Here is an 80,882-nt window from a genome sequence, read left to right on the forward strand (position 1 = left end):
AGTAAAAAGCGGCTCACAAGAGGATCTCTCGTCCAGGAGACTTGTCCCGTACATCTTTCCAAACCTCATCGGGATCAATCTCGGTTCCTTCTTCCATGATTTCTTGACGAAATCGCTCCACAGATTCCCAAAAACTCGGCTTTCCATGCAATAAACGCTGATATTTAGCCGCAGGTAGAATCACAGCAACTTGCTGCCCCTGTTGCGTAATTTGTACCGATTCACCTTGTCCAATTTCCTGAAAAATTTTATCCAGATTCTTAGGAACTTGCTCAATTGAATACTGCTGAGACATTGCGCCTTCTCCTCTGTCCATAACTATTTATTAAAAATTGCGAATAGTAAGAAATTACGGCAATTCTGCAAACTTTTGTTAAGTAAATAAGGATGCGTAGGCGTAGCCCGTCGTAGACATCGCACAATTAAAATCAGGCAATATGGGTGAGTTCAACTTATCACCATTGAACAACGTAGGGTTAGGAGTTAGGAGTTAGGAGTTATTACTCACCCCTTGCTCCTCCTACTCCCTCATCTCTCTAATGCTCTCAGCCTCTACACTACTACCTTTTCTAAACTCAACTTAGAACGCTTCACTTGCTCAGGAATCGCTACGGGATAATCTCCAGTAAAGCAGGCAGAGCAGAAACTATTAGTATCTTCTCGTGTCGCTTCTAGCATTCCTTCCCAACTGAGATAGGCGAGGCTGTCTACTTCCAGTTGCTTGGCAATTTCCGCTACTGACTTGGTAGCAGCAATCAGTTGATCCTGAGAATCGGTATCGATACCATAGAAGCAGGGATGAGTTACTGGCGGAGAAGAAATTCGCATGTGTACTTCCACTGCACCCGCTTCACGCAAAGTTTTGACTAGTTTACGGCTGGTAGTACCCCGCACAATCGAGTCATCAACAATAATTACTCGTTTACCCGCCAGCACATCTTTGAGGGGGTTGAGTTTCATCCGAATACCTGACTCGCGCATGGTTTGTGTTGGCTGAATAAAGGTTCGTCCAACATAGCGATTTTTAATTAGTCCTTCGGCGTAAGCTACACCAGAAGCTTGGGAAAACCCGATCGCAGCAGGGATACCTGAATCAGGAACACCAAAAACAATATCGGCATCTACAAAGGATTCTTTAGCTAGTTGATGTCCTAACCGCATCCGGTAGCTATACAAACTCTCGTTGTGCATGACGCTATCAGGGCGGGCAAAGTAAATCATCTCAAAGATACACAATTTCCTCTGGGGCTGTTGACTCCAATGATAGGAAGCCAAACCTTCTTCAGTAATCCAAACTAATTCCCCTGGTTCTACGTCTCGCAGGTATTCGGCTCCAATAATGTCTAAACCACAAGTCTCCGAAGCCAAAACGTAACGGACTGGATTACCAGCCAAAGTGCCAATTACTAGGGGGCGAATGCCATTGGGATCACGGACACCCATAACGCCGTTAGGAGTGCCAATAACTAAACTAAAGGCTCCTTGACAACGATGAAATGCCTGAATTGCACCTTCTAGCCAATCTGCGCCAGCGTTGATGGCTTCTGCGATCGCAAAAGCGATCATTTCTGAGTCTGTTGTCGTGACTAAGTTGCATTTGTTCTCAAGCAACTCTTGACGTAATTGCACAGTATTGACTAAATTACCATTGTGTGCCAGAGCTAATGAACCTAAACGGGTTTCCAGTACTGCGGGTTGGGCATTAACTTTGCGGCTAGAACCTGTGGTTGAATAACGAGTGTGACCAACAGCAAGGCTACCAGGCAACTGATCCAAGATGGATTCATTAAAAACTTGAGACACCAAGCCCATATCTTTATGGAGGTGTACTTGTGTACCCTCAAAGGTGGCAATACCAGCTGATTCTTGACCCCGATGCTGGAGGGCATACAATCCAAAGTAGGTCAGTTTAGCAACGTTTTCTCCTGGTGCGTAGATGCCAAAAACACCACAAGCTTCTTCTGGCTTGTCAGGCTGATTTTCATGACTATTGATTGGGTTGTTGATTTGGTCGGGGTATTCATCCGAAGTGACAGAATGAATAAAAATCATGCTAGCTTTGCTCCTGGTGGGGGGGTCAATCAATTTTGGATTTGAGATTGACGATAGCGGAGCGTTAGCGAGTCCGCGAGCGTCTTTTGGATTGATCGCACCCTAGTAGAGATGCGGCTTGGGATTTGAGAATGCCTATTTCAGATTTGTTTCGCCCATTAGGAGCAAGACATGAACCAGAAGCAACGCTCCCAATCCAAAATCTAAAATTCAAAATCTAAAATCGGTAGTCAAGTCACTGGGATTATGTCTATAGATAGTTTTAGCTTTCTTAATAAATCTTTAACCATCTATTAAAACAGTACCGTAATTCTGATCACAGAGGCTAAAAGAGTTAGGAGTGAGGAGTTAGGAGTTATGCTTTTTATTCCTAGCCCCTCACTTTCAACTCCTAACTTGTTTAACTGGGGGTAGTGGTGTGGATGGCAAGGCGTCTGGCGATCGCGTGGGAATAGCGATCGTTCATATCTTCGATCCTAACTTTGATTAAGGCTTGGTTATCAGTAGTGAAAACCCCCAAGCCCGTCTCATAATTACGAACCGTGCCCAGTTTTTGCCACTCTTGACCCAGATGTTCTTGTAAATATGATTCCCAAATTTCTTGTTGTTCTGATGCTACAGAAACAAGAATCCTGGCACCACCTTCGGCAAACAGCACCTCATCAAAACGAGATAGTGTTTGGGTTGGTGCTATTTCTAAATTGATTTCGGCACCAAGATTGCCAGAAATGCAGCATTCTGCTATTGCGATCGCCAATCCCCCCTCAGCAGAATCGTGGGCTGAACGTACCCAACCATTACGAATTCCTTCACGACAAACTTTCTGGACGCGACGTTCTAAGTCAAAATCTACTTGTGGTGGTTTTCCGGCAACAGTACCGTGGATAGTGGCTAAATACTCCGATGCTCCCAAACTGATTTTGGATGCCAGAGGCAATCCGAGAAGATAAATCACATCGCCGACTGCTTGCCAACCTTGACCACAAATTTTGGTGATATCGGGAATCAAGCCCACCATCCCCACTACTGGAGTGGGATAAATGGGTTGTGGAATGCCTTGAGAATCGAGGGTTTCATTGTACAAAGAGACATTACCGCCTGTGACGGGTGTTGCCAATTCTCGACAACCTTCTGCCAAACCGCGACAAGCTTCTGCCAATTGCCAGTAACCAATCGGTTTTTCTGGAGAGCCAAAATTTAGGTTATCCGTCACCGCCAGAGGTTCTGCACCCACACAGCTAAGATTGCGTGCAGCTTCTGCCACCACTGCCTTAGCTCCTTCGTAGGGGTCAAGATAAACATAACGAGGATTGCAATCTACCGTCGCCGCCACTCCTGATTTTATATTTGGGATTTGGGATTTTAGACTTCGGCTACGCTCAGTCGAACGATTGGGGATTTGTTCTAGGGGGCGCAAACGGATAACAGCCGCATCTGCACCACCTGGTAATATTACTGTATTATTTTGTACTTGATGGTCATATTGACGATATACCCAGTTTTTAGATGCGATCGTGGGTGTATCGAGCAAGGTTAACAAAATATCATTCCAACTTTGCAAGCCTTCTTGGAGTTCTATTCCAGTAGTTGTGCAAGCAGGTAAGGAATCAGGTGTCCATTCCCAAGCTTGACGCGCATATTCTGGCGGTTCTGTCAACAATTCCCGGTTATATAGTGGGGTATTCTCCGCCAAAGCCTCAGCAGGGATTTCTGCTGCTACTTCACCCTGAAAGAGAATCCGCACGATGGGTTCAGCGATGACAGTACCAGCGACAACTGCTTGAAGTCCCCAACGGTGGAAAATGTCGATTAATTCCTGCTCACGCCCCTTGTGGGCAACGAACAGCATTCGTTCTTGAGATTCCGAAAGCAGATATTCATAAGGAACCATCCCCGTTTCTCTAACGGGAATCTTATCTAAATCTAGTTCAATTCCCACACCGCCTTTTGCCGCCATCTCTGAAGTAGAACAGGTGATACCGGCTGCTCCCATATCCTGGGCGGCGACAACTGCACCTGTCTTAAACGCTTCCAGACAAGCTTCAATTAACGACTTTTCCAAAAATGGATCGCCCACTTGCACAGCAGGGCGATCGTCTATTGACTGATCGCTCAATTCTGCACTGGCAAAACTCGCGCCTCCCATGCCATCGCGCCCCGTAGTGGAACCAACATAAAGCACGGGGTTGCCTAAGCCAGATGCCCCAGATTTAACGATTTCTGATGTTTCCATTAATCCTAGTGCCATAACGTTCACCAGGGGATTACCAGAATAAGCAGGGTCAAAGTAAACTTCGCCGCCAACGGTGGGTACTCCCACACAATTACCATAATGTGAAATTCCTGCCACTACGCCTTGGAACAGCCTTTGAGTTTTGGCATCTTCTAGGGAACCGAAACGCAGGGAATTTAGTAGAGCAATGGGACGCGCACCCATTGTAAAAATATCTCTGAGAATACCCCCTACTCCCGTTGCTGCACCTTGAAATGGTTCTACAGCTGATGGGTGGTTGTGGGATTCAATCTTAAAAGCTAGTTGGAGTCCGTCGCCCAAATCTACAACACCAGCATTTTCACCAGGCCCCACGAGGATGCGGGGCCCCTCAGTGGGAAATTGTTTGAGTAGAGGTCGAGAATTTTTGTAACAGCAATGCTCTGACCACATTACCCCAAACATTCCCAGTTCAGCTTTGTTGGGATGACGCCCTAACCGACGGACAATTTCTGCGTATTCTTCTGGCTTTAAACCTTCTGCGGCGATTTCTTCGGCGGAAAAGGCTGGTTTTGAGGTTGCAGTCATGAAAATGCACTCTGGGGGACAGAGCATTATTCTATCGATTTACTTGCCTTGCAGATGCAGTTTTAGGAATGCAGATAATTCTTCTTTGGATATTTCTTTTTGGACTACTTGAATCACCAAGTTGTAAGCTTGCTCTTGGGATAAGTTCAAACTGTAGCCGTTTAAGGTTATGAAGGTATCCATAACCGCAAATGCAGTGCGTTTGTTGCCATCAATAAACGGATGGTTCATCGCTAAATGGTACAGGTATGCTGCTGCTTGCTCGTGAATTGTAAGATGGAGAAGTTCGCCGCCAAAAGTAGCTTGAGGTTGTGCCAATGCTGAATCTAGCAAACCTTCGTCTCTGACACCAGATGTTCCACCAAAGCTGTTTATCTCATCTTGGTGAATGTCTAGGACTTGAGAAATAGAAAGAAATCTAGGAGTCTGCAAGGCGACGGTAAACCTCCTGCCATTTCTGTTTAGAAGCTAAATAAGCCTGCCATACCTCTTCATCTGAGGCAATCTGATTTGAGGCAGTATTTTCTAACTTGTCTTCATTTTGTTCAATCTCGCGGAAAGATTGGGCCAAATCAGGAATATTTAATAATACTTTTTCAGTAACTTCGTTTTCTTCTGTTTCTTGCAAATAAGCCAGAAACGCAACTGCTAATCGCAACTTTTCAATAGAAAGTTGACGCAAACGGCTTTCGGCTTCTGATAAATAAGTGCTGTGCTTTTGTTCTGTTGCCATGATTACCCCAAGCTAGGTTTGTTGCCAGTTGTACAGAGCAGCATTATTCTATCGATTTACTTGCCCTCTAGGTGCAGCTTTAGGATAGTTCATGGCTATACGGTAAAATCTATTTAAATAAATATCGTAAACGTCTAAAAATAGATTGTATGAAATTCTGAAATCCTACTATTACAGCACGGCGTAAATAAACCACCCATTCCAAATCGCCAAAAAGTCTGTCCTATAAGCTTTTTGAATGCGTGACTTTTGAATGCGTGACTTTTGCCTTGCGGTACTATGCTCTCATTTGTGTACTGTTACTTGCGAAGTAAGAAAATAAAATTTTCTTGTAACGTGCATAAAACCGACCGTACTAACCTAATTGAGAGGATTTTGATCATGCCTAGACTTACGGTTCCACCCAATTTTATCGGCATTGGGGGTGCCGATACTTTAATCGGAGAAGAGTTAAATGCATTACCCGCAATTGGTATTGATATTTTAACTGGAGGTTCCATTCGTACACTCTCAGGAATAGACACGATCAATGGCATCGCTACTGGCGATAACGGCAAATTCGACAGCAACGGCGCTTATGGGACAGGCATCGCTAACAGTGGCAGTATTAATGCAGGAGATGGAAACAACGCGATCGCCGGCACGGGCACTGGCGGCAACGGCGGGTACAACGAGAATGAGGGCAATAATGACAACAACAGGGGTGCTACTGGGACAGGCATCACCAATAGCGGCTTGCTTAAGGCAGGCGACGGAGAAGACACGATCACTGGCACAGGGAAGGGCCGGCAACGGCGGCAACAGCTACGAGGGCGGTAACGGCGGTACTGGGACAGGCATCGCCAATAGTGGCAGTCTGAATCCAGGGGACGGAAAAGACACGATCACTGGCACTGGTAGTGGCGGCAACAGCGGCGGGGGTCTCGACGCTAGCAACGGCGGGGATGGTATAGGTATCGCCAACAGTAGCAAGCTGGATACCGGAGGCGGAAAAGATACTATTATCGGCATCGGTACTGGCGGCAACCGTGGCAACGGCGGTACTGGAACCGGCATCCAGAACACTAAAGACGCCACCATCACTACAGGGTGGGGCAACGACACGATTACAGGTTATGGGAACAGTTCTGGAACAAACTCCACCGCCTATGGCATCGTCAACGATGGAATCATTGATATCGGCAATGGTTCTGACAAGCTTACCGGACAGGCTACAGCAACAATTGGTGGTACTGCCTATGGCATTTATGGAAAAGGAATTATTAAGACTGGCGATGACGATGACGAAATTATCGCTACCAGTATCCTAGATGGAGTTCAACAAAAAGTCTCTATCGGTGGCGGCATCAGCATTGATTTGGGCACTGGAGATGATTACTTCAAAGGGTTTGGCGTTGCGACTGTTGATGGTGGAGACGGTTTTGATACCCTCGATCTGAGAGCTTTCAATCGCTCCCAACTGCTGGTATCTGGTGTGATTTCTGGCAATACCCTTAAAAGTGCCAACATCACTTTCAACAACAATGAAAACCCTATTAGCTTTTCTACGACTGGCTTTGAGAAATTTATCTTTGCAGATAGCTCTTTCTGCTACAGTACTTTGGCAAACAGTGTATAGATTTGTTAATTCCTCTATCTCGTGTTTTAACCCCTGAGTCTCTAATTGGTGTTCTTTGCTCTGAAGCTGAAAAAGCATTTACTAGCGTATATATTCTTAACCAAAACTTACGGATATTTACTGATGCTCAGAAATTATTCGGGTATATGCAGTTTAGTTGTAACAATCATGTGACGAGAATCACACATATCTATGATTAGGATCGTCTCCCTGCCATCTCCAGCTAGGCATAATTAATGACAACTGAACTCTAGCCGAGTCATTAATAGGGAACACACTTAATTGCCGACAGCCTTAATCAAGGACTGTCGGTTTTTTCTGTCCGTATGTCCTTCATCCTTTGAGCAATCCCCCATAGTTATACTTAAATAAATTTCCCCACAACTGGTTAGTAACTTGACAGAGATTTAGCCATAGCCACTACCAAATGTGGGGAAGGTATGATCAAATTGGGTATCTTATGCCTATCGAGCGCTTATTGCACTCACTCTAGTAGACCGGAAGTATACTCCTAAAACCAGCACACACTTTGTATTAAGACATCGCTTGAATGATGTAATCAAAGTAGGGCCCTGCTTCGGCAGCGTCTTCCGCACTCAGTAAGCTAAGGGAGGCTGTTTTGAGGGAATTGATCGCTTCTACCATTCCAGGCACGGGAACGCCCAATGAATTGTACATTTCCCGCACACCAATCAAACCAATTTTTTCAATTGGCTCTTTGTCGCCGGCAAGCACACCATAAGTAATTAGACGCAAGTACCAGCCAAAATCACGGATACATAGAGAGCGTTGGCGTTCTCCGTAAGCATTACCTCCGGGGGAGATAAAGTCAGGACGCTTCTGCCAAAGTTGTTTGGTTGCTTCTTGAACTATCTTTTTTTCGTTTTCGGCTAAGGTAGCCGCAATCCGCGTCCGTTGTACGCCGGTTTCCAAAAAGTCTTTGATGTTTTTAAGTTCGCCACTGCTGGGATAACGCAGTTCGTCGTCGGCTTTGAGAATAACTTGGCTAATTACAGTCATGATGATTGAAATCACCTGAAATATTATCTGTTAGTTTAGCGAGTTGGAGGTACACAAGTGAAGGGATAGGAGCTAGTTATGTATTGAATTTATCTATTTGGGGAGTGGGGAGTGGGGAGTGGGGGAGCAGGGGAAGTAGGGGAAGTAGGGGGAGCAAGGGAAGCAGGGGGAGCAGGGGGAGCAAGAAAAAATAACTAATTCCCAATGCCCAATGCCCAATAACAAATGACTAATGACTAATGACTAAAATAATTTGGCAACAAGGTGAATTAATTGAAGTGACGATCGCTAATCTGAGTGATACAGGCGATGGAGTGGGACGCGCTAATGAGCGTGTAGTGTTTGTCCCAGATACAGTACCAGGCGATCGCGCCATTGTCCGCTTGGTACATGTTAAACCAAAATACGCCCACGGGAAGCTCCAGGAGCTATTGGAACCATCTCCCCACCGTATTCGACCTAGTTGTATTGTGGCGGATAAGTGCGGTGGTTGCCAGTGGCAGCATATTAATTATAATTACCAGCTAGTAGCCAAGCAAAATCAAGTTATCCAAGCTTTGGAACGCATTGGCAGTTTTGTCCAACCACCGGTAGATCCGGTACTCGCCGCCGCTTCTGCTTTAGGCTACCGTAATAAATCTACATATCCTTTAGGCATATCGGCAACGGGACAGGTACAAGCTGGTTACTACCAAAAAGGTAGTCACCAATTAATTAATTTAAATCAATGTCCAGTCCAAGATTCACGATTAAATCCCTTACTCGCCGAAGTTAAACAGGATATTCAACAACAAGGTTGGCGAATCTATGACGAACAGCGCCACCTTGGACAAATTCGCCATCTCGGTTTACGCATTGGCCGACACACAGGGGAAATGTTGCTGACTTTGGTGGTAAAGGACTGGAATTTATCAGGAATTGAAACCCAAGCCCAGGAATGGTTAAAGCGTTATCCCCAGTTAGTGGGAGTGTCGCTCAACCGCAATAGCGATCGCACAAATGCTATCTTTGGATCAGAAACCCGTTGCATCGCTGGAGTCCTACACCTGCGTGAAAATTTTGCTGGACTGGAATTTCAAGTGCGCCCAGATACATTTTTCCAAGTGTATACAGAAACAGCAGAGGCACTATTGCAGGTAATTCAATCAGAACTCAATCTTCAAGGGCATGAGTTGCTAGTTGATGCCTACTGTGGTATTGGAACTTTAACTTTACCCCTTGCCAAAAAAGTACGGATTGCTACAGGATTAGAAGTGCAACCAGCAGCAGTGGAACAAGCTATTTTGAATGCCCACCGTAACGGAATTGATAATGTGACATTCCAAGTTGGGGCAGTAGAGAAATTGCTGACAAAAATGGGCACAACACCAGAAGTAGTAATACTCGATCCGCCACGTAAGGGTTGCGATCGCGCAGTCATCGACACTTTACGGCAACTGAAACCATCTCGGATAGTTTACGTCAGCTGTAAAGTAGCTACCCTCGCCCGTGACCTGAAATTGCTTTGTCAAGATGGGCAATATACTATCACACGGGTACAACCTGCTGATTTTTTTCCTCAAACTGCTCATGTTGAAGCTGCCGCCTTTCTTGTGCTATCAGATTTGCACAAGGATAGTAATTCCTTTACAAAAACTGAAATTTGAAATTTTTAGTCTAGCGCATACTAAAGATGCTAAAATTGAATTAAGGCAAAAATAAAAATTTATTTTGTTTAAATAAATTCAAGCTGCATAGGTTCTTAGAAATATGAATTGGATTGTGTAAATGACAAATCGGCAATTAACTAGAGTATGCCAATACTCTGTCAAATTAGTAGCATCTTTTTAAGTTGCTGAATTCATTATCAAAACTATTCCCGCCGTTATCTATCTAAACAATCCCAACTCATACTATAGAGCTAATGCTCCCTAGCATATTCAAAATTTAGTTTTAAAGACGCAAGTTTGAAGGCAGCATGACCACCTCAATTTTATCAGGGTGCCTGTAATAGCAAACTGATGTCTAGCTAACTGAAAGCTATGGGGTTTCTCTTGTGATTACAATTTCACTCCGTCCAGTTGCACGTTATTGGGGCACTATTAGTTTTGCCTCAACCCTCTACCTTTGTCCAATATTAGATTTACTGTTGGCAGAAATCCCATCAAAATTACAAGCAGAACTGCGGCTAGGACTTCAAGAAGCTCTAGTAAACGCAGCTAAACATGGCAATAATCTCGATCCAAGTAAAACAGTTGTAGTCCGTTTTTCCTTAATAGATAATCAATATTGGTGGATAATATCAGACCAGGGTAGCGGCTTTACTCCTTCATCTACTAATGAAGAAGAACCAACAGACTATTTACCACCAGATGAATCAGAAAGTGGTCGTGGTTTATGCCTTCTGCATCAAATTTTTGATCAGGTAGAGTGGAACCGCAAAGGCACAGAATTGAGGCTTTGTAAACAAATGGAAACTCGCCGGGGAATATCTCTGCGGCGGTAACTTAGTTAGGAGTTAGGAGTTAAAAGTTAGGAGTTGAATAATAATTCATAACTCCTAACTCTTAACTCCTAACTTTTTCCGTGAGTTGGACAGGGAGGCGCAGAAATGGAGCGATCTAACCAACCAATTGCCTGTTCTAATCTAGCTTGAGCTTCTTGTGGCTGATTCTTTAAGAGATACACAATAGCTGCTGCCACTTGTTCATTAGCGCGGGAATTGCGGTTAGACTTGAGGCGATGCCAATCGTTAGGGGAAATGCTCAGTCTTTCCATGAGGGCTTGAGCTAGTTCCAGAGTACTAAGTTCATTCAGTTGACTGGTTTTCGGCAGCTGGGTAGATTGGGACATAACTATTGGCACATTTGCATTTACTTCTACTTTACTACTTGTAAATGAAGCCGCCTAAACAATCACACCAGTCAGCAGAAAATCCCGAACCAGATTTTGAACAAGAATTAGAGGAAGTAGAGCGATCGCTCCTATCCTTAAGAGAACGTTATGATCAAGTGCAACGCGATCGCCAACAACAGGCACAATGGCAACAGCGCCGGGATCAACTAAAGCACAATAAATCTCAGACACCAGAAATCAAAGCAGAGTTACGGCAAATTCAACAGCAGTTGGAAATGCTAGAACTAAACTTAGAAAGCCAGTTATTTTCTTGGCGTAGCCTCAAAAAACCTTTCTGGCAAGTCGTCCGCTTTGGTGGAATGGGCGTTATCATAGGCTGGATATTAAAGTCTTATGCTGGATAATCCTAATTTTGGATTTTAGATTTTGGATTGGGTTAACTCGTTAAGATTCTTTAATATCTGTACTCCCTACGTTGACGAAATATAAGTTGTAAAATATGGCAAATCGACGGATTGCAGAAATATTGCGAAGTGGTCAACCTGATGAGTCCCTCCAAGTGCAAGGCTGGGTGCGGACGAAGCGCGAGTCCAAAGGGTTTGCTTTTATTGAAGTCAATGACGGCTCATCACTAGCTAATTTGCAAGTCGTCATCAATCAAGATTTGCCAGACTATGAAGCTATATTGAAAAAATTGAATACAGGTGCTGCTGTTGAGGCTACAGGGGTACTAGTGGCTTCTCTGGGTAAAGGACAGCGAATTGAGTTGAAAGCCGAAACAGTGAAAGTGTTCGGTGAAGCTGATCCCGATACATATCCCCTGCAAAAGAAACGCCATTCCTTTGAGTTTCTGCGAACCATTGGACATTTGCGATCGCGTACTAATTCCTTTGGTGCAGTTTTCCGCGTCAGAAATGCTTGTTCGACAGCAATTCACCAATTTTTCCAACAAAGAGGTTTTTTGTGGGTACACACACCCATCATCACTGCTAGCGACTGCGAAGGCGCGGGTGAACTGTTTAGCGTTACCAGTTTAGATTTAAAGAATATTCCCCGCACAGAAAACCAAGCAGTAGATTACAGCCAAGACTTTTTTGCTAAACCCACATATTTAACAGTTAGCGGCCAGTTGGAAGCGGAAGTTATGGCGATGGCGTTTTCTAACGTCTACACCTTCGGGCCTACCTTCCGTGCAGAAAATTCCAACACCTCCCGCCACCTAGCAGAATTTTGGATGGTTGAGCCAGAAATGGCTTTTTGTGACCTAGAAGGCGATATGGATTTAGCTGAGGCGTTTCTCAAACACATTTTTAAATATGTCTTGGAAACTTGTCCAGAAGACATGGAATTTTTCAATGAACGCATTGATAAAACTGTGTTGACAACAGCCGAAAATATTATTAATAATCAGTTTGAACGGTTAACTTATACAGAAGCCATTAAACTTTTAGAAAAAGCTGATGTTAAATTTGAATATCCTGTAAGTTGGGGTTTAGATTTACAATCAGAACACGAACGGTATCTAGCTGAACAATTATTTAAAAAGCCTGCGATCGTTACAGATTATCCAGCGCAAATCAAAGCTTTTTATATGCGCTTGAACGACGATGAAAAAACCGTCCGCGCAATGGATATTCTCGCACCCAAAATTGGCGAAATTGTCGGTGGTTCTCAGAGAGAAGAACGTTTAGAAGTCTTAGAACGCCGCGTGTTAGCGCAAGGATTAAACCCAGAAGACTTGTGGTGGTATCTTGATTTGCGTCGTTATGGTACTGTTCCCCACGCTGGTTTTGGACTAGGTTTTGAACGACTCGTGCAATTTATGACGGGTATGGGAAATATTCGTGATGTGATTCCCTTTCCCCGTACACCACAAAGTGCTGAGTTTTAGTTTAAATTTTAGACCTGGCCATTTCTAATCGCTAGGTTTTTGAGTTTTGTGGATAAACATAAATCCAGCTGAAAAGATTTATCATGAGCATACAAGACCAAACCATTGGTAAAATCCGGCAACTGCCAGAAGCTTTAGTTCAGGAAGTCAGTGATTTTATCGACTTCCTATTAATGAAGCATAGCGGTAAGAACTGGGAACTATGGCTTCAGTTTAGCGAGTCGTTAGAAATAGTGGAATCAGATTTTTCGGAATATTTATCTAATTTAGAAGATTATGAAGAACGCTTGGCGCGTGGAGAAATTCAGTGGTAGATATCTCAAGAGGAGATGTAGTTTTGTGTGATCTCAATCCTGTTGTTGGTACAGAACAAGCAGGAATTAGACCTGTTGTAGTGGTGCAAATTGATCGGGCAAATGCTGTTAGTCCTCATACTATTATTGCACCATTTACCTCAAAAATTAGATGTGCTATTTTACCCTCTCATGTGTTTGTACCTGCTGGTATCGGTGGTTTAAGCCAAGATTCTGTTGTGCTTTGTGAGCAACTTCGGGTTGTTGATAAATCAAGAATTATCAGAGTGATTGGTCATTTGGATAATAGTTATTTAGATAATTTGGCAATAGCTTTGTGTACTATCCTTGGCTTAAGGATTATGAACAATAATAATGATTGATAAATATTAGGTATTATCACATTATTTGTGTGGTGATGAACCGTTCCCCATGCTGGTTTTGGGTTGGTTTTTGAGCGACTCGTGCAATTTATGACGGGTATTGGAAATATTCGTGATGTGATTCCCTTTCCTCGTACACCCCAAAGTGCTGAGTTTGAGTTTGAAACCCAGGCGATTATAAATCGCGTCTACCCAAACCAAGTCCGTCTGGATGGACTAATAAAAACTTTGAAACCCGTCAATGCGGGTTTTGCTTGTATAGCCTCGTATTTTTTAAAGCGATTAATTAAAATTAAGAATTTTGAATCTCCTTTTGTAAAACTTGAATTTGCTCAATAGATAATTCAGTAACTTGAGCAATTTGCTCTAAACTCATTCCAATTCGCAACAAATTTAAAGCTAACTTTATTGTTGTTTCTGCTTTGCCTTTGGCTTCACCTTTAGCTTCACCTTTGGCTTCGCCTTCTTCTAGGATTTGTTGATAAATGACTGATTCGCGCATAATCTCACTCCTTAAAATCTTGCTAATTACATTTTTATCTAACACCAGACCTGCTAAAATGCCACTGGCAGCAGCTATATTTCTTTGTAGCTGGCGATCGCTAATTGCTTCAACTGCTTTGGCTTTATAACTACTAAATTATGAGCAATTCTTCACATTTACTGCATCTAGATTAATGGTTTGCAAAGGCAAATACTTTCTTGCTTGCCTGCGTGGGATAAGTGACGCTAGTGTTAAAAGAATTGTGCAAAGTAAAACCCTCATCCCAGAAGTCGAGTAGGAAGCTAGAATGGCAATTCCAAATAAACAAGTAAAATCTAATACTGATATTTTAGATAATAGACGCACCCAAATTCGTATCCAAGTTCTCATTCCTAAAGACTTACATGAGGAACCAGTCATTTCACGACTGGTTTCTCACTATGGGGTCATAGTCATTATTGCTGATGCTCAAGTAAGCGCAAACGTGCCACAATATAGCTGCTTCGATCTACAACTGCGAGGTACTGTTTCTCAGATTGAAAGCGCCCTAACTTACCTGGATGGATGAACTGGATTTAGAAGTTTTGCACCAATCCAGCCCTGAACAAGATGGGTGGTAAATCTTACGTTAGGAGTTAGGAGTTAGGAGTTAAAAAATTCATAATTCATAACTCCTAACTTTTAACTTTTAACTTTGTTTAAGCCATTTGATTTTCAATCGCCCACCGCGCTAATTCAGTGCGGTTGTGAAGATTGGTTTTGCCCAACATATTGGACACATGGCTTTCAACCGTGCGCTGACTAACATTTAGTTCTTCAGCAATTTCCCGGTTAGCTAAACCCCTAGCGACAAACTGGACTACTTTCAGTTCGGTTGGGGTTAATTGCACATCGAAGGGAACCTGGATACGGGAACCGTTTTCGCCTCCTTTTGCTTGGTGTTCTTTCCAACGGATAGTTTGTTTCAGCGAGGATTCAACTTGTGCGACGAGTTCTTCTGGTTCAAAGGGTTTGACCATATAAACATCAGCACCTTTATTCAGACCCTTAACTCGGTCTGCACTTTGTCCCTTAGCTGAAAGGAAAAGAACCGGAATCCAACTGGTGCGTTCGTTTTGCCGGACTTGTTCTACAAAAGTATATCCGTCCATTTCCGGCATCATCACGTCGCAGATAATCATGTCTGGAACATCTTGCTCTAAAATTTCCAGAGCTTCACGTCCATTTTCGGCGGTGATGACTTCGTATCCCCGGAATTCTAAGTAATCCTTCACCAGCAAGATGAGGTTAGGGTCATCATCAATCAATAGAAGTCGTTTGTGATCTTTCATGCTGGGTTCTTTCATAGCAGTGGCACTTGTCGCGCTTCGGTCCATCAAAGTCTTGAATATTTATCCTCTATCGTGGGTTATTTCGAGATGTTGTCCTTTTTCCTACTTAACTTGCCTTTGCTGTCTCGAAGTCTCAAAAATGCCGAGCACTTTCAAGAGACTAGTAGCTGGATAGCAAAAGTCCAGCAAGGATACGTATAGCAGTAGTATCTATAATGCGCTATTATATATCGCATTGAAAGTGACGGGCGAAAAAACACTGATTAAATAATAATCCTTCTGACTCACAAGTAAGTATTGGCTTAAAGATGACCCTACCTCAAAACCAACCCGCACTTTCTTAAAGCTTACTGCTGTACCATATCCTTCGGTTGTTAAGCCTCTATGAGGTGTTCACAAGAAACTAGGGAAGTTTCTGGCAAAGGATGGGTTAAAAATGCATATTCTTCTACCACCTTATTGCCTATTAAGTGTTCTTGGATGATCCGCTCAATAACTTCCGGGCTTGCTTGGCGATATCAGACACCATTAGGGTAAACCACCATTATGAGTCCAGAACAACAAACGCGCAAGCAGTTGGCTTTTAGTTCTATAGACGCAAATGGGATGACTCTGTTGCGGCTCATCAAATTTTAACTCTTTAAGTCGCTTTTTTAAGTATTCCCAGGATTCCAGACTAGCTCGTTTTGAGCAGCAGCTAGCAATTGTCTGGTCAGCGCAAATAAAAATGTGTCGCTGAATTTTTGCAATTCCTAAAGTTTCTACATAATTACTCAGGGCTTTATGTTCTAGAGACTTAGCGGCTTTGGGGATTTGATGGCTTGACTGGATCGCTGTATTGTTACTTATCGAGCGGCTCCCTGATTACAGTTTTATAACAATTTCCAAGCTTTGCAAATAAAGTTCTGAGAAGGGGAGTAGGGAGTAGGGAGTGGGGAATGGGGGAAGAATTCTTATAACTCCTAACTCTCCACTCCCTACTCTCTTCGTAACTTACGGAACAGAACCCGAAAGGTAGAAATAATTAAGCATTTATACTTAAGTAGATATCTGAGCCTCTAGTTCGGGAACCCGTACTCAAAGAATTCTTGCCATTGGACGCTACTTTTCGGTAGATTAGCACTCAGGAGTTGAGAGTGCTAATCTCTAAAGGAAAGAAATAATATGGCAGCTTTATCTCTAAGCGTTTCTACAGTTAAACCTTTAGGCGATCGCGTTTTCGTAAAAGTGAACGCCTCTGAGGAAAAGACCGCAGGTGGTCTGTATTTGCCCGATACCGCCAAGGAAAAGCCCCAGGTAGGGGAAGTAGTGGCTCTTGGCCCTGGCAAGCGTAATGACGACGGAAACCGTCAGGAATTGGAAATCAAAGTCGGCGATAAGGTGCTGTACTCGAAGTACGCTGGCACTGACATCAAACTCGGCACCGAAGAATATGTACTGCTTTCTGAAAAAGATATTTTAGCAGTCGTTATCTAGTGGGGAGTGGGGAATGGGGAATAGGAAAGAGTTTTCCCGATGCCCAATGCCCAATACCCAATACTTCGACTTCGCTCAGTACAAGTGCCCTATTCAACAAAAAATTGACTTACTCCTGGAATTTAGACACCTATGGCAAAGCGCATTATCTACAACGAAAACGCCCGTCGCGCCTTGGAACGAGGCATTGACATCCTGGCTGAGGCTGTAGCTGTTACCCTTGGCCCCAAAGGTCGTAACGTAGTCCTAGAAAAGAAATTTGGCGCACCACAAATTGTTAATGATGGTGTAACGATCGCCAAAGAAATCGAATTAGAAGACCATATTGAAAACACTGGTGTAGCTCTGATTCGTCAAGCTGCTTCTAAGACCAATGATGCTGCGGGCGATGGCACCACAACTGCCACCGTTTTAGCTCATGCGATCGTCAAAGAAGGCTTGCGGAACGTTGCAGCTGGTGCTAACGCAATTTCGCTCAAGCGCGGTATTGACAAAGCTACTGCCTTCCTGGTAGATAAAATTGCTGAACACGCCCGTCCAGTAGAAGATTCCAAAGCCATTGCCCAAGTTGGTGCGATCTCGGCTGGTAATGACGAAGAAGTTGGTCAGATGATTGCCCAAGCAATGGACAAGGTGGGCAAAGAAGGCGTAATTTCCCTAGAAGAAGGGAAATCTATGTTCACCGAGTTGGAAATCACTGAAGGGATGCGCTTTGACAAAGGCTACATCTCTCCTTATTTCGCTACCGATGCTGAACGGATGGAAGCGGTTTTTGATGAGCCTTTCCTACTCCTGACCGATAAGAAAATCGCTTTGGTACAAGACCTTGTACCAGTGTTAGAGCAAGTAGCTCGTGCTGGTCGTCCTTTGGTGATTATTGCCGAAGATATTGAAAAAGAAGCTTTGGCAACCTTGGTAGTAAACCGTTTGCGCGGTGTACTCAACGTGGCTGCTGTTAAGGCTCCTGGCTTTGGCGATCGCCGCAAAGCATTACTGGAAGACATCGCTGTTTTAACTGGTGGTCAACTAGTTACCGAAGATGCTGGTCTAAAGCTAGATAACACCAAGCTGGATAGCCTGGGTAAAGCTCGCCGGATCACCATTACCAAGGACAGCACTACAATTGTTGCCGAAGGTAACGAAGCTGCTGTTAAGGCTCGTGTCGAACAGATTCGTCGTCAAATCGATGAAACCGAATCTTCTTACGACAAAGAGAAATTACAAGAGCGTCTTGCTAAACTCTCTGGTGGTGTCGCTGTAGTGAAAGTGGGTGCAGCGACCGAAACCGAAATGAAAGACAAGAAGTTGCGTCTAGAAGACGCTATCAACGCCACCAAAGCTGCTGTGGAAGAAGGTATCGTTCCTGGCGGTGGTACAACTCTGGCTCACCTTGCTCCTGAATTGGAAGTTTGGGCAAAGAGCAATCTTAAAGATGAAGAGTTGATTGGTGCGTTGATTGTCGTTCGCGCCTTACCTGCACCTCTGAAGCGGATTGCTGAAAACGCCGGTCAGAATGGTGCTGTGATCGCTGAACGCGTGAAAGAGAAAGACTTCAACGTTGGCTACAACGCTGCGACAAACGAATTCGTCGATTTGTTAGCTGCTGGTATTGTTGACCCTGCTAAAGTGACTCGTTCTGCTCTGCAAAACGCTGCTTCGATCGCTGGTATGGTGTTGACAACCGAATGTATTATAGTTGACAAGCCTGAGCCTAAGGATAGCGCTCCTGCTGGCGCTGGCGCTGGTGGCGGCGACTTCGATTACTAATACTTTGTAGTTACATAATTTGTAAAACAGCTACTTCCTTTGTGGAAGCGGCTGTTTTTTTGTGTCAAAAGAAGAGGAAGAGTACCCTGACTTTTCACGGTATCTGGAAAACCTCACTTCTATTTCTCTCTTCCTTTAAGGAGAGAGACTTTGAATTTTCCCCCTTCCCGCCACGGGTTGGGGGTTAGGGGGTTAGGTTTTTCGTGCGCTTTTCCACATAACGTGAAAAGTCAGAACAGTACCCTACTGAGTTTCTGACTTTTCACGGCATGTGGAAAAGGCCATTTTGAGGGTTTTCCAAACCCTGATTTTTCCGTTAGCTATTTTCATTAACTTAAAGCTATTGACAATTAGGCTGTAGAAAAAGTCACGTTTTTTCGAGGCTTGAAGACTTCCCGTGAAAAGTCAGACTGAGTTTGTGCGTTGGTTGCTTGGGGTAGAGTGCAAGAAATTGAAGTCTTAAAAACTGAACTCACGCTTGAACCAATTCGTGCGGATTCTGTGACATTTTTGCAAGCAGCTAACGAAATTTTGCACATTGAATTTCAAACTTTGGTGAAATCTAATCCGGCGCTGTTACCTTTAGCAAGTTTGACGCGAACTGACTCACCGCAAAGTTTACTGGCACAAGTGGCTGAACAAGTCGCTACAATTCCAGATAGGGAGGAACGACAAAATATTGCGGGTTGTGTAGAAATTCTGGCGGGTTTGCGGTTTGAAAAGGATTTGGTTCGGCAATTTTTACGGGAAGATATTATGAAAGAGTCTGTAATTTATCAAGATATCGTTCAAAAGGAAGCGTTTAAATTGATTAGTCGTCAGCTTAAACGGCGTTTTGGTGATATTGATGGATCATTAGTTGAGCAGGTTCGTAATTTATCTGCTGAACAGTTAGAGGAGTTAGGAGAGGCTTTGTTAGATTTTTCTGAAGTTGCTGATTTGGGAGTTTGGTTAGAGCAGCAATAGAGCAATTAATAAAAATGATTTACTTTTAAAGCTACATCATATTTTAGAGATTGAGGCTGCAAGTAGTTTTCCGCTTTTATCTTGAGCTTGCAATTTTTGAATAATATGCTCAATAATACTATTCAAATCCTTCCGGCGGCGCATTGAGCGTTTGGGGTCAAGTTGACCGTGTTTCAATAATTCTCTAACCTTTTCTCTTAGCTCAGTTAAGTAAAACCTCAGTTGTTCTTCACCCTGTTCGCGTAAAATTTGCCGACATTCAGTTAGGATAATATCGCCATTTTCGAGAGTTTTACTAGCGTCTGATTGCTTTGGTGTTGCTTCGGACAAGTTTTTACTTTTTTGAGCGTTTAAACTGTTAGTTAGACATTTTTCTACAGCCTTGGCAAATTTTGGATCAGATTCTACAACTTCTGCGATCGCTCTTAATAAGTCTGCAATTTGTGATGCTTCCATTATCTACCTACTCTCTGAATAAATTCTTTAGTTAATTTCACCATAGAATCATGAGAATCATCATATTTTTGTTTATATGTCAAATAATTACTCAATTCTAAGCCTTCTGCAATTTTTGCTCTTTCTAAAATTTTGGTTTCAAAAACTTGTGGATAGAAAGGGTTAACAATAATAGAGTTTAGATTTTCAGTTTGGGCTATAGTTCGGTTGTAACGAGAAATTAATGTTCCTACTGCTTTTAAGTTATGTACATAATCTCTATTAAACTTTTCAATGTGTTGAAGTAGTAAATCTAATCCATGAATTGACATTCGGTTTGGTACACAAGGGATTATACAAGCATTGCTAGCTAGAAATGCACTTTTAACTACTGTGTTAATATTTGGGGCGCAGTCTATTAAGATATAGTCATAATTATTCAATAAGGGTTTGAGGATTGTACGAATAAGATCAACGGGTTTAAAGTTAAAAGAATAATAACCTGATGGCAATTCTTCCTGGATTTCAAATAGCCTTGGGCTGCTAGGTATCAGATGTAAGTGGGCAAAAGAATTTCTGTTTCTAACATTTGAAACATTGTGTTTAACTATAAAATTTTCGCTTTTAACATTTTCTAAAAAATATTCAGGATCTTTAAATAAATAAGGCAATGTCAATTTTTTACTTTCAAATTCTTTTTCCCAAACCTCTTCTGACATTAAAGCACTAGTCAAATTACTTTGAGGATCAAGGTCAATAGCAAGTACACGCTTTTTGTACATTGTATCGCCGGCTAAATATTCTGCTAATGCCATGACAATGGTAGTTTTGCCAACTCCACCCTTGAGGTTGCAAATGCTTATCACTTTAGCTGTCATAATTTCTGGTAGATTGACGCATTTTATAGGCTACAGTTCTATGTTTCCCTGAAAATATGCCCAACTAACAGGTTCATTTTTACTTTTACATAAAAACCCATGAGCCAAATTAATCCTGAAACAACCCCCTTATATACCTTAAACCCACTCAACCGATTTTCTGACAGAGCAGATGATTATGTAAAATATCGACCAAGTTACCCCGCAGATGCAATTGATATTATCTTGGAAGGATTAGGTGAAAATTCACAACTCGTAGCAGCAGATATTGGTGCGGGTACAGGAATTGCTTCAAGACTGTTAGCTGAACGAGGGGTTAATGTCATAGCCATAGAACCAAACGCGGCGATGCGAAAAGCGGCTGAAGCACATCCTTTGATAGAGTTTCGTGATGGAACAGCAGAATTTACCCAAATACCTAATAATTCAGTTGATTTAGTTACCTGTTTTCAAGCTTTCCACTGGTTCAATCCCGAACCAACTTTATTGGAATTTCAGCGCATTTTAAAACCATCAGCACGCTTGGCTGTGGTGTGGAATAACCGCGATCAAGAAGATGCCTTAACTACAGAATATAGCCGAATAGTCCGAGAAGCATCTAATAATCACCCAGCAGAATCTCGAATGCAGTCGGTAGAGCCACTGTTAGTAACTCCCCATTTTATTAACATCCACGAATATAATTTTACTTATAGGCAACAGTTAGATTTAACTGGACTTATTGGACGAGCAATGAGTGTTTCTTACCTCCCGCGCGAAGGCTTGGCATACGAACAGCTTATTGATAGGTTTCAAGAATTATATCAGCGCTTTCGTGATGAGAGTGGTTTTGTCTATATGGTCTATCGCACTAGCGTACACCTCGGTGAAGTAATTTAAAAATAAAAATGGGAATCATAGGAAGTAGGGTGCGTTAATTCACTCTCAATAAATATCAGGATTCACATGGCACAACCAAAATATGAAGGTTATTGCGAATGCATTCCTACCAAGTTAGTCAAAGAAAAATTTGGAGATGTTAATGTTTATGCACAAAATGCGAAATCACTTTTAACAAAAGCTACCGGATTTATTGGTAATTATGATTTTACTCTAAATCCTTATAGGGGATGTCAATACGGTTGTAGTTATTGCTATGCTGCTGCATTTACCCCTAATGCTCAAATGCGCCAAGATTGGGGAAAATGGGTAATTTTTAAGGAAAATGCTGCTGAAATTTTAGCGAAAGAATTAAAAAAATGGTATGAAAAAAATCCTTATATTCCTCCTAGTATATACATGAGTAGCGTTACTGATCCTTATCAGCCACTTGAGTCTAAACATCAACTGACTCGTCGGTTGTTGGACGTAATGCTAGATATGGGGATTGACGGTTATCCAACTCCAACTTTGGTGATTCAAACTCGTAGCCCAATTATTACTAGAGATATTGATTATTTACAAAGATTTAAGCGATTGCGAATTAATATGAGCATTCCCACTGGGAGTGAATTAGTGAGAAAAGATTTTGAACCGCGATCGCCCAGTATTAAAGCCAGACTAAATGCTATCACTAAAATCAAACAAAGCATTGATTATTACAAAGGTTTTCTTCCTAAAATTTCTATCACTATTACCCCTCTACTTCCTACTTTACCAACTGATGAAGGTACTTTTATTGAAAAACTAGCCATCGCAGATAGGGTTGTAATTCAAGCTTTTCATGCTAGCCACAGTCGTTCTCTTATAGCATCAACTCGCCAAGAAGCTGAAGAAATTAAGCAAAAATACGCTTGGTGGTATGACGATGAGAAACTAAACTATATGAAATTTAAGGAAAAGTTAGTTTCTGGGCTTCCATGTGTAGAAATTATGGAAGGTAAAGAGGGATTTGGTTATGAATAATCCTATCGTAAATTGGTGGCGAAGTCAGCAGTTAAAATTATCTTTAAAACGCGGGGATATCCGACGTGCAGCCCAACTATTACAAGAGATTCAAAAGTCAGGTGCAAGATTCTCATGGCTAGAAAAATTATTTAGGGATAAACTTCAACTTGAACGTTATTCCCAAGAATACAAACGACAAACAGAAACTTTAACTAAACAACTAACAGAAGTATCACAGCAAAAACCTAATCTCATATTAATGCCAGATGAGGAATTTGTTAAATATATCTATAAAATTTTTAATTTAATACACTACGATGAATATAAATTGCAATCTACTGGTATTGATGAACGGATATTTGATGATTTTGAATCAAGTTTAGTTGAATATCTTAAAGAAGAATTTAGTAGGATTCCTGACAAACAGTTATTTATTAAGTTAGAAGACGCTCTTGAGGATATTAATAACTTAAAAACTGGACAAGACCCAGACTACCGTTTTAGTCTAACTCCTCATGTCTACTTTATGAAGTATTTTTTAGAAAATGTATATTGCATATATTTAGCTTGGTTTCTCATTTACCAGGATGCTTTACTACCAAGTAAGGTTAATATCCTTGATATTGCAGCAGGCCCAGGAACAGTTGCTTATGGTTTAGCTTTATTTCTCCAAAGTAGTAGCGGTTTTTTTCATATCCCGCAAATGCACATATCTTACTACTCTTTAGAAAAACAAGATGCCTTCCAATTTCGTGGACTTCAGTTTTGGCGACGATATATAGAGTCGCGTTTAACCACGGTGAATGCTTATTTCCGCTTTGTTACTACTGATATTTTTACTTGGAAAACTCAATCGAATAATCTACCCAAAGACTTTTTCGACTTTATCGTAATTTCCCACTGCTTCTTTATAGATAAAGCCAAGAGGGTTGAAGCTAATAATACTTACAAGCAAATATTTGCCACTAGCTTAAAAAATTCAGGCTATGTTCTACTAATTGTGCAAGATAAGAAATTATTCAAAATTTACAATGTTCACCAAGTTGAAAACCAAGAGCAAGAAAAAAACGTAGTGGAGAAATTTCTGGCAGAATTGGGATTAGAGTTAGTCTGGTATAGATATCTCACCTCAACAAGTTCAAGAATACCTTTGTCTGGTGTTGAATTTGGTAAGTTTGCTCGAGAAAAATTACCAAAACAACTATATATGAGTCCAATACTCCAACAGTATTTTGGTCAGAAGTTTCAGTCATGCTATACATTAGATGATTATGTAATATTGGCAAGAAAATAATGAGATATTGCAGGTAAAGTAGCAGAGAATGTATTAAATAAATATAAGGTATGTGAACTTTAATCTTGAATTTATAAATGACCTGCAATCCGCAAATAGCAGAAGGTTGGCATGGCAAACTTAATTTAGTCTATGCCGATCGCCAGGGTAAAACCCAATTAATTTACAATCACCAACAAGCGCCCCTGAAGGTACAGCGCCCATTTTACCCAGAAGGGGAAAAAGTTTGTCATAGCGTAATTTTACACACCGCAGGGGGAATGGTGGGAGGCGATCGCTTATCCTCTAACATCCATCTCCAAACCCAAGCCCAAGCCTTAATCACTACAGCTGCTGCAAGCAAAATATATCGTAGTAATGGCTTACAAGCTAGACAAACCATCCAAATGCAAGTTGACGTTGGTGCTTGTTTAGAATGGTTGCCGCAAGAGACAATTTTATTTAACGACGCGATTTTTCGCCAAGATTTACGGGTAGAATTAGCAACCGGGGGCAGTTGGTTAGGCTGGGAAATTACCCGATTTGGTCGCAGTGCTAGAGGAGAAAAATTCTTGCAAGGAGAATGGCGATCGCACACGGAAATTTGGCAACAAGATGTTCCTTTGTGGATAGATCGGCAATGCTTACGGGGTAGCGAAGAAACTTTTCACAGTCCCCACGGTTTGGCTGGAAAACCAATAGTGGGTAGTCTAGTTTGGGTTGGTGATGCAGTTTCAGCAGAGATTGTCGAAAAAACGCGAAATTTATGGGATGGGGAAGGAGAAGCGGGTGTTAGCCGATTACAACATGGATTATTGTGTCGATATCGCGGTGCTTCTACATCTGAGGTGAGAAACTGGTTTATTGATGTTTGGCAATTGCTGCGAGTTTCTTTTTTGAATTGTGGTAATTATATACCAAGAGTGTGGCAGGTTTAAACGAACCACAGAGGCGCGGAGAACTCAGAGGAGATAGGAATGCAACTTACGCCGCAGGAAAAAGATAAGCTATTAATTTTTACAGCTGCTTTATTAGCAGAAAGACGTAAAGAAAGGGGTTTAAAACTGAATTATCCCGAAGCGATCGCTTATATTTCTGCTGCCATTTTAGAAGGTGCGAGGGATGGGCAAACTGTAGCTGAATTAATGAGTTATGGTACAACTCTATTGACGCGGGATGATGTCATGGAAGGGATACCTGAAATGGTGCATGACGTACAGGTAGAAGCAACTTTTCCTGATGGCACAAAGTTAGTAACAGTACATAATCCAATTCGTTAAGTTTAAAAATTTGAATTTATTATGATTCCTGGGGAAATTATCACACCAGAAGGTGAAATTGAACTAAATGTTGGTCGTCCAACTATAAAATTACAAGTTTCAAATACAGGCGATCGCCCCATACAAGTAGGTTCCCATTATCACTTTTATGAAGTTAACACCGCCTTAAACTTTGACAGAAAACAAGCGCGAGGAATGCGCCTCGATATCCCCGCCGGAACCGCAGTCCGCTTTGAACCAGGCGACGAAAAAGAAATAACTCTAGTCCCCCTCGTTGGTACTCGCCAAGTCTACGGCTTCAACGCCAAAATTAACGGAAACCTCTAAAAACCTCCGTGTACCTCTGCGCTTCTCTCAGCGTCCCTTTGCGTTAAAAAAAGGATTTTATATGCCTTACAGAATGGATCGCCGCGCCTACGCCGAAACTTATGGCCCAACAGTAGGCGATCGCATCCGACTTGCAGACACAGAATTATTTATTGAAGTTGAACAAGATTTCACTACCTACGGCGATGAAGTGAAATTTGGCGGCGGTAAAGTCATCCGAGACGGAATGGGACAATCCCCCCTTTCTAACGCCGATGGTGCTGTAGATTTAGTAATTACTAATGCCTTAATTCTCGATTGGTGGGGTATTGTCAAAGCAGATATCGGCATTAAAGATGGCAAGATTTTCAAAATTGGTAAAGCCGGAAATCCTTATATTCAAAATAATGTAGATATTATTATCGGCCCCGGAACCGAAGCCTTAGCAGGAGAAGGAATGATTCTCACTGCTGGCGGTATTGATGCCCATATTCATTTTATTTGTCCCCAACAAATTGAAGTTGCGATCGCTTCTGGGATTACCACCATGATCGGCGGCGGTACTGGCCCAGCTACGGGTACAAATGCCACTACCTGCACCCCCGGCCCTTGGAACATTTACCGGATGTTGCAAGCTGCTGATGCTTTTCCCGTCAACTTAGGATTTTTGGGCAAAGGGAACGCTAGCAAACCCCAAGGACTTGTAGAACAAGTAGCCGCCGGTGCAATGGGGTTAAAGCTGCATGAAGACTGGGGAACCACACCCGCAGCAATTGATACTTGCCTCAGCGTTGCCGATGCTTATGATGTGCAAGTAGCAATTCATACTGATACCCTAAACGAAGCCGGATTTGTTGAAGATACGATCGCCGCTTTCAAGAATCGTACCATCCACACCTACCACACCGAAGGCGCAGGTGGAGGACACGCACCAGATATCATCAAAGTTTGCAGCCAAGCCAACGTTCTGCCATCTTCTACTAACCCCACACGCCCTTACACTCTAAATACCTTAGATGAACACCTGGATATGTTGATGGTATGTCATCATCTTGATCCTGCGATCGCCGAAGATGTCGCTTTTGCCGAATCTCGCATTCGCCGAGAAACCATTGCCGCCGAAGACATTTTGCACGACTTAGGCGCATTTAGCATGATTTCTTCCGACTCCCAGGCAATGGGAAGGGTAGGCGAAGTGATAATTCGCACCTGGCAGACATCTCACAAAATGAAGGTGCAACGGGGAACTCTTAACCCACAAGGGATGGAGCAAAAAGCAGACAACTTTAGAGCAAAAAGATATGTCGCTAAATATACTATTAACCCAGCGATCGCTCACGGAATTGCTCAATATGTGGGTTCAGTGGAAGAGGGAAAATTAGCAGATTTATGTTTGTGGCGTCCTGCATTTTTTGGTGTGAAACCAGAGATAGTCATTAAAGGCGGAATGATTGCATGGTCGCAAATGGGCGATGCTAACGCCAGTATTCCCACACCGCAACCAGTGTATATGCGACCGATGTTTGGTAGTTTTGTAGGGGCGCGTCATGCCACATCATTGACTTTTGTTTCCCAAGCAGCTTTAGAGAAAGAAATTCCTAACCAGCTAGGTTTACAAAAGGTAGCAGTTGCAGTTTCTGGGACACGCCAATTGAGTAAGCGGGATATGAAGCTGAATGATGCACTACCCCACATTGAAGTAGATCCAGAAACATACCAAGTCAGGGCAGATGGTGAGTTGCTGATTTGTGAACCTGCGACAGTTTTACCAATGGCACAGAGGTACTTTTTGTTTTAATTCATGGCCCAGCAACTTACTGATTATGAAAATGCTTCTCAAAAGCGCGATCGCAATTCCTTCCACAACAGAATTCCAGCAAGTTTTAGATAGTCTAAACTCTGGGAAATAAGCGTAGGCATCGAGCGGTTAATTGCCAGATATCGCTCTTAAAGATGAGAGGAAAGTTGCCCTAATCAATTTTCTGTCTTAGAGTTACGATCAATATAGTTAAACGTTGTATCTGATATACAAAATCATGCTACCTTTTAAGAAAAAAATTGTGACTGATGAAGCCATGCGTCCGGTAGCGGTGTTGATTGATTATCAGGACTGGCAGCAAATTGAGAAGATATTAGAAGCTCATCAATCACAAAAAAAACAGTTCCATTAACTTTTTTAGCATCAACTGAAAAATCAAAGTCTTTGAATATCTGATTTTTATCACCCCAAATAGACAGTTTGAAATTATTATTTTTAGTTCCAGGGTGGAATAAGCCTCCATTCTTTATACTTACTAATGTATCTTTATTCCACTCTTTTGATGGATGTTTAAAATCATCGACAAGTACAATATTTGGAAAAAATTCTATGTTGTCTTGGAAATTAGCGGTTATCAAGCCAGTTATTAATAGTATGAAAGGTATGGCAATAGCAATTAAATAAACTTTACCTAAATAGGAATATTGTTCTATACGTTTGAGAGATTGAATTAATCCTATAGCTCCCCCGACAAAGGAACCCACTACTAACCAACCAATTGCTGCTTGTTCGATGCCAATTATCTTCAGTGGATATATAGTTAAGTCAGTAATAATAATAAAGGTTGAACCAAGCAATGCCAGAATATTTAATATTTTTGGATGTGGAGGTCTGCCTAGATGTCTACAAAGTTCCCTCACGAACATTTCTACACCTCTACGCTTTTCTTGCTTATAGCCCTCAACAATCTTTCGAGACAGATTTGCTAAATGTGTTTCACTACGCAAAAATAGCCACTCTTCAAGATATTCGCTGTTGAATAAATAATCTTTTGTTATATCTGGATACTTATCACACTTGTCAATTAAATCAGAAACTGAGAAGACTTCCTCATTTTTAAACTTTAATTTAGTTGGGCCTAAATACTCCTCTAGTTCTTTGGTACGAAGCTCTCGACTAGCATTTAAAAAATCATTATCCTCTTTACTCAAGTTTTTTACTGCTGCCCATTTCTGTGCATTCTTTAACTCATCTCCACGCAAAAGGCACGATTCATCTTGATAGTTAGAAGCTAACCAAGCTGTTATTGCTTCTCTATAAAACTGTGGTCTTAGCTCGGCTAATTGCTTATTCACCCAGCTTTTGTCAAAAACTTTCTTATAAATACGGTTGTATACCTCTAAGTAAGCCTGTCGCTTAAGCACTAAACCTGTCAGCCGTAGTTCCATTTGTTCTAGACTGTCATCAGCTGGTATCCTCTCTTGTTGCAAGATTTGCTTATACAGTCCTAGCATCTGACCTGCTCGTTGTTCGTTCCTCAAAATGCGATCGCGTATCGTCCTCAAATGCTCCGGCTCATCCTGTGATTCCCAATTTTCGATGATGCGCGATCGCACCAATTCTTCAATTCCAGCCGCTTCTATATCAGCAGGGATGAGTTGACAAAGCTTCTGGGTAAGAAATGGTTGTCCACCAGTCCAAGTTAAAACCTCCTTCACCACATCCTGAGGATTACTAACTTTGCCCACTAATCCCTTAGCCAAAGGTTCAGCTTCCTGTAACTGAAAACCATTTAGTTCAATCGCCCGACTTACATCACCTAGCTCAACAGGTAAAATTCTGGAAGTATCGGCAGGTGAATTCCATTCTCGCTGCTGAATCTGTTGTAAATAACCCCGCAAATCATAATTTAGTGGCGTACTCCAAGGGAAGTTGACGCGAATGGGCAAAATCACTGGCTTATGCTGATCACTGGTATCCCGTAACTCTTTGGCCTGTCTCACCTCTTCTGTCACCATCTCGCTAGTTGCCGATCGCTCAGACAACAGCAACAAAAAGTAATCACACAGTTTTAATTCTTCATCAATGCGCTGAGGCCATTTTTCCCCCAAGCGAATACTCTCGCCCGCCATGAATGCTTCGTGTCCAGCAGCTTTAAGAGCTTCATAAAAATTATGGGCAAGGCTCAAATCTGGATCTTGACTGCGATAGCTGATGAAAAACCTGGCACTTTTCCTGGCTGCTGGCAAAGTTGGCATAATCGGCTCAATATCCAGAAATTTTGACAAATTTGACTATTTTTTGCAATCAATGTAGAGAATCGAAGCTAGTCTCTACCTGTTTCCACAAGTAATTCGCTAGTAGTCGATACACTATTTAGTCGGATTTTTACTTAGTGATTAATACTACTATATTCGTGTTGTTATCCTCTATATTAAGTTCTAGAAGTTTATGAGCCATAATTCAATTAGCTTGTGGCTATCTGTTAAAAAGGTAAGTAAAGTAGTTTTTAAAACACATTTATATAAATTTCTTGGTAAACAATTTTTTTCGGAGGGAGTTTACCTAAAAGTACTATCTAAAAAACTATACCAATAAACCAGTTTCCCTAAAAATTTACTTTTACCCATACCTTGCATCTATATGACTTCACAATCTTCTCGCTCTAACAAAATTCTGGTTGTTGATGACTCTCCTGATAACGTGTTTTTGATCAAAACTATTTTGGAGGAAGAAGGTTACACCATTAGCACCGCAGAAAATGGAATTTCGGCCTTGGCAGAATTGAAAGCTTCTCCTTGTGACTTGGTTCTGCTGGATCTGATGATGCCAGATATGGATGGGTACGAAGTCACCAAGCACATTCGTGGAGAGATGAAGTTGCCGCAATACATCCCCATATTGCTGATTACTGCACACGATGCGCCCAATGTCGCCCACGGATTAGATTTGGGTGCTGATGATTTTATCCGTAAACCTGTAACAGTAGATGAATTGCTGGCACGAGTGCGATCGCTCCTGCGTTTGAAGCATAGTATGGATGAACGTGATGAAATTGCCCGCCAGCGAGAAGATTTTGTCTCCCGCCTCACCCACGATTTACGCACTCCCTTGGTAGCCGCCGATCGCATGTTAATGCTATTTCAACAAGGTGCATTAGGAACATTATCACCGCAAATGCAGGAAGTAATCGCTATCATGGCCCGTAGCAATATCAACCTGCTTTCTATGGTGAATACCCTATTGGAAGTTTATCGCTTTGAAGCAGGTCGCAAAAGTTTGGCGTTTCAACCAGTTAATCTGAGCCAATTGTTAGAGGAAGTGACTGGAGAATTAGCACCTTTAGCTCAAGACAAAGCACTGTCCCTAAATTTAGACTTTACTGAGGAGTCAAACACAAAAACAGTGATGGGCGATCGCTTAGAATTATATCGTCTATTCACCAATCTTATAGGGAATGCAATCAAATTTACCGATTCTGGGTCTGTTACTATTCGTTTAACTTCTCAACGCCAGTTTGATAAAAATAGTCAATCTCAGTTCTCAGGAAAATCTAATTCCGTTGAATATATTAGTATTGAGATAGCGGATACCGGCCCAGGTATTCCTGCTGAAGAACAAGCTACCATATTTGAACGATTTCGTCAAGGTAGCCACAAGAGTTCTGGTAGTGGCTTAGGACTCTACCTTGCTCGCCGAATTGTCGAGGCACATCAAGGCATTATTTTGCTAAATTCTGAGTTGGGCAAAGGGAGTGTATTTATTGTCCTTCTACCCACTAAAAAATGAGAAAATTAGCAATTATGAATTATCGAATTTTTTACCCTCATGATTCATAATTTATAACTTTCTTTATTACTCTCTACAAAAATTTGAAAATAAATGTTTCGTCTATAAATTAAAATACTAAAACTTCAGGAATAACCTCTACTGAAATAGCAGCAATAATCATTAAATAAATATTTTTTATTGGACAAAACAATGATTACTAATGAATTATCTAACGTTAGCAATATTATCCAGAATCAGCGTGAGTTTTTTAATAGTGGCAAAACTAAAGATGTCACTTTTCGCATTGAGCAGCTTAAAAATCTCAAGCAAGCAATTATTGAGCATGAACAGTCAATAGTCGAGGCATTACAAGCAGATTTACATAAACCAGAAGTGGAGATTTACCTTACAGAAATCGGCGTCATCAAAGAAATCGATTATGCCATAAAGCACCTCAAAAACTGGACTAAGCCCAAAAAAGCACCCGTTTCTTTTGATTTTTTTTCCTACTCGGCGAGAATTTATCCAGAACCGTTAGGGGTTGTTTTAATTATTGGGCCTTGGAACTATCCATTTCAGTTAATTATCTCACCGTTAGTAGGTGCGATCGCAGCCGGGAATTGTGCAATTATCAAACCTTCAGAAATTGCTTCTCATACGTCTGATGTCATTGCTAAGATTATTGCCAAACATTTTGACCCTGCTTATATCGCAGTGGTTGAAGGAGGTGTTGAAGCAAGTCAAAAACTACTTGCAGAAAAGTTTGATCATATCTTTTTTACTGGTGGCACAGCCGTCGGCAAAATTATTATGGCAGCAGCAGCAAAATATCTCACACCAGTTACTTTAGAATTGGGTGGTAAAAGTCCTTGTATCGTAGATAGTGACATTAATCTTGAACATACTGTCAGACGGATTACTTGGGGTAAATTTATTAATGCTGGACAAACTTGTATCGCCCCCGACTACCTTTTAGTTAATAAAACAATCAAAAAAGATTTAATAGATGGGCTGGAAAAATGCGTAAAAGAATTTTATGGCGATAATCCAGCAAACAGTCCTGATTATGCCAGAATTATCAGTCAAAAACACTTTGATAGGTTGGTTAACTTTCTCAAAGATGGTGAAGTTGTCATTGGTGGAGAAACTCAACCTTCAGAGCGTTATATCGCCCCCACAGTGGTTGATAATGTCTCCTTAGAAGATTCTGTAATGCAGGAAGAAATTTTTGGCCCTATTCTACCCATCATTGAATATACTGACATTGCAGAAGCGATCGCCTTGATTAACTCTAAATCTAAACCCTTGGCGTTATACTTATTTTCTCAAAACAAAAACCTACAAAATCAAGTTTTGCAGGAAACTTCCTCTGGCGGAGTTTGTATCAATGACACAGTGATGCAGGTTGGTGTCTCGTCTTTACCATTTGGTGGGGTGGGAGATAGTGGTATTGGCAACTATCACGGCAAAGCTAGTTTTGACACCTTTTCCCATAACAAAAGTGTATTGCAAAACTCATTCTGGCTCGATTTAAAATGGCGATACGCTCCATACCAGGGCAAATTGCCGCTAATCAAGAAACTCTTGGGTTAAAGTCTATTATTTTCTCGTAGGACAAATCTAGCTCACCAGAAAATAGAATTACATGACTACGAGCATTTGAATTGTTAAGATTGGGTTTGGCTTTTGAGAAAAAGATTTTCTGCACTCGGCAAAATAATTATTAGCCCCAAAAAGGCTTGGGCGATTGCTTCAGTTGTCCAGTTATGACTCACTACTACATTGAAGATGGACGAAAAAACCGTTAATCCAATCGCTAGCCAAAGTGCGATCGTAACGAAATTTTGTTTCCATGTTGGTTGCTGGCGAAGTCTATTTTGGCTTTGTAGTAAGGTTTGACGCCAAAACGGGGAGGTACTGAATATAGAGAACGTGTATAGCATTCCTGCCTCTATTAGCAGGATGGCTTTAAGGTTTGGAGTCATGTTAGGGTACTTAAGTGCGATCGCAGTTAAGCAAACTCCCGCAGCTAGATACAGTAGCGTAAACAAGGTAAAACGTCTCATGGTTTTTTCCTTAATTTTTAGTACTATCAGCTTTATTCGTGTTATCGATGTTTGCCACTGCTATTCTAAGACTATTTACCTGCTATCAACATCACCTTGAAAATTGTTTATCTCTAACTAAATTGAATAACTCCTAACTTTTAAATCCCAAAGGCATTACTGTAACGCTCCTCAGCCCAAGGTTCACCACGGCGATGGTAGCCATTACGCTCCCAAAAACCAAGTTCTTCAGCAGCTAAAAATTCCAAACCATTAATCCACTTAGCACTTTTCCAAGCGTAGAGGTGAGGCACTACTAGCCGCATTGGGCCACCATGTTCAGATGGAAGGTCTTCACCAAAGACTTTAAAGGCAAAGAAGTTTTCTTCGCGCATAAAATCTTCTATAGAAATATTGGTGGTGTAGCCGCCATAGCAGTGTTCCATAACGTGGGCTACTTTCGGGTCTAATTCAATCAGACTCATGAAATCTGTAACTTTAATGCCAGTCCATTTGACATCGAGTTTAGACCAGCGCGTTACACAGTGGAAGTCTGCTGTGAATTCGTGTTGAGGTAGCGCCATAAAGTCTGACCAACTAAAGGTAGCAGGTTTTGCCAAACCCCAAACTCGAAATTCCCATTCCTCAATGCTGACTTGGGGAGTTGCACCGTAAGTTAATACGGGGAAACCTTTAGCTAAGTGTTGACCAGGAGGGACGCGTTCCCCCTCTTCCTTCCCTGGTTTCTGAAAAAATTTTCCTAGCATAGTTAGAGAAAAATAAGTTTTCTCAAGATGTGTACAAGCTTTTTTGCTGAGTTGCCAACAGCACCAGATGTTTGACTCTTTATATGATTACTCGATCGTTACTCATAAATGATAGGTAATGGGTAATGGATATTCCCAATTACTCACTACCAATTTTTTCGATCTAATAAGCTTGTGTAGAGTATCTAAGATTCATAATGCAATCAAGAAAGCTAAAAAAAGCATTTATCTAGTGGTAAGAAGTTTGATTGGTGACTTTGGCAATCAAATCTATAGATGCTGTTCACGCTTTTCCTGAGTGGGAAATTATGATTCTTCTTCCTCTTCTTCAGCAGCTGGATATACAAATGTAGAACGTCCAGTCAAAATTGATTTGCCCAGAGAAAGGGCTTTTTGAGCTTCGACGACGGCTTTGTGCCTCCAGGTAGCTCGACGTTTATCTCGTTTTGATTTTGAAGTTTTCTTCTTAGGAACAGCCATGTCAGCAGATATCGCGATTCTTGACAACCTTACTATTCTAGGCCATCCACTGACGCGAAGGACAACAGTAAAGGCAATTAATGAATTGCCCCTACTGAAAATAAGGGTTTCGGCTATTTTTTGGGTAAGTCCTGGCTATTTTCAAAGAAAAGTAGCGATCGCGCAGTTTTGTAGTAAGTCGCCCAATTTTGAGCATCGGGGCGCGATCGCCATTGGGGACGGCTGACTTCTAATGTCATAACTGGTGCGATCGCTCCATAATTTTGTACGGATACAATGATTGAAACATCTGTCACCAAGATATCTTGGTCGAAACTCCGTTGAGCAGATGCTCTAGCGGCTGCTTCCGCCCTCCTGAGAACGGTTTCGTAGTTTTCATCTGGCAGGCGGTCAATAGCTAGATCAACTCTAGCGGTGTAAGCTCGCACAACATGAGGTGCGATCGCTTCCGTCAAAAACCACGCAGGAACAGTAGATATGAGCAAAACTAATAAAGGAACTATCCGGATTCTTCCGGCAATTTGGCTAATAAATGAAAAGGGAGTGATCGATGATGGTAGGTGAGCAGAAATCTTGCTCATGACCTTCTATCTCCTTAGTGATGATCTGTTATTGAAATTAGGTAAAAGGTATTTTCCGACTTATAAAGGTAATAAAAATTACATTTTAACTTAAGATTCGATCAGAATCACCTAGACTATAAGACATCGGTTAGCTTTGTTTTTTTGGCAAAGCCAACCGCAATTTTAAGACCAGCAAACAATAACTGACAAATAGCGGGATGGCAAATTACTGGGCGATCGCGATTGGCATCAATCAATATCAGTTATTTCAACCTTTAAGTTGTGCCCAAGCGGATGCTGAGGCACTAGAGGATTTTTTGGTGACAGATGCAGGTTTTCTCCCCAAACACTGCCTGCTGATGACGGATACTTCGCCGCCGATTGGGGATAGATCAACTTATCCGACTAAAAAGAATATTTTGCTGCTGTTTGAGGATTTGGCAGCGACAAGTTGGCAACCAGAAGATTATCTGTGGTTATTTTTTAGCGGTTATGCGGTCAACTACAAGGGCAAAGATTACTTGATGCCAGCAGAGGGCAACCCCGAAATGGTGCAAGAGACTGGCATAGAATTGCGATCGCTAATGCAAAGTCTGCAACTTGCTGACTTGAATGTATTGTTACTACTCGATATCAACCGCGCTTTTGGTACTCAAGCGGATGCTCCCGTTGGTGAAGAAACAATAGAATTAGCCCAAGAACTACAACTTGCGACAATTCTTTCTTGTCAACCAGAGCAATTTTCTCATGAAAGTAGCGAACTAGGTCACGGATTCTTTACAGCAGCTTTGTTAGAAGCTTTGCGTTCTGGTAATGGCAGTAATTTGGCAGATTTAGAAAGCTACCTAAGCCTGATCATGCCAAAATTATGTCACCACCACTGGCGTCCTGTCCAAAACCCTGCCACTATCATCCCATCAAGGCAGCAGGTAATCTTGCCAAAATTGGCAATGGAAAGCGACTTGCAAGCAGAACCGGTGATTTATCCCGAAGAATCCTTTGCTGTTGCTCTTGCGGCTCCTCCCCTCGACGATTACCCTAAAACTTCAGCAGAACGGCGCAGATGGGGAGAAGCTACTGTGAACTCCTCCCAACAGGTGAAGGCTCGCAAGGTCGAAAAGTCTAAAGGTCAACAAGTCCAAGAGTCAGCTACCGGCTTAGTTTCCCAGCCAATGGCAGAAACTTCTTTAGGAGTGAATCCAAGCGGAAGATTTATCCCCAATTCCTCTAAAGGTTACGTCTCTCGATTGCCATCGAATCAGCCAAGCATCCCTTTTTGGAAACAGTTTATTTTATGGGGCGGAGGCAGCTTGCTTGTAGCAGGTTTAATCGCCGTAGTTTTTCTCCGTAATCAAGAAACTTTTAAAATTAAGCAAATATCAAGCACATCACCTAATGCTACTGCAAGCGATCGCACTCCACCAGTTAGACTTAAAAATCAATCTAGTGCCCAAATAACTTCTAGTTCCGAGTCAAAAAATCGGAATCAAGCAGTATTAGACCTGGCGAAAATGTCGCTTAGACAAACTCAAGCTAGCGATTTGAGCATGGCGATCGCAACAGCCCGGAAAATTCAACCCGGTGAACCACTTTACGATCAAGCTCAGGAGAATATTAAGATTTGGAGTCAGATGATTTTAGATTTAGCAGAGGGACGTGCTAAACAAAGACAGTATGCTAGCGCTATTGCTGCTGCTCGATTAATCACCAAAGATGAAGCTCCCTATGCCAAAGCACAAGCTGCAATTAACCTGTGGCGGTTAGAGGGCAAGCAGTATGTAAGTAACAAAACTCTTTTAGATGCAGCAAATGCCTTAATCAAGTCTGGACAGGCATCTACCTACAATCGTGCGATCGAAGTTGCGAAAAAAGTACCACCAGATCAACCTGGCTTCGATACTGCCCAAAAATCGATCAATAAATGGAGTGAGAAAATTTTAGACCTGGCCAAGCGTCGCGCCACCGAAGGAGAACTTAATACCGCAATTGCGACGGCTGCTTTAGTGCCAGAGGAGACAGGCGCTTACGAAGATGCTCAGGATGCCATCCAAAAATGGCAAAAAAAATAGTAGAAAAATAGTTAGGAGTTAAAAGTTAAAAGTTAGGAGTTAGGAGTTAGAAGTTTGGAGTTTGGAGTTAGAAGTTTTAATTCCTCACTCATCACTCCTCACTCCTCACTTTTCCCTCAGCAGTACTGTGATACATCTTCGCCACATTCGTCGGCTAGATAGCACATTGCTCGGAAACGCAAACCAACCACTTCTTCATATAAGGGGTTGAGCTTGCACATGGGCGGAATGTGAAACAAGGTTTTCCCAAATAATTTGACATCTCGCTCAAAGGGACACTGAGATGGAATCAGCTTACACAAACGGTGAGCTAGTTGGCGATCGCGGACTTGAATGTTTTCTAAACGCTGCCGTAGGGGTTGGAGAATATCCCAGTAAGGCTTGGAAACAGAACGGTTTAGCTGGGTTACTTGATGGTCACTAGTCTCTGCTTGATTGATTGATACCCAGCTTGCCAGAAAAATCTTTTTTGTGGTATTGTCGAATACCTTCATGGTTAATCCTCTGTGTTGTTGAGGTTATTCATCTTTTGAATGAATATATACAACGTGGCAACGAACTTTCCCGGAAAAATCGCGTTCTGACTGCGATATAATGTAATACCTGATTAGCCACTTAAGTCAGAACCTAATTTATTACTACGTCAAGTTAATCGCAATTTTCTGGGGATCGGTAGTGTAATATTACGATCTTGTTCATAACTTGATGTAGTTTAAATTTTAATAAAGACATCCGTCATTGGATAGGTTTTATTGTAACATTTACAGAACTTAATATTAGATATTTTTGAGAACATTTTTGCTAAGTATAAATATCAGTAATACCCTAGCAGGCGTCTTTCCTTCCCGTATTCTTACTTCCCCACGTAAGTGCGTCCTGTTCATTGCTGGCTGAATACTGTAGAAGTAGAGAGAAGTCTGTAGATGCTACTGCGGCTGAAAGCCAGGTAGGTTGGCTTCCTCAGTAGATGCAGAGCCGATATTCATGAAACATCGGTCGTCGCCAACTCTCGGTAAAGAAAGTGATTTTTCTCCAATTTGCAATCTATAGCGTCTTAGGGCTAACTTATCTGGGGTTAGCATTGGGCTACATTCCTGGTTTACGCATGAACCGCGCCACCATCGCTTTGGTCGGTTCTGCATTTTTAATTGCTTTAGGTGTTCTGAATTTACAGGAAGCATGGCAGGCTATTGAGGCCAATACCATCGTATTTCTGTTGAGCATGATGGTAGTTAATGCCAACCTATCCTATGCAGGGTTTTTTAGGCGATCGCTGTCGGTGATATTGAGTATCACTCGCAGTCCTTTAGGTTTGTTGATTGCTTTAACTTTTGGTAGTGGTATTCTCTCCGCCTTTTTTCTCAATGACACTCTGGCGCTGATTTTTACACCCTTAACCTTGAGCCTGACACTAGCTTTGGGTTTAAATCCGATTCCTTATTTACTAGCGATCGCAGGTGCAACTAATATAGGCTCGGTAGCAACTTTGAGCGGTAATCCCCAAAATATCCTGATTGGCTCCTTTTCAGGTATCTCCTATCTAGATTTTTTGCGTGTATTGACCCCAGTTGCCCTAGTAGGCTTGGTAATTCAAGTAATATTACTGTGGCTACTTTACCCAGATGTCCGCTCAGTCAAACCTTGCCAACAGGTAACAGTTGGCAATCAACGTATTTTTAAACCCTTATTTAAAAAAACATTAGTCATTACAATTGGGTTACTAATTGCATTTACTATCGGTTTACCGTTAGGGGAGTCTGCTTTAGTTGCTGCTAGCTTGTTGCTAATCACTCGGCGGATTAAACCGCAACGCATTTTGCAAAAGGTAGATTGGAATCTGCTGGTAATGTTTTCTGGATTGTTTATCCTGACACGAGTCACGCAAAAGTTGAATTTGCTCCAGCCATTTACCCATGCAATCAACTCTGCTGCGAGTTTTTTGGGTGTAACTGTTGTTTTATCTAACTTAATTTCTAATGTGCCTGCTGTACTTCTGCTGCATCCCCTAGTTCCTCCAGGTGACACTAAGTATTGGCTATTGTTGGCAGCTGGATCAACTTTGGCTGGTAATTTGACATTGTTTGGTTCAGTTGCCAACTTGATAGTTGTAGAAGCTGCTGCTGATTTAGGTTACAAGCTAACTTTTTGGGAACATCTAAGGTTTGGAGCGCCGTTAACAGTGTGTACTTTAGTTCTAGTATACCTCTGGGTTCATTGAGAAACCATAAAATTTAATACAACAAGAAACCATATACTCATCTACAAAAACTAACGTGTCTAGGGATGAGTGTAGAACAGATTGCTCAACAACTCAATGTTGATGTAGAAGCTGTTCAGCTTGCCGCACAGCAGAGTGCATAGAAGTAAGCGCAGGCTTTTTGACAGTAAGTTTTACAACTTTTTTTTGGGACTAGTTTTTTGCAATGATTTTTCTCTCAATCTCACGCCAAAGCGCAAAGACGTTAGAAAAATTCTACGTCTCTGCGCCTCTGTGTTAGGACTTACGCAAGAAACCTCTTAAACTCCTATTCCTCCGTGTCGCGCCAGTTGCTTCAAGTCGGGGAACCCGCCCAACGCACTGGCTTCTTTGCGTCCTCTGTGGTTCGACTTTCCGTTACCTGTGCGTAAGTCCTGTGTGTGAAATTTTTACCTTAAATTCCCTACGATGCTACCTGAGCAGCAGTCCGAGTCCGCCGTCTTCTGCCATCGGCAACTTTCACAGGTGGCTCATCAGGAATTTGCATCAACAAAGTCACAGATGGCTGACATTGCAATTCTCGACGGATGGAACGTTGCAATTCTCGTTCTAAAGTTCCTTGCAATCCACCCCAGTCTATATCTGCTACTTGACCTTCGCCAGGAGCAAATTCTGTCCAGCGCACAGTGAGAATTTCTTCAATCCGTTGTTTTACCCAGGTTTGTAGGAGCGATCGCTCTACACTTGTAACTACACCCCGTAGGTGAGTTTCTGGTTTTGCCAACAGTTTACCATTCCAATCAATGGCAGCTGCGATCGTAATAATGCCTTCTGAAGCCATGCGTTGCCGTTCTTGTAAAACTTTGGCACTTACCATACCCGAACTAGTAGTATCCACCAATTCGATACCAGATGGCACTTTACCAGCGACGCGAATAGCATCTTCAGTCAGTTCGACAATATCACCATTCTGAATAATGATCATGTTTTCTGCGGGAATGCCCATACTCTGAGCCGTTTCTGCGTGCTTCACTAGCATCCGATGTTCGCCGTGAAATGGCACAAAGAACTTGGGTCGAGTTAAGGCAATCATCAGCTTTTGTTCTTCCTGACAGCCGTGACCGGATACGTGAATCCCTTTATCCCGCCCATAGACCACTTTTGCACCCTGAATCATCAATTTATCAATGGTGTTGACTACTGCGATCGTATTTCCGGGAATTGGGTTAGCAGAGAATACTACCGTATCTCCTTCGCGGATTTTGATGTGAGGATGTTCTTTGTTGGCAATGCGGGTCATTGCTGCCATCGTTTCACCCTGAGAACCTGTAGTTAAAATCAGTACTTTTTCATCAGGTAGATTGCGGACTGCGTGCAATGGTTGCAGCAGATTATCTTCACACTTGATGTAACCTAAATTACGGGCATGAGCAATCAAGTTCAGCATCGAACGCCCCACAATCGTCACTACACGGTTTTGCTTCTTGGCGATATCCAAAATCATGTTGATGCGATGCACGCTGGAAGCAAAGGTAGTGACAAATAATCGCCCAGTGGCTTGACTAAATACTCTCTCAAGATTGGGATAAACTGAACGTTCCGAAGGTGTAAACCCTGGTATCTCAGCGTTAGTAGAATCACTAAGGAGGCAAAGAACGCCTTTTTCACCATGTTCTGCTAACCGTTGCAAGTCAAACTTTTCCCCATCCACTGGGGTATGGTCAATTTTAAAATCCCCTGTGTGAATGACTACACCAAGGGGAGTATGAATGGCAACAGTAAAACTATCAGCAATGGAGTGGGTATTACGGATATATTCAACTAAAAAGTTTTTGCCAATCCGCACCACATCGCGTGGTAGAACTGTTCTGATTTCTGTGCGATCGCGGACTCCAGCTTCTTCTAATTTACCCTCTAGCATTGCCATTGCTAGTCTGGGCCCATAAATCACGGGGATATCAAATTGCTTAAGATGGAAAGCAATTCCGCCAATATGGTCTTCATGACCGTGAGTAACGATCATCCCTTTAATTTTGTGGCGATTTTCCCGCAGATAGGTCGTATCTGGCAGAACAATATTTACTCCATGCATCGCCTCTGTGGGAAAAGCCAATCCTGCATCTAACAGGATAATTTCATCATCATACTCAAAAAGACAGGTATTTTTCCCAATTTCGTGCAAACCGCCCAAAGGAATAATTTTCAAGGCGGAATTATTAGCTTCGTTTTTAGCCATTTTCTCCTTAGATTGTTACTTGTGGTTAATTTAGTTGATAGTTAACGAACTTATATTTAAGACAACATTATTTGTTTCTTAATTCAGTCCCAAAGCAATCAAGTTTTAATTGAAGATTTCAATTTTTTATTCAATAAAATCGACTGTACACTGAAGAATTTATAGTATGTCTATCAGTCCTAGCACAGATTTTTAAATTGCAACTTATGAACAATTATGAACATTGTTTATATGTATCTTTAGAAAGTAGCCGATTAACAGCGCTTAACCAGATGGTGACTAGATTAAACTAAGTTCTTTCAGAACCGCTTCTAACTTTTGACTTACTTCTAAATCAGCTTCACATAGGGGCGGACGAGTTAAACCAACCTCCCAACCTTGAAGTTTCAGTGCTTTTTTCACTGGAATGGGGTTTGAAGTGAGAAATAAAGCTTTAAATAACGGGAAGAGTTGGAGATGAATATTGCTGGCTACCTCAATTTTCCCCGCCCTAAAAGCTTGAATCATCTGCTGTAGTTGGTTTCCTACCAGATGAGAAGCCACACTTACCACGCCCTTTGCCCCGATCGCTAACAAGGGCAAAGTCATGTAATCATCACCAGAGTAGATGTCAAATTCTTTTGGTGTCAAGCGACGAATTTCGCTTGCCTGATCTATACTACCAGTGGATTCTTTAATCCCGACAATATTGCTAACCTCAGCTAACCGGGCAACTGTTTCTGGCTGAAGGTTTTGTCCGGTACGACCAGGTACATTGTATAACAACAACGGTAAGTCGGGACAGGCTTGTGCTATCGCCTGAAAGTGCGCTTCCAATCCCGCTTGTGGCGGTTTGTTGTAATAAGGGACAACTTGTAAGGAACCGTGTACTCCTATTTTAGACGCTTTTTGGGTGGCTGCGATCGCTTCTTTGGTGGAATTTGAACCACAACCTGCGATTACCTTGGCTTTTCCTGCCACGGAGTGCAATACCTCGACAAACAGCTGGTACTCCTCATCCCAACTTAGGGTAGGGGATTCCCCGGTTGTGCCGCACACCACCAATGTATCTGTTCCGTTGTTAGCTAGATGTGCTGCCAGTTCTGCCGCTACATCATAATCTACACTACCGTCTGCTTTAAACGGCGTAATCATAGCGGTTAAAACATTGCCAAAATCTCCCACCCTGTTTTCACTCCTGATTACCCATGTTTTTATATCTTGGTGGTTTTCTATTGTAATAACCTATGTGCAAATTTCTTTCAACAGTAATTTGCACATTTTCTCTTTTTCATTAGTTGTTTCTTTTTACTAATGACTAGCTTGAAACGTAAGCTTTAGCAGGTTTGAGTAGATTTTTTTCTACCAGCAATTCGGCGATTTGTACTGCATTTAATGCTGCGCCTTTGCGGATTTGGTCACCACACAACCATAATTCCAAGCCACAGGGATGAGAAATATCTTGACGAATTCTTCCCACTAAAACTTCATCTTTACCAGTTGCTTCAATTGGCATCGGAAAATGGTTAGTTTCCCAATCTTCTACCAACTTCACTCCAGGGGAGGAATTTAAAATTTCTCTGGCTTCCTCTGCACTAAAGGGAGTCTCAAATTCTAAATTAATGGCTTCTGAGTGGGCCCGGAGTACGGGAACCCGTATACAGGTTGCAGTGATTCTGATTTGCTGCGTACCAAATATTTTTCGGGTTTCGTTGACCATTTTCATTTCTTCCTCACAATAACCCAAATCGTTTAATGGTGAGTTATGCGGGAATAAATTAAATGCCAGTGGGTAAGGCAATACCTCAGCAACTGGCGGCTGTCCTTGTAGTATAGCGCTTGTTTGCCTTTTGACTTCTGCCATTGCTCTAGCACCAGCACCACTAGCAGATTGGTAGGTTGCGGCTACGATGCGTTGCACTGGTTTTATTTTATGCAATGGCCAGACTGCCACAGCCATTAAAATTGTCGTACAGTTGGGGTTGGCAATAATGCCTTGGTGATTAGCTGCGGCTTGTGGATTCACCTCTGGCACTACTAAGGGAACTTCCGGGTTCATCCGAAAGGCACTGGAGTTATCAATTACCACTGCACCCTTTTCGACGGCTATTGCTGCCCAAGCTTTGGATGTGGAACCACCCGCACTAGCTAGTACTATATCCACATTTTCAAAGGCGCGATCGCTCACTGCCTCTATTGGTATATTTTCCCCTTTAAAGCGCAGCGATCGACCTACACTCCGCTCTGATGCCAATAACTTCAAGTCAGCAATTGGAAAATTACGGATTTCTAATAATTCCAGCAACTCTGTGCCAACGGCACCAGTCGCACCCAAAATAGCTACACGATAGGATTTAGACAAACTCACTTCCTCCTTTAAGAGGTTTTTTTGCAATTTGGAACAGTTGAAGATTTATTTATATTTAAATGGCGATCGTACTCTCTAGATGCATTTTGAATAAATTTAGATTTTTCTGTAATTTAGTCTATACTCTGTTGATTTCTAAATATTGAATACATTTATTTTCTTGGTTATTTAAAAATTTAAGTTATGTTGCACTCTACAACAATGGTTACCCCATTTTCCATCGATTTCAACTATATATTATTATACAACAAACAGCCATTTAACAGAAAACTGGAGATATCTGCACTTAGGCGTTTCATAGGCATCTCACTTGTAATGCGACCGAACGTCTTAGTTTCAAAGTTGCTTACCAAAATGATAAATATACTATGATCGAAGCGGATAAAACCAGCACAGTATAAAACTGAGCTATACGGTTAGGTAATAGATGCGCTCTTGTACCACAACTTAATAATAGCTAGGCTCAATACTATAACTTTAACTTGGGAGTACTAACCAGTCGCTGAGAACAAGGATATCACGGCGTTAGCCCACTGAATAATTAATTCCTAAGTTTCAGAGGGAGTGGGGAGTGGGGAGTGGAGATGAGGGAGCAGGGGGAGAAAGAATAACTAATGCAATGCCCAATGCCCAATGCCCCATGCATGCCCCATGCCCTATTCCCAATGCCCCCATTAACTAAATTGTTATGAAGGTAAAATGTCAAGTCCTTGGTGATTGGCAGTAAACTGGATCTTTGCCCCAGGACAAACATCCATCCTTGGATGTCATAAAGCCTTTTGGCATCCCATTCCCTTAAGACACATCAAGCCATAAACGCAAACAATTATTGCATCTTGTGTGTACTTGGAGTATAAAATACCAGAAAACTAGAGACGAAGCATGAAAGTTACCCAGGAAAAACTTCCCGCCAGCCAAATTGGCCTGGAAATAGAGATTACGCCGGAAATTACCAAGCAAACTTACGAACAGGTCATTAAAAACTTAGCGAGTACTGCCAATATTCCTGGGTTTCGTAAAGGCAAAGTGCCTCGGCCAATATTGCTACAACGGCTGGGTACAACTCGTATCAAGGCAGCAGCGCTGGAAGAACTAATTCAAGACGGCATTGAGCAAGCGGTTAAACAAGAAGCTATCCCGGCAATAGGTCAGCCGCAATTGCGCTCCTCCTTTGAGGATTTAATTAAGAATTATGAACCTGGAAAACCTCTGACAATTTTGGCTGCTGTCGATGTAGAACCAGAAGTAAATTTAGTTCAGTACACTGATTTACAAGCTAAGGCTGAAGAAGTCAAGTACGATCCAGAACGAGTAGACGCAAACCTTGACAAGGAACGTCAAGAATTGGCGACATTGATTCCTGTGGAAGGACGTGCAGCCCAAATCGGTGATATTGCCGTAGTCGATTTTAAAGGTGTATTCTCCAAAGTCGAGGGCGAAGACGAAACAGCTGAACCAGAACCGATTCCCGGAGCCGAAGCAACTGATTTTCAAGTTGAGTTGCAGGAAGATAAGTTTATTCCAGGCTTTATTTCGGGAATAGTGGGGATGAATCCTGAAGAAACCAAAGAAATTGCGGCACAGTTCCCAGATCCTTATGCTAATGAAGATTTAGCTGGAAAAGCGGCAACTTTCACAGTGACCCTCAAAGAACTGAAGGAAAAGGAACTACCAGAAGTAAATGACGATTTCGCCCAAGAAATCAGCGATTTTGAAACCTTAGAGGAGTTACGCGCTTCTTTGGTAGAGCAATATCAAAAAGAGGCGGACGACAAAACAAAAACAAATAAACAGGAAGCGTTGTTAACAGAACTGCTCAAGCACGTAGAAGTTGACTTACCAGCAACCATGATTGAGCAAGAAGTGGATGCAATGCTAACGCAAACAGCAATGCGTCTGTCTCAGCAGGGATTAGATGTGAGGAAGTTGTTTACTACAGATATTATTCCTCAATTGCGGGAGCGATCGCGCACTGAGGCAATTGAACGCATCAAACGCTCTTTGTCATTGCGTGAAGTCGGTAAACGCGAATCTATCCAGGTAACACCAGAAGAAATTGCAACCAGAGTCACAGAACTTTTGGAACAGTACCCAGAGGAGCAAGACGTTGATGAAGATAAACTGCGCTCAATCGTGGAAAACGAACTATTAACCGAAAAAACCATCGATTGGCTCTTAGAACACTCTTCAGTTGAACTTGTACCCGAAGGCTCCTTGAATCCCATAGAGGAAACAGAAGCCGCAGAATCAGATGCTAATGCTGATGCTGATGCTGATGCACCTCAGACAGAGGAAGAAACCAGCGAAACTTCGACAGAAGTCACAGAAGAATAATTAAAAATCCCACAGCCATGAGTTCACCAGTTCTGAGTTAAAGTACTGGTGAAATGGGTAAGGTAAGGGAGATGAGGGAGCAGGGGGAGCAGGGGGAGCAGGGGGAGCAGGGGAGGCAGGGGGAGAAGAACTATTAATTATTGTCCAATGCCCAATAGTTCTCTTCTTAGGCAACGCCTTCGGCTTCTCTACGAGACGCACTCGCGTTCGCTCAGTACAAGTGCCCAATGCCCCATGACTCTTGACTCCTCAAAACTCAGTAATAAAGGCAGAATAATTCAAGAATTAATGAATTTTCAGCAAATTGTGACACATGTTATCGCCTGAGCTTGATACTGTGTTACACGAGAGGAAATTATATGAGGCATAATGGTTAACACGTACCTATAAAAATCCCATTCGTCGAAAAGGCAGCATCTGCTGCTGAAACATTTGTCCTAAATTATCGTCAAAGAAAGCTTGTATGCTTGTATCGCAGTCGGGAAATAACCCCATCAGCAACCAAAGTCGAATAAACATTAACTCCCAGTTGAACAGCCCTAGCAACATCGTGCCGATGGTGGTGGAACAGTCTGGCATGGGAGAAAGGGCTTTCGACATCTACTCCCGCCTGCTGCGAGAGCGGATTATCTTTTTGGGAACGCCAATAGACGATACCGTAGCCAACTCAATTGTGGCTCAGTTGTTATTCCTAGACGCCGAAGACTCAGAAAAAGACATCCAACTGTATGTTAATTCTCCCGGTGGCTCGGTCTACGCAGGCATGGCAATCTATGATACAATACAGCAAATTCGCCCTGATGTTGTTACCATCTGTTTTGGATTAGCCGCGAGCATGGGGGCATTTTTGTTGACAGCAGGGGCTGCCGGTAAGCGAATGTCTCTGCCCGACTCGCGGATTATGATTCATCAACCACTTGGTGGCGCTCAAGGTCAAGCCATTGACATTGAAATTCAAGCCAGAGAAATTCTTTACATTAAGGCTAAGTTGAATGAGTTAATGGCTCATCATACTGGTCAACCTATAGAAAGAATTGAAGCAGATACTGAGCGCGACTTTTTTATGTCGGCAGAAGAGGCGAAGAATTACGGTTTGATTGATCAGGTCATTTCCAGGCAAAATCTTCCCACAGCAGGGGAAAACGTCACCATTCTGAAATAAGAGGCTGGTATGTCTAAGTACGACTCCCATTTAAAATGTTCGTTTTGCGGCAAGTCTCAAGAGCAGGTGCGTAAATTAATCGCGGGGCCGGGAGTCTACATCTGCGATGAATGCGTTGACTTGTGTAATGAAATACTAGACGAGGAGTTACTCGATACCAATGGTGCGGCAGCACAACCGGCACCAAGAGCAGAACCACCTCAAAAACGGCGTACCCAATCTTCTAGTATTTCGTTTAATCAAATACCCAAGCCAAGAGAGATTAAAAAGTATCTAGACGAACACGTTATTGGTCAAGACGAAGCCAAAAAAGTCCTGTCAGTAGCCGTTTACAATCACTATAAACGGTTGGCAGTGATTCAGTCTAAAACCAGTGGCAAAGCTGCGGCAGATGATGCTGTAGAACTGCAAAAGTCCAACATTTTGTTGATTGGCCCGACTGGTTGCGGCAAAACTCTCTTAGCGCAAACCCTAGCGAAAATCCTGGATGTACCCTTTGCCGTCGCTGATGCTACGACGCTGACAGAAGCGGGATATGTGGGAGAAGATGTGGAAAATATCTTGCTGCGACTGTTGCAAGTGGCAGATTTGGATATAGAGGAAGCGCAGCGAGGAATTATCTACATTGATGAAATTGACAAAATTGCTCGCAAGAGTGAGAACCCGTCAATTACCCGCGATGTTTCTGGCGAAGGTGTGCAGCAAGCCTTGCTGAAAATGTTAGAGGGAACGATCGCCAATGTACCACCCCAAGGAGGGCGCAAGCATCCCTATCAAGACTGCATCCAGATTGATACAAGTAATATTTTGTTCGTCTGTGGTGGTGCTTTCGTAGGCTTAGAAAAGGTTGTGGATCAGAGAGTTGGCAAAAAAGCAATAGGCTTTGTGCAACCTGGAGAAGGCCAATCGAAGGAAAAACGGGCAGCAGATACTCTCCGCCATTTAGCACCAGATGATCTAGTAAAATTTGGCATGATTCCCGAATTTATTGGGCGCGTGCCAATGGTAGCAGTAGTAGATCCGCTAGATGAAGAAGCGTTGATGGCGATTCTCACCCAACCACGCAGCGCCTTAGTGAAGCAGTACCAAAAACTGCTGAAGATGGATAATGTCCAGTTAGATTTTAAACCAGATGCTTTACGAGCGATCGCTCAAGAAGCCTACCGTCGTAAAACTGGTGCTAGAGCATTACGCGGTATTGTCGAAGAACTGATGCTGGATGTTATGTACGAGTTACCATCTCGTAAGGATGTGACACGCTGTACAGTTACAAGGGAAATGGTCGAGAAGCGATCGACTGCCGAACTGATAATACATCCATCTTCACTGCCGAAACCAGAATCAGCCTAATAGTCATTAGTCATTGGTCATTAGTCATTGGGCAAAAACTAAGGAATAATAACTATGTACCAAGGACAAATGACTAATGACAACTGACAAAGGATTAATGACTAATGCCTTATATTAATGTTCGTGGCGTTGAGCATTACTACGAATGGGTGAAAAAACCATCTGGTTCTTTGGTGAAACCAGTGATGATTTTCATGCACGGTTGGGCTGGTTCGGCTAGATATTGGCAAAATACTGCTGATGCTTTATCGAAGCAATTTGATTGTTTACTGTACGATATGCGGGGATTTGGTCGTTCTGGTGGGAAGCCAACCATAGCCGAAGCAAGTGAAGCTGTTGCCGAATCTGAGTCCCCCCAGGAAGAATCAGAGGCAATCAGAGAGTTAACCTATGAATTAGAGGAATACGCTGATGATTTGGCAGCTTTGTTAGATGGGTTGCATCTTCAGCGTGTTTATATCAATGCTCACTCGATGGGCGCGTCTGTTGCTACTTTATTTTTTAACCGCTACCCCCAACGAGTGGAACGAGGAATTTTAACCTGTAGCGGTGTTTTTGAGTACGATGAAAAATCCTTTAGTGCCTTTCATAAATTTGGTGGCTATGTAGTAAAATTTCGTCCCAAGTGGTTAAGCAAAATTCCATTTGTTGACCAGATGTTTATGGCTAGATTTCTGCATAGTTCAATACCACATTCTGAGCGTCAAGCTTTTTTGCAAGATTTTCTCGAAGCAGATTACGATGCAGCTTTGGGTACAATTTTTACTTCAGTCAGTAAGGCTCAAGCTGAAGTGATGCCGCAAGAGTTTGCCAAGCTGACAGTACCGACTCTACTCGTGGCGGGGGAGTATGACAAGATTATTCCAGCCGAGATGGGGCGTCAAGCAGCTGCACTGAGTGACAAAGTGGAATTTGTGATGATTCCCAACACAGCCCATTTTCCGATGTTGGAAGATGCTCCAACCTACTTGCAAGGGGTACAAAAGTTTTTGCAAATTAACACCCTAGAGCCGCAAGGGAGTTAACTTATTTTTCGGGCATTGCTGATTGAAAGTATGAATTACCCTCATGCAAAGGCGAGGCAGTGCGTTGGGCGGGTTTCCCGACTTGAAGCAACTGCCGTCGCAAAGAATTGTTCTTTAGTCATATCGAAAAATGTCATTGCAGGTTTGAAAAGGTTGAGGTGCAATGCTAGTTACAGTATTTATCTCCAGGGACAATTCTCTCCAGATAAACAAACGGCACTCTTACCTAAGCTTGTTTGAGGAGTGTCGGTAAGACAAAAGAATTCTAATGCATCTCCACCTGCATTCACACCAAAGTCATCTACAGATCCATCAGGTACAGTTGCTAATCGTCGAACATAGTAAAATGTATTACCAACTAACCTGTAGCCGATAACACCCTGAGTAAGTCCATCTGTAACACAATCGGGTGTTTGTATTTTAGGTGCGGAGAATTGAGCTAGGGCAACGAATTGCTTTGAAAAAAAGCCAAAGAAAAGCGTTAGAACTATTACAAAACTAGTAATCCATAAACCAGTTGATCTTTTAATTTTGAGCATGGTTAAAACCTTTTATGTTTATACGGTATTAGAGGATGTTTGAAAAGTATTTTTGGTAACATCTAAGCCTCGGAAATATAACCCCCTTAGCTCCCTTCTCTACAAGGGAATGGGGGTTTCAAAGCATCTCTTTGCTTGCCTAAGACAGGCTGACACCAACGGGGAGAGGTTTGGAAAGGGGTTTATAGTATACTTTAGGACTTTTCAAACATCCTCTTAGAAAGTCTTGATGAACTTCACAATATACTTTTAGTTGCTATTTAATCAATGAACTTTTAAAAAAGTTAATTATGTATCGTGCTGAAATACGTGGTGCGATTCGTTCTGGATAAACCCATTATTGAGACACTCGTTACCTGCTTTTGCGTCACGGTCAGTTCCAAAATGTTATTTTCGGATAGCCTGCACAAATTCGGCAATAGCGTCGTACTGGTCAGGATGTCCGATATATTGCAGCAACAAAGCTGGGTCTAAATTCGGGAAGAAACCACTACGGTTTACTTCTTCATACTCGCCAGTCGCATTTAAACGGAATATCTTTATCTGGTCAGATTTCCAGAACCAAACTTCAGGCGCTTTCTTGGGTTTGTATAACTCTTTTCGATTAATGGTGCCACTAGTAACAATAACTTCAATAACAATGTCTGGCGTTTCTTTATTGCTACCAATACAGTAAGATTCATCTGGTGTGCCAGAAGCATACCCAGGTTCTTCTAGAGTAAAACCTCCACGACCGTAGAACCGGATTCCTAACTCTCTCATGTAAGCTTCTAGCAAGTAGCTGAGAGTTCTTTTCACGTACTCATGTTTTTCACCAATGGGCGACATAATTTCTAATATTTCTGACAAATAGAAGAGTCGGACATTGCGGTTGTCTTTTAACTGTGCCTCAATACCTTTAAATTCTTCCCAAGAAACATCAGCCACGGTCACTAGTTTCTCTTGTATGGGATGGTCTAGAAGTGGGATACTCATATTGCCTCTTAACAATTCCTTTATTGGATGATTGACAGCAACTTTGCCTGGTACGTAGTAAGCAGAAAGGGTGCTTAAAACAAGGACTAAAGTCCTTACTACAAACTTATTTACCTATCAAAGTTGGTGTGGTCAAGTACTAGGACTGCTATAGTAAACAGCAGATATATATCTACTTGATTGCTTCCAGCAAACCAGCGTAGGGTTGCATTTCCACAATCATAATCCTGAGTTATTTGTTAAATGTGTCCGCTTATGTCATTCTTCCCCTCTCTTCACCATTTTTAGGTTAACTCAAACCCAGTTCTCGTTTTAGCAAGTTAATCGAGTTAGTACCGATATAATTTTCAACCTTAATCAGCTTTGGTGGACGAATAATATCTTCATCGGCTGCTTGCACGGCTGCTTGGACTGCCATAAAACTGGCTTGATCGCTTATGATTACCTCAGCCCGTTTAACCATAGCTTGAAGTTTATAAGCATCTTTTGGTTGCGAAGTCATCACCAGTAGTTCATCCCCTCGCAGACCGTGGAGGATGACTTCTGCTGCTCGTGCAATCCCGGAACTGAGGCTAACTATGCCTACACAGTTTTCTTTTGGTAGGGTTTTCAATAGGCTGAGTTCTTTGCTGTAGTCGTAGATATCCAGAGGAATTACCCGTGCAGCTTTAGGAGCTGCGATCGCTTCCACATTACTGATAAAATACCGACTTGTGACTACTGTCGCAGAGGTAGTTTTATCTAACACAGCTGTTAATTCTTCCATTGCTACCAACTGGACTGGTATTTTTAGCGATCGCTCTAATTCATAAACCATCAACTCACCAGCACCCATGTCATAAGATGGAACTGCAACCAGTACCCGCGCACTACAACGTAAGCGCCAGTCAATTTCCGCTAAAAATAGCTCTCTGGCTTGATTGAGTGAACATCCTTGGGTGAGCAAATCATCGAGTGCTTTCTGGACAACTTGATATGCATCAGGATTTTGTTTGAGTATTGGTGATTGCAGTCTACTACCGCCCTCATGACCTTGGGGACGAACATAAATTCCTGAACCAGCCATACTTTCAACAAATCCGTCTTCTTCTAGTTGACGGTAAACTTTACTAATGGTATTGCGGTGTAATCCAGTTTGCATTGCTAATGCCCTTGTGCTTGGCAATTTGTAAGCAGGGGGATATTGCCGAGAAGCGATCGCAAACCGGATTTGATTAAACAGCTGGGTTGATGCGGGAATTTCGCTGTCTGGCTGAATACGGAATTGAATCATCAGCAAACCTCCTGAATACTGAGTGGGGAGAGACGCGATTAATCGCATCTGTACAGAGTGGGGAGTATTTAAGTGTTGCTTTCCTACTCAGCACTTTTAACTCAACACTCTTTTACTGACCAGCTACATTTGCTACATGTCAAATATTTTATTTACACATGAAGTTTTTCTGGTACAAATTTTTAATGCGCTCTTATTGGTAATTGATAATTTAAATGGAAATGACCTGGGCATACTGGCATAGTTATATCAAATAAACACACGGCTAATCATACAGCACTGGTAAAAATTATTATGACAGAGCAAGCAATAATTACCACAACGGTTAATCTTTTGCAAGATAATATTCAAGTATCTGCTTATTTGGCAGAGCCAAAAGAATCTGGATCTTACCCAGGAGTCGTTGTATTACAAGAGATTTTTGGTGTCAACGTTCACATTCGGGATGTTACAGAACGGATTGCCAAACTTGGGTATGTAGCAATTGCACCTGCACTTTTTCAACGGACTGCTCCTGGTTTTGAAACCGGATACACACGCGAAGATATTGAAACGGGCAGAGGCTACGCCATGCAAACTCAAGCCTCAGAGTTATTGAGCGATATTCAAGTAGCAATTGACCACCTCAAAAGTCTGCCTCAAGTCAAAAAAAATGGCTTTGGCTGTATTGGCTTCTGCTTTGGCGGTCATGTCGCATATCTTGCAGCTACCTTACCAGATATTAAAGCTACAGCTTCCTTCTATGGTGCTGGAATTAGCACTCGCACACCAGGAGGTGTAGCTCCCACTGTTACCCGCACCAGAGAAATTCCAGGCACTCTCTATGCCTTCTTTGGCACAGAAGATGCTAGCATCCCACCCGAACAAGTAGATGAGATTGAAGCAGAGTTAGAAAAATATAAAATTCCTCATCGTGTGTTTCGCTACGATGGAGCTGATCACGGATTTTTCTGTGACCGTCGTGCCAGTTATAATCCTAAAGCTGCTGCTGATGCTTGGGAGCAAGTCAAACAACTCTTTAGTCAACTGAATTAGTCATTAGTCATTAGTCATTAGTCATTAGTCATTAGTGAATAATAAACGACAAGTGACTAATGACAATCTAAACTCCAGTTGCACCATATCAAATAACAATTAATCTCCAAAAGTCATGAATTCCGAATCGAAACTTTCTCAAACAGCTAATTCGCCGTTTACAATGGACGATTTTGCTAAAGCACTAGAAAAACACGACTACCAGTTTCAAAAAGGACAGGTTGTACATGGCAAAGTGTTCCAACTTGACCATGATGGAGCTTATGTCGATATTGGTGGTAAGTCGTCAGCTTTTTTGCCGCGCGATGAGGCTTCTTTGAGAGCAGTTACCGATTTATCGGAGGTGCTGCCATTGCAAGAGGAAATGCAGTTTTTGATTATCCGAGATCAGGATGCAGAAGGTCAAGTCACCCTTTCTCGAAAGCAGTTGGAAATTCAGCACATCTGGGAACGACTGGCCGAAATGCAGGAAAATGCTCAGACTGTGCAAGTTCGGGTTATGGGTGTAAATAAAGGTGGTGTCACTGTCGATATTCTCTCCTTGCGGGGGTTTATTCCGCGATCGCACCTGGCAGAGCGTGATAATTTAGAAGCACTCAAAGGTCAAAATCTGACTGTAGGCTTTTTGGAAATTAATAAAAACACCAACAAACTCATCCTTTCCCAGCGATTAGCAACTCGTTCTAGCAACTTCAGTTTATTAGAACTAGGTCAACTGGTGGAAGGTAAAGTTACTGGCATCAAACCTTTTGGTGTGTTTGTCGATTTAAATGGAATGGGGGCTTTGCTTCATATCAAGCAGGTAAGCCAAAAATTCATCGACTCTTTAGAAAAGGTATTTCAAGTTGGTCAGCCAATTAAAGCTGTAATTATTGACTTGGATGAGGGTAAAGGGCGGGTTGCTCTTTCTACTAGAGTTTTGGAAAACTTCCCTGGCGAAGTGTTAGAGAATTTTGATGAGGTGATGGCTTCGGCTGAGGCGCGGGCTAATAGAGCTAATAATAAAGCTTCTGAATAGTTTTGAAGTGGGCTGTTTGCACAAAGCGTTTAAATCCCCATCTGAAACAATTTTGAATTTTAAATTTTGAATTGTTAATATTCCCCCTGCATCTACAAAGATGTGGGGGGATTTTAAATTAGAAAAACTTTTTCCAGACTCCTTTCTAGCCTCTGGCTGCAAATGCGGGTAAAACAAGAATTTCAGTCAGCTTCAGATGACTTTCGCTATGAGCCGCAGAATTTATTCTGAGGCGGACGTGTGGGCAATGCCAACATTTTGCAATGATGCAAATACCTGAGTCCAGAAGCTCACATTTGAATCCATTACCCGCCATAGGTTAGAAACCTACGGCTAATAGCGAAAGTCCTCTCAAGAGGACTAAACAATAATTTATCTGACTTCTGGCTGCAAATGCGGGTAAAACAAGAATTTCAGTCAGCTTCAGATGACTTTCGCTATGAGCCGCAGAATTTATTCTGAGGCGGACGTGTGGGCAATGCCAACATTTTGCAATGATGCAAATACCTGAGTCCAGAAGCTCACATTTGAATCCATTACCCGCCATAGGTTAGAAACCTACGGCTAATAGCGAAAGTCCTCTCAAGAGGACTAAACAATAATTTATCTGACTTCTGGCTGCAAATGCGGGTAAAACAAGAATTTCAGTCAGCTTCAGATGACTTTCGCTATGAGCCGCAGAATTTATTCTGAGGCGGACGTGTGGGTAATGCCAACATTTTGCAATGATGCAAATACCTGAGTTCAGAAGCTCACATTTGAATCCATTACCCGCCATAGGTTAGAAACCTACGGCTAATAGCGAAAGTCCTCTCAAGAGGACTAAACAATAATTTATCTGACTTCTGGCTGGAAATGCGGGTAAAACAAGAATTTCAGTCAGCTTCAGATGACTTTCGCTATGAGCCGCAGAATTTATTCTGAAGCGGACGTGTGGGTAATGCCAACATTTTGCAATGATGCAAATACCTGAGTTCAGAAGCTCACATTTGAATCCATTACCCGCCATAGGTTAGAAACCTACGGCTAATAGCGAAAGTCCTCTCAAGAGGACTAAACAATAATTTATCTGACTTCTGGCTGGAAATGCGGGTAAAACAAGAATTTCAGTCAGCTTTAGATGACTTTCGCTATGAGCCGCAGAATTTATTCTGAGGCGGACGTGTGGGTAATGCCAACATTTTGCAATGATGCAAATACCTGAGTTCAGAAGCTCACATTTGAATCCATTACCCGCCATAGGTTAGAAACCTACGGCTAATAGCGAAAGTCCTCTCAAGAGGACTAAACAATAATTTATCTGACTTCATGACTCGCTCACCCCGAAATTTTCAACCTGGATTTTGTTATCACATCACTACTCGCAATACGGTTCGGTTAAGGCAAGAGACGGCGATTTATCGCGTCTTTGCGAACTTTGGATGAATGCGCTGCTAGATACCGAGGCTTTTGCAAGAAATATCGATTCTTCTTCAACGATTCTAACCCAGGCCAATACTGCGTAAGTTTTGCCTAAAAAATAACTCCAATGTAGGTTGGGTTGAGGAACGTAGCAAGATCCCGCAGGGGAACCCAACATTTTCACGGCTTTGTTGGGTAACACTTAAGTTCAACCCAACCTACAAATCTTCTTAACGTAATTACTTAAGTTACGTCGAATTTAATAAGCAAAATGTCATTTGACTTACTCAAAATGCCATTTGACTTATTCAAAAGCTGTGTTTGCTTTCTCATTTTGGTGTTTTCCGCAAGCAAAAGGAGCTTTTACTTTCTCAAACCCCAGTTTGCTTTCTCATTTTGGTGTTTTCCGCAAGTAAAAGGAGCTTTTACTTTCTCAAACTCCAGTTTGCTTTCTCATTTTGGTGTTTTCCGCAAGTAAAATGAGCTTTTACTTACTAATTTCGGTGTTTTCCGCAAGCAATCAAGCATATTGAGAAAGCAATATGCTTAATTGCTGACTCATTCCGGCTTAAATATTAGTCAAAGTCAATTTTTTTAACGAACCGCAAAGGACGCAAAGAACGCAAAGGAAGAAAAGAAAGAAATGCTTAACTGAACTGTATTGACTTTTAGCACTGCAACAAATGAAGCAAGGTAAAGGGTTAAAATTCCCTAACTTTAACGCTATCCAGGTAATCAGTTCTGCTATAGAAGAGATGAATTCACCCACAGATGAGCAAGCAGCACTAATTCGGATAACTTTGGAAGGCAGGAAAATGAGCTATCCTGACCGATACGACCAGGAGAATCTGCTGAACTTGCACAAGGCTATGATGTCGCTTGAACAAGCTATTAACTTGTTGAGCCAGTAAAATTAATCCCATTACCGCATCCCCTGCATCTACAAAGATGTGGGGGATAATTTTTAGAGATTAAGATAAATAAGGTGTGACTTATTGAGCTAATAGAGACCTAACCCCCAACCCCTTCCCTAGTAGGGAAGGGGAGTAAGATTCAAAGCCTCTCTCCTCTTAGGAGAGAGGTTTGGAGAGAGGTCAAAGTGTATTGCATACAAACGAGCGAACCCTTATATAAACCCTGTAACTATTCAATTTAGGTATTTATATGTTTCTAATAACTGGAGCAACGGGAGGAATTGGTCGCAGAGTTGTGCGACTCCTACGGCAACGAGAACAGTCTGTGCGGGCATTTGTCCGCCTGACATCGCGCTACAGCGAGTTAGAACACCGGGGTGCAGAAATCTTCATCAGTGACTTGCTAGAAGAAAGAGATATCCAGAAAGCTAGTCGGGGTGTCAAGTATGTTATCAGCGCCCACGGTTCTGATAGCGATGCCTTATCTTTAGATTACCGCGCCAATATTGAACTAATAGACCAGGCGAAAGCCAATGGCGTAGAGCATTTTGTCTTTATTTCCGTACTGGGAGCCGATCGCGGATATGAAGACGCTCCTGTGTTCAAAGCCAAACGAGCAGTAGAGCGATATTTGTCAGCTAGTGGCTTAAATTACACTATTTTACGGCCATCTGGATTAGCATCTAACTTGCTGCCACTAGTAGAACAATTTCGGGAAACGGGATTGTATTTGCTAATTGGCGATCGCAAAAACCGTACCTCAATTGTCAGTACCGATGATTTAGCAAGGATAGTGGTGGATTCTGTGACAGTTGAAGGCGCTCGCAACCAGATTTTACCTGTGGGAGGGCCGGAGATTTTATTACGAGAAGATATTCCCCGGATTTTTGGTCGGATCTTCAACAAACAGCCAGTAATAATTAACTCACCACTATTTGCCATTGATGGGTTACAGAGTGCATTGGGTTTAATTAATCCCCAAATCCAAAAAGCTTTGGGAACTTATCGCACATTGCTAGCAAATGAATTTTTCTGTACAAAAGATGAAATTGCCAATTTGGAGGCGATTTATAACTTCAAGTTGGAGACATTAGAAAGTTTTTTGCGGCGTTATCTAGCAGTTTGAATAGTCATTAGTCATTAGTCATTGGTCATTAGTGAATAACTAAGGACAAATGACAAATGACTAATGACTAATGACAAAGGACAAAGGACAAAAATATATGGTAAATGCTGCTCAAGCACGTCAGACAAAAGAGCGATTCGCCCAACCAGAGGAACAACTCACATACGAGTTGGGGAAGGCGGTACAGCAATTGCCGCCCCTGTACACGAGATTATTAGCGGGAACGATGAGCATCATCGTATTTGGAGCGATCGCCTGGGCGTACTTCTCGCAAATAGATGAAGTAGCAACAGCACCTGGGGAATTAATTGCTTCCACGCAGGTAAGACCGGTGACATCCTTGGGTGGGGGGTCAATTGTTGCTGTTAAAGTGAAAGAAGGCGATCGCGTTGCTAAAGGTCAAGTTCTGGTTCAAAAAGATCCAGACTTGCAAATAACCGATGTTTCCCGTCTAGCCAAATCTTCTAGATTGATTCAGGATGATTTGCAACGTTTGGATGCAGAACGCATCGGAGGCAAAACTACTGGGACGAAAGTGCAAGATGAACTTTTAAGCTCCCGCCTGCAAGACTTCCAAGCGCGTCAAGCAGGGGCGGAAGCAGAAGCAAATCGCCAACTAGCACTTATAGATCAAGCCAAAGTCCGCTTGACTCGGTTGCAAGACAACTTAGTTAATGCCAAAAGCAGCGTTGCAAATGCCAAAACCAACCTTGTCAACACAAATAGCATCCGAATTAAAATTGAAAGTAATTTGGCACTTGCACAAGAAAGGGAAAAAAGCCTACGCACCCTAATTACTCCTGGTGCTGTACCTCGTGTCGATTACTTGGATGCCCAAGAAAGATTAACTCGTGCAGAGACAGAAATCACTAGAGCACAAGATGAAGTGATTAACGTCCAAAATAAAATTACAGAGGCTCAAGATAAAGTCACGTCATTAGAAAAAGATATTGCTGCTCAAGTCCAAGAAATTCGCCAAGCAGAACAAGCTTACAACGCTGCACGCAGTCAAGCCCAGCGTGTAGCATCAGAACGCCAAAGTGAAATTTTGACCCAGTTCAACAAGCGTAAAGAAGAACTGACAACTGTTCAAGGCCAATTAGAGCAGGCGAGAAAGCAGCAAGCTTTAGAAACAATTGAGGCTCCCGTTGCCGGTACAATTTACAGAGTTAAAGCCACCAAGGGGCCAGTGCAATCAGGTGAAGAATTACTGTCAATTTTGCCGGAAGGGGAAGAAATGCTCCTAGAGGTGAAAGTTCTTAACCGCGATATTGGGTTTATTCGTCAAGGAATGAAGGCAAAAGTGAAAATGGCGACTTTCCCTTTTCAGGAATTTGGCACTGTGAATGGGGAAGTTATGCAAGTCAGTCCGAATGCAATTGTTGATAAAGAATTAGGCTTAGTTTTTCCCACCAGAATTAAGCTAAGTAAACACTCAGCGAACGTGCGGGGTCAAGAAGTAGAATTTACACCCGGGATGTCTGCTACAGGTGAAATTGTCACTCGTAAAAAGTCAATTTTGACATTCATCACTGAGCCTGTGACGCGGCGGTTCAATGAGGCATTTTCCGTTAGGTAGGTTTGTAGCCTCTGCTGTTTTTATAGCGTTTCCTAATCATACAAGGTACATCAGAGCAAGCTCTTCGCAAGCGGGGAGGGGTTCTTGTACTTAACTCAATCGACAACCGCTATATCAGCTACGCCTAGCATCCCACAAAACACTGATTTATATCATGTCCGCCAAGTTACCCATAATAAAAGAACCCCACCCCCAACCCCTCCCCGCAAGCAGGAGGGGAGCGAAAGCGTAGCTTTTGCGGGGTGGGGTTCTTCGGGTTTAATAAGCAATCAAGCGGACATGATATTAGTCTTGGTAAACCAAAGCTTTCAAGAAGAATTTAATTATTTTTCATATTTAATTTCATTACTTCATCACAAAAGTCATTTCAACCTGCAATTATTAATCTTATTTGATATGGCGGTTCCCATTTAGATGGAGTACAACATTACATAACGAGGTGTAGGGGCACGGCACTGCCGTGCCCTTACAGGTATATCTCACGTAAACGAGAACCGCTATAATTAGCGGCAATAAAGGTGTGCTTAATGGCTAGGTCTGCACTAATAGTATCTTTGCAACGCGCTTATAAAATTGCGAGGGCATCGCTTAAAACTGGCATTCCCACCGATGAGATAGTTGATATTTTAAAACAAAGAACCACTCGTCGCCGCTTACTGTATGGGGGTTTGGGATTAGCAAGCGCATTAGCTACAGCTACCTGGCATAATGGACGTGATTCTACTGCTTTTGCCACGATTCCCAAAGTGCTGGTAGTGGGTGCGGGAATTGCTGGCTTGACTGCTGCCTACCGCTTACGTCAAGCTGGGGTTCCTGTAGACATCATTGAGGCGAGGAATCGCGTTGGTGGTCGGATACGTAGTTTAGCCAACGCAGCAGGTACTGACATAACTGTGGAACTTGGTGGAGAATTTATTGATACAGATCATAGTAAATTGCGATCGCTTGCTCAAGAACTTGGTTTAACAATAGTCGATCTACTCGCTACTGATAAAGGATTAGTGCCAGAAACATGGTACTTTCAAGGACGCAAAATTGCTGAAGTAGAAATTATTAATTACTTCATTCCTTTAGCACAGAAAATTGAGGAGGATTTAGTTGCTATTGGGGATGGAGATGTAACTTATCGCTCTTACAATCAGGCAACTTTCGCTTTAGATAATACTTCCATTGCAGAGTATTTAGACCAAGCAAAAATTAATCCCATTCTGCAAGAAATGCTGTATGTTGCCTATACTATCGAATATGGTCGAGAAGCAGCAGAACAATCCTGTTTGAATCTAGTGTTTTTGATTGGTACTAACACTGATACATTCTCAGTCTACGGCGAAAGTGATGAACGTTACACCATTCGTGGTGGTAACGACCAAGTACCTCGTCTGCTAGCGGATTACTTAGCAAATGTTATACAAACTGACACAGAATTAGAAGCTATCTGTATCCGTCCCGATGGTCGCTATCGAGTTAGTTTACGGTCTGGCTATAGAACCTTTGATCGTACTTATGAAAGAATTTTGTTGACATTGCCCTTTAGCACTTTGCGTTTAGTGAAGTTGAAAGTCAATTTACCAGCAATCAAACAGAAAGCGATCGCAGAATTAGGATATGGTACAAATGCCAAATTAATTACAGCCTATCAACAAAAATTGTGGCGCACTAAATATAACTCAACAGCAGCAACATTTACTGATACAGGCTTTCAAAACACCTGGGAACCCAGTCGCTACCAAAAAGGCCCCAAAGGTCTGATTACTAATTTTACTGCTGGTGAACATGGTTTATCTTTGGGCAAAGGTTCAGCAGAATCTCAAGCCGAAATACTATTACCACAATTAGATCGGATTTTCCCCGGAATTAAAAACCTACGTCAAGGTCAAGCCATTCGCGCCTATTGGCCTGGAGAGCAATACACACGAGCCTCCTATGCTTGCTATTTAGTCGGACAATGGACAGGGATAAGTGGAGCTGAACAAAAACGTGTAGGTAATCTATTTTTTGCTGGTGAACACTGCTCTCCGTCCTACCAGGGATATATGGAAGGGGGTTGTAGAACAGGTGAAGTTGCAGCTCGGAGAATCCTCAAAGATTTAGGTTGGCGAAATATCTCTGCTGAACAGAAAAAACCAATTACTACCAATCGATTAAATCGCTATCATCCCAGGATTCCAAGGGACAAACGTTTTTCTGACGACTACACCCAAGAGTAAAGGTAATTGCCTAGCAGCTTGTCATTAGACATCGCCTGATATCATGTCCGCATAATTAGTTATGATTCCTACAGTCATTACACCCCACCCCCAACCCCTCCCCGCTTGCGGGGAGGGGAGACAAAGCGTAGCTTTGGCGGGGTGGGGTTCTTCGGGTTTAATAAGCAATCAAGCGGACATGATATGACCTATTAGAGAACTGACATCATAACTATTAAAACTAGAAATAGTCTCTGGTGTGAGATATTCTGCTGTTTTTGTAATCGCCTGACCTATTAGAGAACCGACATCATAACTATTAAAACTAGAAATTGTCTGTGGTGTGAGATAATTTATGGTTTGTGCATTTATAGCTAGCAAGTTGTTGCTAGAAATCACCTGCCTTGCCAGAGAGCTAACATTGGAAATATTAAAACTAGAGAAACTAGAGATTGTACTTTGTGAACTATTTTCTGCTGTGTCTGCGTAGGCGTAGCCCGTCGTAGACATCGCCTGACTCGGCACAGAACTAGAAATATTTGAACTAGAGTTTGTACTTTGTGTACTATTTCCTGCGGTTTCTGCCACAATTTGACGGACTTGGGCATCAGTCAAGTTGGGGTTAGCACTAAGCATCAAAGCAACTACACCAGCAACATGGGGAGCAGCCATAGACGTGCCGCTATAAGTGGCATATTGATTATTCGCAACTGAGGAGTACACCTTGACTCCTGGGGCTGTGACGTATGAAATTTCATTTGCTCCAGAGCGGTTAGAGAAGTCGGCCAGATTATTATTTTTATCCACAGCCCCAACGGCAATTCCCGACTTGTATGCATAGCGAGCGGGATAGTCTGGTGATGAGTCACCATCATTACCTGCTGCCATGACGACAATCACTCCTTTGCTGCTGGCGTAGTCAATGGCTGACTCTAAAGTGCGATTGGAAGATGCGCCTCCTAAACTGAGGTTAATCACATTAGCTCCATTATCCACAGCGTAGCGAATACCTTTAGATATGGAACTATAGGAACCAGAGCCAGATTCATTTAAAACTTTTACGGGCATAATCTTGGCATTGTATGCAATACCAGTGACACCGTAGTTATTATTTTCCCCTGCGATCGTGCCGGAAACATGAGTGCCGTGACCGTTGTTATCTAGGGTGTTGTTGTTTTTATCAGAGAAGTTCCAGCCGTAATTATCATCAACATAGCTATTGCCATCATCATCAATACCATTACCCGCAATTTCCTTGGTATTCGTCCAGATATTATTTTTTAAATCCTCGTGGTTATAGTCAACGCCAGTATCTAGAACAGCAACAACAACGCCTTTACCTGTGTATCCCTGTGCCCAGACTTCTGGTGCTTTAACAAGGTCTGCTCCCCAATTATTGCCACCAAGATCAGCAACATCAGCATAGGTATTCTGACCAATACCTCTAGCCACTGCTGCTGCTCCATTAATCAAGCCATAGCCATTGGTGGAGTTATAATTTTGAGAGCTAAAAGCATTAGAGTCACCATTATTTAGCAACTGCACATCAGCATCGGCTGAGTTATAGCTACTACGTCTGCTGAAGTTGAGGCTGTAATCATCTTTCGTATTAAAGCTATCTAATGAGGAGATTGAAGTAACATTTAGCTGTTTATTTGACAACACATTGTTATTAACATCATCAATGAGCATAAGTGTTTTTTTCTCAAAGATAGTAATTGGTTTTGACAGGTTGAAGCTTTAAAATCTTTACAAGAAGATTTCAATGTGTGAATAAGCCTCATTGTCAATAATTACTATGAAATTTCATAAGAAAATGCTAATTTTATTACCAAAAAACCTTCTGGCAAGTGTGGTTTGTATTAAGAGTAAATTTATCAATTGAATCTTAAATATTTGAGGTGTATTAATAGAGACTAACGCAATGAAAAGAAAACGTTATGACTGTTAATACTTTTAAAACTACTGCGATCGCTGGCTATAAAACAATACACTTGGGTTAGCGTCAAAAACTTTAAACTGTGTAGGTTGGGGAGCCATTGCGCCCTTGCGGTTTCCCGACTTAAAGCAAGTGGCGTTTGAGGAACCTAGACCCAAAGGGGTTACCCTCCGGGAAACCCAACATTTACGGGATTTGTTGGGTTGCGCTTTGCTTAACCCAACCTACAATTTTTCATAAAGCCAACTAGGAACCACACCACCATAATCGCACCCACAACGCCACAAAAACCTGAATAGTTTTTGTTATTCAAGGATGATTTGAGAGAACTGCTAGAAAACTGCGCTACTGTACTACATACCTATGTATAGTTTGATATAAATAATTATTATTTTTATCAAGATAATAATTGCTGGCAATATAATCAAAACTACCTAATTAACAAATTAGCTACATAAAATGAAAAAGTCTATCTTAACTACTACTTTAGTTACAATGACAGTTACCTTTAGCGGTCTTGGTAGTGCTGATGGTCAAAAACCTAGTACGCACAATACACAAGTCGTCCAACTCGCCTATGAATTAGGTATAGCTGCTGTCGATAAATGCTATAAGGAGAAAGATATAGTCGAATGCGACAGATTAAGTAAAATTGAAAGTACATTATTCGCCTGGTGTATTGAAGGCGATATGTTTGCCTGTTCTGTCCATAATAATATATCAAGTTATAAAAGTGTTGTAATGGTTACTCAGCAATACTAAATGCTTTGGTTGCTGAGTTTGCAACGAAATTCCAATGGCGAATGAAGCATAACTCCATTCGCCAAAAACTATTCTTAAGCTATTCTCCAGATGTCAAGTAGGCACAAGCTAAAAGCTTGTTAAATCTACTAAATGTTTGCTTGCTGCCGTTGATATAGTGACCAATACAAACCCTTTTGTTGCAACAATTGTGAGTGAGTACCACGTTCAGCAATCACGCCTTGTTCCAACACCAAAATCAAATCAGCACGTTTGAGAGGGGCAAAGCGGTGAGCAATTAAAAACACGGTACGATTAGCAGAAATTTTTTGCAGGTTTTGCAGTACTTGTTGTTCAGTTTCACTATCTAAAGCGCTGGTAGCTTCATCTAAAACTAAAATCGGCGCTTGGGAAAGAAATAGCCTTGCTAGGGCAATACGTTGTCTCTGTCCACCAGATAAAGCTGTACCGCGTTCACCAACATTGGTTTCGTAACCGTAGGGTAATTGACTGATGAAGTCGTGTGCTACTGCTAGTCTTGCCGCCTCTACTACTTGCTCTGCGGTAATGTCGGGACTACCAAGAGTGATATTTTCCAAAATGGAGCCGTTGAATAAAAAGTCTTCTTGGAGAACTACACTAACTTGTTGCCGCAGTGAGGCTAAATCGGCACTTTTTATATCAAAACCATCAATAAGGATGCGTCCTGATTCAATTTGATAGAGGCGTTGCAATAGCTTAGACAAAGTACTTTTACCAGAACCGCTACGTCCGACAATGCCAACAAATTGCCCTGGTTCGGCATTGAAAGATATTCCCCGCAGAATTGCTTCAAAGTTCGGCCGGTAGCGGAAAAATACTTGCTCGAAGGTGATTTGACCTTTCAGGGGTGGTAAAACTAGACCGGTTCCCAATTCAGCTTCTGGAGAGACGTTGAGAATATCACCAATGCGATCTACAGAAAGTAGCACTTGTTGGAGGGTTTGCCACAACTGTACTAAGCGCAAAAGTGGGCCTGTGACTCTACCAGAGAGCATTTGAAAGGCAACAAGCTGTCCGACTGTGAGCTTTTGTTCGATGACTAATTTGGCTCCAAACCAGAGAATCAGCAGGGTGGAAAAATTGGTGAGGAAGTCACCAATATTGCTGCTGATATTGGAGGTAGTAGAAGCTTTAAAACCTGTGCGAATGAAGCGAGCAAATAAGCCTTCCCAGCGATCGCGGGCTACTGGTTCTGCTGCATGGGCTTTAACGGAGTGAATTCCGGTGATTGTCTCTACTAGAAATGATTGACTATCGGCACTCCGGTTAAAGGTTTCGTTGAGCCAGTTACGCAGAATTGGTGTTGCAACTATCGTTAAAGTCGCAAATAGCGGCAGTACTGCTAAAGCTACAAAGGTGAGTGGGATATTATAGTAAAACATCAATGCTAGGTACACCACAGCAAAGATGCTATCCAGAATCACAGTTAATGCTGTACCTGTGAGAAACTGACGTATTTGTTCGAGTTCCTGGACTCGTGCTACTGTGTCTCCGACGCGCCGCGACTCAAAATAAGCTAATGGCAGACGCATCAGATGGCGAAATAGCTGTGCTGATAAACTCAAATCCAGACGACGAGCTGTATGGGTAAAGATGAATAGGCGCAGAATGCCAAGTATGGACTCAAATATAGCTACGCAAAAAAGTGCGATCGCCATTACATCGAGAGTCGGCAAACTCTCCTGCACCATCACTTTATCAATCACGACTTGCGTAATTAGTGGTGTTGTTAACCCCAAAAGCTGCAAGGTAAAAGATGCTAACAATACTTCTGTTAGCAATCCCTTATACTTCCAAACTGCTGGGGTGAACCAACTGAGGTTAAATTTTTCTTGCTGGGATATGAGTTCTACTTGCCACAATCGTCCATCCCAACACGCTTCAACTATCGACTGCGGTAAGCTTTCACAAATGCGATCGGGATTTAGAGGGTTAGCGATAATCAGGCGATCGCCTTTAACTCCATAAGCTACCACCCAGGATGGACTCTGGGGTGAATCAGAATTCCACAGCAGTAAAGCTGGAAATGACAACTGTCGCAACTCACCCCAACTCACTTGTAACCGCCGCAACACTAACCCTAACTTTTCTCCTGCTTCCACAACCTGTTTTGGGCGTTGTCCTCTGAGTTGGCGCTGCACCCATTCCAGTTGCACAGAATTTTCTAACTGTTGCGCCACCATTGTTAAACAGGCAGCAGCGGTGTTCCAACTAGCAACAAAGGGATAATTTGAGATAATTTGATTGGCGGCTGGAAGTCCTCTTTGGGGTTGGATACTGTGGGGGCTAGAAGTTCCCTCTGAGGCTGGCGCTAGTGAAGGAGTGGAAGAGAAGGAAAATGTGTCTCTCTCCCTCTCCATGTCCACTGGTAACACTTGCCAGAATTCCTGAATTTGTGGGTTAGAAAATTCTGCCCACAGCGCTGTATGCCAACACACTACTACTACTTCTCTACTAGCAGCTACAGCTTTAAAATCCGCAGATAGCTTTTGGAAGTCACCAAACCAATCCCCCACATCTAGGGCGGCTATTGGTTTGCCAACTCCTTCCTCTCGTAAGCGGACTTTTCCAGCCACAATTAAGAATTGGTAACCGCCGACATCGTTTGACCAAATTTTTTCTCCAAGACGATACTGACGAGTTTGGGACTCCTTTTCCAATCGGGATTGTTGTTCGGGAGTCAGCCAGCATAGCGGTGGCTGATTCCAAGGCAAAGAAGCTAGCACTTTTAATCGTAAAGATTCATTATCCAGAATATTTAACTCACTTGTAATTTGACTGTCAGTTTTTGAATTTTCTCTGCTAGCCATTTCTCAAACAACTCATTTTGTAGTGCAAGATTTAGTTGAGTATCTTCTAAAGACGCTGGCAGAAATTGTTCTACTCGAAACAAACCATAAGGCCCTTCTCCTTGGGGAGAGTCTTTGCCAACGATTTCTATTGGCCCTATCAATTGTCCAGGACTGGCCACATCAATAGCTGCCCGTAATATATCCGGCATACTTCCTCGGCTGACTATTCCCATCATGCCGTTCACAATTCGGTCATCTGAAAGGGAATACTCTTTAGCTAGTTGCTCAAAACTACCTCCTTCTTCAATTTGGGTTTGTAGTTCGTCTGCCAATTCTCGATTATCAACAACGATCCGAGAAAGTACTACCCGATCCAAAAAAATTTTGCGTTCAATAAAATATTCTTGGACTTTTGCTTCCGTCACTACAGCTTTTAGCTTTTCTAATTTGTAACCAAAAGCCACCGATGTGTGAAAGGTAGCGTAATCTGTGTTGTTGGCCTTTAACCATTCTTGAAAACTTTGGGGGTCAATCAGTTGGTTTTTCAGCCTAAAGTCAATAATTGCCTGTTCAGTTATTGCTGTACCAATCTCAATATCGTCTCTTGTTCGGATTTCTTCTTCAATTACGTACTGGCGGAGAATATCCCCAATGAACTGTCCCAATTTTCCAGAGGCTTGCAGGTACTTTACTGCTTCCTCAATAGAAATTGTTTTGTCATTGATTGTCAAAAATGATAAAGATTCCATGAACTAACTATGTAGAAATGGTTAAGCGCTTATAAGACTTTTAAACTAAATCATATAAAAATCATTTGGTCATTGATGATTAAATATGATAAAGACTTTATGAACTAATTACATCTAAATTGTCAAAAAATTATATACCTAGTAAATAAAATAATTTTCCATAATTACTTTTACGGTCTAGCAGGGACAGAACAGGATTTAAAATATCAGTTACAAGGCAAAACCAGTTGTGTAACCAAATCTTTATAAATTCAGAGAACTAATCAGGTAGCTAGATAGGCGAAAATAAAGCAAAACATATTAATAATTGTTTCTTGCCAGTTGCTAAAAGTGGAGCTATTGTGTTGTTTTTGTTACCCAACTTATAGCAACTGAGGTGGGAAACCCTTTCCATACGTAACCTTAATAAGTAATTCTTTATTATTACCTGTCTAATTAATTATACTTATCCATATCCAGGCAAATAGCACAGACGCGATCGCACCGATTAATGTATTAAAAATATTTACTACTTCATTGGTCAGCCAGGTATATTTAGATTGCAATGTTGCGCCAATCACACTTTCTAAGTTCGTGGCAATAAATGCTGCCAGTACACACCAAACTACTCCCAATAGATCAATTAAACCAACTCCCCAACCAACAAATGCGATCGCTACAGAAGCCACAATCCCAGCTAAAGTCCCTTCCAAGCTTACCGCCCCTTCTGTACCGCGAGGCACTGGTTGGAGTGTGGTAATTAGAAAGGTGCTTTTACCATAGGCTTTACCTACTTCACTAGCAGTGGTGTCAGCCAGCTTGGTACTGAAACTCGCTACATAGGCTAACAATAATAGAGACTGGGGATTGGGGACTAGAGACTTGTACTGAGCGAAGCCGAAGTATTGGGGACTAGATACAATAAATCCCGAATTTATTATCCCTACTCCCAAAGCACACAGCGCCCCAGTCAAAGCCGAACCCCAAACATTTTCTGGGCCTCGTACCCCAGAACGCTTTTCGGCAATTCCTTCAGCCTCCTTCTGCGCCATCCCAATGCGGGTAACGGCAGAACCAACAAGAAAATAGAACATTACTACTGCATATCCTTGCCAGCCCAGAGTTACCCAAATTAGGATGGACAGAAACCAAGCGTGGAATAATCCAGCAGGGGTAAGCAGCTTTTTCGGAGCAATCCAAGCTAAACCCAATAGAACTGTGTTTAATCCTACCGCTACCAACCAGGGATTAAAAGAGTTAATTAAGGATGACATCAGCAATTAATCATGAGTAATTTTGTCTGAATATCAACAGAATAACTAATTTGTTACCCCTAGTACCGCCTTGCGGAAGTAAAAATTAAAAATGAATACATCGTAAGAGTTTCGTTGATTTGGAATGGGTGTTTATTTATGCCGTCTTAAGTCTGTACCCCGTGCAAATCCAAATTAGTATAGCTGCACAAGACTAAATAATTAAATGTAAATTATGTAGACACAGGGCTAAGTCCACAGCCGCAGGGTGCAGCAGATGAAGTGGTATTCAGTCCCCAAGGGACTTCCAAATAAAAAAATACTCAAAAAACTGGCGAAAAAACTCTCTCCTCCTTATTCCTCTGTGTTCTCTGTGTCTGGAGTGGTTCGTTTATTTGGTGGATAATTTATTTCTTGGAAATCCCCAATATTAGTCATAAGCATAAAGGATATAAGTTAATGTCAATTAAAAATGTGTTCAAGTTGACCACAATCAAGACTTAACAGCATAAATTGTAGATAGCATCAACTACTAGTCTTTTCCACACAAGCTATGAGCCAAACTTTATTCCATCTTGCTTTCCCTGTGACTGACATTGCCCAAACAAAAGCATATTACGTGGATGGCTTGGGCTGCATTCCTGGTCGTGAAAACCATCACGCCCTGATTCTTAATCTCTACGGTCATCAATTAGTGGCTCACGTCACCAAAGAACCCTTGACACCGCAACGCACTATATATCCTAGACACTTTGGGCTAATTTTTACCCAAGAACGTGACTGGCAAGACTTACTAGAAAGGGCACAACAACAACAGCTACTTTTTCGTGAGGAAACCAAAAACCGCTTTGTTGGTTCTCCTCTTGAGCATCGCACTTTCTTTTTAGAAGATCGCTTTTATAACCTCATGGAGTTCAAGTATTATCGTCACCCAGAGGCGATTTTTGGGAGTTACGAACATACGCAAATTGGGGATAGGACTTAAGTAATTCGTAATTCGTAATTCGTAATTAAAGATGAATCAATCCAGTGTGGCAAGCATTCTAGTACAGCACGGCGTAAATAAATATACCATTTCAAATGGCGCAAGAAGCTCGGAATACAATTATGCGTGAATGCGTGAATGCGTGACTTCCGCCTTGCGGTACTAGCTACTGACTGGATTTTTTATTCAGTAAGGGTAGCTTAATAGGCTCTGTTAAAGCTGCTTTTACTACTGCTAGACTCCTGGGGTCTGTTAGCATCCAAGGGTGTAGAGCAACTGGTACTATGACTTCGCTTCCTACGGACATTTGTGAACTATTCGCTGGGACAATCATCAAATCGTAAGGTGTCCAGATAGACGTAAAATTTAGCTGCCCCAATATTACAGCATCAGAATTTAAATCTTTGAGAAAAATGCTGTCGGGGCGCATTTGTACGCAACCAGGACGCCGGGAACCATAAGCAACCACAGTTCCATTATGGGGCGAAGAGATCGTTATAAACCTCTGTACGCGGTTAATTCCTCCCAGTCGCTGAACATAGTAACGGCTGACAATTCCTCCCATGCTGAAGCCTACTAAATCCAGACGTTGTTCTGGTGCAAAGGTGGCTGTAACATAATCTGCTACTTGTTTTGCCAACTTATCAAGACCTACATTACCATTATTAGGTACGAGATCGAGAGAATATACAGACCAACCCTGTAGTCTTAACTGAGCCGCCATTTTATGGAAAACTGCCTCTGTGTCGTCAATTCCGTGTATTAACAAAACGGGATTGTGTTGTTGATTTTCAATGTTCATTTACAAAATCTGGCTGAATTAAGGGGTGTATTTCACTTTTTTAGGTACAAACTGAAGCTATTGCTTTTCGGATTCCTTAAAAGATATTTTTGCAAAACTGAAATCCTCCCAAAGATAGTTCGTATAAAATTTAACTTATAGCCAGCGCCATTTGCCAACAGGCTATGACACTCCCCCCACTGGTTGAAAGTAAACCACTTGCTTTTCTCTAATCAGTAATTTCAAACAAATAAATGTTAATTTTTGTAAAGCCTGCTTTCAGAATCTTGCTCTTAGTTACAGTAAAATTTAATAATTAGTTCTCGGTGTATACAGGTCGCAAGTGCTTGCAAAAGAACATTTGCCCTATAGTTTTACTACAATGTTGATTAAGCACAAACCTATAAAGGTTGTCACCACAATAGGGTGACGCAAAGTAGAAAATGTAACATTTTGTCGTAATTTTTAACAATTACGGTCGAGTTTCAAATATAAAAGGTAAAAGGCAGGAGTAATTGTAATGGATTTTATCAAAAAGTTAATTTCAGGTATTTTGGATTTCGTTACCGGACTGTTACGAGGAAAGAAGAAAAGCAACGGCTACTTCTTGGAATTGGACGAAGCCAAAGATGCTGCTAAAGATGCTGCTCAAGAAGTAGCATCGAACGTAAAGAAAGTAGCAGAGACAGTTGCATCGAATGTTAAGAAAGTAACGGCAACAGAAGCACCAGAAGCGCCAGAAGCATCCAAGCCAGCTTCATTGAACGGAACAAAAACCGCCGCAGCTAAGGGTAAGGAAAAATCAGCAGCTAAGGGTAAGGAAAAACCAGCTAAAAATCCCAAACCAGCCGATGTTACGCTAGTGCAGACTGCTGAGGGTCTTAAAATTGAACCTGGCAAAAATGCAAAAGCCGCAGCAGCCAAAGTCCTCAAAGAGGAGCCAAAGGAAACTACCTTTGCGCCTAAATATCTCGCTCCTTCGGCTACTAGCTCTAATGGTCGTCGGCGTCCCGGGGCAAATATGAGCGCTTACCTAGACATGGCACGTCAGGTTAAAACCCCTGGTTAAATCACAGAGACGCGAAATTTTGCGTCTCTTTCTTGTCTATATACTATCGATGAGTTAAGTGTGAATACGCAATATTAAGACAAGTTTAGCAGTTGTAGATGGGGGAACTCTCCAAAGTAGGAGCGATCGCTTAATTTTCTCCACTACAACTGCATCTTTTTGGGTTGAGGCTTCCTCGTCTAACATTATCCCTGCTACCCGACTTTTGTTGACAGTGAACTCAAAGACGATTTCACCACTGAAGCCTGAAGGAAAGTTTAATTGTTGAAGGTGTTGGGTTAAGTCAGCAATTTCTGCTTCATCCAAGCCAGTTGCGCTGATAACTCCTAACTGGTGAGAGATGGGCGCTGCTAATTTTGGCGATCGCGGGGCTGATTTTTTTCGCTTTGGCTTTTTTTGCTTTGACGACCGCCTTTGCCGGAGAAACTCTGGAGCTTCTGCTGGAGTTCGTTCCACTAGATATGCTATTTGCTTTAGAACAGCACCAGCCGGAGGGCTGCCAAACACTCCTTCGTAACTAACTCCTTCAGGCATTTCCACTGGCACTTACATAGATACATATGACACTTTCGCAACGGAGCGCCAGATTGCGAACCGGAGGTATCCACCAAAAATACGACATCTTTAGGAACAATTTCATCAGTGGAATATTCCAAAGTTGGAATCAGATATATTGCGAAATGTCCGCCGCGATCATCGGCTTGGGTTAATATTGTGGATTGAGTTTCTTTACCAGAAAGTTGTCTCGTTCCTGTTCTAAAAGTCCGGCGGTGCGTCCTTCTTGTTTTGCCTTTTCGTAGATGGCTACAGCTTCTTCACGTTTTTTAATATTACCTTTGATGCTGCGATCGCCTATTTTGATTTCCATATCATCCACCGCCGCCTCATCAGGTAACGGAAAGATATACACTGCTTCTAAAGGCTGTGTAAAAGGATTTTCAAAGCTTTGGATAACCTCAACTCGTGACAAGTTACCTGCAATTTTGCTATAACTTCTGTGTGCTTGAGCGGAAAAACTAGTTGTTATCCTTGAGCAGATTTAACGTAAAAACCCCCTATTTGTAGGTTTTTAGCATTTACTGTATTCATAGATTTGATATAGCACTCCTATTTTATTTGTGAACTTACTTCTTAAAGTAGGTAAGTAGCTCGTCATAAATAAATTAAAGTTTGTAGTAAGGACTTTAGTCCTAATAATCCTTGTTTTGAGCGATGAATCGCTACTACAAACTAGAATTTTATTTTATGTTTATAGGACTGACGCAGAAAACCTCTCAAACTCTTATTCCTTCGTGTCCTCTGCGTCCTCTGTGGTAGCCTGCGGCAAGCCGCTTTGCGTCTACGATTTTCCGTTTTTTGTGCGTAAGTCCTGGTTTAATTATGCCTGCCTACTTAATAAGTAAATTAATTACGAATTACGGATTATTTAACAAATACCAGTCCACTATATAAATGAAAAGCTGAGTCCCAATTAGTATGTTCCCTACGCAACAAATGAATGTGAGACTTAATATGGCCCAGCATTTCTGTTTGATCTAATGTTGTATCTGCAAAAGACGTGAAATCTGACCAGATTTGGACTTGAGGCAGTTGCTGGTTCATCCAACTCGATAAAGTATTCCAATTAATTCTGATTGTATTTTGGCTAGCTTGGGGAATGATTTCTAAACCTTGCTGGAATTCATAGCCGTTATCATAAAGTCGGAGAATGCAACGTCTACCAGGTATGTGTAAATCACAAAACTGGGCATAGTCTTGTGTTTGAGTTTTCCGTTCCAGTTTACCGCGCACGTTGCGATCTACCACTTCCTCAAAAATGGGCAACAGTCCCACTACTCTTGCTGTTACTTCTGACCAGTCAAAGGTAAGATAACCGAGTTGATTTGTCTCATTACGGCAAACAACTGTAGCTTGTGGGGTAGATTCTTGAAAATATTTGACTTGATAAACTTGAATTTGTTGAATTTGAGCTATTGTTGCCCAAAAGCAAGGAATGCCAGCCTGCTGTAACTGTTTCCCGTAAAACTTTAGTTCTCCCACTTGGCCAGGGCGGTACAACCTCCAGCCACGACTTGGCAGTACCAGCCGTGCAGTGTAAGGGTCTAGCTGCATAATCTGGGCAAATTTTCGAGACGCTTCTGTTTTAAGTTCGTTACTGAGTGGCTCTAAAACTAGTACGCCAAGTTCGGTGTTATTCCCTTCGGCTGTTGCTTGAGAAATGGCTCTTTGTCTTTCTTCTATTTCCATTTCTTGTAGCCGTCGCAAACCTTGACGTGCGAGGGTCACTATTCTACTATTCCTCGTATCTCGCAGCAGTTGCCGATACACTTTTTCTGCATCCTGGCGCTTTCCAGATACTTCATGTAGCCGACCGAGATAAAATTGTACCCAAGGATGTTCTGGCGATTCTACTAGCAGCTGTTTCAGTAATTTAGCAGCTGTTTGATAATCTTTCTGCTCAAAGGCGATCGCAACTTGCTCAATCATCACTTACTTTAAATACACGCTGGAGTGATGTCTCGCGCAAAATATCTTTTGCGTGAGCTATAAATCATTTATACTTCACAAGCTGCGGTAATCAAGGATAATGCTACTACTGGGGCTGTAACTGCTCTTAGGATGCGGCGACCAAGGGAAACAGGTTGAAATCCAAATGCGATCGCATTCTCGATTTCTTGTGTTGTCCATCCTCCCTCTGGGCCAGTGGCAATGACAATTCTTTCTTGTCCTATGTCATTTGTCCTTTGTCCTTTGTGCTGTAAGCAATCTTTTAAATGGGGAAACTCACCACGCGCCACACAGATATATTGCTGGCTGTTTGCAAATGACAAACCCGTATTAAAAGTAACAGGCTCTAAAATGGTTGGGACGAATGAGCGCTCTGATTGCTCGGCGGCTTCCGCAGCGATGCGCCGCCAGCGTTCAAGCTTTTGAAGACTAGGATGAAGCAAAGTGCGATCGCTCAATACTGGTGCAATACAAGTTACTCCTAACTCTGTACAACACCGCACAACTTCATCAAATCCATTGCCTTTGGGCAACGCTACCATCAGTGTAATTGATACAGGTAATTCTGTTTCCACCAAAAGCGCTTCTAAAACCTGTGCTTGTTCCCCTGCTAGCTGCGCTAACCACCATTTTCCTTTACCATCCATTGCAATAAAGCGATCGCCTTCACGCAAGCGCAACACACGCCCTAAATAATGCTGTTGTTCTTTGGTGAGTAAAATTTGCCCTTGTTGGAATTGAGAGGGTGCGATCGCAATTCTTTGCAGTTGAGACATTTTTCTTAATAAATTATTGCCCTGCTGTAGATATCTGTTGTCTAACCCAGGTACGGAAAGCACGAGTTGCTGCTATTTGTCCAACTTTCTTGCTTTCTTGAATAAATCGGGGAATCTCTGTTAGCAGCACAGGCGCAAAAGTTGGACTGCGATCGCTTTGCGAGTATTGTCCACTGTTTAGGGCGTAGATCCTCAAGACATTTCCGTTATACCGCCAGAATTCTGGGACTCCCATTGAAGCATAAAGGCTTAACTTGTCTATCTTGGGTCTGGAATATTCCACTTCCAGTACTATGTCTGGTGGTGGGTCTGTATTCAGGTCAAAATTTTCTTTGTTGCGGACTAACAATTCATTTTGGATATAGTAACTACTGTCCGGCTCACCTCCTTGCTCCAAATCATCCCGCGTCATAGTCAACGAGCCAGCGCTTTTAACTTCTAAACCAAATTCTTCACACAACACAAGAACAAAACCTTCGATGAGACGGTTTGAGTTCTCGTGTGGCATCAGGGGGGTCATAATTTCTACTATTCCGTTGTCATAAGCTAGCCTTTTATTTCGCTCAGATCCCATATCTGCCAGCATAGCTTTGAATGTCTGCCAGCTGATGTTTTGCAGCACATCCCTAGTTTCTGCGAATTTTGCTGTAGTTACCATAGTTCAGTCTTCCTGTGGATGTGTTACCTAACTGTATTAGGACTTACGCCAGAGAGACACAGATGGATTTATCTGTGTCTCTCTTTGATTTCATTATCTTCAATTTTTCGGCTTAAGAAAGATTCTGGAAGTAAGCTTCTAGCGCTTCAGTGACTAACTGAGTCATCGGCTTCCCTTGGCTTTGGGCTACTTCCTTCAACTTACTATAAACCTCTTCTTTCAAATTTACCCGATGGCGCGATTTGTTTGCAGCATTGGCTGTTTGGGGTTCATAGGTGCTAGCAAATTCACGGATGGCATCAAAACCAACGCGATCGCAAAAATCACCAAAACTTTCCTTCGATTTCCGAGATTTTTTAAAGTAAACAAATATCGGCTCTAGGAAGCTGTCTAAATCATTATGGTGCAGCTTCTCTGTGTAAGGTTGTGCCAGTCGAGTCTGATTTGGCGAACCCCCTAACCATAATTGGTAAGATTCTGGAGCGCTACCGACAAAGCCCAATTCTGCCAAGTAGGGACGAGCGCAACCGTTGGGGCATCCTGTCATTCTTACCACAAAATGCTCATTTTGTAAACCTACTTTATCCAAAAGGGCGCGAACCCGCTCCAAAATGCCCGGTATTGCCCGTTCTGATTCTGTGATTGCCAAGCCGCAAGTGGGCAAAGCAGGACAAGCCATTGCATACCGCACTAAAGGTTCGATTTTACTAGGGTCGTCTACAACACCGTGACGGCTGAGAATGTCTTGAATAGCTTGCTTGCTATCTGGTTCGATATCGTAAAAAATCAGGTTGTGGTTGGGTGTCAGACGGATGGGTAAGTTTAACTGCTCGACAATTTCCCGCAAGGCGGTTTTCAGTTGAAACGAACCTTCATCTTTGATTCGACCATTGTCAATGGAAATTCCTAAGAATAGCTTGCCATCACCTTGTTCATTCCAGCCGAGGAAGTCGTGATATTTAAACTCTGGCAGTGGTTTGAAGGCTTCGACTGATTTACCGAAATATTCTTCAACTTGAGTGCGGAATTTATCTACGCCCCAATCGTTGATTAAATATTTTAATCTGGCATGACGACGATCAGTGCGATCGCCATAATCTCTCTGGGTAGCAACAATCGCTTTCACGATGTCGTAAACATCATCCTTCGCCACATAACCGATGGGGTCTGCTAACCTAGCGAAAGTTTCTTCTTTACCGTGTGTTCTACCTAAACCACCACCAGCAAAAATATTAAATCCTTCTAATTGCTTCTTCTTATTAGTAATTACTACCAACGTCAGGTCTTGAGAATACAAATCAATCGAATTATCCCCTGGCACCGTCACGCAAATTTTGAATTTGCGGGGCATATAGTACGTGCCATAAATTGGTTCTTCGTTGTCATGGATAATTGTGCCATTCCCATTGCGCTGTCGGGCTGCCTTCACCTCTGGGTCTTCTTCAGCACTAATTGCTTTTTCCCCATCTAACCAAATTTCGTAATAAGCGCCTGTCTGCGCTGAGAGCAAGTCAGCAATATTCTGGGCATACTCCCAAGCATACTGATACTCTGGGCGATTCTTAAAGGGGGCTGGTGGTGCCATCACATTTCGATTAATGTCGCCACAAGCTCCCAAAGTCGAACCTAAGTTCTTGACAATGGTGGCGATTGCTGACTTAAGATTCTTCTTTAAAATTCCGTGCAGTTGGAAACCTTGACGGGTAGTTGCTCGTAACGTCTGGTTGCCATACTCATCAGCTATTTTATCTAAAGCCAGATACAGCTGCGGCGGTACTAAACCACCCGGATTTTTTGTCCGCAGCATAAACTGGTAATCTTTTTCCTGTCCCTTGGTGCGGTTATCGCGGTTATCCTGCTGATAAGAACCGTGAAACTTCAAAAGCTGCACCGCATTTTCGGTAAAATGGGTAGTGTCTTGAAGGATCTCAGTTGCTACAGGTTCACGCAAAAAATTACTATTTTCCTTGATTCCTTCTACTTTGGAAGGCTTACGGGTTGCAATGGGGGAAGGAGCAGATTTAACCATTAGACTTGTATAGTATTCTCAATAAAGCATTAGTAGACGCCGAATCAGCACCCTTCGGCTATTTTATCCCCGGTAATCCGGCCGGAATAATGAGGAATAGTCTAATTTTACCACGGCAAAAGCAGGCTTTGTCAGTGATGTAACACTTAACAAAACCAGCTTTTTCGAGTAGTGAGTTTTGTTAGCGATAGCGGGGCGTTGAGCCAGTGCTGAGTCCTGAGTACTTAAGTAAAGTATAGAGCGACTGAGGACTCAATAATTTTTTATTTGAAGCGATAGCCAAGACCGCCATTGATGCTAACAGCAGGAGTATCGCTATTTTGGTAAGCACCAAGTCCTACCTTGGCGTTAGTGTAGACGAGGAAATTGTTAGCCACTTCCGATTCAACACCAGCACCTACCACAACCGAATCTTTGTTACCTATAGGAGTTGGTGAGCCATCTTTCTCTACAAAAGAATAACCACCAGTTAAATAGGCATTAGTTCTATTAGCGATGGGCACATCCACAGAAACTTCTGGGATAATGGCACTTGTTTTATCACTCCAAAGGACATTACCGCGTGCAGAAAATGGCGTAGTTCCTAATTTCACGCGACCTGTAACATTACCACCAAATGTGGCATTATCGTTGATACCTTGTCCGCCGCTAGTAACACCAGCTGCAACACCAGCACCAACATAGCTAGCATCAGTACCTTTTTTTGTTTCAGCATAAGCTTGACCAGCTGATAGAACAAGAGGAGCAATTATTAAGGAAGACAATGCAGAAATTGCCATGAAAGACTTGAGTAAGCGTTTCATACTTTTTACCAAACTTTGTATTTTTTACTTGTATATTCCAAGTCGATAATTATGTGAGAATGTTCCAAACTTTTCCCAGATTTTATTAACTTAAGGTTGCTATTGATGCATGACGTTTACAGATTAAGTATCCCGAAAAATCAAAAATAAGCTGTTATAATTACATTCAATGTCTTTTCATCTGGGTTCTTTGTTTCAAAAATAGACGCTTTTAAAACTGGCACAATATTTGGAACTAAAACTAAGTCGGTAGATGGTAAATAAAATACCCGCTTAACAATTTTTTGCCGAGCTTTCCACAGATGATGAAAAGTAGGCTGTAGCATCCGTTGCAACAAGCTATAGAGGGAATCTATAAAGTTAATTTTGAGCAATTATTGTGGAGATTGAATAATGCTAACCGCTGCAAAAACGTTGTCTGGTTTGATGGGTTTATGTGTCGGTGATGCGTTGGGTGTGCCGGTAGAGTTTACTAGCCGCGCTGAACGAGTAAAATCTCCAGTGACAACGATGTTGGGTTATGGCACATGGAATCAACCACCAGGAACTTGGTCAGATGATAGTTCCTTAAGCTTTTGCTTGGCAGAATGCCTTTGTAGAGGGTATTCGTTGGATGCTATAGCCAATTCCTTCTGGCGCTGGTACAAGGAGGCTTACTGGACTCCTCGTGGCGATGTCTTTGATATTGGTCAAACTACCCATACAGCAATTATGCGTCTTAAACAGGGAGTTGTTCCCCATCAGGCGGGTGGGAAGGTTGAAAATAGTAATGGCAACGGTTCGTTGATGAGAATCTTGCCGATGGCTTATTGTCACAGAAACTTAACTTTAGGCGAATTGCTGGCGCGGGTGCATGATGTTTCGGCGATTACTCATGCTCATGCGCGATCGCAAATGGCTTGTGGCATTTATATTAGTATTGCAGTGGCGCTCTTGGAAGGGGCTGACCCTCAAACAGCTTATTTACAAGGATTGCAAGATATCCAAACAATTTATTCTGTCCGAGAATTTTTGTTAGAGAAGCCGCATTTTGGCAGAATTTTGAGTGGTGAGATTGCCAAGGTACCAGTGGAAGAGATTAATTCTGGTGGCTATGTGATTGATACCTTAGAATCATCCCTGTGGTGTTTGTTAAATAGCTCGTCTTATTCTGAAGCGGTGCTGAAAGCTGTCAACTTAGGCGGAGATACAGATACTACCGCCGCCGTCACCGGTGGGTTAGCGGGAATTTATTACGGGGTGGAAAATATTCCCAAACAATGGATGAACCAAATTGCTCGTAGACAAGACATTATCTACTTGGCAGAGCGTTTTGCAAGGGCTGTTTACAGCTAGTAGTCTGTCAAGCAAAGTTTGAAGGGTAAAGAAACGAACCGCAAAGGACGCAAAGAGCGCGTTCGCGCAGCGTCTCGCAGAGAAGTTAAGAGATAAAGAAGAGAAATTTAAAAACTGATTCACCTATCAAAACTTTTGCAATAGACCACTAGTGGTCTGTCAATTCAACTTTGACGAGTAGATAAATTCTTCAATTTCTCTTCTTTCCTTTTTCCTTTGCGCTCTTTGCGTCCTTCTCTGCGAGACGCTACGCGAACGGGGTTCGTTCTCTTATCTCTCAAATTTAATGAGACAGACCACTAGTTTCTAATTTTAAATTATACAAAGAGTGAGGAGTTATGAAAATTCTAAATCCTCAATCTTTACTTTTAACTTGCTGAGAAATCCACTGCAAGTAGGCTTGAGAACTGGCAACAATTGGTAAAGCTATAATTTCTGGCACTTCATCAGAAAATGTGGGTGGAAACCCCGTGCTGGAAGCACGGCTTTACAAAATTTGTGGTAAAATGTGAAATATGGAACAAGCTTTCCGCTACCGTTTTTATCCGACACCCGAACAGGAATCCCTGTTGAGGAGAACTTTGGGATGTGTGCGTTTGGTGTAT

The 80,882-nt window shown here is 42.2% G+C and carries 72 protein-coding genes and 4 pseudogenes; 39 read left to right on the top strand and 37 right to left on the bottom strand.

Annotated elements, in window-relative coordinates; genetic code table 11:
• Positions 1 to 13 precede the first annotated feature (13 nt).
• From LC586_RS02580 to LC586_RS02600, 5 genes are all read right to left on the bottom strand, one after another.
• Positions 14 to 295, bottom strand: a complete 282-nt coding sequence (locus LC586_RS02580; protein WP_229482801.1) for a type II toxin-antitoxin system Phd/YefM family antitoxin — start codon at positions 293 to 295, stop codon at positions 14 to 16.
• 257 nt (positions 296 to 552) lie between these two features.
• The gene (gene purF, locus LC586_RS02585; RefSeq protein WP_229482802.1) at positions 553 to 2,052 is read right to left on the bottom strand and encodes an amidophosphoribosyltransferase; all 1,500 of its coding nucleotides are present in this window, start codon (positions 2,050 to 2,052) and stop codon (positions 553 to 555) included.
• A gap of 400 nt (positions 2,053 to 2,452) precedes the next feature.
• Positions 2,453 to 4,852 carry a phosphoribosylformylglycinamidine synthase subunit PurL gene (purL, locus tag LC586_RS02590; RefSeq protein ID WP_229482803.1) on the bottom strand — a complete coding sequence of 800 codons (2,400 nt, stop codon included), beginning with the start codon at positions 4,850 to 4,852 and terminating at the stop codon, positions 2,453 to 2,455.
• A gap of 39 nt (positions 4,853 to 4,891) precedes the next feature.
• Positions 4,892 to 5,284, bottom strand: coding sequence for a type II toxin-antitoxin system death-on-curing family toxin (locus LC586_RS02595; RefSeq protein ID WP_229482804.1), 393 nt, complete (start codon positions 5,282 to 5,284; stop codon positions 4,892 to 4,894).
• Positions 5,271 to 5,585, bottom strand: a complete 315-nt coding sequence (locus LC586_RS02600; protein WP_229482805.1) for a hypothetical protein — start codon at positions 5,583 to 5,585, stop codon at positions 5,271 to 5,273. Before LC586_RS02600 ends, LC586_RS02595 begins: the two co-directional genes overlap by 14 nt.
• 688 nt (positions 5,586 to 6,273) lie before the next feature.
• On the opposite strand from LC586_RS02600, the gene LC586_RS02605 reads away from it, so the two are divergent.
• Positions 6,274 to 7,203, top strand: coding sequence for a hypothetical protein (locus LC586_RS02605; RefSeq protein WP_229482806.1), 930 nt, complete (start codon positions 6,274 to 6,276; stop codon positions 7,201 to 7,203).
• Positions 7,204 to 7,737: 534 nt separating this feature from the next.
• On the opposite strand, the gene LC586_RS02610 is transcribed toward LC586_RS02605, so the two are convergent.
• Positions 7,738 to 8,223, bottom strand: a complete 486-nt coding sequence (locus LC586_RS02610) for an allophycocyanin subunit alpha-B (protein WP_190729985.1) — start codon at positions 8,221 to 8,223, stop codon at positions 7,738 to 7,740.
• Between the two features lie 239 nt (positions 8,224 to 8,462).
• Between LC586_RS02610 and rlmD the strand changes: the two genes are divergently transcribed.
• On the top strand, positions 8,463 to 9,869 hold the full coding sequence (gene rlmD / locus LC586_RS02615) for a 23S rRNA (uracil(1939)-C(5))-methyltransferase RlmD (RefSeq protein ID WP_229482807.1): 1,407 nt from the start codon (positions 8,463 to 8,465) through the stop codon (positions 9,867 to 9,869).
• A 389-nt stretch (positions 9,870 to 10,258) separates the two neighbouring features.
• Positions 10,259 to 10,708 carry an ATP-binding protein gene (locus tag LC586_RS02620; protein ID WP_229482808.1) on the top strand — a complete coding sequence of 150 codons (450 nt, stop codon included), beginning with the start codon at positions 10,259 to 10,261 and terminating at the stop codon, positions 10,706 to 10,708.
• A gap of 68 nt (positions 10,709 to 10,776) precedes the next feature.
• Here LC586_RS02620 and LC586_RS02625 read toward each other — a convergent pair whose 3' ends face one another.
• Positions 10,777 to 11,055 carry a DUF6439 family protein gene (locus LC586_RS02625; RefSeq protein WP_094328229.1) on the bottom strand — a complete coding sequence of 93 codons (279 nt, stop codon included), beginning with the start codon at positions 11,053 to 11,055 and terminating at the stop codon, positions 10,777 to 10,779.
• A 44-nt stretch (positions 11,056 to 11,099) separates the two neighbouring features.
• Between LC586_RS02625 and LC586_RS02630 the strand changes: the two genes are divergently transcribed.
• The 5 genes and pseudogenes from LC586_RS02630 to LC586_RS42510 all read left to right on the top strand — a co-directional run.
• Positions 11,100 to 11,462, top strand: coding sequence for a sll0565 family protein (locus LC586_RS02630; RefSeq protein ID WP_229482809.1), 363 nt, complete (start codon positions 11,100 to 11,102; stop codon positions 11,460 to 11,462).
• 95 nt (positions 11,463 to 11,557) lie between these two features.
• Positions 11,558 to 12,949 (top strand): asparagine--tRNA ligase, encoded by a 1,392-nt coding sequence (asnS, locus tag LC586_RS02635; protein ID WP_229482810.1) that lies wholly within the window; start codon positions 11,558 to 11,560, stop codon positions 12,947 to 12,949.
• Positions 12,950 to 13,032: 83 nt separating this feature from the next.
• Positions 13,033 to 13,263 carry a DUF2281 domain-containing protein gene (locus LC586_RS02640; RefSeq protein WP_229482811.1) on the top strand — a complete coding sequence of 77 codons (231 nt, stop codon included), beginning with the start codon at positions 13,033 to 13,035 and terminating at the stop codon, positions 13,261 to 13,263.
• The gene (locus LC586_RS02645) at positions 13,257 to 13,625 is read left to right on the top strand and encodes a type II toxin-antitoxin system PemK/MazF family toxin (RefSeq protein WP_229482812.1); all 369 of its coding nucleotides are present in this window, start codon (positions 13,257 to 13,259) and stop codon (positions 13,623 to 13,625) included. Before LC586_RS02640 ends, LC586_RS02645 begins: the two co-directional genes overlap by 7 nt.
• Positions 13,626 to 13,664: 39 nt before the next feature.
• Positions 13,665 to 13,781, top strand: a pseudogene (locus LC586_RS42510) (amino acid--tRNA ligase-related protein); the annotation flags it as partial.
• 136 nt (positions 13,782 to 13,917) lie between these two features.
• On the opposite strand, the gene LC586_RS02655 reads toward LC586_RS42510, so the two are convergent.
• Positions 13,918 to 14,127: an RpnC/YadD family protein gene (locus LC586_RS02655; protein ID WP_229482814.1), complete on the bottom strand. Its 210-nt coding sequence runs from the start codon at positions 14,125 to 14,127 to the stop codon at positions 13,918 to 13,920.
• A 289-nt stretch (positions 14,128 to 14,416) separates the two neighbouring features.
• Here LC586_RS02655 and LC586_RS02660 point away from each other — a divergent pair, with 289 nt between their 5' ends.
• Positions 14,417 to 14,677: an NIL domain-containing protein gene (locus LC586_RS02660; protein ID WP_306423225.1), complete on the top strand. Its 261-nt coding sequence runs from the start codon at positions 14,417 to 14,419 to the stop codon at positions 14,675 to 14,677.
• Between the two features lie 130 nt (positions 14,678 to 14,807).
• Here the strand turns inward: LC586_RS02660 and LC586_RS02665 are convergent, their stop codons facing one another.
• Entirely contained in the window at positions 14,808 to 15,485 is a 678-nt protein-coding gene (locus LC586_RS02665; protein ID WP_012407592.1) for a response regulator transcription factor, read from the bottom strand.
• Between the two features lie 1,119 nt (positions 15,486 to 16,604).
• Here LC586_RS02665 and groES point away from each other — a divergent pair.
• The 3 genes and pseudogenes from groES to LC586_RS02680 all read left to right on the top strand — a co-directional run bounded on the left by groES (position 16,605) and on the right by LC586_RS02680 (position 19,649).
• Positions 16,605 to 16,916: a co-chaperone GroES gene (groES, locus tag LC586_RS02670; RefSeq protein WP_100898362.1), complete on the top strand. Its 312-nt coding sequence runs from the start codon at positions 16,605 to 16,607 to the stop codon at positions 16,914 to 16,916.
• A gap of 132 nt (positions 16,917 to 17,048) precedes the next feature.
• Entirely contained in the window at positions 17,049 to 18,683 is a 1,635-nt protein-coding gene (groL, locus tag LC586_RS02675) for a chaperonin GroEL (RefSeq protein ID WP_229482815.1), read from the top strand.
• Between the two features lie 418 nt (positions 18,684 to 19,101).
• Positions 19,102 to 19,649: pseudogene (locus LC586_RS02680) on the top strand (DUF4351 domain-containing protein).
• 36 nt (positions 19,650 to 19,685) lie between these two features.
• Here the strand turns inward: LC586_RS02680 and LC586_RS02685 are convergent.
• A complete protein-coding gene (locus LC586_RS02685) occupies positions 19,686 to 20,105 on the bottom strand; it encodes a hypothetical protein (protein ID WP_229482816.1) in 420 nt (139 codons plus the stop codon).
• Positions 20,105 to 20,962: a ParA family protein gene (locus LC586_RS02690; protein WP_229482817.1), complete on the bottom strand. Its 858-nt coding sequence runs from the start codon at positions 20,960 to 20,962 to the stop codon at positions 20,105 to 20,107. The genes LC586_RS02685 and LC586_RS02690 overlap by 1 nt, the downstream gene beginning before the upstream one ends.
• Positions 20,963 to 21,061: 99 nt before the next feature.
• Between LC586_RS02690 and LC586_RS02695 the strand changes: the two genes are divergently transcribed.
• The 8 genes from LC586_RS02695 to LC586_RS43385 all read left to right on the top strand — a co-directional run bounded on the left by LC586_RS02695 (position 21,062) and on the right by LC586_RS43385 (position 27,858).
• Positions 21,062 to 21,841, top strand: a complete 780-nt coding sequence (locus tag LC586_RS02695) for a class I SAM-dependent methyltransferase (protein WP_229482818.1) — start codon at positions 21,062 to 21,064, stop codon at positions 21,839 to 21,841.
• A 66-nt stretch (positions 21,842 to 21,907) separates the two neighbouring features.
• Positions 21,908 to 22,846 carry an SPL family radical SAM protein gene (locus LC586_RS02700; RefSeq protein ID WP_229482819.1) on the top strand — a complete coding sequence of 313 codons (939 nt, stop codon included), beginning with the start codon at positions 21,908 to 21,910 and terminating at the stop codon, positions 22,844 to 22,846.
• Positions 22,839 to 24,122 carry a photosystem II assembly protein gene (locus LC586_RS02705; RefSeq protein ID WP_229482820.1) on the top strand — a complete coding sequence of 428 codons (1,284 nt, stop codon included), beginning with the start codon at positions 22,839 to 22,841 and terminating at the stop codon, positions 24,120 to 24,122. The genes LC586_RS02700 and LC586_RS02705 overlap by 8 nt, the downstream gene beginning before the upstream one ends.
• Before the next feature lie 77 nt (positions 24,123 to 24,199).
• Positions 24,200 to 25,039 carry an urease accessory protein UreD gene (locus tag LC586_RS02710; RefSeq protein ID WP_229482821.1) on the top strand — a complete coding sequence of 280 codons (840 nt, stop codon included), beginning with the start codon at positions 24,200 to 24,202 and terminating at the stop codon, positions 25,037 to 25,039.
• A gap of 39 nt (positions 25,040 to 25,078) precedes the next feature.
• Positions 25,079 to 25,381: an urease subunit gamma gene (gene ureA / locus LC586_RS02715; RefSeq protein ID WP_229482822.1), complete on the top strand. Its 303-nt coding sequence runs from the start codon at positions 25,079 to 25,081 to the stop codon at positions 25,379 to 25,381.
• Positions 25,382 to 25,402: 21 nt separating this feature from the next.
• Positions 25,403 to 25,708 (top strand): urease subunit beta, encoded by a 306-nt coding sequence (locus LC586_RS02720; RefSeq protein WP_229482823.1) that lies wholly within the window; start codon positions 25,403 to 25,405, stop codon positions 25,706 to 25,708.
• Positions 25,709 to 25,769: 61 nt separating this feature from the next.
• The gene (ureC, locus tag LC586_RS02725; protein WP_229482824.1) at positions 25,770 to 27,485 is read left to right on the top strand and encodes an urease subunit alpha; all 1,716 of its coding nucleotides are present in this window, start codon (positions 25,770 to 25,772) and stop codon (positions 27,483 to 27,485) included.
• A 277-nt stretch (positions 27,486 to 27,762) separates the two neighbouring features.
• Complete coding sequence (locus LC586_RS43385) at positions 27,763 to 27,858, top strand: hypothetical protein (protein ID WP_498072172.1); 96 nt, start codon at positions 27,763 to 27,765, stop codon at positions 27,856 to 27,858.
• A 727-nt stretch (positions 27,859 to 28,585) separates the two neighbouring features.
• Here LC586_RS43385 and LC586_RS43390 read toward each other — a convergent pair.
• A pseudogene (locus LC586_RS43390) lies at positions 28,586 to 29,704 on the bottom strand (toll/interleukin-1 receptor domain-containing protein); the annotation flags it as partial.
• Positions 29,705 to 30,089: 385 nt separating this feature from the next.
• On the opposite strand from LC586_RS43390, the gene LC586_RS02735 reads away from it, so the two are divergent.
• The gene (locus tag LC586_RS02735; RefSeq protein ID WP_229482826.1) at positions 30,090 to 31,235 is read left to right on the top strand and encodes an ATP-binding response regulator; all 1,146 of its coding nucleotides are present in this window, start codon (positions 30,090 to 30,092) and stop codon (positions 31,233 to 31,235) included.
• 192 nt (positions 31,236 to 31,427) lie between these two features.
• Complete coding sequence (locus LC586_RS02740) at positions 31,428 to 32,810, top strand: aldehyde dehydrogenase (protein WP_229482827.1); 1,383 nt, start codon at positions 31,428 to 31,430, stop codon at positions 32,808 to 32,810.
• A gap of 74 nt (positions 32,811 to 32,884) precedes the next feature.
• Here LC586_RS02740 and LC586_RS02745 read toward each other — a convergent pair whose 3' ends face one another.
• The 4 genes from LC586_RS02745 to LC586_RS02760 all read right to left on the bottom strand — a co-directional run bounded on the left by LC586_RS02745 (position 32,885) and on the right by LC586_RS02760 (position 35,090).
• The gene (locus tag LC586_RS02745) at positions 32,885 to 33,283 is read right to left on the bottom strand and encodes a hypothetical protein (RefSeq protein ID WP_229482828.1); all 399 of its coding nucleotides are present in this window, start codon (positions 33,281 to 33,283) and stop codon (positions 32,885 to 32,887) included.
• A gap of 140 nt (positions 33,284 to 33,423) precedes the next feature.
• Positions 33,424 to 34,029: a sulfite oxidase-like oxidoreductase gene (locus tag LC586_RS02750; protein ID WP_229482829.1), complete on the bottom strand. Its 606-nt coding sequence runs from the start codon at positions 34,027 to 34,029 to the stop codon at positions 33,424 to 33,426.
• Between the two features lie 306 nt (positions 34,030 to 34,335).
• Positions 34,336 to 34,509, bottom strand: coding sequence for a 50S ribosomal protein L32 (gene rpmF / locus LC586_RS02755; protein WP_094328804.1), 174 nt, complete (start codon positions 34,507 to 34,509; stop codon positions 34,336 to 34,338).
• A gap of 113 nt (positions 34,510 to 34,622) precedes the next feature.
• Positions 34,623 to 35,090 (bottom strand): hypothetical protein, encoded by a 468-nt coding sequence (locus tag LC586_RS02760; RefSeq protein ID WP_229482830.1) that lies wholly within the window; start codon positions 35,088 to 35,090, stop codon positions 34,623 to 34,625.
• Positions 35,091 to 35,290: 200 nt separating this feature from the next.
• Between LC586_RS02760 and LC586_RS02765 the strand changes: the two genes are divergently transcribed.
• Positions 35,291 to 37,141 (top strand): caspase family protein, encoded by a 1,851-nt coding sequence (locus LC586_RS02765; protein ID WP_229482831.1) that lies wholly within the window; start codon positions 35,291 to 35,293, stop codon positions 37,139 to 37,141.
• Positions 37,142 to 37,257: 116 nt separating this feature from the next.
• On the opposite strand, the gene LC586_RS02770 is transcribed toward LC586_RS02765, so the two are convergent.
• Entirely contained in the window at positions 37,258 to 37,635 is a 378-nt protein-coding gene (locus tag LC586_RS02770) for a Mo-dependent nitrogenase C-terminal domain-containing protein (RefSeq protein ID WP_229482832.1), read from the bottom strand.
• Positions 37,636 to 38,162: 527 nt separating this feature from the next.
• Here LC586_RS02770 and LC586_RS02775 point away from each other — a divergent pair.
• Positions 38,163 to 39,359 (top strand): anion transporter, encoded by a 1,197-nt coding sequence (locus LC586_RS02775; protein ID WP_229482833.1) that lies wholly within the window; start codon positions 38,163 to 38,165, stop codon positions 39,357 to 39,359.
• 442 nt (positions 39,360 to 39,801) lie between these two features.
• Here LC586_RS02775 and LC586_RS02780 read toward each other — a convergent pair whose 3' ends face one another.
• The 3 genes from LC586_RS02780 to LC586_RS02790 form a co-directional block, all read right to left on the bottom strand.
• Positions 39,802 to 41,574 (bottom strand): ribonuclease J, encoded by a 1,773-nt coding sequence (locus LC586_RS02780; protein ID WP_229482834.1) that lies wholly within the window; start codon positions 41,572 to 41,574, stop codon positions 39,802 to 39,804.
• Positions 41,575 to 41,853: 279 nt separating this feature from the next.
• Positions 41,854 to 42,738 (bottom strand): 4-hydroxy-tetrahydrodipicolinate synthase, encoded by an 885-nt coding sequence (gene dapA, locus LC586_RS02785; protein ID WP_229482835.1) that lies wholly within the window; start codon positions 42,736 to 42,738, stop codon positions 41,854 to 41,856.
• A 133-nt stretch (positions 42,739 to 42,871) separates the two neighbouring features.
• Positions 42,872 to 43,915, bottom strand: coding sequence for an aspartate-semialdehyde dehydrogenase (locus LC586_RS02790; RefSeq protein ID WP_229482836.1), 1,044 nt, complete (start codon positions 43,913 to 43,915; stop codon positions 42,872 to 42,874).
• 888 nt (positions 43,916 to 44,803) lie between these two features.
• On the opposite strand from LC586_RS02790, the gene tig reads away from it, so the two are divergent.
• From tig to LC586_RS02810, 4 genes are all read left to right on the top strand, one after another.
• Entirely contained in the window at positions 44,804 to 46,255 is a 1,452-nt protein-coding gene (gene tig, locus LC586_RS02795) for a trigger factor (protein WP_229482837.1), read from the top strand.
• A gap of 463 nt (positions 46,256 to 46,718) precedes the next feature.
• Positions 46,719 to 47,417 carry an ATP-dependent Clp endopeptidase proteolytic subunit ClpP gene (clpP, locus tag LC586_RS02800; RefSeq protein WP_229482838.1) on the top strand — a complete coding sequence of 233 codons (699 nt, stop codon included), beginning with the start codon at positions 46,719 to 46,721 and terminating at the stop codon, positions 47,415 to 47,417.
• A gap of 9 nt (positions 47,418 to 47,426) precedes the next feature.
• Positions 47,427 to 48,767 (top strand): ATP-dependent protease ATP-binding subunit ClpX, encoded by a 1,341-nt coding sequence (gene clpX, locus LC586_RS02805; RefSeq protein ID WP_229482839.1) that lies wholly within the window; start codon positions 47,427 to 47,429, stop codon positions 48,765 to 48,767.
• Positions 48,768 to 48,871: 104 nt separating this feature from the next.
• Positions 48,872 to 49,792 (top strand): alpha/beta fold hydrolase, encoded by a 921-nt coding sequence (locus LC586_RS02810; RefSeq protein WP_229482840.1) that lies wholly within the window; start codon positions 48,872 to 48,874, stop codon positions 49,790 to 49,792.
• A gap of 179 nt (positions 49,793 to 49,971) precedes the next feature.
• Here the strand turns inward: LC586_RS02810 and LC586_RS02815 are convergent, their stop codons facing one another.
• The 3 genes from LC586_RS02815 to LC586_RS02825 form a co-directional block, all read right to left on the bottom strand.
• Positions 49,972 to 50,331, bottom strand: a complete 360-nt coding sequence (locus tag LC586_RS02815; RefSeq protein WP_229482841.1) for a hypothetical protein — start codon at positions 50,329 to 50,331, stop codon at positions 49,972 to 49,974.
• A gap of 387 nt (positions 50,332 to 50,718) precedes the next feature.
• Positions 50,719 to 51,306 carry a Uma2 family endonuclease gene (locus LC586_RS02820; protein ID WP_229482842.1) on the bottom strand — a complete coding sequence of 196 codons (588 nt, stop codon included), beginning with the start codon at positions 51,304 to 51,306 and terminating at the stop codon, positions 50,719 to 50,721.
• A gap of 289 nt (positions 51,307 to 51,595) precedes the next feature.
• Positions 51,596 to 52,579 carry a GntR family transcriptional regulator gene (locus LC586_RS02825; RefSeq protein ID WP_229482843.1) on the bottom strand — a complete coding sequence of 328 codons (984 nt, stop codon included), beginning with the start codon at positions 52,577 to 52,579 and terminating at the stop codon, positions 51,596 to 51,598.
• A 294-nt stretch (positions 52,580 to 52,873) separates the two neighbouring features.
• Between LC586_RS02825 and LC586_RS02830 the strand changes: the two genes are divergently transcribed.
• The 6 genes from LC586_RS02830 (at position 52,874) to LC586_RS02855 (ending at position 61,859) form a co-directional block, all read left to right on the top strand.
• Positions 52,874 to 53,614, top strand: coding sequence for a dienelactone hydrolase family protein (locus LC586_RS02830; RefSeq protein WP_229482844.1), 741 nt, complete (start codon positions 52,874 to 52,876; stop codon positions 53,612 to 53,614).
• Between the two features lie 115 nt (positions 53,615 to 53,729).
• Entirely contained in the window at positions 53,730 to 54,632 is a 903-nt protein-coding gene (locus tag LC586_RS02835; protein ID WP_229482845.1) for a S1 RNA-binding domain-containing protein, read from the top strand.
• A 2,084-nt stretch (positions 54,633 to 56,716) separates the two neighbouring features.
• Entirely contained in the window at positions 56,717 to 56,944 is a 228-nt protein-coding gene (locus LC586_RS02840) for a hypothetical protein (protein WP_229482846.1), read from the top strand.
• 253 nt (positions 56,945 to 57,197) lie between these two features.
• Entirely contained in the window at positions 57,198 to 58,073 is an 876-nt protein-coding gene (locus LC586_RS02845; RefSeq protein ID WP_229482848.1) for an SDR family oxidoreductase, read from the top strand.
• Between the two features lie 70 nt (positions 58,074 to 58,143).
• The gene (locus tag LC586_RS02850) at positions 58,144 to 59,652 is read left to right on the top strand and encodes a beta-barrel domain-containing protein (protein WP_229482850.1); all 1,509 of its coding nucleotides are present in this window, start codon (positions 58,144 to 58,146) and stop codon (positions 59,650 to 59,652) included.
• A 527-nt stretch (positions 59,653 to 60,179) separates the two neighbouring features.
• Positions 60,180 to 61,859: a flavin monoamine oxidase family protein gene (locus tag LC586_RS02855; protein WP_229482852.1), complete on the top strand. Its 1,680-nt coding sequence runs from the start codon at positions 60,180 to 60,182 to the stop codon at positions 61,857 to 61,859.
• Between the two features lie 168 nt (positions 61,860 to 62,027).
• Here LC586_RS02855 and LC586_RS02860 read toward each other — a convergent pair whose 3' ends face one another.
• Positions 62,028 to 63,530, bottom strand: a complete 1,503-nt coding sequence (locus tag LC586_RS02860; RefSeq protein WP_229482854.1) for a S8 family peptidase — start codon at positions 63,528 to 63,530, stop codon at positions 62,028 to 62,030.
• Between the two features lie 706 nt (positions 63,531 to 64,236).
• On the opposite strand from LC586_RS02860, the gene LC586_RS02865 reads away from it, so the two are divergent.
• Positions 64,237 to 64,539, top strand: a complete 303-nt coding sequence (locus tag LC586_RS02865; protein ID WP_229482855.1) for a hypothetical protein — start codon at positions 64,237 to 64,239, stop codon at positions 64,537 to 64,539.
• A gap of 128 nt (positions 64,540 to 64,667) precedes the next feature.
• Here LC586_RS02865 and LC586_RS02870 read toward each other — a convergent pair whose 3' ends face one another.
• The 3 genes from LC586_RS02870 to LC586_RS02880 form a co-directional block, all read right to left on the bottom strand.
• A complete protein-coding gene (locus LC586_RS02870; protein ID WP_229482857.1) occupies positions 64,668 to 67,370 on the bottom strand; it encodes a type I secretion system permease/ATPase in 2,703 nt (900 codons plus the stop codon).
• Positions 67,319 to 68,101, bottom strand: coding sequence for a peptidylprolyl isomerase (locus LC586_RS02875; protein ID WP_229482858.1), 783 nt, complete (start codon positions 68,099 to 68,101; stop codon positions 67,319 to 67,321). The genes LC586_RS02870 and LC586_RS02875 overlap by 52 nt, the downstream gene beginning before the upstream one ends.
• Before the next feature lie 431 nt (positions 68,102 to 68,532).
• Complete coding sequence (locus LC586_RS02880; protein WP_229482860.1) at positions 68,533 to 69,354, bottom strand: TIGR00297 family protein; 822 nt, start codon at positions 69,352 to 69,354, stop codon at positions 68,533 to 68,535.
• Positions 69,355 to 69,886: 532 nt separating this feature from the next.
• Between LC586_RS02880 and LC586_RS02885 the strand changes: the two genes are divergently transcribed.
• Positions 69,887 to 70,318 carry a VOC family protein gene (locus LC586_RS02885; RefSeq protein ID WP_229482862.1) on the top strand — a complete coding sequence of 144 codons (432 nt, stop codon included), beginning with the start codon at positions 69,887 to 69,889 and terminating at the stop codon, positions 70,316 to 70,318.
• 166 nt (positions 70,319 to 70,484) lie between these two features.
• On the opposite strand, the gene LC586_RS02890 is transcribed toward LC586_RS02885, so the two are convergent.
• Positions 70,485 to 71,120: an esterase/lipase family protein gene (locus LC586_RS02890; protein WP_229482864.1), complete on the bottom strand. Its 636-nt coding sequence runs from the start codon at positions 71,118 to 71,120 to the stop codon at positions 70,485 to 70,487.
• Between the two features lie 499 nt (positions 71,121 to 71,619).
• Between LC586_RS02890 and LC586_RS02895 the strand changes: the two genes are divergently transcribed.
• Positions 71,620 to 72,168, top strand: coding sequence for a hypothetical protein (locus tag LC586_RS02895; RefSeq protein ID WP_229482866.1), 549 nt, complete (start codon positions 71,620 to 71,622; stop codon positions 72,166 to 72,168).
• Between the two features lie 54 nt (positions 72,169 to 72,222).
• On the opposite strand, the gene LC586_RS02900 is transcribed toward LC586_RS02895, so the two are convergent.
• From LC586_RS02900 to LC586_RS02935, 8 genes and pseudogenes are all read right to left on the bottom strand, one after another.
• Entirely contained in the window at positions 72,223 to 72,702 is a 480-nt protein-coding gene (locus LC586_RS02900; RefSeq protein ID WP_229482868.1) for an after-VIT domain-containing protein, read from the bottom strand.
• Positions 72,703 to 72,731: 29 nt separating this feature from the next.
• Positions 72,732 to 73,257, bottom strand: a pseudogene (locus tag LC586_RS42515) (VIT domain-containing protein); the annotation flags it as partial.
• A gap of 333 nt (positions 73,258 to 73,590) precedes the next feature.
• Positions 73,591 to 74,655: a tetratricopeptide repeat protein gene (locus LC586_RS02910; protein WP_229482870.1), complete on the bottom strand. Its 1,065-nt coding sequence runs from the start codon at positions 74,653 to 74,655 to the stop codon at positions 73,591 to 73,593.
• Between the two features lie 68 nt (positions 74,656 to 74,723).
• Complete coding sequence (locus LC586_RS02915; protein ID WP_229482871.1) at positions 74,724 to 75,452, bottom strand: 16S rRNA (uracil(1498)-N(3))-methyltransferase; 729 nt, start codon at positions 75,450 to 75,452, stop codon at positions 74,724 to 74,726.
• Between the two features lie 13 nt (positions 75,453 to 75,465).
• The gene (locus LC586_RS02920; protein ID WP_229482873.1) at positions 75,466 to 76,110 is read right to left on the bottom strand and encodes a Uma2 family endonuclease; all 645 of its coding nucleotides are present in this window, start codon (positions 76,108 to 76,110) and stop codon (positions 75,466 to 75,468) included.
• Between the two features lie 112 nt (positions 76,111 to 76,222).
• On the bottom strand, positions 76,223 to 78,139 hold the full coding sequence (gene sir, locus LC586_RS02925; protein WP_229482875.1) for a sulfite reductase, ferredoxin dependent: 1,917 nt from the start codon (positions 78,137 to 78,139) through the stop codon (positions 76,223 to 76,225).
• Positions 78,140 to 78,402: 263 nt separating this feature from the next.
• The gene (locus LC586_RS02930) at positions 78,403 to 78,942 is read right to left on the bottom strand and encodes a putative outer membrane beta-barrel protein (RefSeq protein WP_229482877.1); all 540 of its coding nucleotides are present in this window, start codon (positions 78,940 to 78,942) and stop codon (positions 78,403 to 78,405) included.
• A gap of 140 nt (positions 78,943 to 79,082) precedes the next feature.
• Positions 79,083 to 79,316 (bottom strand): hypothetical protein, encoded by a 234-nt coding sequence (locus tag LC586_RS02935; protein ID WP_229482879.1) that lies wholly within the window; start codon positions 79,314 to 79,316, stop codon positions 79,083 to 79,085.
• A 19-nt stretch (positions 79,317 to 79,335) separates the two neighbouring features.
• Between LC586_RS02935 and LC586_RS02940 the strand changes: the two genes are divergently transcribed.
• The gene (locus LC586_RS02940; RefSeq protein ID WP_229482881.1) at positions 79,336 to 80,277 is read left to right on the top strand and encodes an ADP-ribosylglycohydrolase family protein; all 942 of its coding nucleotides are present in this window, start codon (positions 79,336 to 79,338) and stop codon (positions 80,275 to 80,277) included.
• 355 nt (positions 80,278 to 80,632) lie between these two features.
• On the opposite strand, the gene LC586_RS02945 is transcribed toward LC586_RS02940, so the two are convergent.
• Positions 80,633 to 80,719, bottom strand: coding sequence for a divalent-cation tolerance protein CutA (locus LC586_RS02945; protein WP_229482904.1), 87 nt, complete (start codon positions 80,717 to 80,719; stop codon positions 80,633 to 80,635).
• A 73-nt stretch (positions 80,720 to 80,792) separates the two neighbouring features.
• Here LC586_RS02945 and LC586_RS02950 point away from each other — a divergent pair.
• Positions 80,793 to 80,882, top strand: a 90-nt coding sequence (locus LC586_RS02950; RefSeq protein ID WP_229482905.1) for a helix-turn-helix domain-containing protein, incomplete at its 3' end; no start/stop codon positions are given.

It is taken from the genome of Nostoc favosum CHAB5714 (genome assembly GCF_020829495.1).
Lineage (GTDB): Bacteria > Cyanobacteriota > Cyanobacteriia > Cyanobacteriales > Nostocaceae > Nostoc > Nostoc favosum.

What these genes read in the sequence shown, in the direction of transcription:
- LC586_RS02710 (WP_229482821.1), top strand. Translation starts at nt 24,200, where the DNA reads ATGACCTGCAATCCGCAAATAGCAGAAGGTTGGCATGGCAAACTTAAT.
- LC586_RS02910 (WP_229482870.1), bottom strand. Translation starts at nt 74,655, where the DNA reads ATGATTGAGCAAGTTGCGATCGCCTTTGAGCAGAAAGATTATCAAACA.
- LC586_RS02780 (WP_229482834.1), bottom strand. Translation starts at nt 41,574, where the DNA reads ATGGCTAAAAACGAAGCTAATAATTCCGCCTTGAAAATTATTCCTTTG.
- rpmF (WP_094328804.1), bottom strand. Translation starts at nt 34,509, where the DNA reads ATGGCTGTTCCTAAGAAGAAAACTTCAAAATCAAAACGAGATAAACGT.
- LC586_RS02855 (WP_229482852.1), top strand. Translation starts at nt 60,180, where the DNA reads ATGGCTAGGTCTGCACTAATAGTATCTTTGCAACGCGCTTATAAAATT.
- LC586_RS02915 (WP_229482871.1), bottom strand. Translation starts at nt 75,452, where the DNA reads ATGTCTCAACTGCAAAGAATTGCGATCGCACCCTCTCAATTCCAACAA.
- clpP (WP_229482838.1), top strand. Translation starts at nt 46,719, where the DNA reads ATGCTTGTATCGCAGTCGGGAAATAACCCCATCAGCAACCAAAGTCGA.
- LC586_RS02720 (WP_229482823.1), top strand. Translation starts at nt 25,403, where the DNA reads ATGATTCCTGGGGAAATTATCACACCAGAAGGTGAAATTGAACTAAAT.
- LC586_RS02760 (WP_229482830.1), bottom strand. Translation starts at nt 35,090, where the DNA reads ATGAGCAAGATTTCTGCTCACCTACCATCATCGATCACTCCCTTTTCA.
- LC586_RS02685 (WP_229482816.1), bottom strand. Translation starts at nt 20,105, where the DNA reads ATGGAAGCATCACAAATTGCAGACTTATTAAGAGCGATCGCAGAAGTT.
- LC586_RS02895 (WP_229482866.1), top strand. Translation starts at nt 71,620, where the DNA reads ATGGATTTTATCAAAAAGTTAATTTCAGGTATTTTGGATTTCGTTACC.
- LC586_RS02870 (WP_229482857.1), bottom strand. Translation starts at nt 67,370, where the DNA reads ATGGCTAGCAGAGAAAATTCAAAAACTGACAGTCAAATTACAAGTGAG.
- LC586_RS02880 (WP_229482860.1), bottom strand. Translation starts at nt 69,354, where the DNA reads ATGTCATCCTTAATTAACTCTTTTAATCCCTGGTTGGTAGCGGTAGGA.
- LC586_RS02745 (WP_229482828.1), bottom strand. Translation starts at nt 33,283, where the DNA reads ATGAGACGTTTTACCTTGTTTACGCTACTGTATCTAGCTGCGGGAGTT.
- LC586_RS02580 (WP_229482801.1), bottom strand. Translation starts at nt 295, where the DNA reads ATGTCTCAGCAGTATTCAATTGAGCAAGTTCCTAAGAATCTGGATAAA.
- LC586_RS02815 (WP_229482841.1), bottom strand. Translation starts at nt 50,331, where the DNA reads ATGCTCAAAATTAAAAGATCAACTGGTTTATGGATTACTAGTTTTGTA.
- LC586_RS02600 (WP_229482805.1), bottom strand. Translation starts at nt 5,585, where the DNA reads ATGGCAACAGAACAAAAGCACAGCACTTATTTATCAGAAGCCGAAAGC.
- LC586_RS02750 (WP_229482829.1), bottom strand. Translation starts at nt 34,029, where the DNA reads ATGCTAGGAAAATTTTTTCAGAAACCAGGGAAGGAAGAGGGGGAACGC.
- LC586_RS02740 (WP_229482827.1), top strand. Translation starts at nt 31,428, where the DNA reads ATGATTACTAATGAATTATCTAACGTTAGCAATATTATCCAGAATCAG.
- LC586_RS02820 (WP_229482842.1), bottom strand. Translation starts at nt 51,306, where the DNA reads ATGAGTATCCCACTTCTAGACCATCCCATACAAGAGAAACTAGTGACC.
- ureA (WP_229482822.1), top strand. Translation starts at nt 25,079, where the DNA reads ATGCAACTTACGCCGCAGGAAAAAGATAAGCTATTAATTTTTACAGCT.
- LC586_RS02920 (WP_229482873.1), bottom strand. Translation starts at nt 76,110, where the DNA reads ATGGTAACTACAGCAAAATTCGCAGAAACTAGGGATGTGCTGCAAAAC.
- LC586_RS02700 (WP_229482819.1), top strand. Translation starts at nt 21,908, where the DNA reads ATGGCACAACCAAAATATGAAGGTTATTGCGAATGCATTCCTACCAAG.
- LC586_RS02830 (WP_229482844.1), top strand. Translation starts at nt 52,874, where the DNA reads ATGACAGAGCAAGCAATAATTACCACAACGGTTAATCTTTTGCAAGAT.
- LC586_RS02735 (WP_229482826.1), top strand. Translation starts at nt 30,090, where the DNA reads ATGACTTCACAATCTTCTCGCTCTAACAAAATTCTGGTTGTTGATGAC.
- LC586_RS02605 (WP_229482806.1), top strand. Translation starts at nt 6,274, where the DNA reads ATGACAACAACAGGGGTGCTACTGGGACAGGCATCACCAATAGCGGCT.
- tig (WP_229482837.1), top strand. Translation starts at nt 44,804, where the DNA reads ATGAAAGTTACCCAGGAAAAACTTCCCGCCAGCCAAATTGGCCTGGAA.
- LC586_RS02690 (WP_229482817.1), bottom strand. Translation starts at nt 20,962, where the DNA reads ATGACAGCTAAAGTGATAAGCATTTGCAACCTCAAGGGTGGAGTTGGC.
- LC586_RS02860 (WP_229482854.1), bottom strand. Translation starts at nt 63,530, where the DNA reads ATGCTCATTGATGATGTTAATAACAATGTGTTGTCAAATAAACAGCTA.
- rlmD (WP_229482807.1), top strand. Translation starts at nt 8,463, where the DNA reads ATGACTAAAATAATTTGGCAACAAGGTGAATTAATTGAAGTGACGATC.
- LC586_RS02900 (WP_229482868.1), bottom strand. Translation starts at nt 72,702, where the DNA reads ATGCCTGAAGGAGTTAGTTACGAAGGAGTGTTTGGCAGCCCTCCGGCT.
- LC586_RS02665 (WP_012407592.1), bottom strand. Translation starts at nt 15,485, where the DNA reads ATGGACCGAAGCGCGACAAGTGCCACTGCTATGAAAGAACCCAGCATG.
- LC586_RS02625 (WP_094328229.1), bottom strand. Translation starts at nt 11,055, where the DNA reads ATGTCCCAATCTACCCAGCTGCCGAAAACCAGTCAACTGAATGAACTT.
- LC586_RS02835 (WP_229482845.1), top strand. Translation starts at nt 53,730, where the DNA reads ATGAATTCCGAATCGAAACTTTCTCAAACAGCTAATTCGCCGTTTACA.
- LC586_RS02770 (WP_229482832.1), bottom strand. Translation starts at nt 37,635, where the DNA reads ATGAAGGTATTCGACAATACCACAAAAAAGATTTTTCTGGCAAGCTGG.
- LC586_RS02630 (WP_229482809.1), top strand. Translation starts at nt 11,100, where the DNA reads ATGAAGCCGCCTAAACAATCACACCAGTCAGCAGAAAATCCCGAACCA.
- LC586_RS02890 (WP_229482864.1), bottom strand. Translation starts at nt 71,120, where the DNA reads ATGAACATTGAAAATCAACAACACAATCCCGTTTTGTTAATACACGGA.
- LC586_RS02765 (WP_229482831.1), top strand. Translation starts at nt 35,291, where the DNA reads ATGGCAAATTACTGGGCGATCGCGATTGGCATCAATCAATATCAGTTA.
- LC586_RS02885 (WP_229482862.1), top strand. Translation starts at nt 69,887, where the DNA reads ATGAGCCAAACTTTATTCCATCTTGCTTTCCCTGTGACTGACATTGCC.
- groL (WP_229482815.1), top strand. Translation starts at nt 17,049, where the DNA reads ATGGCAAAGCGCATTATCTACAACGAAAACGCCCGTCGCGCCTTGGAA.
- LC586_RS02610 (WP_190729985.1), bottom strand. Translation starts at nt 8,223, where the DNA reads ATGACTGTAATTAGCCAAGTTATTCTCAAAGCCGACGACGAACTGCGT.
- LC586_RS02705 (WP_229482820.1), top strand. Translation starts at nt 22,839, where the DNA reads ATGAATAATCCTATCGTAAATTGGTGGCGAAGTCAGCAGTTAAAATTA.
- LC586_RS02850 (WP_229482850.1), top strand. Translation starts at nt 58,144, where the DNA reads ATGACAAAGGACAAAGGACAAAAATATATGGTAAATGCTGCTCAAGCA.
- asnS (WP_229482810.1), top strand. Translation starts at nt 11,558, where the DNA reads ATGGCAAATCGACGGATTGCAGAAATATTGCGAAGTGGTCAACCTGAT.
- LC586_RS02695 (WP_229482818.1), top strand. Translation starts at nt 21,062, where the DNA reads ATGAGCCAAATTAATCCTGAAACAACCCCCTTATATACCTTAAACCCA.
- LC586_RS02845 (WP_229482848.1), top strand. Translation starts at nt 57,198, where the DNA reads ATGTTTCTAATAACTGGAGCAACGGGAGGAATTGGTCGCAGAGTTGTG.
- LC586_RS02660 (WP_306423225.1), top strand. Translation starts at nt 14,417, where the DNA reads ATGGCAATTCCAAATAAACAAGTAAAATCTAATACTGATATTTTAGAT.
- sir (WP_229482875.1), bottom strand. Translation starts at nt 78,139, where the DNA reads ATGGTTAAATCTGCTCCTTCCCCCATTGCAACCCGTAAGCCTTCCAAA.
- LC586_RS43385 (WP_498072172.1), top strand. Translation starts at nt 27,763, where the DNA reads ATGCGTCCGGTAGCGGTGTTGATTGATTATCAGGACTGGCAGCAAATT.
- LC586_RS02940 (WP_229482881.1), top strand. Translation starts at nt 79,336, where the DNA reads ATGCTAACCGCTGCAAAAACGTTGTCTGGTTTGATGGGTTTATGTGTC.
- purF (WP_229482802.1), bottom strand. Translation starts at nt 2,052, where the DNA reads ATGATTTTTATTCATTCTGTCACTTCGGATGAATACCCCGACCAAATC.
- purL (WP_229482803.1), bottom strand. Translation starts at nt 4,852, where the DNA reads ATGACTGCAACCTCAAAACCAGCCTTTTCCGCCGAAGAAATCGCCGCA.
- LC586_RS02810 (WP_229482840.1), top strand. Translation starts at nt 48,872, where the DNA reads ATGCCTTATATTAATGTTCGTGGCGTTGAGCATTACTACGAATGGGTG.
- ureC (WP_229482824.1), top strand. Translation starts at nt 25,770, where the DNA reads ATGCCTTACAGAATGGATCGCCGCGCCTACGCCGAAACTTATGGCCCA.
- LC586_RS02655 (WP_229482814.1), bottom strand. Translation starts at nt 14,127, where the DNA reads ATGCGCGAATCAGTCATTTATCAACAAATCCTAGAAGAAGGCGAAGCC.
- LC586_RS02930 (WP_229482877.1), bottom strand. Translation starts at nt 78,942, where the DNA reads ATGAAACGCTTACTCAAGTCTTTCATGGCAATTTCTGCATTGTCTTCC.
- LC586_RS02825 (WP_229482843.1), bottom strand. Translation starts at nt 52,579, where the DNA reads ATGATTCAATTCCGTATTCAGCCAGACAGCGAAATTCCCGCATCAACC.
- LC586_RS02840 (WP_229482846.1), top strand. Translation starts at nt 56,717, where the DNA reads ATGAAGCAAGGTAAAGGGTTAAAATTCCCTAACTTTAACGCTATCCAG.
- LC586_RS02865 (WP_229482855.1), top strand. Translation starts at nt 64,237, where the DNA reads ATGAAAAAGTCTATCTTAACTACTACTTTAGTTACAATGACAGTTACC.
- groES (WP_100898362.1), top strand. Translation starts at nt 16,605, where the DNA reads ATGGCAGCTTTATCTCTAAGCGTTTCTACAGTTAAACCTTTAGGCGAT.
- LC586_RS02875 (WP_229482858.1), bottom strand. Translation starts at nt 68,101, where the DNA reads ATGGAATCTTTATCATTTTTGACAATCAATGACAAAACAATTTCTATT.
- clpX (WP_229482839.1), top strand. Translation starts at nt 47,427, where the DNA reads ATGTCTAAGTACGACTCCCATTTAAAATGTTCGTTTTGCGGCAAGTCT.
- LC586_RS02640 (WP_229482811.1), top strand. Translation starts at nt 13,033, where the DNA reads ATGAGCATACAAGACCAAACCATTGGTAAAATCCGGCAACTGCCAGAA.